Source organism: Streptomyces sp. CA-251247 (assembly GCF_050952975.1).
GTDB lineage: Bacteria > Actinomycetota > Actinomycetes > Streptomycetales > Streptomycetaceae > Streptomyces > Streptomyces achmelvichensis.
Genome location: NZ_CP191861.1, coordinates 3,529,059 through 3,642,961, shown reverse-complemented (window position 1 = coordinate 3,642,961; position 113,903 = coordinate 3,529,059). Strand labels below are relative to the sequence as shown.

The window sequence follows — 113,903 nt, the reverse complement described above, 5'->3', positions numbered from 1 at the left end:
ATCACCGCCGCGTCGGCCACCCCCGGATGCCCGTGCAGCAGGTCCTCGATCTCCTGGGCCGAGATGTTCTCGCCCTTGCGGATGATGACGTCCTTCAGCCGTCCGGTGAGCACCAGATGGCCGCTGTCGGTGAGCCGGCCGAGGTCCCCGGTGATCAGGAAACCGTCGGCGTCGAAGACCTGTGCGGTCTGCGCCGGGTCCAGATATCCCTGACAGACCGCCTCGCCGCGCAGCCGCACCTCGCCGTCGACAATGCGGATCTCCATGCCCTCCGGCGGCCGGCCCTCGGTGGTGGCGAGGTTCTCGTCGGTGTCGTCGGGCGAGCCCATGGTGATCATCGGCACCTCGGTCATGCCGTAGCCGTGGGTGAGCCGGCAGCCCATCTCGCGGACGACCGCGTGGTACAGCTCGGGCGGCTTCGGCGCACCGCCGCCGGCCAGCAGCCGCAGGGTGGGGATGAGCTTCTCGCCCGGCTGCTTGCGCTGTTCGGCGAGGAACATCGAGTAGAACGCCGTCGAGCCGCCCGCCGTCGTCACACCGTGCTTGCGGTAGTCGTCCAGGGCGCCGGGCAGGGCGAACGTCTCGAAGAGCACCGCGGGGAAGCCGTACAGCAGCAGCATCACCAGGTAGTCCGCGCCGCCGATGTGCGCGAAGGGGAAGGCGATCGAGCCGACGTCGTCCTCGCTCAGATGCAGCGCGTGGGCGAGACAGGAGCCGCCCGCGATCAGTGAACGGTCCGTGTGCAGCACGCCCTTGGGGTCGGACGTGGTCCCGGAGGTCCAGTAGATCCAGCGCACGTCACCGCCCTCGGCCGGGGGCGGCGGCAGCACGGAGGGGTCGCCGTCGGGCAGGGTGCCGTAGGCCTCGAAGACTCCGCGGGCCCCGATCCGCTCCGCCATCGTGGTGTGGTCGAACCCCCGCCACCGCCCCGGCACGGCGAAGTGCTCCGCCTCGGCCGCGTGCAGCGCGAAGGCGACCTCCCGGTCCCGGTAGAAGGGGATCACGGGCGACTGAACGGCGCCGAGCCGGGCCAGCGCCATGGACAGCAGCACCGTCTCGATCCGGGTGGGGAGCTGCCAGGCGACCACGGTGCCGGGCCGCACCCCGCGCTCGGACAGTCCGGCCGCGACCCGCTCGGCCCGGTCGCGCAGTTCGCCGAAGGTCAGGGTGCGGTCGCCCTGGATCAGCACCGGCCGGTCAGGGGTGAGTGCGGCCCTTCGCCGCAGGAGGTCCCACAGGGTGCGGGATGCGGCGAGAGCGTGCGCGGTCTCGTTCATGGGGCCGTACGCCTCCAGACCTGACGGGTAGTCAGACAGTGGCGAGAGCGTAGAGCTCTCCGCCTTGTCGGTCCAGGGGTGCGGGGCTAGCCTGCTTTCTGACGGGTCATCAGATACGGCATCGGATACGGCTTTCTCCCGGGCACGGCGGAGGGGACACCATGGCTGAACTTCCTCGGATCGTCAGCGTCGACGACCATGTGATCGAACCGGCACACCTCTTCGAGACCTGGCTCCCCGCGAAGTACCGCGACAGGGGTCCCAAGCCGCTCACCGCGGGCATCGGCGAACTGGCCTACGTCGCCGGCAAGTACCGGATCACCATGGACCCGGACGGTCCGCCGACCGACTGGTGGATCTACGAGGACCTGAAGTTCCCGTACAAGCGGAACATCGCGGCGGTCGGCTTCGACCGCGACGAAATGACCCTCGAAGGCATCACCCGCGCCGAGATGCGCCCCGGCTGCTGGGACCCCAAGGAACGCCTGAAGGACATGGACCTCAACCATGTCGAGGCCTCGCTCTGCTTCCCCACCTTCCCCCGGTTCTGCGGGCAGACGTTCGCGGAGGCGCACGACAAGGAGGTGGCCCTCGCCTGCGTGCGCGCCTACAACGACTGGATGGTGGAGGAGTGGTGCGGCGACAGCGGCGGCCGGCTGATCCCGCTGTGCATCATCCCGCTGTGGGACATCGAGCTCGCCGTCGCCGAGATCAGGCGCAACGCGGCGCGGGGCGTACGGGCCGTGACGTTCTCCGAGATCCCGACCCACCTCGGGCTGCCCTCGATCCACTCCGGGTACTGGGACCCGTTCTTCGCGGTCTGCCAGGAGACCGGGACGGTCGTGAACATGCACATCGGCTCGTCCTCGCAGATGCCGGCCGCGTCCCCCGACGCACCGCCCGCCGTGCAGGCCTCGCTCAGCTTCAACAACGCCATGGCCTCGATGATGGACTTCCTCTTCAGCGGCGTGCTGGTGAAGTTCCCCCGGCTGAAGCTGGCGTACAGCGAGGGCCAGATGGGCTGGATCCCCTACGCGCTGGAGCGTGCGGACGACGTGTGGGAGGAGCACCGGGCGTGGGGCGGGGTGCGCGATCTGATCCCCGAGCCGCCCTCGACCTACTACTACCGGCAGATGTTCTGCTGCTTCTTCCGCGACAAGCACGGCATCGCCTCGCTCGACGTCGTCGGCCGGGACAACGCCACCTTCGAGACCGACTATCCGCACGTCGACTCGACCTTCCCGCACACCAAGGAAGTCGCGCTCGACCACGTCAAGGGCCTCGACGACGAGACGATCCACAAGCTGATGCGGGGCAACGCGATCCGGATGCTGGGCCTGGACCTCGACTGATGGACCTCACGTACACGGCGGAGGAGGAGGCGTTCCGGACCCGGCTGCGTGACTGGCTCGCCGCCTCGCTGCCCACCCTGGAGCCCGCGCCGTCCCCGGACGACTGGCCGGGACGGCGGGCGTACGACACCGCCTGGCGGCGGATGCTGTACGACGCGGGCTACGGCGAGGTGCACTGGGACGCGGCCCCGACGCGGCGGCTGATCTTCCTGGAGGAGACGGAACGCGCCGGGGCGCCCTACGTGGGCGCGAACTTCGTGGGTCTGCTGCACGCGGGACCGACGATCGCGGCGGAGGGCACGGCCGAGCAGCGGCAGCGATGGCTGCCGCCGATCCTGCGCGGCGACGAGATCTGGTGCCAGGGCTTCAGCGAGCCGGACGCCGGGTCCGACCTCGCGTCCCTGCGGACGAAGGCCGTCCGCGACGGCGACAGTTACGTCGTCACCGGCTCCAAGATCTGGACGTCGCACGCCGAGGTCGCCGACTGGTGCGAGCTGCTCGTCCGCACCGGCCCCGCCACCCCCAAGCACCGGGGGATCTCCTGGCTCGCCATGCCCATGGACGCGCCCGGAATCACCGTACGGCCGCTGCGCACCCTCGCGGGGTCGGCCGAGTTCGCCGAGGTGTTCCTCGACGAGGTCAGGGTGCCCGTCGGGAACCGGATCGGCGAGGAGAACGACGGCTGGCGGGTCACGATGGTCACCCTGTCCTTCGAGCGCGGCACCGCCTTCGTCGGCGAGGTCGTGGCCTGCCGCCGCACGCTCGGCGAACTGGCCGGGGCGGCCCGCGCGAACGGCCGCTGGGACGACCCGGCCCTGCGCCGCCGGCTGGGCCGCCTGCACGCCGAGTTCGGCGCGCTGTGGCGGCTGATCCAGTGGAACGTGAGCGAGTCCCAGGCGACGGGGGGCGTGCCGGGCGTCGGTGGGTCCGTCTTCAAGTTGCGCTACTCCCACGCGCGTCAGGAGCTCTACGAGGCGGCGGCCGACGTGCTCGGTCCGGACAGCCTGGACCTGTCCCGGGCGTGGACGCCCGAGCGGCTCTCGTCGCTGTCGTACACGATCGCCGCGGGCACCTCCCAGATCCAGCAGAACATCATCGCCGAGCGCATCCTCGGCCTGCCGAAGGGCCTGTGAACGGTGGACTTCCAACTCACCTCCGAACAGCGGGCGTTGCGGTCGGGCGTACGGGAGGTGCTGTCCCGCCTGCTGCCCGGTGACCCGGGGCCCGGCGACCCGGGGCCCGCACCCCGGCTGGACCGCGCGCTGTGGCGGGAGCTCGGGCGGGCCGGATTCTTCTCGCTGCGGCTGGACGAGAAGGAGGGCGGCGCCGGTGGCGGACTTCCCGAGGCGGTCCTCGTCTTCGAGGAGGCCGGCCGGGTCCTGTTGCCCGGCCCGCTCGTCGCCACCCACCTCGCCGCCGGAAGCGTGGAGGGCGCCGCGGCCGGCGAGACGGTCGTGACCCGGGTGGACGGGGTCCTCGTCCCGTGGCTGGACGCGGCCGACCAGGTGCTCGGGGACGCCACCGGAGCCGTACCGCTGCGGTCGGTCGATCCGCTCACCCCGCTGCACCGCGTGCCCCGGCCCGCCTCCGCCGAGGGCGCACACGATGGTGTGGCCGCGCTCCTCTCGGCCGCCGAACAGCTCGGCAGCGCCGCGTGCACCACCGACCGTGCCGTGCGACACGCCACGCAGCGCGAGCAGTTCGGCCGGCCGGTCGGGAGCTTTCAGGCAGTCAAGCATCTGTGTGCCCAGATGCTTCTGCGTACGGAACTCGCGCGCAGTGCCGTCTACGCGGCCGCCGTCACCGGGGACCGGACGGAGATCGCCGGGGCCAAACTCCTCGCGGACGACGCCGCCGTGCGCAACGCCCGTGACTGCATCCAGGTGCACGGCGGCATGGGGTTCACCTGGGAGGCCGGCATCCATCTGCATCTCAAGCGGGCGTGGGTCCGGGCGCAGTTGTGGCCGACCGCCGAAGAGGCGGCGGACATCCAGGCGGAGGCGCTCGCCGCGCCGCCGTGATGCGTCACCCAGCGTCGATACCGGGTTGTGTCCTTCGGGGGTCTCGTCACGGCCCGTTGCGAGGCCCGGCCTCCGGTACGCTCCGTCAGATGCGAGTGGTTCCGAGGCGGGGCGGTCACGGTGTTGCCGGTGCGGCGGCTCCGAGCCCGGGAATGTGCGCCGCTCGTCCCCCTGGGGGACGGGTCGCGAGCCTCTGTTCGACTCCCCGCAGCGTGCGTCGCACAGTATGCACCACGGGTACTCCTTCGCGCTGGAATATGCCCGAAGCGCTTGTTGCGGTGACTGTACGTCAACCATGCTGTCTCGTAAGAGAGTCACGTTCGGTGACCTGGACGAGGACCCTGTCGAGGCGCGAGGCGATGTGTCCGCCGGTTCGGATGGTGTGAGCGGTGCAGGTGCTTCAGGTTCAGTTGGAGGTCGGGCCCGATCCCGCGGAGGTGAGCCGGGCCCGTAGATGGGCTCGTTCACGACTCGTCGGATCGGGCATAGGGGACGACGAACCGCTCGCCGACACCTTGATCCTGCTGATCTCCGAGCTGGTCACCAACGCCGTGGTGCACACCGGCTGTCCGGCCGTCCTGCGCATGCTCTTCGGCGCGGGTGCCGCCGAGGCCGGCACGGTGCGGGTGGAGGTCGCCGACATCAGCGCCCGGCCGCCGCAGCCGCGGCACGCCGAGGGCGAGGACACAGGCGGCCGCGGGCTCGAACTCGTCGACGGTCTCGCCGACCGGTGGGGCTGGCAGCGCGAGGGCACCGGCAAGTCCATCTGGTGCGAGGTCGACCGGTGCGCGGCAACGGCGGCCCCGGTCGTCCGGTTCGAGCGGGAGACGCGAGGCTTCGCGACCGCGCAGCAGTAGCGGCCCCTCGGCCGTAGATCGATTCACGGGCCTTTGTTCACGGGACCCGGTTCACACAGCTCCCTGCTCCGATGCCCGCTGCGGCATGACCACGACACCGGCACGGGCGTGGTTCCGGCACAGGCGTGGTTTCCGCACGGACGTGGCTCTCCGCACGGACACGGCCACGGGCACAGTCCCGGTCACAGGACGGCGACCGGTGCGACGGGCGTCCCCGTACCGCCGACGAACGGCTCGGGCATCGCGGAGAGCAGGAACGCGTAGCGCATTTCTTGTGCACAGGCTGTGGACAAACTTTCCAGATTCCAGTTCTGGCCCTGAAGCATGCCCATCTCGACCAGATCGAGCGCGTGCACCGCCAGCCACAGATCCTCGATCTCGGGCGGGAAGATCTCGAAGGTGAGGGTGTCGTTGGCGACGGCCGCGACATCGTGGGCGTGGAACCACTCGGGCGTCCGCACGGACAGCCCCGGTGACGGATACCCGTAGCCGTGCTTGTCGCCGCCGAGGGCGAGCTGCATCTGCCCCGTCCGTACGAGCACGACGTCGCCCGCCCCGACGGTGACACCGCCGAAGTCCGCGGCCTCCTCCAGGTCCTCGGGTGTCACGGCGTGATCGCCGGGCAGCCGGTCCAGCCCCTTCGCGCGGGCGACATCGAGCAGCACACCCCGGGAGACGACGTACGGGACCTTGTCGATGCCGCTGAACCGGGCGCGGGTGTGTGCCGTCACGGTGTCGGCGGGACGGCCGTTGTAGATCCGCCCCGAATGGGAGGCGTGCGTCAGGGCGTCCCAGTGGGTCGCCGCCTGAAGGCCCATCGTCACGACGTCGTCGCTGGTCGCGACCGTGCCCGGGCCGAACAGCTCCTGGTTGATCTGGACCATGGCGTGCAGCGGGTTCACCCGGCCCGGGATGAGGCCGGTCTGGATGCCGTCCTGGTGGAGGGGCAGGGCCAGCGGGACGCGTCGGCCGGTGCGGACGGTTGCGGCCGCGGACCTGACGACCTCGTCGGTGATCAGGTTGAGCGTGCCGATCTCGTCGTTCTCACCCCAACGGCCCCAGTTGTTGACGCGTTTGGCGATCTTGTGGAACTCCGCTGGCAGGGACATCGCGCCTCCTGGGGCTTGTGCTCGACCGTCCGGCTGACCGTAGAATCTAACGGTCCGTCAGAAACCGCGGGAAGGGGCCGGTGTGGGGAACTTCTTGGCAGGCAGGGTCGTCGCCGTGACAGGCGCCGGACGGGGTATCGGGCGCGCCGTCGCACTGGCCGCCGCCGCGGAGGGCGCGCGGGTCGTCGTCAACGACCACGGCGTCCCGGTCGGGGGCGGCGAGCCGGAGTCCGAGGTCGCCGCGTCGGTCGTCAAGGAGATCGAGGCGGCGGGCGGTTCGGCCGTCGCCGTCGCCGACGACATCGCCACGATGGCCGGCGGACAGCGGCTCGTGGACGTCGCGCTCGCCGAGTACGGACGGATCGACGGCGTCGTGTGCGTGGCGGGCATCCTGCGCGAGCGGATGCTCTTCAACATGTCCGAGGAGGAGTGGGACCCGGTCGTCGCGACGCACCTGAAAGGCACCTTCACCGTCTTCCGTGCCGCATCCGCCGTGATGCGGAAACAGGGATCGGGCACGCTGATCGGTTTCACCAGCGGGAACCACCAGGGATCGGTGGCGCAGGCGAACTACTCGGCGGCCAAGGGCGGGATCATCTCGCTCGTCCGCAGCGCGGCCCTCGGGATGCACAAGTACGGGGTCACGGCCAACGCGGTCGCGCCGGTCGCCCGCACCCGGATGTCCGCGAACGTGCCCATGGAACTCAAGGAGATCGGCGAGCCGGAGGACGTCGCGGCACTCGTGGTCTATCTGCTCTCGGAGCGCGCGCGCGAGGAGCGGATCACCGGCCAGGTCTACACGGTCGCCGGCCCCAAGATCGCGGTGTGGGCGCAGCCGAGGGAGCTGCGCGCCGCCTACGCCGACGGGCCGTGGACGCCGGAGCGGATCGCGGACTTCCTGCCGGGGACGGTGGGCGTGGACCCGATGCCGATGCTGGCGCTGCTGGAGGAGCAGGCGCGGGCCGCGGCCGAGGGGAAGCGGCCCAACGCGTGAGAGAGCCGGGCGCCCCGCCGGCGCCCGGCACGTCGTCGCCACAACGGGAGGTCCGCATGGACGACCAGGCGTTCCGGGAGAAGGCCCGTACCTGGCTGGAGAAGCACCTCGGCGCGGGCCACCCCGAGGGCCGGGCGTGGGAGCGCGAGCTCGGACGGGACGGCTGGGTCGGGCTCGGCTGGACCGAGGACGGGTACGGCAACCGCCGCGCCGGTCTCACCCAGCAGGTCGTCTGGGCCGAGGAGTACGCCCGCTCCCGTGCCCCCTCCCGCGTCGGCCACATCGGCGAGAACCTTCTCGGCCCCACCCTCATCGCCTTCGGCACCCGGGAGCAGAAGGACCGCTTCCTGCCCGCGGTCGCCCGGGGCGAGGAGCTGTGGTGCCAGGGCTACAGCGAGCCCGGCGCCGGGTCCGACCTCGCCGGGGTCCGGACGCGCGCGGTCCGCGAGGGCGGCACGTACCGGATCAGCGGTCAGAAGATCTGGACCTCCCTCGCCCAGGACGCCGACTGGTGCTTCGTCCTCGCGCGGACCGAGCCCGGCTCCGCCCGGCACCACGGCCTGTCCTTCCTCCTCGTCCCGATGGACCAGCCGGGCCGCATCGAGGTACGGCCCATCCGCCAGATGACCGGCACGAGCGAGTTCAACGAGGTCTTCTTCGACGGCGCGAGCGCCCGCGCCGAGCATCTCGTCGGCGGCGAGGGCAACGGCTGGCGCGTCGCCATGGGGCTGCTCGCCGTGGAGCGGGGGGTCTCCACGCTCGTCCAGCAGATCGGGTTCGAGGAGGAACTGGGGCAGGTGATCCGGGCCGCCGTGACGAACGGCGCCGTCGACGACCCCGTCGTCCGGGACCGTCTCGTACGCCAGTGGGCCGAGCTGCGCACCATGCGGTGGAACGCCCTGCGCACGCTCGGATCGCCGCAGGACCGCCCCGGAGCCCCCGCGGCCGTCGGCGCCCCCAGCGTCGCCAAGCTGCTGTGGGGCGGCTGGCACCAGCGCCTCGGGGAGCTGGCGATGGCGGTACGGGGTGCGGGCGCGGCTGTCGGCCCGCGGGACTGGAGCGCCGAGAAGCCCTACGAACTCGACGCGTACCAACGGATGTTCCTCTTCAGCCGGGCCGACACCATCTACGGCGGCTCGGACGAGATCCAGCGCAACATCATCGCCGAGCGCGTGCTCGGCCTGCCGAGGGAACCCAGGGAGCCGAGATGAGAGGCGTCGTCTTCGACGGCACACAGCCCCAGGTGGTCGACGATCTGGAGGTACGGGACCCGGGTCCCGGAGAGGTCCTGGTGGCGATCGCCGCGGCCGGGCTGTGCCACAGCGATCTGTCGGTGATCGACGGCACCATCCCCTTCCCCACGCCGGTGGTGCTCGGCCACGAGGGCGCGGGTGTCGTCGAGGCGGTCGGCGCGGGCGTCGTCCATGTCGGGCCGGGGGACCATGTCGCGCTCTCCACGCTCGCCAACTGCGGGGCCTGCACGGACTGCGACCGCGGCCGCCCCACGATGTGCCGCACGGCGATCGGCCGGCCCGGCCGGCCCTTCAGCCGCGGCGGCGCCCCGCTGTTCCAGTTCGCCTCCAACTCCGCGTTCGCGGAACGCACCGTCGTCAAGGCCGTCCAGGCGGTGAAGATCCCCTCCGACATCCCGCTGACCTCCGCCGCGCTGATCGGCTGCGGAGTCCTGACAGGCGTCGGAGCCGTACTCAACCGGGCGAGGGTCGACCGCGGCGAGAGCGTCGTCGTCATCGGCACCGGCGGCATCGGGCTCAACGTCCTCCAGGGCGCGCGGATCGCGGGAGCGTCCACGGTCGTCGCGGTGGACTCCAACCCGGCGAAGGAGGAGGTGGCGCGGCAGTTCGGGGCGACGCACTTCCTCGCGTCGGGCGAGGGCGTACGCGCGATCCTGCCGACCGGCGCCGACCATGTCTTCGAATGTGTCGGCAGCACCGCGCTGATCCGGCAGGCGATCGACCTGCTGGACCGGCACGGGCAGGCGATCCTGCTCGGAATGCCGGCGGCGACGGCGGAGGCGTCGTTCGTCCCGGCGGCGATGTTCCTGGACAAGTCCATCCTGGGCTGCCGCTACGGCTCGTCCCGCCCGCAGCACGACATCGCCCTGTACGCCGATCTGTACCGCCAGGGCCGGCTGCTGCTGGACGAACTGGTCACCGAGACCTATCCGGTGGAGGACTTCGCGAAGGCCGCGGACGACGCGCACCACGGACGGGTGGCACGCGGGGTGCTCACCTTCTGAGCCGCGGCGGGCGGTCTCCTCCCGGCCGTCCGCCGTCCCTCAGCCCGCGCCCGCCCCGGCCCGGAACGTCCGCCGGTAGACGGTCGGCGCGACCCCGAGCACCGCCTGCAGATGCTGGCGCATCGACTGCGCCGTACGGAACCCGGCGTCCCGGGCCACCTGGTCGACCGAGAGATCCGTGGACTCCAGCAGATGCCGGGCCCGCTCCACGCGCTGCCGCGTGAGCCACTGGCCCGGACTGACACCGACCTCCTCGCGGAACCGGCGCGTGAAGGTCCGGACGCTCATCGACTCCCTCTCGGCCATGTCCCGCAGCTGGATCGGCTGGTGCAGCCGGCCGAGCGCCCAGCCCCGGGCGGTGGTCGTCGTCGCCGACCGGGCCTCGGGGAGGGGGCGTTCGATGTACTGCGCCTGTCCGCCGTCCCGGTGCGGGGGCACGACGGTGCGGCGGGCGACGTCGTTGGCGACGGCGGTGCCGTGGTCCCGTCGCACGATGTGCAGACACAGGTCGATGCCGGCGGCCACGCCCGCCGAGGTGAGGACGTCCCCGTCGTCGATGAACAGGACGTTGGCGTCGACGCAGACGGACGGGAAGAGCCGCTGGAAGTGCTGGGCGGAGGACCAGTGGGTGGTGGCCGGCCGGTTGTCGAGGAAGCCGGCCGCGGCGAGGACATAGCCGCCGGTGCAGATGGAGACGAGACGGGTGCCGGGCCGGATGTGCGCGAGGGCGGCGGCGAGTTCCCCGGTGAGCCGGCCCTCCTCGTACACAGGGCCCAGCTCGTACGAGGCGGGGATCACCACGGTGTCGGCGGTGGCCAGCGCCTCGGGGCCGTGCTCGACGTGGATGTCGAAGTCGGCGTCGGTACGGACGGGGCCCGGCCGGACCGAGCAGGTGACGATCTCGTAGAGGTGATGGCCCTGCGGGTCCTTGGCGCGGCCGAAGATCCGGTGCGGAATGCCCAGCTCGAAGGGGAGCAGCCCGGTGAGGGCGAGGACGACCACTCGGTGCCGGGGGTGCGCTGCCGCCATGTCCATGGCCCGATCCTATCGAAGCCTGTCCTCCGGGCCACTCGTTGTGCCGGAGGTGCCCGTCGGATGCTGGACCGCGTGACCGAGACCTCCCCTCCGCCCACCGGCCCCCGGCTGCTCCGGCCCCGCATCCACCGCGCCTGGTTCGTGGCGGCCGTCACCTTTGTGACGATCATCGGCGCCGCGGCCTTCGCCTCCCTGCCGGGTCTGCTGATCGACCCGCTGCACGAGGAGTTCGACTGGTCGCGCGGCACGATCGGCTTCGCGGTCTCCGTCAACCTCGCCCTCTACGGGCTGACCGCACCGTTCGCCGCCGCACTGATGGACCGGTTCGGCATCCGCCGGGTGGTGGCGGTCGCCCTCACGGTGATCGCGGTCGGCTCCGGTCTCACGGTCTTCATGACGACGTCCTGGCAGCTCATCCTCTTCTGGGGCGTCCTCGTCGGTCTCGGCAGCGGCTCGATGGCGCTGGCGTTCGCCGCGACGGTCACCAACCGCTGGTTCGTGAAGCGCCGGGGCCTGGTCACCGGCATCCTCACCGCGGCCGGCGCCTCCGGCCAGCTCGTCTTCCTTCCGCTGCTGTCCTGGCTGGTGGAGCACCACGGCTGGCGCCCGGCCTCGATCACCGTCGCACTCGCGGCGCTCGCCGTGGTGCCCTTCGTCTGGCTGCTGCTGCGGGACCACCCGGCGGACGTGGGGACGTCGGCGTACGGCGCGGAGGGCTTCACGCCCAAGCCGGAGCCGGTACCGGGGGCGGCGCGCCGAGCGGTGACGGTGCTGTTCAAGGCGGCCCGCACCGGGCCGTTCTGGCTGCTGGCGGGGACCTTCGCGATCTGCGGCGCGTCCACGAACGGCCTGGTGAAGACGCACTTCGTGCCCGCGGCCCACGACCACGGCATGCCGATCACGGCCGCCGCGTCCCTGCTCGCGGTGATCGGGGTCTTCGACGTGGTCGGCACGATCGCCTCGGGCTGGTTCACGGACCGCTTCGAGGCACGCCGGCTGCTCGCGGTGTACTACGCGCTGCGGGGCGTGAGCCTGCTCTTCCTCCCCATGCTGCTCGCGCCCTCCGTCCAGCCGCCGATGCTGTTCTTCATCGTCTTCTACGGCCTGGACTGGGTGGCGACGGTCCCGCCGACGATCGCCCTGTGCCGGGAGCACTACGGCGAGGACAGCGCCATCGTGTTCGGCTGGGTGCTCGCCTCGCACCAGGTGGGCGCGGCGGTCGTCGCCTTCGCCGGCGGAGTGGCGCGGGACGTCTTCGGCTCCTACGACGTGGTCTGGTACGCCTCCGGGGCGCTGTGCGCGGCAGCCGCGCTGATGGCGCTGGTCATCCGGCGCAAGCCGCTGCCGGTGCTCACCGCGGTGTCCCTGCCGGCGGAGAAGCCGACGACGGACCAGGTCACGGGCTGAACCGGCCGAACCTCCCGCGGTGGAACAACAGCGGCGCGCCGTCCTCGGCCGCGCCGAGCGCCGCGATCCGCCCCACCACGATCAGGTGGTCGCCGCCGGTGTGCACGCTCTGCACGGTGCAGTCGACCCAGGCCGGCACCCCGTCCAGCAGCGGCGACCCGGTCACGGGAGCGGGCCGGTGCGCGACCCCGGCGAACTTGTCCGCGCCGCTCACGGCGAACCCGCGGCACAAAAGCCCCTGCTCCTCGCCGAGGATGTTGATGCAGAAGGCCCCGGCCCGGGCGATACGCGGCCACGTGGTCGACGTCCGCCCGACCATGAAGACGACGAGCGGCGGATCGAGCGACAGCGAGGCGAACGACTGACACGCGAACCCGGCGGGCCCGTCCTCGTCCCGTGTGGTGACGACGGTGACTCCGGTCGCGAAGTGCCCGAGCACCCGCCGGAACTCCCCGGGCTCGACGGCGAGCCGTTCGTCGTCCCGCACGGCGCGCAGATCGGGCCGCGGGAGGGCCTCGTACGGCTCGGTGGCTGTGGGCGCGCCGACGGACCGGAGATAGCGGACGGCGGTGGCGGCCATGGCTGCGTGTCCCATCACGGTCCCATTGAACCTGACGCTCCGTCAGATGGGAACCCTTGGAGGGGGCCCGTTGCCTGGGGTGGCGGGTTGGCTTCCGAGGGCACCGGAGGGCCCCACACCCCTCACCTGCGGCTGCTTCGCGCCGCGTCCCATCGCGCTGCCCGAACCGGCGCGGCTTCGCGTGTGCCCGCACCGCAACCGGTCGCGTCCTCGACCGCTCGGGAGGGGGCGTGCAGGGTCGGCCCCGCAGGGGATCGGCGGCAACACCCGGGTGACCAAGGCAAGGGACCTGTACGCCGCCGACCCCGAGGAGTCGAGCGCGGAGGGCCCCCGTACCCGCCGCCGGACAAGGACCAGAGGCTCAAGCGCCCGACCCCTGCCCCAGGGACCCGACGCCGCACAAGAACCCGCACCCCCAGCCCGTACCCGCCCGCCACGCCCCACCCCAAGGTGACCCGCCTCTCACCCCCGCGCCCCCGCTTGTCTGTGCAACGAGTTGCATAGAAGGATCGGGACACCCTCAGTCCCGGTCCCGGAAGGCGAACCCCATGGCCGACGCCCTGCTGTTCAATCCGCGCACATACGACCCCGCGCACTTCGATCCCGAGACCCGCAGGCTCCTGCGGGCCACCGTCGACTGGTTCGAGGACCGTGGAAAGCGGCGGTTGATCGAGGACTACCGGTCCCGCGCCTGGCTCGCCGACTTCCTCGCGTTCTCCGCCAAGGAAGGGCTGTTCGCCACCTTCCTCACGCCACAGTCCGCCGCCGGGCCCGGGCAGCAGGACCAGCGCTGGGACACCGCCCGGATCGCCGCGCTCAACGAGATCTTCGGGTTCTACGGGCTCGACTACTGGTACGCGTGGCAGGTGACCATCCTCGGTCTCGGTCCGGTCTGGCAGAGCGACAACGCCGCCGCCCGCACCCGCGCCGCCGAGCTCCTCTCCCAGGGCGAGGTGTTCGCCTTCGGCCTGTCCGAGCGGTCCCACGGCGCCGACATCTACTCCACCGACATGCTGCTGACGCCCGAGGGCGACGGCGGCTTCCGGGCCAGTGGCTCCAAGTACTACATAGGCAACGGCAACGCCGCCGGGCTCGTCTCCGTCTTCGGCCGCCGCACCGACGTCGAGGGTCCCGACGGGTACGTCTTCTTCGCCGCCGACAGCCGCCACCCGGCGTACCGGCTCGTCCAGAACGTCGTCGACTCCTCCAAGTACGTCAGTGAGTTCCGGCTGGAGGACTACCCGGTCGGGCCGAACGACGTCCTGCACACCGGACGTGCCGCGTTCGACGCCGCGCTCAACACTGTCAACGTCGGCAAGTTCAACCTGTGCACCGCCTCCATCGGCATCTGCGAGCACGCGATGTACGAGGCCGTCACGCACGCCCACAACCGCATCCTCTACGGCCGTCCCGTCACCGCCTTCCCGCACGTGCGCCGCGAGCTGGCCGACGCGTACGTCCGGCTCGTGGGCATGAAGCTGTTCAGCGACCGCGCCGTCGACTACTTCCGCTCCGCGGGCCCCGACGACCGCCGCTACCTGCTGTTCAACCCGATGACGAAGATGAAGGTGACCACGGAGGGCGAGAAGGTCATCGACCTGATGTGGGACGTCATCGCCGCCAAGGGCTTCGAGAAGGACACGTACTTCGCCCAGGCCGCCGTCGAGATCCGCGGGCTGCCCAAGCTGGAGGGCACGGTCCACGTCAACCTCGCGCTGATCCTCAAGTTCATGCGCAACCACCTGCTGGACCCGGCCGCGTACGAGCCCGTCCCGACCCGCCTCGACGCGGCCGACGACGCGTTCCTCTTCCGGCAGGGACCGGCACGGGGGCTCGGCTCCGTCCGCTTCCACGACTGGCGCACCGCCTACGACGCCTACGCCGCCGTGCCGAACGTCGCCCGCTTCCGCGAACAGGCCGACGCGCTGTGCGAGTTCGTCGCGACCGCCGGCCCCGGCGAGGAGCAGAGCCGCGACCTCGACTTCCTGCTCGCCGTCGGCCAGTTGTTCGCGCTGGTCGTGCACGGACAGCTGATCCTGGAGCAGGCGCGTCTGACGGACGTGGACGAGGACGTGCTGGACGAGCTGTTCTCCGTGCTTGTACGGGACTTCTCCGCGCACGCCGTCGAGCTGCACGGCAAGGACTCCGCGACGCAGGAACAGCAGGGGTGGGCGATCGGCGCGGTCCGGCGTCCGGTGGTGGACGAGGCCCGCTCGGCGCGTGTCTGGGAGCGCGTGGAGGCCCTGGCGGGGTCGTACGAGATGGCGCCGTAGCGACGAGCCGCAGCGGCGCGGGGCGGCGGGGGGAGTACCGGGTGGGGAGAGCACCCCGGCCCGGGGCGGGGTTCCAGTACCCCCGGCCGGGCCGGGGGCTGGGCCTAATGCCCCCGGTACTCCGCCCCCCGCCGCTGGACAAAGCTCGCCACCCCTTCGTTCGCGTCCCGCGTCGTCATGTTGATCTCCTGCGCCGCCGCCTCCGCCGCGAACGCCGTCGCCCGGTCCGCGTCCAGTGACGCGTTCACCAGCTGCTTGGTGAGCGCGAGCGCCCGCGTCGGGCCCTGGGCCAGGCGTTCCGACCAGGCGCGGGCCGTCTTCGTCAGGTCGTCGGGGGCGACCACCCGGTTGACCAGGCCCAGGCGTTCGGCCTCCTGCGCCGCAAGCGCGTCGCCGAAGAACATCAGCTCCTTCGCCCGCTGCGGGCCGATCAGCCTGGGCAGCAGATAGGCGCCGCCGCCGTCCGGGACCAGGCCCCGGCGCACGAACACCTCGATGAACGTGGCCCCTTCGGCCGCCAGCACCAGATCGCAGGCGAGCGCGAGGTGCGCGCCGAGGCCCGCCGCCGTGCCGTTGACCGCGGCGATCACCGGCTTCTCGCAGTCCAGCACGGCGGCGATCAGACGCTGTGCCCCCAGCCGTATCGTCCGGGCGACGTCCCCGGCGATCCGGTCCCGGCCCGTCGACGGGGTGCCGCGCAGGTCCGCGCCGGCGCAGAAGCCCTTGCCGGTGCCGGTGACGACGACCGCCCGGATCGCGGGGTCCTCGGACGCGGCGGCGAGCAGCTCGATGATCCGCTCGCGCTGGTCCCAGGTGACGGCGTTCATGGCGTCGGGACGGTTCAGCGTGATCCACGAGACGCCGTTGTCGACGGAGTGCAGCACGGAGGCGTTCACCGGCACACCGCCAGTGCGTCCAGCGCCACCGCGCCCTGGCCGCGGGGCAGCACCATCAGGGGGTTGATGTCGAGCTCGGAGAGTTCGTCGCCCAGTTCCAGCGCCATCCGCTGGACCCGCAGGACGACCTCCACCAGTGCGTCCACGTCGACCGGCGGGCCGCCGCGGATGCCTTCCAGCAGGGCGCGGCCGCGGAGTTCGCCGAGCATGGCGCGCGCCTGGTCCTCGCCGAACGGCGGCACGCGGACCGCGACGTCCTGGAGGACCTCCACCAGTACACCGCCGAGCCCCACCGTCACCGTCGGCCCGAACAGCGCGTCCTGGGTGACGCCGACGACCATCTCCACGCCGCGCTCGACCATCTGGCACACCAGGATGCCGTCCAGGTCGAGGCCCTCGTAGCGGGCGATGTCGGTCAGGTCGCGATACGCGTCACGGACCTGGCTGGCGGAGGTCAGTCCGACCTTGACCAGGCCCAGTTCGGTCTTGTGGGCCAGCTGCGTGCCGGACGCCTTCATGACGACGGGATAGCCCACCAGCCCGGCCGCCCGGACCGCCGCGGCCGCGCTCGTCACCAGCTGCTCGCGCGGCACACGGATGCCGTACGCCCGCAGCAGCTGCTTCGCCGCGTGCTCGCTCAGCTGCTTGCCCGGCCGCATGAGCGCCTGGGCCTTGCGGAACGACGGGGACGGGGTGCGGGGCGCCTCGTCGAAAGGGGAGCGGTAGCCCGTGGTGAAGCGGTGGTGGTCCAGGAAGGCGCGGACCGCGGTGATGCAGTTCCCGAACGTACGGAAGGTGGCCACCCGCGAGGACCCGAGCAGCGTCTCGCGGTACGCCGTCTCCGTACCCACCGGCGACCCCCACACCACGCACACCAGCTTGTCGGTGGCCTCGGCCGCGTCCACCAGGTCCTGGGCGAGCCGGTCGCTCATCGGCGGGAACGGTCCGGTGATCGGGCAGATCAGCACCCCGACGGAGGGGTCGGCCAGGATCGCGTCGATGATCTTCCGTCCGCGCCAGTCGCCCACCGGATGACCGCCGTTGTCGACCGGGTTGGCGACGTTCAGGTACTGCGGTATCCAGGTGTGCAGCTCGGCCTGCTTGGTCTCGGACAGCCGCGGCAGTCGCAGCCCCGCCGCACAGGCGAGGTCGGAGAAGTGCGCGCCGGTGCCGCCGGAGATCGAGTAGACGACCACGCCGTCGGCGGCGGGACGACGGGCACGGGCCAACAGGGCGGCCGTGTCCTGGAGTTCGTCGAGACCGTCGACACGGATCACCCCGAACTGCCGCATCGCCGCGTCCACCACCTGGTCGGCGCCGGTCAGTTTGCCGGTGTGGGAGGCGGCGGTCCGTGCCCCGGTCTCGGTGCGGCCGACCTTGACCGCGACGACGGGCACCCCGCGCCGGGCCGCCCGGTCGGCGGCGAGCAGAAAGGACCGTCCGTCCTTGAGCCCCTCGACGTAGCAGGCGATGGCCCCGACCTCGGGGCGCTCGGCGAAGTAGGAGATGAAGTCCGCGGTCTCCAGGTCCGCCTCGTTGCCGGTGGGCGCCCAGTGGGAGAGCCGTACGCCCAGCTCCTGGAGGGTGAACACGGGCCGCCCCTGGTGTCCCGACTGCGTGATCAGGGCGATCGCGGGGCCCGTCAGGTCGTCGCGGAACCGCTCGAAGGCATTCAGGTTGGTGTTGGGTCCGAGCAGTCGCAGCCCGGCCCGTTCCACGGCCGCCGCCAGCCTCGTCTGCGCCACCGCACCGGCGTCGCCGGTCTCCGCGTACCCGGAGGCGAAGGCGACGGCGAACTTCACCTTGGCCTCGGCCAGTTCCCCGATCACCGGCAGCGGATCGCCGACGAGCAGCACCGCGAGGTCGACCTCCTCGGGCAGGTCGGCCACGGAGGGGGAGCAGCGCAATCCGAAGACGTGTTCCCGGGTCGGATGCACGGGATAGAGCCGTGCGCCGACCCGCTCGGCCCAGTCGACGAGTTGCCGGGTGATGCCGGTGTTGGGCCGTCCCTCGCTGTCGGACGCACCGACGACGGCGACGGACGACGGCCGGAAGAACCGGTCGAGATCCGGCACGGGTGCGTACAACGGCCGTCCGCTGACGTCCATGGCGCCGTCGGTCGCGGTGATCGAGGCGGTGTCATGGACGGCCTGGCGGGGCTGTTCGCCGCAGGCCACCACTCGTGCGCGGAGGTCGGAGGTGAGGGTGCCGTGAGTTGATCCAAGCATCGCTGAGCCCCGCTCTGCTCGTTGCCACGTTAACTGACGCATAGTCAGATTACAGAACTGACTACCTGTCAGGAACAGTCGTGCAGGCAAAGGGTGAGAGGGTGCTCCGAAGAGGCGGTCCTCCGCGCCGCCGTGCGGATCTCTCGCGCGGTGGTCACGGCGGACTCGTCCGCGGTCCGGCGCAGGACGTTCCGTCCGCGGTGCCCGGGCTTCGCGGACGGCCGGGAGTCTCTCGTTCGGAGCCCGATCCGAACGGGGGAGTCAGCTCTTCGCCAGCGACCGCGCGATCTTCTGCGCGTCGATCGCCATCTCCCGGAACATCCCGCTGATCGGGTTGGTGAACCCGGTGAAGTAGAGCCCCGGCGCCTGCGGCAGCGTCCGGCCGCCGTGGGTGAGCGGCCTGCCGCGCTCGTCCAGTACGCCGAGATGACCGACGAGGTCCTCCAGCGCGCGGCGGTAGCCGGTGGCCGTGATCACCGTGTCCGGGGAGATGCGGGTGCCGTCCGCGAGGACCACCTTGTCCGCCTCGAACGAGTCGACGGCGGCGACCGGTTCGACCGTGCCCTTGCGTACCGCGTCGATCAGGCCCACGTCCTGGACCGGGATCGCGCCCTGCTTGACCCGTGAGTACAGGCCGGTGTCCGGGCGGGGAAGGCCCTGGGCTTCGAGGTCGGGGACGGCGATACGGGACATGACCCTGCCCGCCCGGTCCACCAGGCCCACGGGCAGCCTGCGTACGAGGATGCCGGTGCGCTGGGCCGGCCAGCCGGCGGTGGAGCGGCGGACGATGTGCGGGACCGTGCGGACGGCGAGGCGCACCCGGGCGGCGCCGCCCTCCACCAGGTCGACCGCGATCTCCGCGCCCGTGTTGCCGACGCCGACGACGAGGACGTCCTTGCCACGGTAGGGCTCGGCGTTGCGGTAGTCGCTCGCGTGCAGCAGTTCGCCGGTGTACGCGTCGTGGCCCGGCCAGTCCGGCTGTCGCGGGGTGTGGTTGAAGCCGGTGGCCACGACCACCGCGCGCCCGGTGAGCTGCCGGCCCCCCGTGGCGTGCAGCAGCCAGTCGGAGCCCGACACCTCGATCCGGGAGACCTCGACCCCGGTCACGATCTCCAGCTCGTGGAACTCCGCGTACTTCTCCAGATAGCGGACCACGTTGTCGCGGGAGACCCAGCGTCCGAACGAGCGCGGCATGGCGAGCCCCGGCAGGCCGGACAGCTTGCGGGTGGTGTGCAGATGGAGCCGGTCGTAGTGGCGGCGCCACGAGGCGCCGACCGCGTCGGACTTCTCCAGCACCACGGCCCGTACGCCCCGCTCGCGCAGCGCGGCGGCAGCGGCGAGACCGCCCGGACCGCCGCCGATGATGTAGGCGGGTCTGTCGTCCGTGCGATCGATGTCCTTTTCGTCGGCCATATCGCGTGAGCGTAATCGCGCGTTCACTTGATGGGTCTCAGTCAAGACGGGAATCGGTTGCGAATCGATCACGCCCGCAGACCTCTTGCGCACGGGCAGTGACATCCGCTGAACTGACGTACCGTCAGAAATTCTGTGCGCAACGCCTGGGGACCGCCCGGGGAGAAGGAGGTCCGGATGGAGACCGTCTGGCTCACCGGCGCCGAATGGCTCGCCGTTCTGCGCATCGGCCTCGGCCTGTGGTGGCTGGAGAGCTGGCGTCACAAGGACAAGAAGGGCTGGTTCGAGCGCGGCACCGGTATCGCGTGGGCGGCGGACGTGGCCGGCCGGCACCGCTGGCCCTTCGTGAGAGAAGGCTTCCGTGCCGTGGTCGAGCCCCGCCCGCGGGCGATGGCCTACGTCGTCGTCTACGCCGAACTCGCCCTCGGCCTCGGACTGGTCGTCGGCTTCCTGACCCCGGTCGCCCTCGTCGGCGGACTGCTGCTCAACCTGCTCTACCTGGTGCTGATGATCCACGACTGGGCCGAGCAGGGGCAGAACGCCATGATGGCGCTCATCTCCCTGGTCGCCCTGTTCGCCATGTCCTGGCAGACCTGGTCCCTCGACAGCGCGATCGGGCTCTTCTGATGACCGCGACCCCGGAGGCCGACGACTTCACCCGTCCGTTCTGGGAGGCGGCCGCCGAGGGCCGGCTGCTGATCCGCCGGTGCGGTGACTGCGGCCGGGCGCATCACTACCCGCGGGAATTCTGCCCGTTCTGCTGGAGCGAGGACGTCGTCTGGGAGCGGGCGTCCGGCCGGGCCACGCTCTACACCTGGTCGGTCGTGCACCGCAACGATCTGCCGCCCTTCGGTGACCGGGTGCCGTACACCGCGGCCGTCGTCGACCTGGCCGAGGGGCCGCGCATGATGACCGAAGTCGTCGGCTGCCCCCAGGAGTTGCTGCGCATCGGCATGCCGCTGCGGGCCGCCTTCCGGGCCGACGGCGAGATCGCCGTCCCGGTGTTCCGTCCGGAGGCGCCGGCGCCTTCCCCCTGATCCGTACGCCCCGCCGCCGGTACCTCCGTCCCGATCAGGGCCAGAGCAGCTCGGTCCGCCACCCCTCCTGGGCCCGGCGGTAACGCAGCCGTACGTGCTGCCGCTCCCCGTCGCCCTGGAAGAATTCGACCTCCTCGGGGGCGAGCACATAGCGCGTCCAGGTCGGCACGGGCGTTTCCGGCTCCGCCTGCGCACGTTCCCACGCGGCCCGCGAGGCGTCCGCCAACTCCTCGCGGGAGCCGAGGACGTCGCTCTGCCGCCCGGTGAGCGCCGCCGCCAGCGCACCTGTGGAGCGTGCGTGCAAAGATGCCTGGCTCTCCGCCGAACCGGCTGCGGTGACCCGGCCGCGGACCCGGACCTGCCGGCCCTGCGTGGCCCAGTAGAAGCCGAGCGCCGCGTCGGGGTGCGTGGCCAGCTGCCGCCCCTTCGCGCTCGTGGCGTGCGAGGCGAAGTGCCAGCCCCGCTCGTCCGCGTCGTGCAGCATCAGCGTGCGTACGTCCGGGCGCCCCCGGTCGTCCACCGTGGCCAGCGACATGGTGTGCGGCTCGGTCTGGCCGGCCGCCACCGCCTCGCCGAACCACCGGTGGAAGAGCGGGAGGGGGGCCGGGGGCGCGTCCGTGGCGTCGAAGGCCGGAAGGGTGATGTCCCAGACCCGCTGCGCATGGAGGAGAGCGCGGAAGGTCGCCTGCTGGTCGTTGCCCATGGCGGCAAAGTACTACACTCGCAGTGGTATCGCTGGCGGACGGGGTGAGCGGAAGGATCGCGGATGAGGCAGAACCTGGCCCGGCGCGCGGCGCTGGTGGACGCCGCCATCGAGGTGCTGGCCCGGGACGGCGCCCGGGGGCTGACCTTCCGGGCCGTGGACGCCGAGGCGGACGTGCCCAAGGGCACCGCGTCCAACTACTTCAGCAACCGCGACGACCTCCTCAACCAGGCCGGCGGCCGCATCTATGAGCGCATGCGCCCCGACGACGCCACGATGGAGGCCATGCTCACCGGCCCCACCACCCGGGCCCGTACGGCTGAGCTGGTGCGCGAGGTCGTGGAGCGGGTCGCCGCCTTCCGCACCGGCTACCTCGCCCTGCTCGAACTGCGCCTGGAGGCTACCCGCAGGCCGGAGTTGCGCGCGGTGCTGACCGCACGGGTCAGTGAGGACGTCGACGCCAATGTCCAGCACCACCTCGCCTCGGGCCTGCCCGGCGACGCCGACGCGGTCAGGATGATCTACCTCGCCACCAACTGGCTGGTGGTGGAGCGGCTCACGCTGCCCGACGTGTTTCCCGAGAAGCAGGCGGGCGATCTGATCACGCAGCTCGTCGAGCGGCTGCTCCCGCCGGACGCTGCCTGACCCGCACCGCCAGTCGTTCCGCGGGTGTGCGCCGGGTCAGTCCCGGCCGAGCACCACCGTTCCCGACGAGCAGAACCAGCCGCCCGTCCCCGAGGCCACGGCCAGCCGCGGCGGGCCGCCGTCCGGCAGGTGGACCTGGTGTCCGCCCGCCTCGCCGCGCAGTTGCCGTACGGCCTCCACCAGCAGGAACAGCCCGCGCATCCCCGGATGGCAGGCCGAGAGACCACCGCCGTCGGTGTTCACCGGGAGTTCGCCGGTGCGGCTGATGCGGCCCTTCTCGACGAACGGGCCGCCCTCGCCCTTGGCGCAGAAGCCGAGGTCCTCCAGGGTCACGAGGGTCATGTACGTGAAGGCGTCGTAGATCTCGGCGATGTCCATGTCGGCCGGGGTGAGTCCCGCGCGCTCGAAGGCGAGCCGGCCCGAGACGGCGGCGGGGGAGACGGTGAAGTCGTCCCACTCCGACATCGTCGCGTGCGAGACGTGTTCGCCGGTGCCGAGGATCCACACCGGGGTGCTCGCGGTGTCCGCCACGTACTCCTCGGCCGCCAGCAGCACCGCGCAGCCGCCGTCGCTGCGGATGCAGCAGTGCAGTTTCGTGAACGGGTCGGCGATGACCGGGCCGTCGAGCACCTCGTCCACGGTGATCGGGTCGCGGAACATCGCCTCCGGATTGGCGGCGGCGTTCGCCCGTGCCTGGACCGCCACCGAGGCGAGCTGCTCCAGGGTCGTGCCGTACTCGTGCATGTGACGGCGGGCGGCCATCGCGTACTTGGCGATGAGCGTGTGTCCGTACGGGACTTCGAACTGGAGCGGGCCCCGGCCGCCGAAGGACAGACCGGCGGTGCGCCGGCGCGCTCTGATGTCGGCGCGGGCGGTCGATCCGTAGACCAGCAGGACGGCGTTGGCGTGGCCGGCCGCGATCGCGTCGGCGGCATGGGCCGCCATGACCTCCCAGGTGGCACCGCCCACGGAGGTCGAGTCCACCCACCGCGGCCGCAGGCCCAGATACTCGGCGACCTCGATGGGGGCGAGTGTGCCGAGGCCGGCCGAACCGAAGCCGTCGATGCTCTCGCGTGCGAGGCCCGAGTCGGCGAGCGCCCGGCGGGCCGCCTGGGCGTGGAGGGCATAGGGCGTGGGGCCGTCGACGCGGCCGCAGTCCGAGAGGGATATGCCGACGATGGCGACCTTGCGTGCGGTGCGCGATGAGGAAGGCATGAATCTGACGGTACATCAGATCTGCTCCACGGAGGGATGCGCACGTGGTGCACGGGACTGTGCATCTGGGGGTCCCGCACCTAACATGACGACCCGTCAGACAGGGAGGGCTGCCATGGACACCGCCGCCACCGCGGAGCAGGACGACATCCGCCGTACCCTGCGCGAGCTGCTCGCCGAACGCGCCGGCCCCGACGAGGTCAGGGCCGCCGTCCGGACCGCCGACGGGCACGACCCCGAGCTGTGGGCGCGGCTCTCCCAGCAGCTCGGACTGCCGGGTCTCGCGCTGCCGGCGTCGTACGGCGGCGTGGGCTGCGGCCTCGCCGAGCTCGCCGTCGCCTTCGAGGAGACCGGACGGGCCCTGCTGCCCTCGCCGCTGCTGGCCACCTCGGGTCTCGCGGCGCCCCTGATCGCCGCTCTCGGCACGCCCGCGCAGCGCGACGAACTCCTTCCGCGGATCGCCGACGGTTCGCTGACCTGCGCGCTCGCCGTGGCCGGCGGGAGCCTCGCCGTCGCACTCGGACTCGTCGGGGACAACGCGACGGGGGAGTGGGCGGGCGGCGGCCGGGCCGGCGGGGTGCAGGCGCGGTCCACGGCGGCCGGCGGCCCCCTGCTCTACGGGGAGGCCCGCCAGGTGCTCGACGGGCACAGCGCCCCCCTGCTGCTCGTGGCCGCCCACACGGGAGGGTTCCCGCGCAGCCGGACCCTGCTCTTCCTGGTCCGGCCGGACGCCGAGGGGCTGACGCGGGTACGGCAGACCTCGCTCGACGAGACCCGGCCGCAGGCCCGCGTCGAACTGCGCGACTGCCCGGCCGAGCTGCTGGGGGACGACGACACGGCGGACGTGACCGGAGCCCTCGCCGCGGCCGGCGCGGGCGCGGCCGCGCTGCTCGCCGCGGAGGCGGTGGGCGCAGCGGCGAGTGCGCTCGACCGGACCGTGGAGTACGTGCGGGGCCGGGAGCAGTTCGGCCGGCCCATCGGCTCCTTCCAGGCGGTGAAACACCGGCTGGCCGATCAGTACGTACGGGTGCAGGCGGCCCGCTCGGCGGCCTACTACGCGGCCCGGCACCCGGTCGAGGGCGGGCTCGCGCTCGCCCAGTGCCTGGAAGCCCTGCGCGAGGTCACGGCCGAGGCCGTCCAGCTGCACGGCGGTATCGGGTTCACCTGGGAACACGAGGCGCACCTCTGGTTCAAGCGGGCCGCGTCCGACGAACTGCTCTTCGGCCCGGTGCACCGGCTGCGGGCCCACGCCGCCGAGACCGCGGGCCTGTTCGCGGGCCGCGCGGCACGGACGGCGGTGGCGGTCTGATGGCGAAGGCACCGGCAGGTGTGCGGCTGGTCCGGAAGGTGTCGTCGACCCGGCTCTTCGCCAAGGTCGCGCCGCATGTCATCCCGGCGATGGACCGTGCGGTGCACCGGCTGACGCGGGGAAAAGTGCTGCTCAGCGCCCAGATGCTGCCCGGAGTGATCCTCACGGCCCGGGGCGCGCGGACGGGCCGGCCGCGGGTGACGCCGCTGGCGTGCATGCCGGAGGAGTCGGGCGACTGGATTCTGATCGGCTCCAACTTCGGCCGTGAGGGCCATCCGGCCTGGACGGCGAACCTGCTGAAGCATCCCGACGCGGAGGTGAGCTGGAAGGGCGAGGACATCGCCGTGCGCGCGAGCCTGCTGGAGGGCGAGGAGCGGGAGCGGGTGTGGAAGGAGGCGCTGCGGTTCTGGCCGCCGTATGCCACCTACCAGTCGAGGATCACGCGTCAGATCCGGCTGTTCCGCCTCACGAGGCGCTGAGAACGCCCCTCACGCGGCGCTGAGAACGCCCGTCACGCGACCGCCGACGACGCATGTCATCGGGCCCTGAGAGCACGGGAGTTGCGGTCGCGAGGGACAAGAGCGCCGACGGCGGTCACCCGGGAAGGGACCGCCGTCGGCGTGACAGGACGTGTGGGGTGGGACGTGAACGCCTACCGCGTCGGCTTCTTGCCCGTGATGCCCAGGTGCACCAACAGCGACAGATTCGGCTTCAGTTCGGACTGCTTCACACCCCAGGTGGTGAACCCCTTCTGGTGCGAGGCCACCGCGGCCAGCATCGCCACCAGGGAGCCCGCCACTGCGGCGGGGCTCACGTCCTTGTCGACCTTGCCCTTGGACTGCAGGTCCTTCACCGCGTCCGTAAGGGAGTTGGTGACCGAGTTGAGGATCTTCATGCGGATCTTGTAGAACCGCTTGTCGCCCTCCGCGGCGCCGAGGTCGACCACCCGGAGAATCGCGTCGTGGCGTCGCCAGAAGTCGAGGAATCCCTCGACGAGTTCCTCCGACGCCTGCCAGGCGGCCTTTCCGACCCAGGTGCGGCCGGAGACCAGCTCGGTCAACCCGGTGCCCTCCTTGGCCATTTCCTCGGCGAGTTCGAGGACGGCGCCCTCGACGTCGGGGAAGTACTGGTAGAAGGTCGCGGGGGAAGTGCCCGCCTTCCGGGCCACGTCGATGACTTTGACGTCCCGGTACGGCGAGGAGCTGAGCATCTCGCTGAGGCAGTCGAGCAGCTTCTGCCGCGTCGCCTGTCCGCGTCGCCCGGCCACTCGGCCGTCGACGGTGCGTACTTGTCCTGTCATGCCGTCAGCTTACCGAGGGGTGATCGGCGCGCGATTCGGCCGACTGCAAATGGGGTGCGGCAATAGTCTTATCAACAGCCTGTGGACAACTTTCGTGGACAACTCAACAATTCCGGGTCCTTTGTGAAGCCCAATGACCGCATTAGGTCATATGTTCGGTTGAGTCCCTGTGTGCCCGCTGTCGCCCGCTGTGCTGCGACGTTAGCGTGAAGGTGACGGGCATCACACGGAAGGAACGACGTCCATGGCCGCATTCCCCGAGGGCACACCGTGCTGGGCGGACGCAGCGCTTCCCGACGTCGAGGCAGGCAAGCGCTTCTACGGAGAACTGTTCGGCTGGACGTTCGCGCCCGGGGAAGGCGCGCAGACCGACGCCTTCAGCGCCGGAAAGCTCGTCGCCGCCCTCACGCCCAAGGGCGACGGCCGGATGCCCACCGTCTGGGGCGTCTACTTCGCCACCCCCGACGCCTATCTGCTGGCCGGGCGCATCACCGACGCCGGCGGCCAGGTGATCGTGCCCCCGCAGCAGAGGGGGACCACCGGCATCGTGGCGGTCGCCGCGGACCCGGGCGGCGCCGTCTTCGGCCTCTGGCAGGCGGCCGAACGGGCGGGATTCGAGGAACAGGGCAAGCCCGGCTCGTACTGCTGGACCGAGGTCTACGCCCGGGACAAGGGACGGGCCGACGCCTTCTACGAGACCGTCTTCGGCTTCTTGGGGACGGACCTCGAGGACGGCTCGGTCGACTTCCGGCTCTGGTCGCCGCGGGGCGCGGAGCCCGGCCCGGACACCGCCATCGGTGGCCGCAGTGTGATCACCGGCGCATTTCCCGCAGAGATGCCGGACCATTTCCTCATCTATTTCTGCGTCGACGACTGCGATGCCGCGGCCGAGACGGTCACCGCTCTCGGCGGCCGCGTCCAGGCGCCTCCGTTCGACATTCCCTATGGGCGAATCGCCGTACTCACCGACAATCAGGGCGCCACTTTCGCCGTACTGGCCGAGCCGGCCGACGAGAACACCCCGGAAGAGGGGGCGGACGGTACCGATCCGGCCCCGGATCCCGTGCCCGAATCCGGGTGAGACACCCCGATCCGCCCCCGGGTTCGCAACCGCCGCCTCCGACAGGAAGAATCAGGGTGCGCACCGCTGAGGGTCTCGGTGGTGAGACGCTGCACGGGGCTGTAGGGAACGGGCCCATTTCGATCTGGGGCCCGTACGGGGAGGTGGCAGGCAGGTATGGAGCAGCTGACGCAGCATGACCCGAGACGGATCGGTCCGTTCGAGGTGCTGGGGCGGCTCGGAGCCGGCGGCATGGGACTGGTCTATCTCGCACGGTCGGCGTCCGGCCGCCGGGTGGCGATCAAGACCGTGCGCACCGAGCTCGCCGAGGACCAGCTGTTCCGTGTCCGCTTCACCCGCGAGGTGGAGGCCGACCCGCGCGCGGCGGTGCCGTGGCTGGCCACCGCCTACGTCCCGGCCCCCTCGCTCGAGGAAATAGTGAATGAGTGCGGGCCGATGCCGGCCCAGGCCGTCCGCTGGCTCGCCGCGGGCATCGCCGAGGCGCTCCAGTCCATCCATGGCGCGGGGCTCGTCCACCGCGACCTCAAGCCGTCGAACGTGCTCGTCGTCGAGGACGGTCCGAGGGTGATCGACTTCGGTATCGCGTCCGGCGTCTCCAACACCCGGCTGACGATGACCAACGTCGCCGTGGGCACCCCCGCGTACATGTCGCCCGAGCAGGCCCGCGACTCACGCAGCGTGACCGGGGCCAGCGATGTCTTCTCGCTCGGCTCCACCCTCGTCTTCGCGGCGACCGGTCATGCGCCCTTCCACGGCGCCAACCCGGTCGAGACCGTCTTCATGCTGCTGCGCGAGGGCCCCGACCTGGAGGGACTGCCGGACGAGCTGCGGCCGCTCATCGAGTCCTGCATGCAGATGGAGGCCACGCGGCGGCCGACGCCCGAGGATCTGCAGGCCCAGCTCGCCCCGCATCTGTTCTCCTCGGGCAGTGACGACAGCGGTACCGCGTCGGCCTGGCTGCCGACGCGCGCCACCGCGATGATCGAGCTGCGCCGCGGCGGCGGCCGGACCGCCCCCGCCCCGCGCCAGGAGCCCACCCCGCCCCCGCCGCAGCCGCAGGCACCGCCGAGAAGGCCGAACGCCGACTGGGACCCGCCGCACCACGGCGGCGGAGACCCCCGGACCGACCATGCGCCGGTCGGCGCCGCCGCATCGGCCGGTGCGATCAGGCTGCCGGGCGCCAAGGTGCCGATCGGCCCCGGGCCCCGGGTCGCCGAGGCGGGCCGCGGTCCCGTCGCCGACGCGGGTCCTGCCACCGGCTGGGTCCGCCCGCCGGCGGGCCTGAACGGTTCGGAGGCCGCGACCAGTGCCGTCCCGACGGCGCCGCCCGTGCCCGTCCCGCCGCCCTCCTCGCCCCCGGACGGCCCCGCGCACTGGCGCCCGTGGCGTTTCCGGATGTCGAACGACGTCTGGGGCACCCCGGTGGTCGACGGCGACCTGCTCTACGTGACCTCCTTCGAGGTGCACGCCCTGGACGTGGCCAGCGGCCGCCGCCAGTTCAAGACCCGTGACGTGGCCTGGGCGATGGCCGTCGCGGGCGGCCGCATCCACGCGTCCGACGGCCCCACGCTGTACGCGCTCGACTCGACGACCGGCCAGGAGCGCTGGCGTCTGCAGACCGATGCCTGGGTGTACTCCCTCAAGGTCGACCGCGGCACCGTCCTCACCGGGACGCGCGGCGGCGGTGTCCAGGCATGGGAGGCGTCCAACGGCGAGAAGCTGTGGGAGCTGACCGGCGCCCAGACGGACTTCGAGACGCCCGAGGCCGGGCCCGCGATCTTCGACGACACCGTGTACGTGTGGAAGGACGCCCGACTGCGGGCGGTGGAGACCCGTACCGGCGTGGAGCGCTGGTCCTACCCCGTCGGGGACGCGGCCTCGTGCGGCAATGTGCCCGTGCGGGTGCAGCCCGCGCCGGACGGGCACGTCTATGTCGCCGCCGGCACCCGCGTCCTGGCCATCGACATCGCGAGCGGTCTGGTGCGCTGGCACTTCGAGTCGCCGGCGGTCTTCCTGTCGGCGCCGGCGTTCGCGCCGGGGCCCGCGGTGACGGGCGGCGGTGTGTATCTCGCCGACTATCTCGGCACGGTGTACGCCCTGGACGCGATCACCGGCAAGGACCGCTGGCGCATCGCCACCGAGTCGCGCCAGTCCATCGAGCCGGTGCTGGTGGCGGGCGGCAACGTGCACGTCGGCAGCGGCAGCGCGCTCTACACCCTGGACGCGGTGACCGGCACGCCGATGTGGCGCTTCGCGGCGGGCGGCGAGGTCATCGGCGCCCCCGTCGTCGCCGACGGCCGCGTCCACTTCGGCTCGGCGGACCATGTCCTCTACACCCTGGACGCGAGCGGCGGCCAGTTGCGCTGGAAGCTGGCCACGGGCGGCGAGATCACGGGTTCACCGGTGGCGCGGAGCGGCGTCGTCTACGCCTGCAGCAAGGACCGCTGCGTCTACGCCCTGGACGCGATCAAGGGCACCGCGACGGGCCGCGGGGGCCGCTGACCCCGGGCCCGCGGGCCCAAATGGCGCAGCGCACCCCGCGGGCGTAGCGTCAGGTCAGGACGGCCGCCGTATGACGCCCCTTCCGTGTTGCGTACGACGGCCGTCACGCATGTCGTGACGATTCCGACTGCTATGGTGACGTGCGCTCGTCAAAGCGAGCCGCAAGTACCGCGCTTTCAACGGGGGTTGAGAAGTGAAGATTCGTCATGTCAAAGCCGTCGCCGTTTTCGGCATCGTCCTGGTCGCGCTCACCGGGGCCCGGGGTTCCGGCGGTGGCAGCTGTGGTGGCAGCAGCAGCGGAAGCAACAGCAGCAGCTCCGGCGGAAGCCACGACAACGACAGCGACACCACGACGTCCGGCGGTTCGACCGGTTCGGTGACGGGCGGCTCCAGCGCCAACAAGGCCCTGCGCGACGTCACGATCGACTCGTGCGGCCTGGACGCGAGCGGCAAGAACCTCACCGCGAAGATCACCGTCAACAACAGTGACTCGCTCGCCTACGCCTACGACGTGAACCTGGAGTTCAAGGGCGACCTCGGGGACACCACCGTCACCAAGGCCACCGCGCGGATCGACGACCTCCAGGTCGCGGCCGGTTCGTCGGCGAAGGGCGAGGCGACGACCGCCTACCCCGGCAGCGGGAACGGCTCCGAGTACAAGAAGTGCGAAGTGGTGAGCGCGAGCCGTACGGCGAGCTGACCCACGCACGGCCCCCGGACCACCGAGCGAGGTCCGGGGGTTTTCGCGTCCTACCGCAGCCGGTGCGGTCCGCCCCGGGCCCGGAACAGCTCCGCCTGTTCCCCCGGCGCGAGATTCCCCAGGGACACCAGGTGCGGGGCCAGTGCCAGCGCCTGGGTCCGTGCCGCTTCCCGGGCGGCCCACACCGCGCGGACCGTGCCCTGGACCGCGGCCGTCGGGTACGAGGCCACCACCTCCGCCGCGCGCAGCGCCGCTGCCACCGCCTCGCCCGGATCGGTGAGCTCGGAGACCAGGCCGGTCTCGTACGCGCGGACGGCCGAGACCCGCTCCGCCGTCCCCATCAGCGCCATCCTCGCCACCTCGCCGACCGGCATCCGCTGCGCCAGCAGGATCGTCTCGTAGGCGCTGACCATGCCGTACGTGGTGTGCGGGTCGAAGAAGGTCGCCTCCGTCGAGGCCACCACGAACTCGCTCTCGCCCAGCAGATAGAACGCGCCGCCGCACGCCATGCCCTCGACCGCCGCGACGACCGGTTTCCACAGGTCGTTCGCCTTGGGCCCGATCCTGATCAGCGGATCGTCGACCGAGTACGGCGACGACGGCTGCGGCACCTCGACCGACCGGTCGATGCCGGTGCAGAACGCCTTGGTGCCCGCGCCCGTCACCACCGCCGCCCGTACCGAGTCGTCGAAGCGGAACTCCTGCCAGACATCGGCCAGTCGATCGGCCGTGGCCAGGTCGATCGCGTTGTGCTTCGCAGGCCGGTCCAGGGTGACGAGTGCGACGCCCGTGCTCTTGTCCGGCTCGACGCGGACGCTCATGACCGCTCCAGCAGCCAGCGCGGCATCCGTACGCCCGCACCCACCGCGGAAGCGAACGCGACCCGGACACCCGCCCCGATCCGCAGCCGCCCCGGGTCCACGGAGTTCAGCGGCGCGTCCGGCGCGGAGACCACATTGCCGACCAGCCGGATGCGGGGGGCGTCCAGGAGCTCGACGACGACCGCGTTGTACGGGGCCTGTTCGGCGTAGGCGGGCAGCAGCGGCGGATGCGGGATCACATACGACCAGATCCGGCCGCGCCCGCTCATCAGCCGCCACTCGCTGTCGAAGGACCGGCAGTGCGGGCAGCAGGGCCGCGGCGGGAAGCGCAGTTCGCCGCAGGCGGCGCAGGCCTGCACCCGGAGTTCGCCCCTCGCGGCGTACTCCCAGAACGGCGCGCCGTCGTCGTCGACGACGGGCGTCAGCAGGGCGTCGGGCATCTCAACTCCTCAGCAGTACGGCGGATGTGGGCACTCCCTCGCCCGCGGTGACCAGGCAGGTGGCGGCGTCCGGGACCTGGGCGGTGGAGATGCCGCGCAGCTGCTTCACGCCTTCGTTGATGAGGTTGAAGCCGTGGACGTACGCCTCGCTGAGCCCGCCGCCCCCGGTGTTCAGCGGCAGCCGGCCGCCGATCTCCAGGGCGCCGCCCTCGGTGAAGGCCGCGCCCTCGCCGCGTCCGCAGAAGCCGTAGCCCTCCAGGGAGAGCGGGACGAGCGGGGTGAACGCGTCATAGATCTGGGCCACGTCGACGTCCTGCGGTCCGAAGTCCGCGGTCTTCCACAGCTGCCGGGCGGCCGTCCAGGCGGGGCCGGTGAGGGGGTCGTCGTTCCAGTAGTTGACCATGCCGTGGTGCTGCGCCGGCAGGCCCTGGGCGGCGGAGTGGAGGTACACGGGGCGGTGGCGGCAGTCGCGGGCCCGCTCGGCGGAGACGATGACGCAGGCCAGCGCTCCGTCGGTCTCCAGGCAGTTGTCGAAGAGGCAGAGCGGTTCGCTGATCCAGCGGGAGGTCATGTACATCTCGCGGGTCAGCGGCCGTTCGTACATGATCGCGGCCGGATTCTGGTTGGCGCGGTTGCGGCAGGCCAGGGCCACGTTGAAGAGATGGTCGCGGGTGGCGCCGTACTCGTGCATGTAGCGGCGGGCCAGCAGGCCGATCTCGTCCGCGGGCCGCAGCAGTCCGAAGGGCCTGGTCCACTGGGCGGGCGTGGGGAGCTGCACGGCCGTGTTCTTCCACGGCCTCGGCCCCGAGCCGCGTTTGCGCGAGCGCCACGCGACGCCCACACTCGCCTGGCCGGTCGCGACTGCCGCGGCGAGATGGGCGAGCGTGGCGCAGGAACCGCCGCCGCCGTAACCGACCTTGGAGAAGAAGGTGACGTCGCCTGCGCCGATCGACTTGGCCACCTCGACCTCGTCCGTCTCCTCCATCGTGTACGAGGCGAAGGCGTCGACCTCCGAGGCGTCGATGCCCGCGTCGTCGAGCGCCGCGATGATCGCCCGGCACGCCAAGGTCTTCTCGGACTCGGGCAGTTGGCGGGCAAAGGCCGTCTGGCCTATGCCGGCTATCGCCGTCGCGTCCTTGAGGGAGACAGTTCCGAGACCGGCCACGGGCACCTCCACCGTTCGTCCCCACTGCTGACAGCGCGTCAGGCTACAGCTAATCTGACGGCTAGTCAGCTACTGCGACGGGAGGCTTTCCATGCGCGGCGACCTGGAATGGGGCACCGTCCCGAAGCTGGTGCGGGACGCGGCCGAAAGGTACGGGGAGCGCGAGGCGGTCGTCGAGGGCCGCACCCGCGTCAGCTACGCCGAACTGGGCGAGCGCGTCGAACGGGCCGCCGCCGCGTGCATCGCCGCCGGCGTCGAGAAGGGCGACCGCGTCGCCGTCTGGGCGCCCAACACCCTCGACTGGATCGTCTCCGCGCTGGGCGCGGTCACCGCCGGCGCGGTCCTCGTACCGCTCAACACCCGCTTCAAGGGCACCGAGGCGGCCTGGGTGCTGCGCCGCAGCCACGCCCGGCTGCTCTTCGTCACCGGCACCTTCCTCGGCACCTCCTACGTCGCCTCCCTGCGCCGCGCGGACGTCGAACTCCCGCAGCTGGAGCAGGTGGTCGTCCTCGCGGACAGCGCACCCCAGGACTACCGGACCTGGAAGGACTTCCTGGCGGGCGGCGACAGCGTCACGGCCGAACAGGTCCGCACCCGCGCCGACTCGGTGGAGCCGTCCGCGCCCTCGGACATCATCTTCACCTCCGGCACCACCGGCAGCCCCAAGGGTGCGGTGATCACCCACGCCCAGACCCTGCGCTGCTACGACGTGTGGAGCGAGCTCGCCGGACTGCGCGAAGGCGACCGCTATCTGATCGTGAACCCGTTCTTCCACACCTTCGGCTACAAGGCCGGCATCATCGCCTGCCTCACCCGAGGCGCGACGATGGTGCCGCAGCCGGTCTTCAACGTGAGCACGGTCCTCGCCAACATCGCCTCCGAGCGCATCTCCGTCCTGCCCGGACCGCCCACCCTCCACCAGTCGCTGCTCGACCACCCCACCCGCGACCAGCACGATCTGTCCCCGCTGCGACTCGTCGTCACCGGCGCGGCCGTCGTGCCCCTGCAACTGGTCGAACGGCTGCGCAACGAGCTGCACATCGACACCGTCCTCACCGCGTACGGACTCTCCGAGGCGAGCGGCATCGTCACCATGTGCCGCCGCGGCGATGCCCCCGAGACGATCTCGTCCACCTCCGGGCGTGCGATACCCGGCACCGAGCTGAAGGTGCTGGCGGAACCGGGCCGGCCGGGCGAGGTGCTCGTGCGCGGACACCATGTGATGCAGGGCTACTTCGAGGATCCGGACGAGACGGCCAGGGTCATCGACGAGGACGGCTGGCTGCACACGGGCGACGTCGGCGTCCTGGACGAGGAGGGCAACCTCCGTATCACCGACCGGATCAAGGACATGTTCATCGTCGGCGGCTTCAACGCCTACCCCGCGGAGATCGAGCAACTGCTCGGCCTGCACCCCGATATCGCGGACATCGCGGTCATCGGGGTCCCGGACGCGCGCCTCGGCGAGGTGGGCAAGGCGTATGCGGTGCGGCGCGCGGGCTCGACGCTGACGGCGGACGATCTGATCGCCTGGTCACGGCGGGAGATGGCGAACTACAAGGTGCCGCGGGAGGTGGAGTTCGTGGGAGAGCTCCCGCGGAACGCGAGCGGGAAGATCCTCAAGCGGGAGCTGCGGGCCCGGCGCTGAGAAGGGCCTGCCGGCGGGAGCCGCACAGCGGGGCGGGCCGAAAACCCGGCCCCGCCCCGAAGTCCTGGGCCCATGGCCCCGAGGGCCCCGGGCATGCCGCGGCCGCGGCGGCTCCCCTCCGCGCCGCCGCGGCCGCACCCCGTCGATCAGGCCCTGTGTACGGATCAGGCCCTGTCGTACGGATCAGGTTCTGTCGTACGGATCGGGCCCCGGGTCGTGTTCCCGATTCCTCAGATCTTCGGCGGCACCGGCGTGTGGTGGTCGCCCTGCGTCGTCAGCCCGCCGTCCTTGGGCGGAGCCGGGGTGTGGTGGTCACCCATCGTCGTGATGGCGTCCTTGGGCGGGGCAGGCGTGTGGTGGTCGCCCTGGACCGTGGCGCCGCCGTCCTTCGGCGGGGCCGGCGTGTGGTGGTCGCCCATGGTCGTGATGGCGTCCTTGGGCGGTGCGGGCGTGTGGTGGTCGCCCATCGTGACGATCTCTTCCGCGTTTTTCTCAGTCATGTCTCTGTCCCCCATGGGATTGCGCGGCACGAACTACAGGTGGCCTTCCGCCCGGCAACTCCCCCGAGGGTCGCCGGACAGAAGGCCGAAGGACTCGCACTCGCCCCCCGGAGAGGTACGGGCCCAGGTGATCCGCCTGCCCCCCGACGCGACGGATCGACTGCTTGAAGCATGTCGGACGAGCATAAACATTCGATGAACGTCCTGGCAGCGTGCTGTCACGCCGCACTGAGCGGGGACAGCAGCCCCCGTATCTCCTCGGCCTCCGCCGCACCCGTCTGCTCGTGCAGCGTCAGTGCCTCGCGCCAGCAGGCCCGGGCCCGGTCCGCCTGGCCCAGCGCGGACAGCGCCCGCCCCAGCGTGATCAGGACGTTCGCCCGGGTGCGGTCGCCGCCGATGCAGCCGATCGCGAGTGCCTGCTCGGCGTGCTGCGCCGCCCGCGCCGGACGCCGGGCGGACAGATGGGCCTGGGCGATCCGGAAGTAGGTCGTCCCCTCCCACAGCCGCTGCCGGTTCGCCTCGAACCGCTCCAGCGCCTCCAGGAGCTGCTCCAGCGCGTCCGCGTGCCGGCCGGCCTCGGTGAGCGCGACCCCCAGCGCGTAGCGGGCGTTGGCCAGGCGCAGCGTGTGCCCTATGTGGTCGTAGATCTCCACGCCCTGCTCCGCCAGGGAGATGGCCTGCGAGACCCGGCCCATGGAGAGCTGGATACGGGAGAGGTTGCACAGGGCACTCGCCTCGCCCGGGCGGTTGCCGTCGGCGCGGGAGCCCTCCCGCGCCCGGCGCAGATGCTCCTCGGCCTCGGCGTACCGGCCCTGGTTGAAGGCGATGATGCCCCGGTCGTTGTCGGACCAGTAGACGGGCGCGGGGTCGTCGGCGGCCCGGGCGAGCGCGGCGGCCTGCTCGGACTCCTCGTCCGCGGCCTCGTAACGCCCCGCCACCAGATGCACATTGGTCATCGACGTCCGGGCACGCGCCTCGGCCCGTACGTCCCCCGACGCGCGGGCCGCGTCGCGCACGGCCACGGCGGCGGCCTCGTACAGCTTGGAGTTGGCACCGGACTCCGCGAGGTTCTGCGCCGCCCACAGCAGATCGGCGGCCAGGCGCAGCCGTACGCCCCCGGAGGCCTGACGCGCGCTCGCGAGCAGGCTGTTGGCCTCGGCGTACAGCCAGTCCTGGGCGTCGTGCCGGTCGGCGAAGTCGAGTCCGCCGTGGGTGGTGGGCCCGACGTGGTGGACCAGCCGGTCGCCGGGACGCTCGATCCCGAACACCCGGGCCGCCGTCGCCAGATAGAAGTCGAGCAGCTTCGTCAGCGCCGCCTCGGCGTCCGCCGGCTGTTCGTCCCGCTCGGAGCACGCACGCGCGTAGAGCCGGACGAGGTCGTGGTAGCGGTACCGTCCCGGAGCCGCGGACTCCAGCAGTGAGGTGTCCACCAGCGCTTCCAGCAGGTCCTCGGTCTCCTGGAGGGGCAGTGAGAGCACCGCGGCCGCCGCGCAGAGCGAGATGTCCGGGCCGTCGGCGAGCCCGAGCAGCCGGAACGCGCGGGCCTGGGCCGGCTCCAGCTGTCCGTAGCCCAGCTCGAAGGTGGCCTTCACGGCCAGGTCACCGGCCTGGAGTTCGTCGAGGCGGCGCCGTTCGTCGGCCAGCTTCGCCGCGAGGACGGACACCGTCCAGGTGCGGCGGGCCGCCAGCCGCGAGGCTGCGATACGGATCGCGAGCGGCAGGAAACCGCAGGCCGCGACCACGTCGAGGGCGGCCTCCCGCTCGGAGGTGACCCGCTCGTCGCCGACGATCCGGGTGAACAGCTGGAGTGCTTCCTCGGGCGACATCACATCGAGGTCGACGAGATGCGCGCCCGCGAGGTCGACCATCCGGACCCGGCTGGTGACCAGGGCGGCGCAGCCCGCGGTGCCGGGCAGCAGCGGACGGATCTGGGCAGCGTCGCGGGCGTTGTCCAGGAGGACGAGGATGCGGCGGCCGGCCAGGGTGGAGCGGTACAGCGCCGCGCGTTCGTCCAGCGAGTCCGGGATCGCCGGGTCCGGGGTGCCGAGGGCCCGCAGGAACGCGCCCAGTACGGCGTCCGGTTCGGCCGCGCGACTGCCTGTGCCTTGCAGGTCGACGTAGAGCTGGCCGTCCGGGAAGTGCGGGCGGGACTCGTGGGCGACATGGACCGCGAGCGTCGTCTTTCCGACGCCGCCGATGCCCGCGAGCGCCGACACCGCCATGACCGAGCCCTCGGCGGTGGCGAGCCGGTCGCCGAGCTCCCTGACGAAGGCGGCCCGCCCGGTGAAATCGGGTACGGTCGCGGGCAGTTGGGCCGGAAGAGTCACTTGCGGTGCCGGTTCCTGCTCCTCGCTGGGCCGGGCCAGTTCGGCGTCGGCCTGGAGGATGCGCTGCTGGAGCCGGGAGAGTTCTGGCCGCGGATCGACGCCCAGTTCCTCGGCGAGCAGCCGGCGGGTGTCCGCGTACACGGCCAGTGCCTCGGCCTGCCGTCCGCTGCGGTACAGCGCCAGCATCAGCAGCTCGCGCAGCCGCTCCCGCAGCGGGTGGGCCGCGGTGAGCGCCGTCAGCTCCGAGACCGCCTCGGCATGACTGCCCACCTCCAGGTCCAGGTCGAGCCGGGCCTCCAGCAGTTGGAGGCGCCATTCCTCCAGGCGGGCGCGCTGGTTCTCGGCGTACGGCCCCGGCACGTTGGCCAGGGGCTCGCCGTCCCACAGTCCGAGGGACTTGTTGATCAGCATCCGGGCCTGGCAGCGGTCGCCGGCGGCACGCGCCTTCTCCGCCTCGGCGGACAGTTCCTGGGCCACGGAGAGGTCGAGGGCCTCGGGCCGGATCCGTATGGCATAGCCGCCGGACTCGCTGACGAGCGCGTTGGCGCTGAGGATCTTGCGCAGCCGGGAGGCGTACGTGCGGACGGCGGCGAGCGCCTGTGAGGGCGGGTCCTCGCCCCACATGCCGTCGATGAGTTCGGCGGCGGTCGCGGTGCGTCCGTCGCGCAGCAAAAGGGCGGCCAGCAGGGCGCGTTGCTGGGGTGAGCCGGACGGCAGAGCCTCGCCGCCGCGCCAGGCCCGCACCGGTCCGAGCACACTGAAGCGCAGGTCGACGACGCCGCTGGACGCCGGTAGACGTTGCTCCGGTACGCGTGCCCCGCGGTCACGGTCCATAGCTGCCCCCTGCCCCCGAACTGCCGGATCGCCCTCGACAGTCTGCCTTGTGCATGGCGGCCGCGTCAGCAGCGGGGCGTCTACTCCTCGCCCCTCCCCATGCCCGGCTTCACGCTAACCTCTCCCGGCGATCTTCCTCACGGCCTTCTCACTGCCTCCCCGAGGTCTCTCCCGTGCCTCTCCAGATCCTCTTCACGGCCGGTACACCGCACCCGGCTCGGCCTTTGCCGGTGCAAGGAGCTCCGGCACGGTGACGAAGGTGTAGCCGCGCTTCTTCAGTTCGTCGATGATCCCGGGGACCGCGGGCACCGTCCCGTCGTAGATGTCGTGCAGCAGGATGATGCCGTCGCGTCCGGCCTGGTCGAGTATCCGGCTCTTGATCAGCTCGGAGTCGGTCGTCGAGTAGTCCTTGGCGGTGGCGCTCCACAGGATCTGGGCGAGCCCGAGCTCCTTGCTGACCTCGGTGACGTCGTCGTTCGTGCGTCCCTGGGGCGGGCGCATCAGAGTGGGTTTCTTGCCCGTGATCTTTGCTATGGCGTCCTGCGTACGCGAGAGCTCCTCGCGTATCTCCTCCCGGCCGAGCTGATCGAGCCGCTGGTGCGACCAGGTGTGGTTGGCCACCTCGTGACCCTCGTCGGACAGTCGGCGCACCAGGTCCGGACGGGGGACGACATGGTTCTTGCCGAGCAGGAAGAACGTCGCGTGAACGTTCTTCTCCCGCAGGATGTCGAGCAGTTGGGCCGTGTACTTGCCGGGGCCGGCGTCGAAGGTCAGGGCGATGCACTTCGCGGTGGCGCAGTCCGTACGGGCGGGTGCTTTGCGCCCCTTGCCCGCCCCTCCGGCCGGTGCTCCGGCTGTCTGTCCGGCAGCGTCGGGCTCGGCGTCGGAGGCCGCACGGGCGCGGGCGTCGGCCGGTGACTGCGCATCCACGGTGCACCCCTCGAGACCCAGCGCGAGGGCTGCGACGGCTGCGACGACGGCCGCGGCGACCGCGGTGAGCTTGGACTTCTTCATGTTCTCGGGCATGGCGAACAACCCCATCGACGGGAGGCGGGCACACGGGACGAGCACTGCGCCGCGGGTCGGCGGCGGGCGCCATCGCACTATACATACGGTGTATACGCCGTGTGTATAGTGGCCTCACGAGGTCCACGCGGGGCCGGGAAGGGCTGGAGAGGGGGTGCGAGGTGCGGTGTCCCGCCGGGTGGTTCCGCGGTGCACGGATAGCTGACGAACCGTCAGATCGGCGCTACGGTAAGACGCATGGAGACCTTCCCGAAGATCATCTCGGTGGACGACCACACGGTGGAGCCGCCCAACGTCTGGCGGGACCGGCTCCCGTCGAAGTACCAGGACATCGGCCCCCGCGTCGTCCGGGCGCCCCTGAAGGAAATGACCTTCATGGGAGGCAAGTTCGCCCCGGTCATGGGCGCGAAGGGTGATGACGGCCCCATCGGCGACTGGTGGGTCTACGAGGACCTTCACCGCCCGCTGACCCGGCTCGACACCGCCGTCGGCTACGACCGCGACGAGATCAAGCTGGAGGTCATCACCTTCGAGCAGATGCGCCCGGGCTCCTTCAGCGTCCCGGAACGGCTCGCGGACATGGACGTCAACCACGTCCAGTCGGCGCTCTGCTTCCCGACCTTCCCCCGCTTCTGCGGCCAGACCTTCACCGAGGCGAAGGACCGCGAACTGGGCCTGCTCGGAGTGCGGGCCTACAACGACTGGATGGTGGAGGAGTGGTGCGGCCCCGAGGCGCGGGGCCGGCTCATCCCGCTGACCCTCATCCCGCTCTGGGACGCGGAACTCGCAGCCGACGAGGTCCGCCGCAACGCCGCCCGCGGGGTGCGCGCGGTCGCGTTCTCCGAGATACCCCCCTACCTCGGTCTGCCGTCCGTCCACTCGGACGACTGGGACCCGCTGCTGCGGGCGTGCGACGAGACGGGGACGGTGATCGCCATGCACATCGGCTCGTCCTCGAAGATGCCCTCGACCTCGGCGGACGCCCCGCCGGCCGTCGGCTCGACGATCACCTTCGCCAACTGCTGCTTCTCGATGGTCGACTGGCTGATGAGCGGCAAGTTCGAGCGCTTCCCCAGCCTCAAGATCATGTACGCGGAGGGCCAGATCGGCTGGATGCCGTACATCCTGGAGCGCGCGGACGTGGTCTGGGAGGAGAACCGCGGCTGGGGCGGCGTCGCCGACAAGGTGCTGCGACCGCCGTCGGAGCTGTTCGCCGAGCATGTCTACGGCTGCTTCTTCGACGACGCCTTCGGCCTGAAGAACCTGGACGCGATCGGTGTCGGCAACGTCCTCTACGAGACGGACTACCCGCACTCGGACTCGACCTGGCCGAAGTCCCGCGAGGTCGGCGAGTCCCAGATGGGCCATCTGCCGCCGGACGTGGTGGACCGCATCGTGCGGGGCAATGCGATCGAGCTGCTGGGCCTGACGGCGGAAGGCCTGTGGGCGGGGCCGTGACGCCGTGGCGGGGTCCCGCCGCCGGGGCGCACGGGCGCGGCGCCCTCCGGCCGGGGCCCATGCCGGCCGGTCCGCCGTGCCGCGAGCGGGCCGCTGTCGGTGGCGGGGTGTTCAATCGGAGGCATGTCCCCCAGGCGTGAGCGTGACCCGAGCGACCCCTCTTCCGGCCGTCCTCCGGTCCCGGACGGGAAAACCGTCGTCCGGGACGAGGACTGGTACGGCCGAGACCTGTCCGGCGAGCGCCGCACCGGCCACACGTTCTACGACACCGACTGGACCGAGGTGGAGAACGACGGCGGGATCTTCGACGAGTGCACCTTCTCCGGGGTGAAGTTCAACGCCTCGCGGCACACCAACGCGGCCTTCACCAACTGCACCTTCAAGCGGTGCTCCTTCTTCGACACCCGCTTCGAGCAGTGCAAGGCCGTCGGCAGCGTCTTCCAGCAGTGCACGTTCAACATCCTTCAGGTCCGCGGCGGGGACTGGTCCTTCGTCGCACTGCCCGGCGCCGATCTGCGCAGCGCCCTCTTCGAAGGCGTCCGGATGCGGGAGGCCGATCTCACGGGCGTCCGGCTGGAGGGCGCGACCGTGACCGGTGTCGATCTCTCCGGCTCCCTGCTGCACGGCGCGAAGCTGTCCGGTGCCGATCTGCGCGCCAGCGACCTGTCCGCGCTGGACCCCCTCACCGTGGAGCCCGCCGGGGCGAAGATCGACCTGGAGCAGGCCGCGGTCGTCGCCGCCGCGCTGGGGTTCGATGTGACCTGACCCGCTCCCTCCCCTTGTCTGACGCGCCATGAGATACCACGATGGGTCCGGCACTCGTAATTGACGGATCGTCAGATCGGGTCGGCGTCGAGGCGGAGGAAGCGGCATGGCGCATGTGCAGGTACTGCCCGAAGGGCGGTTGTCGTACGGGATGCAGCTCCCGGTCCAGTCGCAGAGCACCATCTACGCGGAGTCGTGGGAGGCCGTGGCGGGCGCGGAGGATCTCGCCGAGATAGCGAGGACCGCGGACAGGACCGGCTTCGCGTACATCGCGAGCTGCGACCATGTCGCGATCCCGCGCAGGCTCGCCGACGCCATGTCCACCGTCTGGTACGACCCGGTGGCCACGCTCGCCTTCCTCGCCGGCATCACCGAACGGGTCCTGCTGCTCAGCCATGTCGCCGTCGTCGGACTGCGGCACCCGCTGGTGAGCGCCAAGCAGTACGCGACCCTGGACCATCTCTCCGGCGGGCGGCTCGTCCTCGGGGTCGGGGCCGGGCATGTGCAGGAGGAGTTCGACGCGCTCGGCGCCGACTTCGCCGGGCGCGGGCCGGTCCTCGACGAGACGATCGACGCGCTGCGGGCCGCGCTCGGGCCGGAGGAGTACCCCGAGTTCGCGGGGGAGCGGTTCTCCTTCTCCGGGCTCGGCCAGCGGCCCCGGCCCGTCCAGCCGCGGATCCCCGTCTGGGTGGGCGGTTCCTCGCCGGCGGCCGTGCGCCGGGCGGCTCTGCGCGGCGACGGCTGGTTGCCCCAGGGTGATCCGCGCGGAAAGCTGCCCGGCCAGATAGCCCGGCTGCGGCAGCTGCGGGAGGAGGCCGGGATCGACGACCCCATCGAGATCGGCGCCATCACCGAGCCCCTGTACGTGGGGGAGCCGGACTGGGAGAGCGGCCGGCGGACCCTGACCGGGAAGCCCGATGCCATCGCCGAATCGCTGCGCGCGTACGCGGCCATGGGGGTGCGGCAGATCCAGGTGCGCTTCCGTAGCCGCAGCCGCGACGAACTGACCGACCAGATGGCGGCGTTCGCCTCCGACGTCGCCCCGCACCTCAACAGCTGAGACCGCTTGTGACGGCTCGAGGGAGTAACCCATGGGAAAGCTCGACGGACGCGTCGTCCTCATCACGGGCGCGGCGCGCGGACAGGGTGAGCAGGAGGCGCGGCTGTTCGCGGCCGAGGGCGCCAAGGTGGTCCTCGCCGACGTGCTCGACGACCAGGGCGAGGCGCTCGCCAAGGAACTGGGCGAGGAGGCGGCCGCGTACGTGCATCTCGATGTCAGTCAGGAGGACGGCTGGACCGCGGCGGTCGCCGCGGCCAAGGGTGCGTTCGGCAGGATCGACGGACTGGTCAACAACGCGGGAATCCTGCGCTTCAACGAGCTGGTGAGCACGCCCCTGGAGGAGTTCCAGCAGGTCCTCCAGGTCAACCAGGTGGGGGTGTTCCTGGGGATCAAGACGGTCGCGCCCGAGATCGAGGCCGCGGGCGGCGGCACGATCGTCAACACCGCCTCGTACGCGGGCCTGACCGGGATGACCTACATCGGCGCCTACGCGGCGAGCAAGCACGCGATCGTCGGCCTCACCCGGGTCGCCGCCCTGGAACTCGCGGCGAAGAGGATCCGGGTCAACGCCGTGTGCCCGGGGGCGGTGGACACCCCGATGAGCAATCCGGAGGGCACGGACCCGGGGGCGCTGGACCAGCTCTACCGGAAGCTGGTGCCGCTGGGGCGGGTGGGGCGGCCGGACGAGGTGGCGCGCCTCGCCCTGTTCCTGTCCTGCGAGGACTCCTCGTACATCACCGGACAGCCGTTCGTGATCGACGGCGGCTGGCTGGCCGGAGTCAGCGTTCTCTGAGGCTCCGTCAGCTATTGACGCTTGGAGCACGCGGTGGAACAGTCGACCCATTCGATCTGACGGTCCGTCAGAAACAGAGGGACGGTGAACCCCCTTGGAATTCGGGCTCTTTGTACAGGGATATGTCGGCAAGCGCGCCGAGACCGACCCGCTCGCCGAGCACAAGGCGCTGATGGAGGAGACCGAGTACGTCATCCAGGCGGACAGGAGCGGGTTCAAGTACGCCTGGGCCTCCGAGCACCACTTCCTGGAGGAGTACTCGCACCTCTCGGCCAACGACGTCTACCTCGGCTACCTCGCGCACGCGACGGACCGCATCCATCTGGGCTCGGGCATCTTCAACCCGCTGGCGCCCGTCAACCACCCCGTGAAGGTCGCCGAGAAGGTCGCCATGCTCGACCATCTCTCCGAGGGCCGCTTCGAGTTCGGCACCGGCCGCGGCGCGGGAAGCCACGAGATCCTCGGGTTCATGCCGGGCATCACCGACATGAACCACACCAAGGAGATCTGGGAAGAGACCATCGCGGAGTTCCCCAAGATGTGGCTCCAGGACGAGTACGTCGGCTTCCAGGGCAAGCACTGGTCCCTGCCTCCGCGGAAGATACTGCCGAAGCCGTACGGCACGTCCCACCCGGCCATGTGGTACGCCGCCGGCTCCCCGTCCTCGTACGCGATGGCCGGCAAGAAGGGGCTCGGCGTCCTCGGCTTCAGCGTGCAGAAGGTCTCCGACATGGAGTGGGTCGTCGAGTCGTACAAGACGGCCGTCAAGGAGGCCGTCGCGATCGGCGACTTCGTCAACGACAACGTCATGGTGACGTCCACCGCCATCTGCGCGGAGACACACGAGAAGGCGGTCGAGATCGCCGTCGGCGGCGGGCTCAACTACCTCCAGTCGCTGCTGTTCCGCTACCACGACACCTTCCCCCGGCCCGAGGGCATCCCCGAATGGCCCGAGCTGCTGCCCGAGTACAGCGCGGAGATCATCGAGCTGCTCATCGCCGAGGAACTGATGATCTGCGGTGACCCGGGCGAGGTGCTCCAGCAGTGCAAGCGCTGGGAGCAGGCCGGGGCGGACCAGCTGTCGTTCGGACTGCCCATCGGGATCTCCTACGAGGACACGATGAACACGATCAAGCTGATCGGTGAGCATGTGATCCCGCAGATCGACACGGATCCGGTCCACCGGACCACGCGCTTCCGCGGCACCGCGGGAGCATGACCGGTTTCGGCGCGGGCACTTCGCCCGCGCCGGAGGGGGCAGCGGCTTCCCGGCCCGCAGCCTCGGATCAGGGCCCGGCCCGGGTGGTGCGGCAGCGGCCTGCCGCACCGGCCGGGCCGAGGCCCGCGCCCCGGCAGTTCTGCCCTGGGCGCCGGGCTCCTGAGGGCCCGCCCCCTGACGTCCGGCGCCACGTCCGGCCGGCCCCTGAGCCGACCCCGGACGCCGGCGCTCTCCTCGACCTCCCCGTACGCACGGTGCCTCCGCCGGCCCGCACACGGTGGCGCCCGGCTCACCAAGCCGCCCCGGCCCACGCCCACGGCTCACAGAGAGGAACTCCCATGCTCGACCACCTCATCCGATCGGCGACCGTCGTGGACGGGACCGGCGCTCCCGCGTTCGTCGCCGACGTCGGCGTACGGGACGGCCGCATCGCCGTCATCGCCGCGCCCGGCACCGTCGAGGAGGAGGCCAGGACGAGTGAGGACGCCACCGGCCTGATCCTCACCCCCGGGTTCGTCGACCCGCACACGCACTACGACGCCCAGCTGTTCTGGGACCCGTACGCCACTCCCTCCATGAACCACGGCGTCACCACCGTCGCCGGCGGCAACTGTGGCTTCACCCTCGCGCCGCTGAACCCCGAACGCCCCGAGGACGCCGACTACACCCGCCGGATGATGTCCAAGGTCGAAGGCATGTCGCTGGTCGCCCTGGAGGAGGGCGCGCCCTGGAACTGGCACACCTTCGGCGAGTATCTGGACGCCCTGGAGGGCAGGACGGCCGTCAACGCCGGGTTCATGGTGGGCCACTGCGCCCTGCGCCGCCATGTGATGGGCCCCGACGCGGTCGGCGGCACGCCCACCCCCGAGCAACTGGAGCAGATGCTCGCCCTCTTCCACGACGCGATGGACGCCGGCGCCTGGGGCCTGTCCACCACCCAGTCCTCCACGCACTCCGACGGCGACGGCAAACCGGTCGCCTCCCGGCACGCCGAGCCCGCCGAACTCCTCGCGCTCTCCCGCGCGGTCGCCGACCACGAGGGCACCCAGCTGGAGGCGATCGTCGCCGGCTGCCTCGACCAGTTCAGCGACGAGGAGATCGACCTCTTCGTGCAGATGTCCGCCGCCGCCGGACGCCCGCTGAACTGGAACGTGCTCACCATCGACGCGTCCGTGCCCGAACGCGTACCGCGCCAGCTGATGGCGAGTGAGCGCGCCCGCCGGTCCGGCGGCCGCATCGTCGCGCTGACCATGCCGATCCTCACCCCCATGAACATGTCGCTCGGCACGTTCTGCGCGCTCAACCTCATCCCCGGCTGGGGCGAGATCCTGGCCCTCCCGGTCCCGGAGCGGATCGAAAAGCTCCGCGACCCCGCCGTACGCGAGGAGATGCTGCGCCGCGCCGACTCCAAGGAGGCCGGCGTCTTCCGCCGGCTCGCCAACTTCGGCCGCTACGTCATCGGCGACACCTACGCCAAGGAGAACGACGGCCTCAGCGGCCGCGTGGTCAACGACATCGCCGCCGAACGCGGCCAGGACCCCTTCACCTGTCTGGTCGAGATCTGCGCCAACGACGAACTGCGCACCGTCCTGTGGCCGATGCCCACCGACAACGACCCCGCGTCCTGGGAGCTGCGCCGGCAGACCTGGGCGCACGAGGACGTCATGCTCGGCGGCTCCGACGCGGGCGCCCACCTGGACCGGATGTGCGGCGCGCCCTACACCACCCGCTTCCTCGGCGACTGTCTGCGCGGCCGCAAGCTGCTGGCGCTGGAGGAGGCCGTGAAGATGCTGACCGACGACCCGGCGCAGCTCTTCGGTCTGCGCGAGCGGGGCCGCATCCACGAGGGCTGGCACGCGGACCTGGTGCTGTTCGACCCGGACCGGATCGAGGCCGGCCCGGCGACCCTGGTGCACGACCTGCCCGGCGACAGCCCGCGGCTGGACGCCCGGGCCATCGGCATCGTCTCGGTGCGCGTGAACGGCGTCGAGACGATCCGGGAGGACCGGGTCACCGGCGCGGTCCCGGGCACGATCCTGCGCTCGGGCCGCGACACGAAGACCGTGAGCACCCGGTGAACCAGCGGCTGTTCATCGGCGGCGAGTGGGTCGAGCCCGACGACGGGTACTACGAGGTCGTCGACCCGGCGACCGAGGAGACCGTCGGCCTCGCTCCCGAGGCGAGCCGTGAGCAGGTGTACGCCGCGGCCGCCGCGGCCCGCGAGGCCTTCGCCGGCTGGTCGCGCACGAAGCCCGAGGAACGCGCCCGCATCCTGGACGCGGCCGCCGACGTCATCCAGCGCGAGGCGGAGCCGTACGCCGAACTCGCCCGCGCGGAGAGCGGGGCGACCACCGCCACCGCGCGCGGGATGCAGGTCGCGGTCGGTGCGGCCCGCTTCCGGCGCTATGCGCGGGGCGCCCTCGAACCCGTCGAGCAGGCGCTGCCCCCGCAGATCAACGCGGCGGGCCCGATGGGGCGGGCCGGAGTGTTCGGCGCGCTCGCGGTGCGCCGCCCGGTCGGCGTCGTCACCTGCATCACCTCGTACAACAACCCCTGGGCCAACCCCGCGGGCAAGGTCGCGCCCGCGCTCGCCATGGGCAACACGGTCGTCGTGAAGCCCGCCCCGCAGGACCCGCTGTCCGTGTACCGGATGGCCGAGGCGCTGGCGGAGGCGGGTGTACCGCCGGGCGTGGTGAACGTGGTGACCGGTTCCGCGCCCGCCGCCGGCGAGGCGGCCGTCGACTCGGGGGACGTCGACATGGTCAGTTTCACCGGGTCGACGGAGGTCGGGCAGCGCATCGCCGAGGTCTGCGGCCGCGGGATGAAGCGCCAGCTGATGGAGCTCGGCGGCAAGGGCGCGGCCCTCGTCTTCGACGACGCCGACCTCGACTCGGCCGTCCAGGGCATCGCGACGACGTTCTCCTTCTACAGCGGCCAGATCTGCACGGCCCCGACCCGGGTGATCGCGCAGCGAGGGATCCACGACCGGCTGGTCGAGAAGCTCGCGGCCTACGCCGGGCACCTGAAGACCGGGGATCCGGCCGAGCGGGGAACGGTGGTCGGACCGGTGATCTCCGCCGCGCACCGCGACCGGGTGGAGTCCTACATCGAACTGGGCCGCAAGGAAGGCGCCCGGCTGGTCGCGGGCGGCGAGCGTCCGGAGCTCGGCAAGGGCTTCTATGTCGCGCCCACGCTCTTCGCGGACTGCACATCCGGGATGCGCATTGTGCGGGAGGAGATCTTCGGCCCGGTGGTGGTCGTCGTCCCCTTCGACACGGAGGAGGAGGGCATCGCGCTCGCCAACGACAGCGACTACGGCCTGATCGACTACGTGTGGTCGGGCGACGTCGCGCGGGCCTTCCGGATCGCGGGCGAGCTGCGGGCGGGCGGGGTGGGTGTGAACACCATCGGCCGGAACATGGAGGCCCCGTTCGGCGGATTCAAGCGCAGCGGGGTCGGCCGGGACGTGGGGTCCTACGCACTGCATGCGTACAGCGAGGTGCAGGCCGTCGTCTGGCCGGGCTGAAAAGAGCGCGGGAAAATTTGGAAACCGGTCAAAACGGACACCGCTGCGGTTCTCGCATTCCGGAAGGATGCCCTTGCGGCCTGCGGGGGACAGGGTGTAGGTCGGTAACGTCCTGCAATCCAGTGACCATTTCCCGCGCTGGACCATGGAATGAAAGGAGCGGTGTCCGGATCTCGCACCTCCGGATATGGAAACCGCAGCCTTTAACGTCCTGTTCATGACTCAGCTGGATGCGCGGCCCCAGGCCGGAGACACGGTACGGGGCGCCTCCGACGGGGGCGTACGCACCAAGGGACTCGGCGGCAACTCCGTCGGACTGATGGGCAGCGCCGTCATCGGCGTCTCGACCGTCGCCCCCGTCTACTGTCTGACCTCCACCCTCGGCTCCACGGCCGGCGAGGTCGGGCTGCAGATGCCCGCGGTGTTCCTGGCGGGATTCCTGCCGATGCTGCTGGTCGCCTTCGCCTACCGCGAGCTGAACCGGGTGATGCCCGACTGCGGCACGTCCTTCACCTGGACCGTGAAGGCCTTCGGGCCGCGCCTCGGCTGGATGTGCGGCTGGGGCCTGGTGATCGCGACGATCATCGTGCTCTCGAACCTGGCGGGCGTGGCCACCTCGTACTTCTGGCTCCTCGCGGGCGAGATCACCGGCAGCGAGTCGGTGGCGGCGCTCGACGACAGCAAGCCCGTGCACATCCTCACCTGCCTCGTCCTCATCGCGATCGCCACGGCGATCAGCTACCGCGGGATGACCGCGACCAAGGGCGTGCAGTACGCGCTCGTGGGCCTGCAACTGCTCGTGCTGGCCGTCTTCGTCGCGATGGCCTTCCAGAAGGCCGGCAGTGGCGAGTTCTCGACAGGTCTCGACTTCTCCTTCTCCTGGCTGAACCCGTTCGCCGTGCAGTCCTTCGCCGCCTTCACCGCCGGACTGTCCCTCTCGATCTTCATGTACTGGGGCTGGGACGCCTGCCTGACCGCCAACGAGGAGACCACCGGCAGCGACAGGACCCCCGGCCGCGCCGCCCTCATCGCGATGGTCGTCCTGGTCGGCTCCTACCTCGCCACCGGCGTCGCCGCCCAGATGGCCGTCGGCTCCGGCGACAAGGGCCTCGGCCTCGCCAACCCCGAGACCTCCGACAACGTCTTCGCCGCGCTCGCCGGCCCGGTCATGGGCCCCGGTCTCGGCATCCTGCTCTTCCTCGCGGTCCTCGCGTCGGCGGCGGCCAGCCTCCAGACGACGTTCATCCCCGTCGCCCGCACGGTGCTCGCCATGTCCGCGTACGAGGCCCTGCCGCCGTCGTACGCCCGCGTCCACCCGCGCTTCAAGACCCCGGGCCGCGCGACCGTGGTGGCGGGTGTCGCCACCGGCGTCTTCTACACGGTGATGACCCTGGTCAGTGAGCACGTCCTGGTCGACACCATCTACGCCCTCGGCCTCATGATCTGCTTCTACTACGCCCTCACGGCCTTCGCCTGCGCCTGGTACTTCCGTCGCGAACTCCTGCACTCCGGGCGGGACTTCGTTTTCAAGGGCCTGTTCCCGCTGCTGGGCGGTGTCCTGCTGGCCGCGGTGTTCGGCAAGACGCTCTACGACATGTGGGACCCGGCGTACGGCAGCGGCTCCGCGGTCTTCGGCGTCGGCTCGGTCTTCGTGATCGGCGTCGGGCTGCTGCTGCTCGGCGTGGTGCTGATGCTGGTGATGCAGCGCCGCAGCCCGGCGTTCTTCCGCGGCGAGGTGCTGACGAAGGACACGCCGTCGCTGGTGACGGCGGACTGACCGGACGGGCTGACAGGACGGGCTGACAGGACGGGCTGACCCGGCCCGGGCGGACGGGCTGCCGCGGTCCCGGGGGGTCTCGGCAGCCCGTCCGTGTACTGCGGGGTTCCGGCAGCCCGTAAGCGCACCGCGGGGTCCCGGCAGCCCGTCCGTGTACTGCGGGGTTCCGGCAGCCCGTAAGCGCACCGCGGGGTCCCGGCAGCCCGTCCGTGTACTACTTCCCGAGGAACACCGGGTTGGTGAACGCGGCGAGCGGACCCGGCAGCCCCGGCACGAGCACCGGGTGCCGGACCTCGGCGCGCACATAGGTCGCGTACTCCGGCGTCGTACGCCACTCCACCGTCCCCGTGCCCGACGCCGGCAGGGCCACCGTGTGCAGCACGCCCTGGTCGGTCACGAAGCGCGCCGAGCAGCCCGGGGCACCGGTGACCTCCAGCCGGACCGTCACCGGGGTGTCCTCGTCGACGCGGAGGCGCTCACCGATCCCGGCCTGTTTCCCACGGCCTCCCGTCGCCGAGAACGACAGCGACACCGCCTTCGACTCGGCGACATAGCTGCGGCCCGCGCTGATGCCCTCGAGGATCGCCTCCCGGGTCAGGTCGTCGGCGAGCACCACGGTCTGCGGGGTGCCGATGGGGTCAGGGTCGCGGTGCGCGTCGCTGTTGCCCATGGCTGGTGTCCAGCGCCCGCGCGAGCGGGCGGCGACGGCCAGCGTGCTGTCCCAGTCCGCGAGCGACACCTCGTCGTCGGGGGTGTAGGGGCCGTTCCACACCTCCAGCGCATCCGCCTCGCCGAAGCCGAACTTCCAGTTGCAGCCGATGCAGGTGGCGTGCGGATGCGCGGGCACGACCAGACCGCCGGCCCGCCGGATCTCGCCCGCGTAGTGCCCGAAGCGGTTGTCCTTGGCGCGGTAGCGCCAGTCGACGAACGTCCCCGGGTCGGTGCCGAGCGCCAGCACATGCCCGTTGCGGGTCGTGACCTCCTCGCCCATCAGGATGAGCAGGTCGTCGCCCGCGAGGTCCGCCCAATGCGCGTGCGCGGAGTGCGTGTTGTGCTCGGAGGAGTTGATGAAGTCGAGCCCGGCGGCCCGTGCCAGCGTCGCGATCTCGGCGAGCGTGCGCCGGCCGTCCGAGTGGACGGAGTGCACATGGCAGTCGCCGCGGTACCAGGCACGGCCACGGCCCTTGGCCCGCTCCGGTGGATAGATAGGCTTCGGCGTCCGGCCGGGGGCGCCGTACCGCAGCGTGATGGTCACCTCGTACGCGAGACCCTGCGGCGCCACGGTGTACGGCCCGAGCGCGATGTGCCACGTCCCGGCGCGTACCGGCCCCGGGATGTACCCGGGCGTCGCCTCGTCGGCCCGGATGAAGAACTCGGTGCGGGCGCCGCCCGACCAGCCGCGGAACCCCTTCCCGCCGAGCGCCGTGCCCCGCTCGTCGAAGATGCCGATGTCCAGGGCGTTGCCCTGGGTGCCCGGCGGCACGACGGGCCGCTCGTAGCTGTACGCCACGTGCAGTTCCCGTACGCCCCGCGGAATCTCGACGGGGAGGTACACGAAGTCGGGCGAGCCGGGCGGCAGGGTGCCGCGCACGACCTCGGTGTGATCGCCGGTGTTGTCCCCGGCGCCGGCAGGCGCGGCGTTCGCGAAGCTCACAGTGCCCAAGGTAAGGGCGGCTGCGGCTCCCGTCACGAGCAGTCCGCGTCTACCCAGCGCGTGTTCGTCCTTGCACATGGCGTCGGCTCCCCAGGGGCGGTGAGTGGGACAGGAGTGGTGTACTCAAACCCTGGTATTGAGCCGTGAACTGCCGTGCAAGGGAAGGGGTTCGGCGGATGGCGGCCGCCTTTCGGGGGCGGTTCTCAGCCGGTCTGCTTCTTCCGCCGCTGCACGAGGAGCGCGATGATGACGATCAGCGCGACGATGATGATCAGACCGATGATCAGCCCGGCCCCGAAGCCCTTCGACTTCTTCTTCTTTTTCTTCTTGCTCTTGCGGGCCTTGTCGACCGTCGAGGTCTCAATGCCGGCCTGGGCGACGGTCGACGAGGTGCCGGCCTGGGGCGCAGAGCCCGGCTTCTGAACCGCCGTCACCGCGGTGGGCGTGGGCGATGCCGAAGCGACCGGCGCACCCACCAGCAGTGCCCCGGACAGCACCAGGGCCGTGGTGGCGATACGTACACGCGTCATGAAGCGGAACCTCCCCGTTGTGACCGAGGGCCTGATCGAGAAGACAGGCCCTGGCCCGGTGTCGCCGGGCTCTCGGCATCTGGCACCGTACGGCATACGTTTGGGCCGCCACCAGAGACGATGACGGAGGGTTCCGTATGCGGATCTCGACCACGATCTTCCTGACCGACGAGACGATCACACCGGTACGGCTCGCACGGGAACTGGAGGACCGGGGCTTCGCCGGCCTCTATCTGCCCGAGCACACCCACATCCCGGTGGAGCGCATGACGCCGTACCCCGCGGGCGGCGAACTCCCGCCCGAGTACGGCCGTACCCTCGACCCGTTCGTGGCCCTCGGCCAGGCGGCGGCGGTCACCTCGGAGCTCGGCCTCGGCACGGGCATCACGCTGATCGCCCAGCACGATCCGATCGACCTGGCCAAGCAGATCGCCACGCTGGACTTCCTCTCCGGCGGCCGCTTCACGCTCGGCCTCGGCTTCGGCTGGAACAAGGAGGAGGCGGCGGACCACGGCGTCGAGTGGACGACGCGCCGCGAACTGGGCCGCGACCGGATGCGCCTGATGAGGGCGCTGTGGACGGCGGAACCGACGTCGTACAAGGGCGAGTTCGGCTCGGTCCGCGCGTCCGACGCCTACCCGAAGCCGATCAGCGGCCCCCGCACCCTGATCGGCGGCGCGGCGGGCCCGAAGCTCTTCTCCCACATCGCGGAGTACGCGGACGGCTGGCTCCCGATCGGCGGCCGCGGCCTGACGGAGTCGCTCCCGCTCCTGCGCGACGCCTGGTCGGCGGCGGGCCGCTCCGAGGACTCCCTCCAGGTGGTCCCGTACGCGGTCCTGCCCTCACCGGGCAAGCTGGCGCACTACGCGGAACTGGGCGTGGAGGAGGTCGTGCTGCAACTCCCGCCGGAGGGTGAGAGCGAGGTGCTGCGGGTGCTGGACGAGTACGGGCAGTACGTGGAGAGCTCACCCGCCCCGGGGGCCTGAACGGTCGGCGCGCCGCTGCGGGGCCCCTGAAGGGGCACGAGGGCGGCGGCGGGGACGGCGACGACGGTGAGCAGGGCGGCGAGGATGAGCCGTGAAGTGGTCACGCCCCCAGAGGCTGCCGCGATCTTGGGGGCGGGCCGGGGAGACACGCGTGCGGGGGCGCGGGTGGTACCCGGAGGGGGGATGGGTTGTGTACCGGGGGTGCGGGCGGGTGGGGCATTCGGTACGCGATGAGGGACGGGCGGGGTGGAGCTCTGGTCGATCCGCTGAGGTTCACCAGGGAACGACCACGGGTTTGCGCAGCCAGAAACCGTGCCGGGCCATACCGGAGGATGGCCGCAGCCAAGGGCGGAGTTCGCCGGTCTCATCGGACTCGGTCCGCTGCATGAAGCGCTCGTCGAGAGCTCTCAGGAGGCCGGCCAGGGCCGCCTGGGCGGTGTCGGGGAGTTGGCTGAGGGACGCCTGCAGCCGGTCCCTGGAGTCGAGGTCGTTGGAGTAGGCACTGATGGGGTACTGACCCTCGACCTGCCAGTCGGCCTCCATGCGCCGAATCAATCGCTCCCAGAACGAGAACCTGTTCTTGAGCGAGTAGACAGGCGCGGTGATCTTTTCCCGGACTTCTGGCGCCACTCTCGAGCGCTCGACGCTCAATCGTCGTGCGTCGCTTGCTTCGATGCTCGCGAGAGTTGTCTCCGTCAAGGATGCCCATGTCGCGTCGGTGTCAGGTGCGTTCATGACGGGTCCGGCGGGACCGACTCGGCTGCGGAGGTGATGATCGACCATCTGGTGAGCAGGCCTACACCTTCTCCCGAAACATGAATCCTGGCCGCCTGGGGAGGGTCGAAGAACTCCACGAATCGCCCTTCGTATCGCTCGATTCGATCCAGAGTGAGTCGCACCTTGAGGTGCCCGAGGCCGAAACTCTCGTCGCTGGTGAAGACATCGCCGACGCGAGGCACGCCCCCGACGCACCGGACGATGCAGATCCCTCCGGTGTCGCTCGACTCTTCTACGGATTCGATCTGAATCCTGCCTATGTCCGCCATGTTGGTACGCCTCTGGCTGGGGCTCGATGTCGCGTAGCAGGTGAACTGGTGAGCGACGACCGGTCTTCGTCTTAGTGGCAGAAGAGACGGCCGGCCGGACGCGCTGGCCGGATGCCTTGACCACTGGGAACATGCTGGGTTCGCTGCACCGGGTGATGTTCGTCGATGACCTGGATCAGGTTGGTGCAGAGCTGAACACCACCCCTCGGAAGTGCGCCGACCGAGTGGGCGAAGGCCGCGGCGCTTGGATGGCCGGACAGGAGGTCATCCCCTGAGGAACCGGACGCGGCGCGGCAGTCAGTATCGATGGCCGAGGGACCCGGAACCGACGATGGTTCTGGGTCCCTTTCGCACGAGAGGTTGGCCGACCGCCCGCTACATAGTGCGTACGCCGTTCACGGCAACCTCGGGACGAGTGCCAGCCAGGCGCGAATGTCCCGCAGTACTGGGTCGTCCCCCTCCAGGAGAGCTTGAACCGGAAACAAAGGGGTGAGCATGTTCTTGATGCGGCGTAGTTGGAGCATCTGCTCGCGTGGGGCCGACCGCCACTCCTCGGCCAGCCGCGTGGCCACATTCAGCGGCACTTCCAGGTCCCGACGGATGTCCGAACAGAGAGCGGAGAGGTTCCGAGCCGGATCGGCGTTACTGACGCCGAATTCCTTGATCATGTAGGTGCGTACGTTGACCGCTTCGGCCGTCGCACGCTGTGGCGATCCCTCCCCGTATTTTCTCGAGATTGCGGAGAGGGCGAGACGGCCCCATCGGAGCCTGGCTTCGTCGGAGAGATCATGGCGTTGCACGCCACCGACGGCGATGTCACGCAACTGCTCCCAGCGCTCCGACGAGCAGGAGCTCGCCTCGGGCTTCAGCAGGTACTCCTCCAGGTCCTCCAGCGAGGCGCCACGGAACCCGGTCTGGCCTTCGTCGCAGCCATGTGTCTCCTTGGAACTGTCAGAGGACGGTGATTCCGGCACGCTCAAACGCCTCCTTGCCGATATCGAGGCTCTCTTCAGAGGGCCAGTAGTGTCCACTCTGTCGGTTGACTTCCATCCCGAAGTAGCTGCCTCCGCCTCCAGCGATTTCTGCTTCTCCTGCTGCACGTACCGGTGCTCCGTTCGTCAGCACGGGGTGCTTAAGCTCGGTGCCCTGCACATGCTTCGGGATGAACAGCAGCTCCCCGTCCTTCGTCACCGCCCACTTCACTGTGCCCTCGTTGATGACGTCGTCGAAACCCTCGTCTCCGACACGCATGGGTTTCACTCCCAGGCGTTCGGCGTCAGCAAGCTCGCGGTCCAGGTGCTCTGGCATCCGATTCTCGAAGAGGCACGGTGAGAGCCCGAGCGGGTCGCTCCACGTCTGCGGGTTGTTGACGTATGTCGCTGCGTTCGGGGCCGGGACCAGGCCCAGGGGGTCATGGGAGAGGTAGCGAGCCACTTCCGGGTCGTAGTAGCGGAAGTAGTTGTAGTGGAGGCCCGACTCAGGGTCGAAGTACTGGCCCGGGAATCGGAGCGGTGTGTATGCCTTCGCGTCACGGGTCCAGGCAGTCGTGCCCCAAAGTGTGGTGCGGGTGCGCCAAGCCACCTCGCCCGATTCATCGACGAGTTCCGTCGGCGTACCGATGAGGTCGGTGACGATGGCGAAGAAGCGCTCGTCGGTTGAGGCGTTTCGGCGTTCTGTCTGGGCAAGGGGACGCAGCCCCGCATGGTCCCAGGTGAGGGTGATGTCCTCGGACCTCTGCTCACAGAGATTCGTGCCGTCCCAGGTGAAGTGGACGATTTCCAGCGGAGACTGTTTGGAGATGCGACGGCCCAGCGGGTCGTACGCATACCGCCAAACCGTGCCGTCCGGCGTCGTCACCACCGTGAGACGGTCCTCCGCGTCCCACTCGTAGCGCCAGGTGTCCGGCTTCCGTGAGAGACGGGTCTTCTGGCGTAGCACGATCCGGCCCTGACCGTCGTGTTCGTAGCGGACGGACCCTGCGCTGGCGATGCGGGTGCCCTGGTAGGCGCGTATGCCCGTCGAGGATTGCGAAGGGTGGCCGGCAGGCCAGGAAGCCTCCGCCTGGTTGCCTGCGGCATCGTAGGCGTACCGCTCCGTCCAGTCGCGCGAATGGACGGCCGTGACCCGGCCCGCCATGTCAAAGTCGAAATGACGGGCACCGGACAGTTCGTCGCTGATGCTGGCGATTGCTCCGTCCGCGCGGAAGGCGTAGGCCCGGTACTGGAGGCGGTGACCTGTGCTGCTGCTGACCTCTTGCGTGGTGAGGCGGCCCATCGGGTCGAACGACGAAGTCAGGACGGCGAAGTCGGCCAGGTTGCGGGAGGTTTCACGGCCGAGGGCATCGTGGGCGAACGTCAACGTTCGGCCTGAGGATGTCAGTGCTGTACGACGGCCCGCCCTGTCGTACGAACACGTGCTCGTCGAACCTCCCGGCGTCGTCCGACCTGTTCGTCGCCCTATCGCGTCGTGTGTGAACGAGATCGTACGACCGTTCACGGTCTCGGAGACCAGGCGGCCATACCTGTCCCGGACGCGCTGCAGTGTCGCGTCCGGGCCGGTCGCAGCGGCAAGTTGGTCAAAGATGTCGTACGTGAACGTGCTGACCACACCTGCCACGTCCTTGCGCACCAGTTGGCCGAGCTCGTTGTGCTCGAATCGCACCACCTGACCGAGGCCGTTCGTCCTGGTGGCGATTCGGCCCGACGGGCCATACGCGTACGTCAGGGCCCGGTCGTCGAAGTCGAGCTCCGACACCAGCTGCCCGGCCGCGTTGTATTCGTAGTCCCACGTCAGGCCCTGCGGATTGGTGACCCGGGTCAGCCGGAGGTTGCTGTCGTGGCTGAACTCGTACCGCACGCCGTCCGGGCCCGTGCGGGCCACCAGAAGGTCGAAGTCTGTGTACTCGAAGGTCGATACTGCGCCCATGGCGTCGGTGTGGCTGACGCAGTTTCCTTCGCCGTCGTAGGTCCACGACTGCTCGGTGCCGTCCGGCTCGATGCGCCGGGACGGCTTGCCCTCCACCGTCCACTCCAGCTGCGTGGCCGTGCCGAGGGCGTCAACGACCCGGACAGGCCGGCCGAACGCGTCCCGCTCGTACCGTGTGGTCGCGCCCAGAGGGTCGGTGATGTCGACCGGCAGGCCGGCGCGATTGACGCGCACCGACGAAGTGTGCCCCAGGGGGTTTGTCACCGAGGTGAGGTGTCCCACCTCGTCGTACGAGAAGCGGGTCGTCGCCCCTGAAGCGTCCGTGACGGACGTGCGGTTGCCCCGCTCGTCGTACGTCTGCCGCGTAGCCGTTCCGTCCGCCGCCCGGACGTGTACGGGGAGCCCTAGCTCGTTGTACTTTGCGTGCAACTCGCGGCCGTCCGGACGAGCCACGGTGGTCAGTCGGCCATGCTCGTCATACGTCGAGCGGGTGACGTGACCAAGCGCATCCGTCACCGACAACAACTGGTTGTACCGATCGCGTTCGAAGCGCGTCACTGCCCCCATCGCGTCGATCTCCGCGACGACCTGTGAGCGTTCGTTGATCAGGAACCTCTTCGTGTGGCCCAGCCCGTCGGTTAGGGACGTCTGGCGCATCCCGGTTTCCGGGTCCGTGTCATCCCACGTGAAGCGGGACTCCATGTGTCCATTCGTGCCCGACTGGTACACGCAGCGGTCGAGCTCGTCGTACACGTAGTCGTAGTGACTGCCGTTGGTGTCCGTCCAAGACGTGATGCGGCCTTGCTCGTCACAGCCGAAGCGCACCGGCCGGCCCGAGGAGTTGGTGACCTCGGTGAGGTGGCCGTCGGTGTAGCCGTACCGCAGGATCTCCTGATCGGTGCCATCAGGTGCAGCGCCCGCCAGGTGTAGCGCGGTGATTCGACCGGCATCCGTCGTGAGCTTCAGGTGGTAGCCGCCGTGGTGGACGATCGCCGTCGGGGCGCCGGCCTCGTCGTGTTCGAAGCTGATCCACCGGCCGTTGCGGTTGTCGACCTGGGCGAGGAGCGCCGTCTCCGCTGTGTGGTCGACAAAATGCGACACCCGTCCGGTCTCGGTGTCGGTGATCGTGTAGCCGTCACCAACTCGCTCGAGAGGCCAGCGGCGGCCGTGCGTCGGCATGACGGGGACACCGGGCGCGGGATGCGGATACGCCAGCAGGCTCCCCTCGTCGCAGAGGAACACCACACCCTCGGAGTCGATTTCCAGGCGCTGGTCCGCCGTGCTCGACCAGGTCGGGCCGAACCAGCCCCCGGCGCGGTAGGAGGAGTCGAAGGTCCGCTGGAAGATCAGAGGAAGAGACCCCGGCAGGGTGATGTCCGTCTGTGGCAGGAGCATGCGGCCGGTCGCGATGTCGACGGGGTCGCCTTCGCACTTCACCTTGCTGCACTGGTTGCCGTTGCCGTCCGGGTCCTTGTCGTGCCCCGCACGCCCCTTCCCCGGCGGCTGGTCCGCAAGGTCCTTCGCCCCGGTCTTCAGCCCGGCACGCACACCTCCCCGAACCAGGCCTGTGCCCTTCGTTCCAAGCACCTCCGGCACCAGCCGCCCGAAGAACTCCCCTGGGTCGCCCTTCGCCGCTTCCCACGCGTTCTTCAGCGCCCTGTCCGGGTTCGCCGCCGTCGAGGCCAGGCCCGCCAGCGTCGTGTTGAGGCCCTTCCAGTACTCCGCCGGGTGCGTGATGTTGTACGCGTCGATCGGGTTGACCGAGCGGACGAAGTTCACCAGGCCTGCCGTGCCCTTGATGACGCCGCCGCCGAAGTGGGCCAGTTCGACACCCTGGCCCATGCCGTAGTCCGCGAGCTCGAGCGTCAGTTTCCTTCTGCCCGTGGGTTCCTGCGGCGCGTGCGCCAACGCCGCCGTGACCGCCGACTTCGCCGTGTCCGCCGACTCGTTGCGGTGGCGCCGGGCCTCCTTGAGGATCTCGTGCGCCCGCTCCCGCTTGGCGACGCCCGGATCGGAGAAGGGTTCGGGGCGCGCCGGCGGGTTGTCGCTGTTGCGGGCCGCGTTGTAGGCGTCGACCTTCTTGTTGTAGGTGTCGGCCGCCGTCTTGGAGGACTCGTTGCCCTCCTTGTAGAGGGCGATCGCCTCCTTGGCCTTCCCCTGCGCGCTCGTGACTGCTTTGGAGTACGTCTCCAGCGCCTTCGCCGCATCCTCGAAGGCGTCCGCCGCGTGCAGCCAGTCGGTCGGCAGGGTCTGGAACTTCTCCCGGAAGGTGCTGGCCGCCTCGCCCTTCCAGTGGCTGGAGTCGAGCTTCTTCATCCCGCCGCCGACGAGGTCGAACGCCTTCTGGAAGTCCCGCAGGTTCTTCACGGTGGCGGCTATCTTGCCCGGGTTGCCGTGGATGAGCTCATTGGCCTCCTCGGTCTGGCCCAGCTGCTGTTCGCCCACCTCGGCGCCGAGCGAGGAGGCGGTCTCGTCGCCCCAGTCCTCGACGGAGTCCGCCCAGTCGTGCGCACCGACCTTGTCCAGGCCGTCGCCGACCTTGTCCGTCGCCCAGTCGACACCCTCGCCGACCTTCTCCTTGGCCGTGTCGATGCCGCTGTCGATGACATTGATGCCCTTGTCGGCCCACTCTCCCCAGTCCGGCATCAGCGGTTGTCCCCCCAACGCGGCTCTTCGGCCTGGGCGATGGTCTGCTCATCCGGATCGAACGTTTCCCGCAGATCCGCGTCGGCCGTGTCCCGCACCTTCGAGTCGATGAGACCCGATCGCTCCATCGAGTCCATCTGGGCGTCCATCACGTCGTAACCGGTGTTCTTCCAGGTCTGGTTGACCTCTTTCTGGGCTTCGGAGAAGGACTCGCCGCTCCAGGTGGCACCGTCGAAAGCGGACTGGGTGCTGATCTTGTCCCAGCTCATGCCCTTGACCTCTTCCTCGGTCAAGTGCGGGTTGCCGTTGAGGGAGTTCACCCCGATCTTGATCGAGTCCTTGACGTACTGCTCCTGTTCGGCGAACGAGCCGGCCGACAGCCCGACGCCCTGCGCGAAGCCGTTCCCGCGCAGCGTCAGCGCCCGCACGCCCCACTCCCAGCGGTCGCAGAACGTCTGGAACTGGTCGGTCAGGCCGGTGTGGCCCAACTCCATCCCGGACAGAGCCAGATCGGAGAACCCGCGTCCCACGCTCGCCTCGCCGATCATGCCGAGATCCTTCAGCTCGGCATGCGCCAGGTTGATGCCCTTGGCGATGTCGGCGAGAGCCGCCGGCGGTACGTTCAGATCGGAGCCTTCGCCGCTCACTGTGTTCCCCCGAGGTCGACCGCCACGGCGTCGGGCACGATGCCCTTCACCGGCGGGAAGAGCATTCCGTCGTCGCTTGCCGCATCGAGCGCCACACCGGCAGGCATGCCGAGCATCGGCACCATCACATCGAGCAGCCGCGCACCGAGGATCGTGCGATACCTCCACTCACGGGCGGCGCCGCCCTGGGCCTCGGCGAACCGGGCCAGGGACTCCTCGTTCGAGAACGCGCAGATCCAGCGGACGCCGTTCTGGTCGGCGGTCCAGAGGCTGTCCTGTTCGTCGAACGGCACCAGCACGGCCGTACGCCGAAATTCGCCGAGCAACACGGCAAATTCGTGCTTGCCGCGTGCTACGAGGTCCTCTTCCGACGGTGGTTCCGCCCTCGTCCCCGCTGGTGAAATCGTCGTGGAGTCAACCAAATCGGCCAGCTTCGACTGCTGACCCGGCTCCTCGGAGCCGCCCCCGTTCTCCGTCATGCACAGCATCGTGCCATGGTCGTTTTTTCGAAAGCAACGGGGTAAATGTGGAGCATTGGGTCGGATCGAACAAACGTGCCTGATTGATGCCTCAACCACTCCGGCCGGCGCCGCCGGGCTCGTCCACCGCCCCTGTCAGCCCGCCATCAGCCTGTAGGGCGTGCTGGACGGGCTGGGTGCCGGATCAACCCAAGCTGACGCTCCACACATCGCCGTGCCCCACCCATGAGTCGCGCTCTTCATGGTCGTTGTTCACGATCACCGACACCCTCGTCGCTGCTGCCCGGTACTCGAGAAAGTCGCCCTGATCCGTCACCGCGAGGGTGGGGGAGTCGGGAGTCCGAGAGAACTCCTCTCGCAAGTCGTCCCATGTCAGGTACTGCGGGAAGTCGACCTGCATGTCCTGACGCCACTTCTCGGCTCTCTCGTATCCCGACGCCAGCCGGTGCAGTTCGAGTGCCCCGCCGCTCACCACCCACTCCGGCCCCGGGTTGAAGTAGAACTCCAGGACGCCGTAGTCCCGTCGCAGGGAGAGGCCGCTCTCGTCCACCACGTCCACGTGGCTGGAGGGAATGGCCCGGTCGACCTCGCTGAGGGTCGAGCCGATCCCGACTCCGTGCAGCCGACCCGTCACGACGAACGAGGCGATCAATTCGATGGCGGTCACGGCCAGTTCTCCGGTTTGTCGATGAGGTCCTGCACTTCTTCGGCGCGGTTCTGCCTGGAGCCACCCCGTCGCCCCCTACCCACCCCACCACCAGCTCGTATCCTCGACCCCATGACCGATCACCAGCCCGACCCCCCGCGCGGCCCGCCCGGAACGCCATGCGCCGCGCTCTCAAGCGTGCCAGGGACGGGGTGGCCCTCGATGTCGGGGAAGCCGCCGTGCTGTTGCAGGCGCGGGGGGAGGATCTCGACGATCTGTGTGCGTCCGCCGCGCGGGTGCGGGATGCCGGGCTGGAGGCTGCCGGGCGGGCCGGGGTCATCACGTACTCCAAGAGCGTGTTCATCCCGCTCACCCGGCTGTGCCGGGACAAGTGCCACTACTGCACCTTCGCCACCGTCCCCGGCAAGCTCCGGCGCGCCGGGCACGGGATGTTCATGTCGCCCGACGAGGTGCTCGCCATCGCCCGGCGCGGGGCCGAGATGGGGTGCAAGGAAGCCCTCATCACCCTCGGGGACAAGCCCGAGGACCGGTGGCCCGAGGCGCGGGAGTGGCTGGAGGCCGAGGGCTACGACGACACCATCGCGTACGTACGGGCCATGGCCATCCGGATCCTGGAGGAGACCGGGCTGCTGCCCCACCTCAACCCCGGCGTCATGACCTGGACCGACTTCCAGCGGCTCAAGCCCGTGGCGCCGTCCATGGGGATGATGCTGGAGACCACCGCGACGCGGCTGTGGAGCGAGCCCGGCGGGCCGCACCACGGGTCGCCCGACAAGGAACCCGCCGTGCGGCTGCGGGTGCTGGAGGACGCGGGGCGCAGCTCCGTGCCGTTCACCAGCGGGCTGCTCATCGGGATCGGGGAGACGTACGAGGAGCGCGCGGACTCGCTGTTCGCGCTGCGCCGGATCTCCCGGGCGTACCACGGCATCCAGGAACTGATCCTGCAGAACTTCCGCGCCAAGCCGGACACGGCGATGCGCGGTATGCCGGATGCCGAGCTGGACGAGCTGGTGGCCACCGTCGCCGTCGCCCGGCACATCATGGGCCCGTCCGCCTGCCTCCAGGCGCCGCCGAACCTCGTGGACAGCGAGTACGGGCGGCTCATCGGCGCCGGCGTCGACGACTGGGGCGGGGTCTCGCCCCTGACCATCGACCATGTGAACCCGGAGCGGCCCTGGCCGCAGATCGACGTCCTCACCGAGCAGTCGGCCGCGGCGGGCTTCCGGCTGGAGGAACGACTGTGTGTGTACCCGGAGTTCGTCCGGCGCGGTGAGCCGTGGCTCGATCCGCGGCTCATGCCGCACGTACGGGCACTGGCCGATCCGGAGACCGGGCTCGCCAACCCCGACGCCCCCGTCCAGGGCCACCCGTGGCAGGAGCCCGACGAGGGCTTCACCGCAGTCGGACGCACCGATCTGCACCGCACCATCGACACCGACGGCCGCACCCACGACCGCCGTGACGACTTCGACGAGGTGTACGGCGACTGGGACGCGCTGCGCGAGGCCGCGGCACCCGGGATGGTGCCGCAGCGCATCGACACGGATGTGCGCGGCGCGCTGAAGACCGCGGCCGACGATCCCACGCGGCTCACCGACGACGAGGCGCTCGCCCTGCTGCACGCCGACGGGCCCGCCCTCGACGCCCTCACGCGGATCGCCGACGAGCTGCGCCGCGATGTCGTCGGCGACGACGTCACCTACATCGTCACGCGCAACATCAACTTCACCAACGTCTGTTACACCGGCTGCCGTTTCTGCGCCTTCGCGCAGCGGCGCACCGACGCCGACGCCTACACCCTCTCCCTCGACCAGGTCGCCGACCGGGCCGCGCAGGCGTGGGACGTCGGTGCCGTGGAGGTGTGCATGCAGGGCGGTATCCATCCCGACCTGCCGGGCACGGCGTACTTCGACATCGCGCGCGCCGTGAAGGAGCGCGTCCCGGGGATGCATGTGCACGCGTTCTCCCCGATGGAGGTCGTCAACGGCGCCTCCCGGACCGGCCTGTCGATCCGCGAGTGGCTGACCGCCGCGAAGGAGGCCGGGCTCGACTCGATCCCGGGCACCGCGGCCGAGATCCTCGACGACGAGGTCCGCTGGGTGCTGACGAAGGGCAAGCTGCCCACCGCCACCTGGATCGAGGTCGTCTCCACGGCGCACGAGCTCGGCATCCGGTCCAGCTCGACCATGATGTACGGGCATGTGGACCAGCCCCGTCACTGGCTCGGCCACTTCCGGACGCTGGCGCGGATCCAGCAGGAGACGGGCGGGTTCACGGAGTTCGTGACCCTGCCCTTCATCCACACCAACGCGCCCGTCTATCTCGCCGGTATCGCCCGGCCGGGGCCGACCGCGCGCGATAACCGCGCCGTGATGGCGATGGCCCGCCTCCTGCTGCACCCGCACATCACCAACATCCAGACCAGCTGGGTGAAGCTGGGTACGGAGGGTGCGGCCGAGATGCTGCGCTCGGGCGCCAACGACCTGGGCGGCACCCTGATGGAAGAGACCATCTCCCGTATGGCGGGCTCCAGTTACGGCTCGTACCGCTCGGTGAAGGATCTGGTGGCGATCGCCGAGGCGGCGGGGCGGCCGGCGAAGCCGCGGACGACGCTGTACGGCGAGGTGTCGCAGGAGCGGCAGCAGGCCGCCGCCGCGTCGGACGGGCATCTGCCGGAGCTGCTGCCCCTGGTGGACTGACCCACGCCGCATCGGCGCCGGGCCGAACAGCAGCAGGGCCAGCGGGGGCAGGCCGAGCACGGACAGACGCCGGATCTCGACCGGGCGGACCGGCCGGCGCAATCCGGTGTACACAGGGGCGCTCGGCAGTCGGGCCACGGCGTACGCGGCGCTGGGGCGGCCCGAGAGGGCGCCGACGGACGGGAACGGGCCCTGGCGCTCGACCCGGGCTGTACGTGGGCCCTGACGCAGCGGGAGCGGCAGCGGGACGGAGAGGCCTCGGGGTGACCTTCCGTGGCATCGCCGGCCACCGTCGTCTCGGCGAGCGTCCGCGGCAGGAACGGCCGGCAGCGGCAAGGTCGGCACGGCAAGGGCGGAACGGCAAGGCAGGTGCCGCGTACGCCTGCCGCGTACGCCTGCCGCGTACGCCTGCCGCGTACGCCTGCCGCGTACGCCTGCCGCGTACGCCTGCCGCGTACGCATGGAGCGATCAGCACACCAGGTCCGGCCCGCCGTGCGCGACCGGCCACCACCAGCAAGGAGCCGACATGTCCGTCAGAGCCCTCGTCGTGGACCCGTCCGCGACCGACGCCGTTCGCCTCACCGAGGTGCGCGAGCCCGTGCCCGGGCCCGGGCAGGTGCTCGTGGATGTCCACCACGTCTCCCTCAACCACGGTGACCTCAATGACGCCCGGTCCGGACGCGTACCCGAGGGGGCCGTGCTGGGCTCGGACGCCGCCGGGGTGGTGGTGCGGTCGGAGGGCGCGGGGCCCGCGGTGGGCACCCGGGTCGTCGCCCTCTCGGCCGGCGCCTTCGCGGAGCGGATCGCGGTGGACGCGGACGCCCTGGCGGAGATCCCCGAGGGGGTCTCGCTCGCGGAGGCGGCGGCGCTGCCGGTCGCGGGGATCGCCGCGCTGCGGTCCCTGCGGGCCGGGGGCCTCGCCGCGGGCAAGCGGGTGCTGGTCACCGGCGCATCGGGCGGGGTCGGACGCTTCGCGCTGCAACTCGCCGCGGCCGCCGGCGCCCATGTGATCGCCTCGGTGGGCTCGGCCGCCCGCCGCGAGGGCCTCGTCAAGGCGGGCGCGGACGAGGTGGTGGTGGGCCTGGAGGGTCTGGACCGGCCGGTCGACGTGATCATCGACAGCGTCGGTGGCCCGCAGCTGGTCGCGGCCTGGGATCTGCTGGCGCCGGGCGGCAGCCTGCAGAGCGTCGGCTGGACGTCGGGGGAGCCGGCCGTCTTCCCGCCGTACTCGACGATCGGGCCGGCCAAGTCGCTCACGTCGTTCGTCAACGACCTGTCCGCGCCGGCCGCCGACCTCGCTCTCCTGGTCGGGTACGCCGCGGAGGGCAGCCTCGTGGTGGAGATCGGCTGGCAGGGCCCGTGGGAGAGGTTCGCGGACGCGGCCCAGGCCCTGCGCCGGCGCACGGTGCGGGGCAAGGCAGTGCTGCGGGTGACGGCGACGATGTGAGCCACGGGCCACGGGCCACGGACGACGGGCCACGGACGACGGGCGGCCGGTGCGTGGCGACGGGGTGGGGAGCCGGTTGAGGCTGGGGCCCCTGGGGCCCCTGATGCGCGACTCGCTCAAATCCGGCCCGACGTGCGACCCATCACATACCGCATCGGCCCCCTTACAGCCCTGAACCGATCTCCCGCGGTCGATTAAAGTGCTCCGCCAGGTGCATACGTTCGACGTCCAGGGAGGGACGCGCGGTGAGCGCAGCAGCCACAGCCGTCTGGGGGCGTGCGGAACAGCAGGACTTCCGTGCCCGGGTGCGCGGCGCCCTGCTCGGCGGCGCCATCGGCGACGCGCTGGGCGCCGGGGTCGCGTCCCTCACGCTGGACGAGATACGCGCCACACACGGGCAGGACGGCATCGGCGATCTCGTACCCGCCCACGGCCGCCGCGGCGCCGTGACCGCGGCCACGCAGCTCACCCTGTTCACCGTCGACGGGCTCATACGCGCCCAGGTCCGCCGCGACACCGGTGCCTGGCATCCGCCCACCGATGTGCACCGCGCCTATCTGAGATGGGCCGCCACCCAGCGCGACTGGGGACCCGACGAGCGCCGTAAGGACAACGGCTGGCTCGCCCGTGAAGAGTGGCTCTACACCCGGCGCGACCCCTCCCGGTCGACCCTGGTCGGCCTCGGCGACGAGTCGATGGGCACCCTGGAGGCGCCCAAGAACCCGACCGCGCGAGATGCCGGCGCGCTCGCCCGGTCCGCACCGTTCGGGCTGCTCGTCGGCTGGGAGCCGCAACTGGTGTGCCAGCTGGCGGTGGAGTGCGCGGCCCAGACGCACGGGCACCCGACCGCGTATCTGTCGGCGGGTGCCTTCGCGGTCATCGTGCACGGACTCGCCCGCGGGGAGACGCTCGACGGCTCCGTGCAGCGCGCGCTCGCCCTGCTGGCCGCCCGTCCGGGGCACCAGCCCGTCACGGACGCCCTCAAGCACGCGCTGGGCGCCGTACGCCAGGGCATTCCGAGCCCGGCGCGCATCGCGTCGCTCGGCGAGGGCCACCACGCCGAGGACGCGCTCGCCATCGCCGTCTACTGCGCGCTCGTGGGTGAGGACATCCGGCACGGCCTGCGGCTCGCCGTGAACCACGACGGACCCTCGGAGACCACGGGCATCGTGACCGGCTCGCTCCTCGGGGCGCTGCACGGCGAGACGGCGCTGCCGCCCGCCTGGCTGTCCGAGATCGAGGGCCGTCCCACGATCCTGGAGCTCGCCGACGACTTCGCGATGGAGATGACCCAGGGGCCGGCGCTGCACGGACCGACGATCAACTCCCCGGGCTGGCTGGCCCGTTATCCCCGCAGCTGACCCGCTCGGTCGCGCCTCCGGCACCGACGTACAACGGACGATCACCGGCGTGCCTGGGACGAGCACCGACGTACACCGGACGAGCACCGGCGTGCCTGGGACGGGCACGGGCGTACGTCGGACCGGCACGGACATGCACCGGCACGGACATGCACCGGCACGGACATGCACCGGGGCCCGGCTCCACCCTCAGGAAGCCGGGCCCCGGTGCGTAGGGGTGTGTGTCCGTCAGTGCGCCGTCAGCCTTCGGCCCCTTCGCGGCCCGGGACCTTCTCCCCGGCGGGCGCCGTCTGTCCCGGCACGGTTGCCGCCGCGGCACCCGCTTCCGGGCCGTCGTCGTCCGTGTTGATCCGGGCGATGACCGCGTCGCGTTCGGGGGTGTCCTCGGGCTTGAGGAAGCCGATCACGATGTAGAGCACCAGCGAGATCGCGAGCGGTACGGACACCTGGTACTGCAGGGCCACATCGGTCCGGGCGGTTCCGTCGATCTCGTAGTTGAGGAAGAAGAACGCGATGAGACCGGCCGCCCAACTGGTGAGCGCCGCCGTCGGTCCGGACTTACGGAACGGACGCAGCAGACCGAGCATGAACGGGATCGCGATCGGTCCCATCAGTCCCGCCACCCACTTGATCACGACGGTGATGATGTCCTTGAACGTGGGCGAGTTGACCTGCGTCGCGATCGCCATCGACAGCGCGAGGAACGCGATCGTCGACAGCCGTGCGGCGATGAGCCCCGACCGTTCGCTCCAGCCCCGGGCCTTCTTCGACAGCACGGGTGCGATGTCCCGGGTGAAGACGGCGGCGATGGCGTTGGCGTCGGAGGAGCACATGGCCATGGTGTGCGAGAAGAAGCCCACGATGACCAGGCCGAGGAGACCGTGCGGCAGCAGCTGTTCGGTCATCAGCGCGTACGAGTCGGAGGCGTCCGGCTTCTTCGCCTCGATCAGCAGCGGCGCGCACCACATCGGGAAGAAGAGCACCAGCGGCCAGACGAACCACAGGATCGCGGAGAGGCGTGCCGAGCGCGTCGCCTCGCGGGCGTTGGCGGTCGCCATGTAGCGCTGCGCCTGGTTCCACATCCCGCCGTTGTACTCGAAGGTCTTGATGAAGAGGAACGCCAGCAGGAAGGTCACCGTGTAGGGGCCGGCGGTCGCGTCCGCGTGGCCCTGCATCTCCGGCTCGTCCCACACCGTCCACAGCGTGCTGAACCCGTCGAGCTCGCTCATGACGGCGAACAGCATCGCCAGACCGGCGAACAGCTGGATGATGAACTGCCCCAGCTCGGTGAGGGCGTCGGCCCACAGACCGCCGATGGTGCAGTAGACACCCGTGATGACACCGGTGATGAGGATGCCCTGGTTGAGCGAGATGCCGGTGAAGACGGAGAGCAGGGTGGCGATGGCGGCCCACTTGGCGCCCACGTCCACGATCTTCAGCAGCAGGCCCGACCAGGCGAGCGCCTGCTGGGTCTTCAGGTTGTAGCGGGTCTTCAGATACTCCAGCGGGGACGCGACGTGCAGCTTGGAGCGCAGCCGGTTCAGCCGGGGTGCGAAGAGCTTGGCGCCGATGAAGATGCCGATGGCGATCGGGAGGGACCACGTCACGAAGGACGTGACGCCGTAGGTGTACGCGATGCCCGCGTAGCCGGTGAACATCACCGCGCTGTAGCCGGACATGTGGTGCGAGATGCCCGACAGCCACCACGGCATCTTGCCGCCGGCGGTGAAGAAGTCGCTGACGTTGTCCACGCGCTTGTGCGACCAGAGTCCGATCGCGACCATCACACCGAAGTATCCGATGAGCACGGTCCAGTCGAGACTGTTCATGTGCCCCCTCCTGGGGTCCGCCTTGTGAACGTCCATGGCACTTCGTCAGTACGTCCGATCAGCGGCGCCCCCGTGCGGGATCGGGGACTTCCGGGATTGAACCGCCTGTTCGGGCGGCGGGTCAAGGCCTTCCGTGGTCATAAATGTGAACGCAGATCAGAAAGCAGAACGATTTTGCTCGTTCTTGACCTTCGGGGGCGTTGTCGTGAACGTGACGGCGGCCACACCATGAGCAGGCACTTCGTCAGGCTCCGGCCACAGAGAAAGACCGCACGGGATGCGGGTCCCGTGCGGCTGAGGAAAGGTGAGGCCAACTGCCCCTATGAATAAGCCTGTTCGCGCAACGGCGGCCAGGGGCCTGCCGTTCGGATCAGGCCCTACCGCATCAACTCGCCGGCGTTGACCAGCAGCGACTGACCCGTGATCGCCCGGGCCCGGTCGGAGGCGAGGAACGCCGCCGCCTCCGCGACATCTCCGTCCGTCGCCAGCTCGGGCAGCGCCATACGCTCGGTGAGCCGGCCGAGCACCTCGGTCTCGGACACGCCCTCGGTGTGCGCGGTGAACTGGACGTACGCCTGGACCGGTGGGCCCCACATCCAGCCCGGCAGCACCGTGTTCACCCGGATCCGGTCCGGGCCCAGCTCCCGGGCCAGCGAGTACATCGCCGAGGTCAGGGCCCCCTTCGACGCCGCGTACGCCGCCTGCCAGACCTGTGAGGGCGCGGCGACCGCCGACTGCGTGCCGATGATGACGACCGAGCCGCCGCGCTCCTTCAGGGCGGGCAGGCAGGCCCGGGTCATCCGCAGGGTGCCCAGCAGATTCACGTCGATGACCTGCTGCCAGGTCGCGAAGTCGGCGTCCGCGAGCCCGCCGAAGTAGCTGTCCCAGGCGGCGACATGGACGACCGCGTCGATCCCTCCGAAGCGCTCCACGGCGAGCGCCGCCAGGGCCTCGCACTGCGCCTCGTCGGTGATGTCGGTGGGCCGGTAGGCGGTCCGGGTGCCCTCCGGGTCGATCTCGCCCGCCGACTTCGCGAGGTTCTCCTCGGTGCGCGCCCCGAGGACGGCGCGGCCCCCGTCGCGGACGACGGTCGCGGCGATCTGATGGCCGAGCCCGGCGCCGACGCCGGACACGATGACGGTCTTCCCCTGCAGCAGCATCTCGGCGGCTCCCGGCTCTGGCGAAACATCTGACGGCCCGTCAGAGTAGGTGCGTCCGCGGACGGAGGGAAGGGAGACGGTGGAATGAGCGACCGTACGACGAGCGACACCCGCAGCGAGGTGTACGCCGAACTGGCCGGTGTGGGCCCGTACGGAGTGCGCCCCGGCCACGCCCTGATCACGATGGTCGAACCGCACCCGGGCCACGAGTACGCGTACAACCGCTGGTACGAGGACGACCACTACTACGCCGGCGCCATGGCCATGCCCTGGATCTACGCCGGCCGCCGCTGGGTCGCCACCAGGGACCTCCAACTGCTGCGCTACCCGGAAAAGTCGGCGGTGGCCCAGCCGGTCACCGCGGGCTGCTACATCTCCACGTACTGGATCACCGACGGCCGCTACGCCGACCACATGAAGTGGACGGTCGGCATCAACAAACGCCTGAACCGCGACGGCCGGGTCTACCAGGACCGTACGCACGTCTTCACGGCTTTCCAGGACCACGAGGCGACCGTCTACCGCGACGGAGCGGCCGGCCCGCGCGACCATCACGCACTCGACCACCCCTACGCCGGCCTGGTCGTCGAGGTCATCGACACGGACGGCCCCGAGCAGCGGGCCGAACTGCTGGACTGGCTGCGGACCCGCCACCTCCCGAAGCGCCTCGCGGGCTCCGGTACGGCCATGGTGACCGTGTTCCGCCCGACGCCGCTGCCGGGCGACCGGATGACGTACGTCAAGCAGGTGGAGGGCGTCGACACGCGCCTGACGCTGCTCTGGTTCCTCGAACAGGACCCGCGGGAGCGATGGGACGCCGACTTCGCGGGTCTGGACGGGGAGGTGGCCGCGTCGGGCCTCGGGCGGGTGGAGCTGGTGGCGCCGTTCATACCGACGGTGCCGGGGACGGACCGCTACGTGGACCGGCTGCGCTGACGGATCCGGCCCTGCAGGGGGCCGAGCCCCCTCGGCCGGGACGGCGGACCAGTCGAGAGGGCTCTGTCAGGTGGTGCGTCGACAACAGGTGCTCTGCGGTACTCGGCGTACGGCTCAGCCGAGATCGAAGGCTCCGTGTCCGACCTCGTTCACGAACGCGTTCCACGATTCGGGGACGAAGCTGATCGACGGGCCCGCGGGGACCTTGGAGTCCCGGACGGCGATGGCTTGCTCGACGGGTGACTTGACCTCTACGCAAGCACCGTTGCCCGTGGAGTACGAGGACTTGGTCCAGGTCTCCGTGGCGCCCTGAATGATTGCCATGTTCGCTCCGCTTGTGCGAGTGATGTGATGTGCGCCAACGTTCGTGCTGGCGTGATCGACGCTACTCGCCGCCATCGGCCGGTGAGGCAGCCGTTCACTCGACCGGATGGCATATTCCATATGACACCTCCGCCGCACCTGGCGGGGGTGTACCTTACGGTTTTCATCGTTGCGAACGCGTTCCTGACGGCCTTTCGGCCAACTCCTCAGCGCGCGTAGTCCTTTGCGATGTCCGCGATGAAGGCCCGCGTCTGGTCCACGTTCAACGCCTGGGCGCGCAGATGCTCGTACATGACGCTGTACTTCTGGACGTCGTTGGCCTTCTCCAGATACAGGTCGCTCGTGACGCCCTCGATGTAGACCACGCTCGAGTCCGAGGCGTCCGGGAACTCCAGGATCGCGTACTGACCGTTGATCCCCGGGTGCGCGCCCATCTCGAAGGGCAGCACCTGCACGGTGACATGCGGCAGCTGGGACAGCTCCACCAGATGCTCCAACTGCTCGCGCATCAGGTTCTTGCCGCCGACGAGCCGGCGCAGGGCGGCCTCGTCGATCACGACCCACAGCCGCAGCGGATGGTCGGATTCCTTGATCCGGTCCTGGCGGCGCAGCCGGACGCTGACCCGCTTGTCGATGTCGGTGGTGCCGGTCTCCGGCAACGCACCCGCGATGAGGGCCTCCGCGTACTGCCGGGTCTGCAGCAGACCGGGCACGACCTGCGGTTCGTACACCCGCAGACTCGCCGCGTCCGTCTCCAGCCCGATGTAGACGCTGTACGGGATGTCGCCGAAGGCGTGCCACCAGCCCTGCTGACGGGAGTCCTTGGCCATCTGCATCAGGGAGTCGACGATCCTGTGGTCGTCGACCTCGTACACGCCGCACAGGTCGCGGACATCGCGCTGACTGATGGAACGGCGGCCGTTCTCAAGGCGGCTGATCTTGGACTGCGACACCAGCAGGCGTTCCGCGACCTCTTCGGCCGTCATGCCCTTCAGCTCACGGAGCCGGCGCAGCTCCTGGCCCAATCGGCGTCGCCTGACGGTGGGATTGACACTGGACGCCACGGAAACTGCACCTCCGGCTGCGTTGCTGAGCGTATCTACCGCTCAGCAGACTGCCACCAATGGTCATGGCCGCGCTGAGAAATAGCCACACGCGCGGCACGCACCGTACGGAGTCCACCACCATGTGGTCACAGCGGGAGCACGGGCGGAAGGGCATATGGCGGGTGACGCGAGGACGCCTGGGACACGCGCGGACGCGCGGGGCGGCCGTGGGGCTGCCCCGCGCGTCATGTGCGGCTCCCGAACCGGGTCATGGGGACGTCGGTGCGGCGAAATACCGGTGGTGCGGGTGGTGCTGTCGTGCTCTCGGTGCGGATCGTGCTGCTGAACTCAGTGCGCCGGGATGCGGGCCATGGTCCCGCGGTGCGGCTGCATCGACGCGGCGGCCACCTGACGGCTGCCGGTCGCTGCGGCGGGATTGCGGCGAGGCTGAGCGGCCACACCGTTCTGGACGTCCATCACGGCGTGCGCCACGAGACCGCCCATGGGGTCGTGCCTGATGAGATCCCGCAGACGGGATCGCGAGGAACGCCCCTCATTCCCTGGATACAGATGCTTGCCGAGTCCGACCGCGTGGGCCAGCGCGGCGAGCGCCGCGGTCCGCGGGTCCGGCGGTACGCCGGTGCGGATCGCACTGTCCAGCCGGGCTCTGATGTCCCGGCTGATCGCCGTCTCCGTCGCCTGGTAGCGAGTCGTCGGCAGCACCCCGCACATCTGGCCCGCCACGGCATGCACCATGCCGCACCGCTCCAGATGGGAGAGGTAAATCTGGCGGAGCCCCAGTCGGGGCCCACCAATCCAGTGAACTGCGCGAACCGGGCTGCCGCGTCTGCGCAACAGCTCCAGTGCGGAGTCCAGTGTCGGATCTCCTGTCGGCCGTGGCATCACCACGGCGATACGATCCCCGTCCGGGGCTATCCGTCCTGCCAGAGCCAGCTCCACTAGCTGAGCTCCGGCCAGGCCGAGGTCGAGCGACTGCGGCTGCGCTGTGGTACCCGTGGTCGGGTCCAGAGCGAGCAGCAGAAGCTCTTCCGGAAGTGTTCTGCGGCTCCTGCCCATCCATGCCTCCCCGCGTGGATGAATGACAGGGTGACCCCTCTCACATTGGTCTGTCGAGAGCGCGTGGGTGCTTCGTACTGGAACCGACACGTATGTCGTTCTCGTCTAGGCGCAAGGGGCGCACTCTCACACAGGACACTGGTAGATGGTTCGGACAACACGGGCTGTCGTTTGTGGCGGCGCCCCAGCGCGTACGTACGGCAGATGACGCATGACTCATGGAGGAGGCACGGTGGCGGGCGAGTCCCCCGACAAGTCGGAGCAGCGGAAGTCGTCGGGGGAGACGACTTCGGGTGAACGTGACCCGCGGCTCGCCGTGTTCCGCCAGGCATCGGCCCCGGCCCCGGCCGTGGACCAGCCGACGGCGGTCTTCAAGATGCCGGAGGCTTCCGAGCCCGATCCGGTGAGCCCCGATCCGGTGAGCCCCGATCCGGTCCGCGCCGAACCGGGCACGGAGTCGGGCTCGGTGGAGAACGACGCGAGGCTGCGGGCCGCGGTGGCGGCGTGGGTGGCGTCGGCGGACGAGGAGCCGGCGCAGTCCGACGCGCAGTCCGATGCGCAGTCCGATGCGGGGCCGGACTCGGGTTCCGGTGAGGACGCGGTTCCGGGCTCCTCGGCGGACGCCGATGCGGAGTCGGACAGCGTGCCGGAGTCGGTGGCGCAGACGTCGGAACTGCCCGAGCCGACAGCGACGGCGGAACTCCCGGTGACGCCGGACGAGGTGGAGCCGGAGGAGCCCGCCGCGGACGAGGACGCCGTCGCCGCGCCCGCGGCCGCGAGCGCGCCGGACACGGCCGAGGACGACCGGCCCGAGGAGGCGGCTGAGCCCGCTGCCCGGGACGAGGAGCCGGCCGCGGACGCCGATGACGGCGCCGACCGGTCCGCACCGGCCGACGCGCCCGCCACGGTGGACGCCGAGGACGCGGTCGAGGACGCGGTCGAGGACAAGGCCGGGTCCCAGACGCCGGAGGACGCCGAGCCGGGCACGGCCGATGACAGCGTTGCCGAGGCCGAGGCCGAGGCCGAGGTCGAGACGGACGCCGTCGACTCCGACGAGCCCCGTCCGTCCGGTACGGCAGCGGCCGACGCTCCTGCAGAAACGTCCACACCCGAACGCCCCGCCGACGCCCCCGCCGCCACGACCGATGGCGACACCGGCAAGGACGGCGCTGACGCCGACACCGGCAAGGACGCCGACGCCTCGGCGGTCCCCGACGGATCCGCGGATGCAAAGGCAGACGCCGCCCCCGCAAAGGCAGACGCCGCCCCCGCAAAGGTGGACGCGGCTCCTGCGAAGCCGCCCGTCGATCAGCCCACCGCCGTCTTCAAGGCGCCCCGGAAGCCCCCCGTCGACAGCCCCACCACCGCGCTCAAGATGCCGCCGGCGCCCCGGCCCGAGGCCGACCCCGCGCCCGCCGAGCGGACCAGCACCTTCGTACCGCTGCGTGTCGACGACGGCGTGCGGACGCCGACCGCGAAGAGGCCCGAGGCCGCTGCCCCGGCCGCGCCTGCTAAGCCCCCGGCCGCGCCCGCGAAGCCCTCAGCCGCACCGGACAAGCCCGCGGCGCCCGCGAAGTCGACGGCCGCCGCACCCGCTGCCGCGTCCGCCGCCGCACCCGACTCGCTCACCGAGGCCGAGCGCACCCGGCAGCAGCCCATGCCGCCGCTGCCCCCGCTCGACCTGCTCGCCGAGCTGACCAACACGCCGCCCCCGCCGCAGACGGCCGTGCGCACGGTCTTCCGGCGGTTCAAGATCTGGACGCCTCTCGTCGTCCTGCTCCTGATCGTCTTTGCCATCGCACAGGCTGTGCGTCCGCTTCCCGAGCCGGAGCTCGCGCTCTCCGTCGACCCCACCTACACCTTCCAGGGCGGCAAACTCAGCCTGCCGTTCCCGGGTGAGGGCCAGGGCGCCGTCGAGGTCGAGGGCGTCGGGACCATCGGTACGTACGGCGCGCAGAAGCCCGCGCCGATCGCGAGCGTCGCCAAGACGATGACGGCGTACGTGATCCTCAAGAACCACCCCATCACCGGCGAGGAGGTGGGGCCGACGCTCACGGTCGACCAGCAGGCCGAGGACGAGGGCCGCAACGAGGACGAGTCGACGGCGAAGGTCACGCAGGGGCAGCAGTTCACCGAGCGTCAGATGCTCCAGTTGCTGATGATCCCCTCCGGGAACAACGCGGCGCGTCTGCTCGCCCGCTGGGACGCCAAGACCGAGGCGGAGTTCGTCAAGAAGATGAACGACGCCGCCAAGGAACTCGGCATGACCAACAGCACCTACACGGACCCGAGCGGCCTCAAGGCCACGACCGTGTCCACGCCGCTGGACCAGCTGAAGCTGGCCAAGGCGGTCATGCAGAACGACATCTTCCGCGAGATCGTCGACACGCCCATGACGACCATCCCGGGCATCCAGGGCTCCATCAGGAACAACAACGACGAGGCCCTGCTCAAGGACGGTGTCGGGGGTATCAAGACCGGCTCGTCCACCCCCGCCGGCGGCAATCTGCTCTGGGCCGCCAACACCCGGGTCGACGGCAAGGTCCGGCGCATCGTCGGCATCACCATGGGCGTTCAGAACGCACAGATCCTCAATTCCAAGCTCGAGCTGGCCATCGACCACAGCATCAAGGTGATCGAGGCGGCCCAGGACGGCGTCACGTCCGCGACCGTCGTGAAGAAGGGCGCCGTCGTGGGGTACGTGGACGACGGGTTCGGCGGCCGTACCGCCGTGGTCGCCACCAAGGACCTCAAGGCCGTCGGCTGGGGCGGTCTGGAGATCAAGATCGCGATCAACGACGGGGGCAGGAGCCTGCCGCACACCGCCTCGGCGGGCGACGTGGTGGGCCAGGTCTCCGTCGGCTCCGGCACCGGCAAGGTGACGGCACCGGTCGCGCTCCAGAAGGACCTGGCGGAACCTGGGTTCGGCGACAAGCTGACGCGCATCGGCTAGGACGGCCCGAGCCGTACGGCCGGCGCGCATAGGTCAGGGCGGCCTGAGTCGTACGGCCGGTGCAGGACCTCCGGACCGGCGGTCCTGCACCGGCCCCGCGGGCGCCCCGGTACCGGGGCGCCCGCGTGCTAGCGTCCCGGGCAACTCACCGGGCAACTCGAAGACGCCGGGACAGCGTCCTTGAGGATGGAATCGCCGGCGACGGCGCGCGCCGCGCACAGCGGGCCGGACGACACGGCCCGCGGCGCACGGCGGGCCCGACGACAACGGCACACGGACGGGGAAGACGGGGAGAGCCGCAGTGACCACTGCCGAGTCGGCCCAGGCGGACGGCAGCAGCACCAGCGCGGGGCCGCGAATACGCGGGCCCCTGACCGGCTCCGACCGCGACCGGAACGACTCCGACGCCCTCGGCAACGGCCCCACCGACGGGTCCTCCGACGGGTCCTCAGGAGCCGACCGCGGTCCCCTCGCCGAACTCCGGGACCGCCTCTCCCGCCGTCCCGTCCTCGTCGCCACCGCCGTCTCGGCGCTGGTGCACCTCATCTGGTTCTTCTTCTTCGCCAACAGCGGCGGTGACATCGCGGCCCAGGACGCCTGGGCGGAGTTCGTCGGGCGTCATCCCGACTCCGCGTACAACCTCGCCTGGTACGGCGGGATGCACCCGGTCTCGTACAGCGTCGTCTCGCCGTATCTGATGTCGCTGATCGGCGTCCGCTCGACGATGATGGTCGCCGGTACGGTCTCGGCCGCCCTGACCGCGCTGATCCTGGTGCGCGTCCGTGCCGTCCGCAATCCGCTGGCCTGCTCGCTCGCCGGAGTCTTCGCCTTCCTGTGCAACGCCCTGTCCGGGCGGGTCACGTTCGGCCTCGGCATGATGTTCGCGCTCGGCGCCGTCGCCGCGGTCTTCTGCTGGCCGCACCGCTGGCGGATGAACCGCTGGGCCAAGGCGTCCGTGGCAGCTCCGCTCGCCGGCCTCGCCACCGCGGCCAGCCCGGTCGCCGGTCTCTTCCTCGGCGTCATCGCGGCCGCGCTGTTCCTGAACCGGCGCCGGCCGGGAGCGTACGCCCTGGGCCTCGCCCCGGTCGCCGTCGTCGCGCTGTCCTCCTGGCTGTTCCCCTTCTCCGGCACCCAGCCGATGTCGTTCTGGTCGACGTCCCTCCCCTTCCTCTACGGGGTGTTCGTTCTCGTCCTCGTGCCGAAGGACTGGCGCACGGTCCGCACCGCGGCGGCCGTCTACGCGCTCGGCACTCTGCTGACCTGGCTGATCGAGTCCCAGATCGGCTCGAACGTCTCCCGGCTGCCGATGCTGTTCGCGGGCGTGGTGCTGCTGGCGGCGCTCCCGTTCACCCGGCCGCGCTCGCGGAAGTGGTACGCGCTCGTCATCGTCTTCGCCGGGCTGAACTTCTGGATCGGCTTCAAGGCCGTCGACGACATGGTCCGTACCGCGCCGACGGCGTCCTGGAACCGTGAGCTCGCCCCGCTCGTCAACCGGCTCCAGCAGGTGAACGCCGAACGCGGCCGGGTCGAGGTGGTCCCGGCCAGCAGCCACCGCGAGGCGTCCGCCCTCGCTCCGTACGTCAATCTGGCCCGCGGCTGGAACCGTCAGGCCGACATGAAGCGCAACCCGCTCTTCTACGACGACGACAAGACCCTCACCTCCGCCGGCTACCGCGCCTGGCTGGACCGGTGGGCGGTCCACTACGTCGTCCTGCCCAAGGGGTCGCCCGACGAGAGCGGAGCCCGCCAGGAAGCGGAGCTGGTCCGCGAGGGGCAGCCCTACCTCACGCGCATCTGGGGCGACGGCAACTGGCAACTGTTCGCCGTGAAGGACCCGATGCCGCTGGCCGATCCCCCGGCCACGGTGGACCACGCCGGCGCGGGCGACCTCACCATCCAGGTGAAGACGGCGGGACGGGTGCTGATCCGGGTGCCGTACTCGCCGTGGCTGAGCATCGTCGACGAGGACGGCAAGAAGGTGGAGGGCCCCCAGGAGACGGAGGCCTCGAAGCTGCGCGAGGACGGGCCGAAGAGCTTCACCAATCCGAACGGCTGCCTCATCAAGGTGGAGCAGGACGCGGAGGGCGACGAGTGGACCGAACTGCTCGCGCCCCGTCCCGGTGTCTACCGGCTGGCGGCTCCGTACGGGCTTCAGCGCGGCACCGCGTGCCCCGATGAACTCAGGTAGCCCCCTTACCCGCGTTAACACCTACAGGGCCCTGGCCTGCTGATGCATAGTGGACACGTTTTCCATACCGAGCAGTTGGTCTAGTGGTGCGGGTGTGACATGGCGTGCGAACGATGCGACGGCAACGGCGGTGGCGCGTTGTCGGGTCGGCGCTGCCCGCAGTGCGGCGACACCGGAGCAGGCGGGCCGTACGGGCACGCCGGGGGCGGGGACTGGATGGCACGCACGGCAGTCACGGGACGGGTGCCTCGCCTCTCCCGTGGAGGAAGGATTCTGCTGATCGGCGGAGTCGGGCTGACAGCGCTGGCCCTGGCGGTCTCGGCGGCCGCGATGTACGGGGGTGACTCGCCGTCGGACGCGTCCGGCGACTCCGGGTCCCGCTTCGATCCCGGCGCCGTCGGCGGGGCCCCGCAGCGGATCGAACCCTCCGTCGAACCGTCCCGCTCGGCATCGGACCAGCCGTCACCCGGAGAGGGGGAAGACGGCCGGAAGTCCCCGAAGCCACCGCAGAACGGCAAGCGGCCCGCGTACTCCGCCTGGGCGGGCCCGGGGTGCGACGGCGGCGGCCGGTACGAGGAAGAAGGCCGCTTCCGCGACGGCTTCGCGGGCTGGTACACGGTGAACGTCGGCGGCCACACGGGCGACGGCTGCGACGGCCGGTTCACCTCGATCCCCATGTCGGGCAGCGCCACGAAGGACACCGACGGCACGGCGACCTGGTCCTGGTACGTGGGCAGCGGCTACACGACCTGCTCGGTGGCCGTGGTGGTGCCGAAGGGCGGCCGGGACGAGGACGTGGCGGGCGACCCCACGGTCTACAAGGTGCTGGCGGACCCGGACGATCCCGGCAGCCTGATCAAGACGTTCCAAGTCGACCAGGTCGCGCTGCGCGACAAGGGCGCGATCATCCAGAAGATCCCGGTCCGCGGCCAGCAATTGACGGTCCAGCTCGTGGACAGGGGAGTGGACTTCGGCGCCGGCCGCGAGGGGGCCCACCACGCGGCGGCGCAGATGCGGGCGGACTGCACGGCCTGACCGGCAGGGCCCTGGTACTGCTCGGTCGACACGCGCCGCGCGGGGAGGCGTTGGCGGGTCGACCGAGCGTATGCGGCGGCGCGTTGCGAGCGGCCGGACGGGGCTCCTGGCGTCAGCCCGTTGCCGAGGGGGCTCCGGTTGTCGCCGAACGGACGGCCTCGTCACAGCCGTCGCACGTCAGACCGCTCCACCGCGGCGCATGCCACGTGGCGGGGTCCGGCGCCGTGTGCGCGGTCTGCTCCATGTCCGACGCCGGCTGCCCGCACATCGTCCGCGCCTCGACCCACTCCGTGCCGTCGGGGTCGGGCCACTGGACGGCGTGCACGCGGACCGGCCGGCGGATGTCATGACCGCTCGGGCCGAAGTGTTCGTGTTCCTGCGCGGCGGCCTGTATCGCCGTGGCGTACTGACTCATGCGCAGACCATAGGCCGGAACCCCGTTTCGGGAACCCCGTATGCGCACCAAATTTTCGCCTTCTCGCTCAGTGGCGCAAAGGGGTTCCGGAGCGCGCGGGGCCCGTCCACCGGCCGGGCGGAAGGGGCCCTTCATCCGGCATTTCCATCGTTTCGGGACCCCTCTGAACAGCGAACTCCCGGTAACCCACGGGTATTTCGCAATGTTGTTTCGCAACGCCTACCCACCGGAATGACCTTGCTGCATAGTGTGCGCCATGGCGTGCAAGGGATGTGGGCGCAATCACAGGGGTGCGCTCCCAGGAATGTGGGCGGACAACTGTGCCGTCGATGCCGTGGCGCTGCCGCCGGCGGACTCACGGTACGACTGGAACGGGCAGTGGACCCCCGAAGGCCCCGCGCACGCCAGGACGACCGTGCTGATGCGCGCCAGAACGGCGATGCTCGGGACGGGCATCGCCCTGGTCCTCGGCGCACTGGTGTCGAGCGTGGCGCTGGCGGGCGGAGGCGAGGGCAACTCCGAGTACACCCCGCTGGACAACGACCTGGGCGGCCGCCCGAACCTCATCACCCCGGCGGCCCCGCCGCCTGACCCGTCCCCGAGCGCCACCTCTCGGGCCCCGTCCCCGGACCGCACCCGCGAGGTGGTCCCCGCGACCGAACGCCGCCGCGAGCCCCGCCCGACCCCGACGAAGTCGACGACCCCGAAGCCGACGCCGAGCAGCACCCCGACGTCGGGGGTGTCGATCCAGCCGTGGCCGGAGTACACGTGGCGGGACGACGACGACTGGCGGGACGACGACGACTGCAGGGACGGCGGGTACCGCGACCGGGACGGGCATCACCACGATCATGGGTGCTGGTGACGCGTCAGCCGGGCGTGCGGGGCACACGGTGCCTTTCGCCTTCGGAGGCCCTGGCATCAGGGCCACTACCTCTTCAGTGCCCTGTCCCGCTTGAGGAGGACGGCGATCCTCTCGGGGTCCGCCGAGCAGTGAATGTCCCCCTGACTCAGTGAATGGCCCCCTGGCTTTCGTGCACCCCACGTCCGCTGATGCCGTCCTTTCGGTTCACGTCCGCGCGAGACTCACACGCCTGATGCGTCGTTCTCCCTGAATTCGCCGCTCGCGGCGCCACCCCCTGCCTTTTTCGCGTTCCCCATCGCATTGCTGCCTCGGACGGCTGCGGTCGCGCTCCGGTGCGACTCACCCGTCGGGACCACCCGGGTCGCGCGCCGGGCGCCGCGCGGATCTTCTGGACCCATGAGCAACCCAGGCGGTGAGCCGGGCTCGAACCGGGAGCGCAGCGAAATCGACGAGCTCCGGCACCGGTTGGGAGCCCTGGAGGGGAGTGCGCGCCCGCAGGCGGCGGGGCACCCGTGGCGGACCACGGGCTCGGTCCTGCTGATCCTCTTCGCTGCCCTGTTGTCGGTGCTGGCCGTCGTCGCGGTCTGGGCGAACAGCATCGTGCGGGACACGGACCGCTACGTCGCGACGGTGGGGCCGCTGGCTTCCGATCCGGATGTGCAGCAGGCGGTCACCAACCGGGTCACCGACGAGGTGCTGGCCCGGATCAACGTGGACGGGTTGGTCAGGGAGCTGGAGGACGCCGTATCGGAGCGGGGGGTCCCGCCGCGGGCAGCCCAGTTGGTCGGCAACCTGGAGAAACCGATCAGGAACGGTCTGGAGCAGCTGATCAGTGGCACCACGGAGCGGGTCGTCAGCAGCAGCGCCTTCGAGACCGTCTGGGTCGACGCGAACCGCTCGGTCCACAGCGCTCTGGACAAGGCTTTGACGGGCAGCAGCGACAGCGCGGTCTCCCTGAAGGGCAACCAGGTGGCCATCGACGTGGGACCGCTGGTGGCCAAGGTCAAGGAGCGGCTGGTCGACGCAGGTCTCGGGGTGGCCGCGAAGATCCCGGATGTCCACACCGACTTCGTGGTGTTCCAGTCGGACGACCTCGGCAAGGTGAAGACCTACCTGAGGGTGCTCCAGATCATGGGCGCCTGGTTGCCCTTCATCGCCCTGCTGGTCGCCGCCGCGGGGGTGTACACCGCCACCAAGCGGCGCCACGCGCTGATCGGCGCCGGGCTGGCGGTGTTCGCGGCCATGCTGTTGCTCGGAATCGCGCTCACCGTCTTCCGCGACGTGTACCTCGACCATCTGCCCCCGGAGGTGTCCCAGGCTGCCGCCGGCACGGTGTACGACGCTCTGATCAAATTCCTGCGCGCCGGTGTACGGGCGCTGGGCGCCGTCGCCCTCATCACCGCCGCGGGCGCCTTCCTCTGCGGTCCGTCCCGGATCGCGGTCTACATCCGTGCGGGATGCACCAGAAGCATCGGTGCTCTACGGGGTGTTGCGGCGTCGGCGGGCCTGCGCCTGGGCGCGGTCGGCAGGTTCGTGCACCGCTTCAAGCGGTGGATCGGGGCCGCGATCCTGCTGGTCGCCGTGATCGTCCTGTTCACCTGGAGCTACCCGACCACGATGGTGGTGGTGTGGACGACGGTGATCGTGCTGGTGGGCTTCGCGATCCGGGAGTTCCTGGACGACGACTCGGCGACGCCTTCCGGCTCTCCGTCGGGTTCCGCTGCCGGCTGACGGTCGGCCGGACTGAGGGGCCGTAACGCCTCACCCCGCCGGCGGAGCACTTCGCGCTCGGACATGGCCAGGGCCCAGGTGAGGAGTCCCTTCACCTGGGCCTAGCCGACGAAACCGGTACGGCGGGTGCGCACCCGGCAGGAATCGAACCTGCGAGACCCGCTTCAGGGAGTTCGCGATCGTCGCCTCATGCGGGTTCGACGGGCAGCCACAGTTCGCAGGTCGCGGAGCTGAAGTCGTCCGCGCGCTCGAGGATCGCGACGAGCGAGGGGCCTGGCCGCAGACGCCACGGGTTGGAGGGGAACCACTCGGTCGCGGTCGCGGCCCACGTGGTCTGCAGGGCCTGCGGATGAGGTCCGGCGGTACGGAAGACCGCCCACTTGCCGGCCGGTACCTCGATGGCGTCGAGGTCGTCGGGCGCCGGTGTGTCCCGTGAGACGGCGACCCCGTGCAGGTAGGTCAGTTCGCTCCCCTCCGTGCTGTCCGGGTCGAGGTCGTCGCAGACCTGAAGCAGGCCGCCCGGGTCGGTGTCGCTGAGCGCCTTCAGCCGGAGGTGCTCCTCCTGCGGCAGTGCGGTGATGTGCTGCTGGATGTGCGGGTTGATGCCCTGGTGGATGAGCGGGACCCGGGCTGCGTGTCCGACGAGCCGGAACGCGGGGCGTTCGACGAGGCGGGTGTCCATGGGGGTGCTCCCTTCGACGGTCAGGCGGAACCTGAGCTGTGGTTGTGTGCGAAGGGGGCCTCCGTCGCGGCGCACGTCACCGGGGCCGGTGCCGTGGACTGCGCGGAACGCGCGTCCGAACGCCTCGGTCGAGCCGTACCCGTACCGGACGGCGATGCTCAGCAAGTCGCCCTCACCCCGGACGACATCGGCAGCGGCGAGGGTCATGCGGCGCCGGCGCACGTACTCCGACAGCGGCATGCCGGCCAACGACGAGAACATCCGGCGCAAGTGGTACTCGGTCGTGCCGAGCCGTCCGGCCAGTCCATGGATGTCGAACTCCTCGGCGAGGTGTTCCTCGACGAGATCGACAAGCTGGTTGAGTGCCGAGATCACGAGACCTCCTTTCGAGGTCAACCCTGCCCGGCGGAGCCCCTGCCGTGCCCGACCGTTGCGGTCCGATCCGATCATGCGTCGGCGGACCGACCGACCTCGGCGAGGCGGCCCGGCCGTGAGTGACCGCCGCCGTACGCCGCCGTTGATGTCGGACCTGGATGGCAAAGAGCACCTACTGAATTCAGTAGGTGCTCTTTGTGCTGGTGCCCCCGGCAGGATTCGAACCTGCGACACCCGCTTTAGGAGAGCGGTGCTCTATCCCCTGAGCTACGAAGGCGCTGCGGGGACAGTGTAGCGGGTGGTCGATCCCCGGCCGAGGCGGTTGATGCGGTGTTGCGTGTGGTGTACACCGACTCGTCTTGACCTGCCTCCCCGCTGCGCATAGCGTCGCGCTCGTACTGAGCGAGCGCTTAGAGAGGTGCGACCGTGCCGCAGCCGGAAGAGATCCTCAGCGCCCCCGGCGCCCCCTTTGCCGTCGTGCGGGGGGAGGACGGCGGGCTGCTGTACGCCGATGGGCCGCGGAGTCTGCGGGAGGTCGTCGAGGCGACCTGGGCGTACGGGGACCGGCCCTTCCTCGTCGGGGAGCGGGCCGTCTATACGTACCGCGAGTTCTTCGCCCGCGCCTCCGCCCTCGCCGGGCGGTTCGTCGACGAGTACGGGCTGCGGCCCGGGGACCGTGCCGCCGTGGCCATGCGGAATCATCCCGAGTGGCAGACCGCCTTCTGGGCAACGCAGTTGGCCGGGCTTGTCGCCGTACCCCTCAACGCCTGGTGGACCGAGGAGGAGTTGGCGTACGCCCTCGACGACTGCACCCCGCGGGTGCTGCTCGTCGACGGTGAGCGGCTGCCGCGTGTGGATGCCTGGCGCAAGACGGCCGGGGCGCGCGTCGTCGTCTTCCACGGTGGGTTCCGTGACGGGGACCCGGTGCCCCAAGGTGTCGAGCGGTACGAGGACTTCGGGACGCCCGACCCCCTCACCGCGCCGCCCGCCGTCGAGGTGCGGGCCGAGGACGATGCCACCATCATCTACACCTCCGGGACCACCGGGCGGCCCAAGGGTGCCGTGGCCACGCAGCTCGCGCAGGCCGGGGCCGCGCTGCATCCGCGGTTTCATGCCAGTGCCGCCGCCCTCGCGCGCGGCGCCATGCCCGGGCAGGCGCCGGCTCCGGTCACGCTGATGACCTTTCCGTTCTTCCATGTCGCCGCGTTCACCACGCTGTACTCCACGATGGGCGTCGGCGGCACACTCGTGCTGATGCGGAAGTGGGATGCCGAGCGGGCGCTGGCGCTCATCGAGGAGCACCGGGTCACGCACTACTCCGGCGTGCCGACCACGGCGCTTCAGCTGCTGGAGGCCGCCGAGCGGACGGGCGCGGCGCTGGAAACGCTCTCGAATCTCAGCACCGGCGGGGCCGCCGCGCCGCCCGATCTCCTCACGCGGCTGACCGCCCGCCACGGGCGGCGCGTCGAGCCGCGCAGCGGCTACGGCCTGACCGAGACCAGCGGCGGCGTGCTCGCCAACTTCGGTGACGCCTACCGCGAGCACCCCTGCAGCGTGGGCCGGCCCTCGCCCGCCACCGAGGTGCGGATCGCCGGGCCGGCCGGGGAGGCGCTGCCCGAGGGGGAGGTCGGTGAACTGTGGCTGCGCGGTCAGTCCCTCGTCCGCGGGTACTGGCGCGACGAGCAGGCGACCGCCGCCGCCTTCCGCGACGGCTGGTTCCGGACGGGGGACCTCGCGACCGTGCGGGACGGGCGGGTCAGCATCGTCGACCGCATCAAGGACATGGTGATCCGCGGCGGCGAGAACGTGTACTGCGTCGAGGTGGAGGCGGCCTTGCACTCCCATCCGGGTGTCGCCGACGCCGCCGTCCTGGGCGTTCCGCATCCGGTGCTCGGTGAGGAGGTCGCCGCCGTCGTCCAGCTGAGCCCTGGGGTGACGGTCACCGTCGACGAGCTGAAGGAGCATGTCGGCAAGGAGCTGTCCGCGTTCAAGGTGCCGGCGCATGTGCTGCTGCGGGAGGAGCCCGTGCCGCGCAATCCGACGGGCAAGATCCTCAAGCGGGAACTGCGCGGCCCGGTGGAGGAGTACGTGCGCGGGGCCACGTGAGCTGCCCAGGGTGCGCCGGGCAGGTTCAGGTCGCCCGGCAGGTTCAGCGCGTGCGGCAGGTGAGGGCGCCCGGCAGGTCAGGTCGCCCGGCAGGTTCAGGGGGCGGCACGTCAGGAGCGGGTGACGCGCACCTTGTGCACATCGCCGCTGTCCGCGCGGATCACCGAGATCCTGATGCCGTTCTTCTTGTCCACGAAGGACTCCCCGGGCTGGTACGGAGCGTCGGAGAGCTCCGAGTGCACATTGGGGCGCCGGGTGCAGCCCCCGCTGTCCCGGCTGCTGTCCGCGACGGTCACCGGACCCTGCCCGGTGTCCACGCCGGTGTGGACGCGGTAGATCAGGACGCCCGGTGCGCACACGGCCTCGTCGTTGCCGGCCCGCGTCCGGACCTCGACGGCGTAGCCCGTGTCCTCGCTGATCGGCACGATCGCCATCTTCGCGCCGCCGGCGGTGGCCAGCGGGGTCAGTGAGTACTCCGTCGTGCCCGGGGTGGAGGCGCACCCGATCTGGTGCGAGTCCAGCCAGCCCAGCTTCCATTTGTGCCAGCCGAGCAGGTCGTTGTTGGCCCCCCAGTCCTCGCTCATGATGTCCCAGTGGCCCACGGAGCCGCCGCCCTCGGAGGTGTAGAGGTCGGGCAGCCCGAAGACATGGCCGTTCTCGTGGGGGAGGACCCGGTAGCCGGTCTCGGCGTACGAGCCGGAGCCGTCGTCCTGCCGGCTGTAGACGAAGGACGTGTTGGCGAGCGGCACGCCGTCGGCGACCGGGGCGTCGTGGTTCCCGGAGAAGGTCACGGAGAGCACGGTGTCCAGCGCCGAGGGCCCGGCGTTGGGCGTGACCAGTATGTTGACCAGGTCGTACGCGCTGAAGTCCACCTTCGGGTCGGCCGCCGCGACGATGTCCTCGACGAGGTTGCGATAGCCCGGCTCGTAGGGCGAGCCGCGCTCTATCCCGTACGCGGCGAACGGCATCGGCATCCGCAGCCACTCGGGCACCGGCGCGTGCGGGGTGTAGCTGAGGCGGCCGTACGAGCTGGTCCTGAACCAGTCGGAGGTCTGGGGGAAGAACTCGGCGAGCCGGTCGACGGCCCGCCCCTCACCGACGGCGTCCGAGAAGTCGATCATCAGGTTGAGGGCGCGGATCTCACCGGTGGAGGGGGAGTAGCCGGGCGGAGTCGGTATGCCTTCCGACATCTGGATGCCGAGCGTCGTGGGGATGCGGCACGGTCCGAGCCCGGTCTCGTCGGCTGTCGCCACCGGTCCCGCCGACGCCTTGGTGGGGGCGGGGAGCGTGGCACTGGCCGTGGTCAGGGCGGCGAGCGCGAGGGCCGCGAGGGCGGCGAGTCCGCCGAGGCGGCGGGATCGGCCGGTCCTGCGTATCCGGTGGCGCGTGTGCTGCATGCAAATCGCCTTCGGGCCCACGGCAGCAGGCCGGGCCCTGGCTGCGCTCTGTGCGATCAGCCTGTGACGGCCGGTGCGCAGCCGCTCGCCGGGTGGGCCGATCGTGGGACTTCCGAAGCCTCTGCTCGAATGTGACGCAGGTCACATCAAGGTCGGGAAATAACCGGGGATCGTTTCCCCGTTTGCATGTCTGTCCCCGCGAAACGGGGAAGCGGTCCCCGCTTACGCAGTGCTGTGAGGCGGATACGACCGGTGGACCCGAGCTCGATACGAGACAGACGCCTGAGAGGTGGAGTTGTGACCCCCGCCGTGGAAACCGAAACGCGCCGCACCCCCCGGCCGAGGGCGGACGCCCTGCGGAACCGGGAGCGGATCGTGTCGGCAGCGCGCGAAATGCTCGTGGAGTTCGGGGCCGATGTCCCGCTCGATGACATCGCCCGCCGCGCGGGCGTCGGCAACGCCACCCTCTACCGACACTTCCCCGACCGCTCCGGACTTGTCCGAGAGGTCGTCATCTCCGTCATGTCCCGTACGTGCGACCGCGTCGACCAGGCCGTGGCGGAGGAGGAGGATCCCTTCGCCGCCGTGCGCCGGTTCGTCCACGCGGCAGCCGACGAACGCATCGGCGCCCTGTGCCCGATGCTCGCCGGCGGGTTCGACCAGGACCACCCGGATCTGCACGCCGGACGCGAACGTCTCGAGGAGTCCGTACTGGGGCTCATCGAGCGGGCGCAGTCGGCGGGCCGGATGCGTACCGATGTCGCCGTCGGCGATCTGATGGTGGCCCTCTCCCAGCTCACGCGGCCGCTGCCGGGCATCGGATGCCTGGGCATCGACCGCTACGTCCACCGCCATCTGCAGCTCTTTCTGGACGGACTCGAAGCACCCGCTCGCTCCGAACTGCCCGGCAAGGCGGCGACCATGGAGGACCTGCGAACCACGCAATGACCCAATGACGCAGTGACACACCGGAGTTCGTGAGGCAGTAGGGACGCGGGGCACGACAGTGAGGTCGGGTCCGGCGCCGGGGGGAGATCGCCCGGACCGCGTCCGAAGCCCGGTGCCCGCCCGATGCATCGCGCGCCCGCCTCACGTCTCACAGACGACCAGACGATCAGACGACGACTCCGACCGGCTTCGACTGACACGCACGACGGCTTCGACTCGTACACGACGGCTCGTGCACGGGGGCATTGACCACGTCCGTTATGACTTCTTCGCACCCATAGGTGGCCCTTCCCATGCCAAAAACACCCGACATATCCCTTGCCGACCCGAAGCGCTGGAAAGCTCTGGTCTTCATCGCCCTCGCCCAGCTGATGGTGGTGCTCGACGCGACGATCGTGAACATCGCGCTGCCCACCGCCCAGCAGGACCTGGGAATCTCCGACGGAAACCGCCAGTGGGTCATCACGGCCTACGCCCTTGCCTTCGGCGGACTGCTCCTCTTCGGTGGCCGTATCGCCGACCTGTGGGGCCGTAAGCGCACCTTCGTCGTCGGCCTGCTCGGTTTCGCCGCGGCCTCCGCGCTCGGTGGCGCGGCCACCGGCGAGGCGATGCTGCTCGGCTCCCGCGCACTGCAGGGTGCCTTCGGCGCACTGCTCGCGCCGGCCGCGCTCTCCCTGCTGGCGGTGATGTTCACCGACGCCAAGGAGCGTGCCAAGGCGTTCGGCATCTACGGCGCGATCGCCGGTGGTGGCGGTGCCGTCGGCCTGATTCTCGGCGGCTTCCTCACCGAGTACCTGAACTGGCGCTGGACCTTCTTCGTCAACATCCCGTTCGCGATCGTCGCCGCTGTCGGCGCGTACTTCGTGATCCGTGAGCCCGCGGGCTCCCGCAACCGCTCCTCGCTCGACATCCCCGGTGTCGTCCTGTCCACGCTGGGCCTCGTGGCTCTGGTGTACGGCTTCACCCGCGCCGAGTCCGCCGGCTGGTCCGACGGTCTGACCGTGGGCATGTTCGTGGCCTCCGCGGTGCTGCTCGCGGCGTTCGTCGTCACCGAGGCCAAGGTCAAGGCCCCGCTGCTGCCGCTGCGTGTCCTGACGGAGCGCAACCGCGGCGGTGTCTACCTGTCGCTCGGTCTCGCCATCATCGCGATGTTCGGCCTGTTCCTCTTCCTGACCTTCTACCTCCAGGTCGTGAAGGGCTACTCGCCGGTCATGACCGGCTTCGCCTTCCTGCCGATGATCGCGGGCATGATCGCGGGCTCGACGCAGATCGGTGCCCGTCTGATGACCCGGGTGGCTCCGCGGCTGCTGATGGGCCCCGGCTTCGTCCTCGCCGCGCTCGGCATGCTGCTGCTGACGCAGCTGGAGATCGACAGCTCGTACGCCGGTCTGATCCTGCCGGCGCAGCTGATGCTGGGCCTCGGTATGGGTACGGCGTTCATGCCGGCCATGTCCCTGGCCACGCACGGTGTGAATCCGGCCGACGCCGGTGTCGCCTCCGCGATGGTCAACACCTCGCAGCAGGTCGGCGGCGCGATCGGTACGGCGCTGCTGAACACCATCGCCGCCTCGGCCACCAGCTCGTACATCGCCTCGCACGCGGCGGGAGCGGCCAACCCGAAGCTCCTGGAGATGCAGGGCCTGGTGCACGGCTTCTCGTCCGCGATCTGGTGGGCGGTCGGCATCCTGGTGGCGGCCGCGGCCATCGCCTTCACGCTGATCAACACCGGGCGTCCGGACGCCGGTTCGGTCACCGCCGCCTCGGGTGACGGTGTCGAGGACGAGGTCAGGATCCCCGTGGTCGCGCACTGACCCACGCGAAGAAGTCGTACGACAAGGGCCCTGCCCGGGGTGAACCCGGGCAGGGCCCTTCGCGTGCGGTGGACGGCGAGCTGCGTGCCGGCTTTTCCCTGTGCGCGTACCGGGTCGGCGGCGTACGCGGATCAGCGCAGCCAGGGGAGGTCCGCGCCGGACTCCTGCGGCTGGAGCGCGTCGGACATGATCCGCATGATCTCGCCCAGCTGGCCCACCTGTTCGGGGGTGAGCCGGTCGAACAGGGCCTGGCGCACCGCCTCGACATGGGCGGGTGCGGCCGCCTTCAGAACCTCGAAGCCGGCATCCGTCAGGACGGCGTTCTGGCCGCGCTTGTCGGAGGGGCAGTCCTCGCGGCGCACCCAGCCGTTCTTCTCCAGCCGCGCGATGGCGTGCGAGAGCCGGGAGCGCGTGATCTTGGCGCCGATGGCCAGCTCCGTCATCCGCTTGCGGCGGTGCGGGGACTGGGAGAGCTGGACGAGGAGGCCGTAGTAGACGTGCGGCATACCGGCGTCCCGCTGCAACTGGCGGTCGAGGTGGTCCTCGAACAGCATGGTGGCGTGCAAATAGGCGCGCCAGACGCGCTGTTCGTCGTCGCTGAGCCAGCGCGGTTCGCTCTCGCCGTCACCGGTGGATGCCGTGTTCATGTATTCCACTATTCCACTCTACGACTCAGTTCTTGAAACTTGAACAATGTGGACTTAAGCTGTGGTGTAGCTTGAAACTTCAAGCAGATCGGGAGTCGCCTCATGAACGCCACGCCTGACACGGAGCGGATGCCCGCCCTCTATCTCTCGCACGGCGCCCCGCCGCTGGCCGACGACCCCGTGTGGCCCGGCGAGCTCGCCGCATGGTCCGCCGGTCTGCCGCGCCCGCGCGCGATCCTGATGGTCTCCGCCCACTGGGAGGAGGCCCCGCTCGCGCTCGGCGCGACCGAGTCCGTGCCTCTGGTGTACGACTTCTGGGGCTTCCCCGAGCACTACTACCAGGTGCGGTACGACGCGCCGGGCGCTCCCGCGCTCGCCGAGTCCGTACGCAAGATGCTCCGCACCGCCGGGATGCCCGTGCAGGACATCCCGGACCGCGGACTCGACCACGGCGCGTACGTGCCGCTGGTGGAGATGTTCCCGGGTGCCGACATCCCCGTCCTCCAGATCTCCATGCCCACCCTCGACCCCCGGAAGCTGATGGAGATCGGCCGCAGGCTGGCGCCGCTGCGGGACGAGGGCGTGCTGATCGTCGGCAGCGGGTTCTTCACGCACAATCTGGCGGCGCTGCGGCAGGGCGGAATCCCCGGCTGGTCGGCGGAGTTCGACGACTGGGGTCAGCGGGCACTGGCGGCCGCCGATGTGGACGCGCTGCTGGACTTCGAGCACAAGTCCCCGGCGGGGAAGCTCGCCCATCCGCGCACCGAGCACTTCGCCCCGCTCTTCGTCACTCTCGGAGCGTCCGAGGGTGATCTCGCGACCGGGCGGAGTGTGATCGACGGGTTCTGGATGGGCCTGGCGAAGCGCTCCGTGCAGTTCGGCTGAGCCCTGCCGGCCGGTCGCCCGGAGGGCCGCCTCAGAGGAAGGGCTCGTTGAGCTCGATCGAACGGACGGCGGCGGCCAGGGCGATCGGATCACCGATGTCCAGGGCGGTGTCGGTGAACTTGATCGTGTGATCGTCGCCGTGCGCGGCGGCCCGCTCGAAGATCTCCTCCGCGCTCGCCGTCGTGGGGCGGTACGGGGCGGCCTCGGCCGGTGTGTACGCGGCCGTGACCGCGGCACTCGCCGCCCACGCGGCCCCGAGGCTCGGCACCCACAGCTCGCGGGGGAGCGCCGGCAGGGTGCGCAGAACGGCATTGGGCGCGGTCGCCGCGTGCACCAGCATGACGGGCTCGCCGTGCCCGTGACTCGCGTAGCGATGGGTGGCGGCGGTGACGAGCTCGACGAGCTGCGCACGGGCCGCTTCCGGATCGGCCGTGGCGCCGGGCCAGGCAGGAAAGGCGGTCAGCCGGCCGAGCCGGTCCAGGATGCCGCCGCTCTGATCGGGCACGGCCGGAACGGCGTCGAGCGCGGCCGCCGCGGTGGCCTCCGGACGCAGGGTGCGCAGCTCGGGCAGCGGCAGATGCCGGGCGGCCCAGTAGCCGAGAGCGTGCGCCAGCTCGGTCACCCGCGGCCCGGTCTCCTCTCCGGTGAGCAAGGTGCGTACGGCGTGGCCCACCCGGATCGCCGGATGGGTGGCTCCGCCCGCGATGCCGGGCAGCAACCGCGGCCACCACTCGGCCAGTACGTCCCGCCAGGGGCGTTCGGCGGTCTCGCGCTCGAAGTACACGGCCCAGTCGGCGATGCGGCGCGGATCGCCGAGAGCCTCCCGCCAGTCGGACGCCGTCACCGGGGTGCTCGGCTCCGGCATGTCCTCCAGCTTGCTGCCGTAGTGGTCGAGCCAGCGGTGCACGGACGACGACCAGCCGTGCCGCACCAGCGCCTCGACGGCCATCGGGCCGTGATTGCTCAGCCAGCCGTTGCGCTCGGGGCCGGACGAGTGGAGCCGTTCCAGTGCTTCGTCGAGGGTGCCGGTGGTGTCTCCGAGGGTGCCGGTGGTGTCGCCCGTGGTGTCCATGAACGGGACCCTAGGGTCGGCGCTCCGGCGGCGTAACGGTCCGGCGACCTAGTCCTCAGGCCCCAGCTTCTTCTCGTACCAGGCGACATCCCAGTACCGGTCGAACTTCCGGCCCACCTGCTCGTACGTCCCGAGATGACGGAAGCCGAAACGGGCGTGCAGCCGGGCCGAGGCCTCGTTCGGCAGGGCGATCCCGGCGTACGCCCGGTGCAGATCCTCACCGGCGAGCGCCTCGAAGAGTGCCGTGTAGAGCAGCGTGCCGATGCCGCGGCCGGCGGCTTCGGGCGCGCAGTAGACGCTCACCTCGACCGACGTGGAGTACGCGGGCTTGGGGCGCAGGGGACTACTGGTGGCGTAACCGAGCAGGCTTTCCCCGGGAGGCGTCCCGGCATTCCGGGCATCGCGAGCAACCAGAAGACGGTGCGGGCCGTCTTCAGGGTGGGAGCGCAACCAGGGGCGGCGCTGCTCGGGGGTGAACGCGGCGGTGTCGAATGTGACGGCCGTCTCACGGATGTAGTGGTTGTAAAGCTCGGTGAGGGCCACGAGATCGGCCTCCCTCCCGGGCCTGACCTGCACTTCTGTACGTCCCTGCGGCATTCGTCCTCCGGTGGTGGCCGGACAGGGTACTGCAAGATCACAGAAATCGACGCAGCCCCGGGGAATTCTGTCCGGATTCCAGTCGTTGTTTCCTTCGGATGCAGGGCACCCGAGAGGGTGTCGCGACCTACTCAGTAAGGGAGCTCGCATGGCAACCCGTGCCGTCGCCCGCCGTCAGTCCGAGACCAGTGGGACAGGCCGGGCAAGCAGCGTTCGCGCAGGCGGGGAGATCGCCGACCGCGACCTGGTCGGCATGTACCTCGACGAGATCGCGCGTACGCCGCTGCTCGACGCCGCCAAGGAGGTCGAGCTGTCCCAGACCATCGAGGCGGGTGTGTACGCCCAGCAGATCCTCGACAAAGAGGTGGAGAGCGAAGCCGACGGAGCCACGCGCGAGGAGCTCGAGGCACTGGTGGCCGAGGGCGAGCGCGCCAAGGACGTCTTCATCCGCTCCAACCTCAGGCTCGTCGTGGCTGTCGCCCGTCGCTACCCCCGCAGCGGACTGCCCCTGCTCGACCTGATCCAGGAGGGGAACGCCGGCCTGGTGCGCGCGGTCGAGAAGTTCGACTACGCGAAGGGCTTCAAGTTCTCCACGTACGCGACGTGGTGGATCCGCCAGGCCATCACCCGCTCCATAGCCGACCAGTCCCGCACGATCCGTCTCCCCGTCCACCTGGTGGAGGAGCTCGGCCGCATCCGCAGGGTGCAGCGCGAGTTCAACAGGGAGAACGGCCGTGAGCCCGAGGCCACGGAGATCGCGAAGGAGCTCGACTCCACGCCCGAGCGCGTCTCCGACGTACTCGACTGGGCACGCGACCCGGTCAGCCTCAACATGGCGGTGGACGACGCGGGCGAGACGCAGTTCGGCGACCTCCTGGAGGACACGTCGGCGGTCTCACCGGAGCAGTCGGTGCTCACGCTGCTGCGCAGCGAGGAGCTGGAAGACCTGATCGGCAAGCTCGACAACCGTACGGCGTCGATCATCCGCATGCGGTACGGCATCGAGGACGGCCGCGAGCGGACGCTGACGGAGGTCGGCAAGGAGCACGGCCTGACGCGCGAAAGGATCCGCCAGATCGAGAAGCACGCGCTGCTCGAACTGAAGCGGATGGCGCGCGACACGGGCTTCGACGCGGCGGCCTGACCCTCGGCGGACATCCGCCCCCTGTACGGACCCCGGCACCCTCCCCCCCGGTGTCGGGGTCCTCGTCTGTCCGGCGGAGGGTTTGCGGGGCCGGTGCGGGATTTCGCGGGGCGGTTGGCCCCACGCCCCTTGCCTGCGGCGGCTTCGCGCCGCGGGGGCTGACCGTACCTGTTCGGAGCGGCAGAAGAGTCTTCGCGGGGCTGCGCCCCACGCCCCTTGCCCGCGGCGGCCGCGACTTCGCTCCATACGGGGCGGCTGCACCTGGTCGGTGCGGGTGGGGGGAAGAGGCGGGATGTGGGGCTGTTGGCCCCACGCCCCACGGACGGCAGCTTCGCGCCGCGGGGCTGACCGCACCAGTTGGGTGCGGCGGGAGAGAGCCTTCGCGGGCTGCGCCCGCGCACTCCGCTCAAAGCGGAGGTGGCTGCACCTTGCTGGTAGCGGTGGGGGGAAGGGGCTCATGTGGGACGACGTCCCACGGCCCCTCGGCTTTGGCGGCTTCGCGCCGCCGCGCTCGGCCCTGGGCGCTTCCCGCATCTGCTCGGTGCGGGTTGGTGGGGCTGCGCCCCACGCCCCCGCCTGCGGCAGCTTCGCGCCGCGTCCTATCGCACTGCCCCCGAACGGCTCGGGTTCGCTTCCGGGTGGGCATCAACGGGTCGCGTGCTCGACCGCTCGGGAGGGGGCGTGCAGGGTCGTCCCCGCAGGGGATCGGCGGCAGGACCCGGGTACTCGTTGCATCGCAGCTGTATGCCGCCGACCCCGAGGAGTCGAGCCCGGAGGGCCCCCGGACCCGACGCCGGACAAGGGCCTGAGGCTCAAGCACCCGCCCCTGCCCCCGGCACCCGTCGCCGGACAAGGGCCCGAGGCTCAAGCGCCCGGGGCCCCGCCCCAAGCACCCGACCCCGCACAAGGGCCCGAACCCCAAGCACCCCGGGCCCTGCCCCGGGACCCGGCGCCGGACAAGGGCCCAAGGCTCAAGCGCCCGGGGCCTGCCCCCGGGACCCGTCGCCGGACAAGGGCCTGAGGCTCAAGCACCCCGGGCCCTGCCCCAAGCACCCCGGGCCCTGCCCCAAGCACCCGACGCCGCACAAGGGCCCGAACCCCAAGCACCCCGGGCCCTGCCCCGGGACCCGGCGCCGGACAAGGGCCCAAGGCTCAAGCGCCCGGGGCCTGCCCCCAGGACCCGACGCCGCACAAGGGCCCGAACCCCAAGCACCCCGGGCCCCGCCCAAAATCCCTCACCCCGACGCCCTCACCAACCGCCTCCCCAGATCCGTCACGTACTCCACCAGCACCCCCGGCCCATGCACCCTGAATTCGCAGTCCACCAGCGCCAGTCGCAGCGCCAGCCACTCCACCGAGTCCACCGATCGCGTCCGCAGCCGGCACCCGCCCCCCGGCGTCGGTACCGGCGAGCCCAGTGACTCCGGCAGCCTCGCCACCACGAACTCCGCCGGCGCATCGAAGCTCACGTCCACCTCCAGCTCCGGCTGCCGCGACATCGTCGCTCCCAGCAGTGCCTCCGCGCTCCCCGTCGGCAGTTCCCTCGGCTCGAACCTCGCCCCCGTCGCGAACGGCTCCGAGACCCGGTCGACCCGGAACGTCCGCCAGTCCTCCCGCCCCCCGTCGTACGCCACCAGGTACCACCGGCGCCCCGTCGAGACCAGGCGGTACGGCTCCACCAGCCGCTTCGTCTCCGTGCCGTCGCCCGCCCGGTAGCCGAACCGCAGCCGCTCCCGCCCGCTCGCCGCCCCCGCGATCACGGTCAGGGTCTGCGGGTCGATCGTCGCGCCGTCACCCCGCGTCAGCGGAACCGTCGCGGCCTGGAGCGTCGTGACGCGGTGTCGCAGTCGCGACGGCAGCACCTGTTCCAGTTTGGCCAGCGCCCGTACGGACGCCTCCTCGATGCCTTCGATCGCATGGCCCGCACCGGCCCGCAGCCCCACCGCGATGGCGACCGCCTCCTCGTCGTCGAGGAGCAGCGGCGGCATCGCGGCGCCCGCCACCAGCCGGTACCCCCCGACCGCGCCCATCGTCGCCTCGACCGGATACCCCAGATCCCGGAGCCGGTCGATGTCCCGCCGGATCGTCCGCGGGCTCACGGCGAGGCGCTCGGCGAGCTCGCTGCCCGGCCACTCGCGCGGAGTCTGGAGGAGGGAGAGCAGATTCAGCAGTCGTGCCGGAGTGTCCGTCATGTCTTTCAGGATGCCTCGCATCTAGGACATGAGCTGACCTATATCACCTCTAACTTTCTTCCTATGAGTTCACAGCCCGCCGTACCCGCTACGGCTTCGGACCGAAGGCGCTGGATCGCGCTCGCCATCGTCATGACCGCGGCCTTCATGGATCTGGTCGACGTCACGATCGTCAACATCGCGATCCCCAGCATCGAGCGCGACCTCGGAGCGTCGTTCGGCGCGATCCAGTGGATCACCGCCGGATACGCGCTCGCCTTCGCCGCCGGTCTGATCACGGGTGGCCGGCTCGGCGACATCTACGGCCGCAAGCGGCTCTTCCTCATCGGCATCACCGGCTTCACGCTCGCTTCCGCCCTCTGCGGGTTCGCGGCGAACGAGGAGATGCTGGTGGCCTCGCGCCTCCTTCAGGGCGCGACCGCGGCCCTGATGGTGCCGCAGGTCCTGGCGATCATCCACGCCACCTTCCCGGCACACGAACGCGGCAAGGTCTTCGGGATGTTCGGCGCGGTCATCGGTCTCGGCGCGGTCTCCGGCCCGTTGCTCGGCGCACTGCTGACCCAGTGGAACCTGTTCGGCCTCGAATGGCGGCCGATCTTCCTGATCAACCTGCCCGTCGGCATCGCCGGCCTGATCCTCGGCCGCAAGTACATCACCGAGTCCCGTGCCCCGAAGGCGCTGCGGCTCGACCTGATCGGCGTCGTGCTCGTGACGCTCGGCCTGCTGATGCTGATCTACCCGCTGACCCGCGGCCGTGAGCTGGGCTGGCCGCTGTGGGGTCATCTGTGCATGGCCGGCAGCCTGTTGGTGTTCGGCGCGTTCGTGGCGTACGAGAAGCACAAGACGCGCAGGGACGGTTCGCCGCTGGTCGAGCTGTCGCTGTTCCGGGTGAAGAGTTTCGCGGCCGGTATCGCCGTGCAGCTCACGTTCGGCATCGTCTGTGGAGTCTTCTTCCTGGTCTGGACGCTCTACATGCAGATCGGCCTGGGCTGGAGCCCGCTGCGGGCGGGTCTGACCGGTGTCCCGTTCTCGATCGCGGTGTCGGCGGCGGCCGGAATCTCCGTGCAGAAGCTGGTGCCGCGCTTCGGACGCAAGGTGCTCCAGGCGGGCGCGGTCACCATGGCCGCGGGAATGCTGCTCTACATCTGGGAGGCCGGGCGGTACGGCACGGCGATCCACTCCTGGCAGATGATGCTGCCGCTCGTCGTGATGGGGCTCGGCATGGGCCTGATCGTGGCGCCGCTGACGGACGCGGTGCTCTCCGATGTGCCGCATGAGCACGCCGGTTCGGCGTCCGGGCTGATCAACACGACGATGCAGATGGGCAACGCGCTGGGGCTCGGACTGGTCTCGGTGGTCTTCTTCGGCTCGATCGACGACAGGATCGCGCCGAGCGCGGTGGGCAAGGCGTTCGGCGAGGCGTTCCAGAACTCGCTGTGGTGGGCCGTCGGCGTGCTGGGTCTGATCTTCCTGGTGATGTTCGCATTGCCCTCGCGGCCGAAGCAGCATCTGGAGGGCGCGGAAGCGGGCGGCGAGGCCGCGGCGGAGCGGGAGCCCGTACTGACGCACTGAGCCGCGGACAGAACCCTCAAACAGAACCGACGGAAGGGCCCGGCCGGGGACGAGATCCCGGGCCGGGCCTTTCCGCTGCCCGCGCCACTCCGTCAGCCGACCCGACCTCGGGCGCACACCGCAAGCCCGAACGTGTCCGTCCGGCGCCCGTATCTGTTTACATTGCTGAAATCCAGGCGTACTCTCCCCTCAAAACCACAGGGTCGGGCATGGAGCGGATGTAAAACCACATGTACGCACCGGAGCGTCAGCAGGAGATCCTGCGTCTCGCCCGCGACGGCGGCCGAGTCGACGTGCTCTCTCTCGCCGAGGAGTTCCAGGTCACCGCCGAGACCATCCGGCGCGACCTCAAGGCCCTCGACCGGGCGGGGCTCGTGCGCCGTGTGCACGGCGGCGCCATCCCGGCCGGGCGGCTCGACTTCGAGCCCGATCTGTCCGAGCGCGAGTCGACGGCGGCCGACGAGAAGGACCGCATCGCACAGGCGGCCCTCGCCGAACTCCCCACCGACGGCAGCGTGATCCTCGACGCCGGCTCCTCCGTGGGACGCCTCGCCGGAGTCTTCCCGCTGGAGTGCTCCCTCACCGTCGTCACCCACGCCCTGCCGGTGGCCGCCCGGCTCGCGGACCATCCCGGGATCGACCTCCACCTGGTCGGCGGCAGGGTCCGGCACCGTACGCGCGCGGCGGTCGACGCCTGGGCGCTCCGGGCGTACGGAGAGGTCCGCGCCGATGTCGTCTTCCTCGGCGCCAACGGCTTCTCCGCGGAACACGGCCTCACCACCCCGGATCTGGCAGAGGCCTCCGTGAAGCGCGCGATGGTCTCCGCGGCCCGGCGTGTGGTGCTGCTCGCGGACTCGGCCAAGCACGGCGAGGAGCACTTCGCCCGCTTCGGCGACCTCGCCGACGTCGACCTGCTCATCACCGACAGCGGGCTCGCCCCGAAGGACGCCGCGGCGATCGAGGCCGCAGGCACGGAAGTCGTCCGCGCATGATTCTCACCGTCACCCCGAACCCGTCGCTGGACCGTACGTACGAGGTCCCGGCGCTGGACCGTGGCGAGGTGCTGCGCGCCACCGCCGAGCGGATGGACCCGGGCGGCAAGGGCGTCAACGTGTCGCGGGCCGTCGCGGCCGCGGGTCACCGTACGGTCGCCGTCATGCCGCTCGGCGGGGCGCCCGGTGCGCTCGTCGCGGAACTGCTCGCCGGGCAGGGCATCGAGGTCGCCGCGGTCCCGGTCACCGGCGGGACGCGTTCCAACATCGCGCTCGCCGAACCGGACGGCACCCTCACCAAGATCAACGCGCCTGGTCCCGAACTGTCCGCCGCGGAGGCCGAGTCACTCCTGTCCATGACCACGGCGCACTCCGTGTCGGCGTTGTGGATCGCCTGCTGCGGCAGTCTGCCGAGGGGCCTCGCACCCGAGTGGTACGCCGAGTTGGTCACCCGCGCGCACGCCGCCGGCGCCCGGGTGGCTCTCGACACCTCGGGCCCCTCCCTGCTCGCGGCGCTGCGCTCGCACCCCGACGTCGTCAAGCCCAACGCCGACGAACTCGCGCAGGCCGTCGACCGCCCCCTCGCCACCGTCGGCGATGCGGTCAAGGCGGCCGAGGAGCTGCGGGAGCTGGGGGCGCGGGCGGTGCTGGCAAGCCTCGGCGGCGACGGCCAACTGCTGTCGTGCGCCGCGGGCACCTGGTTCGGTCACGCGTCCGTGGCCGCCGTCCGCAGCAACGTCGGCGCGGGCGACGCGTCGCTCGCCGGATTCCTCGCGGCGGGCGGCGAGGGGCCGGACGCACTGGCCGCCGCGATCGCACACGGCGCCGCTGCCGTGCAACTGCCCGGCAGCGTGATGCCGACCCCGGCCGATCTCGACCCCTCCGCCGTCAGGGTGACGGCGGACATCCCTCTGGACCGAGTACTCACCGAGCAAGGGAGCCCGCGATGAGCGAGATGATCACCGCGGACCTGGTCGACCTCGACCTGGCCGCGACGACGAAGGAGGCCGCGGCCCGCTCGCTGGCCGAACGGATGGTGGCACTCGGCCGGGTCACGGACCTCGAGGGATTCCTCGGGGACGTGGCCGCGCGCGAGGCGCAGATGCCGACCGGCCTGGACGGCGGCATCGGCATCCCGCACTGCCGCAGCGCGCATGTCACGGAGCCGACGCTGGCGTTCGGCCGCAGTGCCGCGGGTGTCGACTTCGGTGCTCCGGACGGCCCGGCGGACCTGATCTTCCTGATAGCGGCCCCGGCGGGCGCGGACGACGCGCATCTGACGATCCTGTCGTCGCTGGCCCGCCGGCTGATGGACGAGACGTTCACCTCGGCGCTCAGGACGACGGCGGACGCGGACGCTGCGGCCTCCCTGATCCGCGGCGAGGCCCCGGCGACGGACGCTGGGCCGGCCGCCGAGTCGGATTCGCCGGGTGAACCGGAGCCGGCTGCCGGACCGGCAGAGGCGGTGGCTCCGGCCGCACCCGCGGACGCCGCACCCGCGGCCGACGAGGCCCCACCGGCCCGCGACGACGACGCGCCCTTCCGGATCGTCGCCGTCACCTCCTGCCCCACCGGCATCGCCCACACTTACATGGCCGCCGAATCGCTCCAGAAGGCGGCCGAGGCGGCAGGCGTCCACATCGACGTCGAGACGCAGGGATCCGCCGGATTCACCCGGCTCGACCCCGAGACCGTGCGGGCCGCGGACGGTGTCATCTTCGCCCACGACGTGCCCGTACGGGACAAGGCCCGATTCGCCGGGAAGCCCACCGTCGACGTCGGCGTGAAGGCCGGCATCAGCAGGGCAGCGGCGCTCGTCGACGAGGTGCGTGGCAAGGCCGAACGCGGTGAGGTCAGCACGGCGGGCCCGGCCACGCCCGCCGACTCCGCCGGAGACCCCGGCGACGGCTACGGCACCCGGCTGCGCAAGTGGCTGATGAGCGGCGTCAGTTACATGGTGCCCTTCGTCGCCGCCGGCGGGCTCCTCATCGCCCTCGGCTTCGCCATCGGCGGCTACGAGATCTCCGACGCCAAGTCCGTCGCCGAGCACTTCGTCTGGACCGACCACACCAGTTGGGCCGCGCTCCTCTTCCAGGTCGGCGGGCTCGCCTTCAGCTTCCTGGTGCCCGTACTGGCCGGCTACATCGCCTACGGCATGGCCGACCGCCCCGGTCTGGTCCCCGGATTCGTCGGCGGCGCGATCGCCCTCACCATCAACGCCGGCTTCCTCGGCGGCCTGATCGCCGGTCTCCTGGCGGGTGCGACCGTCATGGCCATCCAACGCGTCCCGATCCCCGCCCCACTGCGCGGCATCATGCCCGTCGTCGTGATCCCGCTCGTCTCGTCCGCGGTCGTCGGCTTCCTGATGTTCCTGGTCGTCGGCAAGCCGATCGCCGAGCTCCAGAAGGCGCTCACCGACTGGCTGTCCGGCCTCTCCGGCGCCAACGCCGTGATCCTGGGCGTCATCCTCGGGCTGATGATGTGCTTCGACCTCGGCGGTCCGCTGAACAAGGTCGCCTACGCCTTCGCGGTCGGCGGGCTGGCCAACCCCAACGAGGGTTCGCTGAAGGTCATGGCCGCCGTGATGGCCGCCGGCATGGTGCCGCCGCTGGCGATGGCCCTCGCCACCGTCGTACGTAAGCGGCTGTTCACCAGGACGGAGCGGGAGAACGGCAAGGCCGCCTGGGTGCTGGGCGCTTCGTTCATCACGGAGGGCGCGATCCCGTTCGCCGCGGCCGACCCGCTGCGGGTGATCCCGGCGGCGATGGCGGGCGGCGCGGTCAGCGGCGGACTGTCGATGGCCTTCGACTGCACGCTGCGCGCCCCGCACGGCGGCATCTTCGTGGTGCCGCTGATCGGCAACCCGTTCCTCTACCTCGTCGCCATCGTCGCCGGCACGCTGGTCAGCACCGCGACGGTCGTCCTGCTCAAGGGACTCCGTAAGGCGCAGCCGGAACAGGCACCCGCACAGGCCGAAGAGGAGACCAAGGTCCTCGCCGCCGCCTGACGGCCGGAGCCGAAACCCTGGGCGACAGGTCCGGTCAGCGCACCCGTGCGCGGAGCTCCATGGCTTCGCGCGCGGTGTGCTCCGATCCGTACACCTCGCACATGTGGCGGCCGTCCGGGGTGGCCGTGTGCTCGACCTCCCACAGGCTCGTCTCGGTGCCGTCGAGCAGCAGGAACGCGTGCTCGTACAGCGTGAAGCCCGCGTCCTTGCCGTCCACCCGGTACTGACGGCCGAAGACCTGCGTGATGTGGTGCGCGAACGCCACGCGCAGCAGCCCCGCGGTCTCCTCGCCCGGCCGGTCGCTGTTCTCGGCGCGGCGCAGGACCCGGCGGGCGTGGTCCGCGGAGTTGTCCGGGACGTACATCCGGGGGAGCGCGGCCGGGGGTGCGGTCATGAGGGCGGCGAGGAGCTCGAAGTCGGCGTCGAGGTCCGCGCCCAGGTCGCCGAAGCTCAGCCCGGCCGCCCCGGAAGCGGAATCGCCGTCCGCCGTGGCGAACCCGGGGAAGCCCGAGGGCAGCCGGGACGCGGCGAGCCGCGCCTCCGACTCCTCGGTGTAGAGCTCGTGTTGCTCGGCGCCGCTCCGCCCGGTGCTGTGGACGAGCTCCCACAGGACGAGCGAACTGCCGTCGCTGAGCAGATACGCATGCCGGTACGTCACGCGGTCCAGGACCGCGCTGTGGTGCGAGGAGTGCAGCGAACTCGCGTGAGCCAGCGCCGAGTCGAGCCGCCCGACCGTCGCGTCGGGCAGATCGAAGGAGTTGAGCGCCCGACCGAGGAGTCGCTCGAGGTGCGCCTCGGTTGTCTCGTACGGATCGTTCAAGGTGGGTCTCCAGGCCGTCGCCGCAAGTCACTTGGTGGTTGCTAAACGTAGCCCCTGGGTCTGACAACGTGTCCTGCGTTCGGGAAAACGAAGGGGCTCATTGTGAAGTTCCCCGCACTCGACGGACCGTCATGTCACGTAGGTCGGCCGATGTCGTACAGCTCCCGGTACGCGGGAAAGACCCCGCCCGGTCCCTCGATGCCCTGTGCCGCGAGGACCGCCTGCACGATGGCCCGCGTCACCACGTCCGCGCCGGCCGCGAGAACGTCGTTGAGCGCAAGGGGATTCGCCGTCTCCAGCGGCAGCGTACCGGTGGCGAGGGTGAAGACGGTGTCGCCGTCGCTGAGGAGATGCACCGGCCGGACGGCGCGCGCGATGCCGTCGTGCGCGGTGCCCGCGAGCTTCTGCGCCTGGGCGCGGGTGAGGGCGGCGTCGGTGCCGACGACGGCCAGGGTGGTGTTGAGCGGTGGTGGGCCGCCCGCCGCCCGCGCCTCCTCCAGCCGCCGGGTCGCGGCCGCGTGCACCCCGGCCGCCGGATACCGCACCGGCCCCTCGATGTACTGCCCGTAGAGCACGCCGGTGAGCGGATCGACCGCCGAGCCCGCCGCGTTCGCGACCACGAGGGCCGCGACCGTGATGCCCGAGCCGAGCACCGTACTCGCCGTGCCGACGCCGCCCTTGAGGCCGCCGATCACGGCGCCGGTGCCCGCCCCGACGCCGCCCGTCACGACCGGTGCGCCGGTCTCGGTGCGAGCAGCCTCCTCGACGGCCGCCCGTCCGGTCGACGCGTCGGGCCGCGCCGTCCAGTCACCGCCGCGGCCCAGGTCGAAGACGCAGGCGGCCGGCACCACCGGAACGACCCGGCCGGGTCCGCCGACCGGAACGCCCCGCCCGTGCTCCTCCAGCCAGGCCATCACACCGGCCGCCGAGTCCAGCCCGAAGGCGCTGCCACCGGTCAGGACCACGGCGTCGATCCGCTGAACCAGATTGCGCGGGTCGAGCGCGTCCGTCTCATGTGTACCGGGGCCGCCTCCCCGTACGTCGACGGCCGCGATCGCCCCGCCTTCGGGAGCGAGGACGACGGTGGTGCCGCTGAGGGCGCCGTCGCCCGCCACGCGTGCGTGGCCGACACGCAGACCGGCCACATCCGTCAGTGCGTCGTGGCGGGTCCTGTCCGCTGACTGGGTCATGTCCCTTGCGTATCACGGGGATAGGCGTCCGGGTGCTGGGTGCTCAGGATCACGCCCACGGTCACCGTGGCCGCCGCGGCCAGCCCCGCCAGCAGGACGGCCGCGTCACCCGCGAACGTACAGGCGAGGATCACCGCCGCGCCCACCGGCAGGTCCAGCTGCTGTGCCTTGCCGCGCTTGAAGTAGCGCGCGTGCAGCAGCCAGACCATGAACATGAACAGCGCCGCCGGGACGGTGACGGCCGCGGCCGCCGCGAAGGAGCTGATGTGGGCCTTGCCGATCGCGTGCTCGACCGCCACCTCGATGCCGGCACCGATCGCGGCGGCCGACCCGAAGATCAGGAGGTGCCCGTAGCCCCAGGGGATGGCCTGCCGGTTGGAGACCAGTCGTTCGTGGGCCGGCACGGCGAAGTAGATCCACCAGGCGGAGAAGACGATCAGCAGCCCGCCGCCCGCGATGGGCAGCAGTTTCCCGAGGGCCTCGTTCTCGTCCAGCGCGGACTGCACGGCGACGGTGCTGGCCGCCATCGTCTCGCCCAGCACGATCAGGGTGAACAGGCCGTACCGCTCGCTGATGTGGTGAGCGTGCCACGGCGTCTGATGGTTGCGTTCGGCGATCATCGGGATCATCAGCTCGGCCACGACCACGACGAGGAACAGCCAGCGCTTCCAGTCCTCCGGCACGAACAGCAGCACCACCCAGCCCGCCTGGCACACCACCAGGCTGGCCGCGTACGTCAGCGTCGTCCTTCTGGCCGGGCCGCTCTCGGCCCGGGCTGCCCGCAGCCACTGGGTCGTCAGGGCCGCGCGCATGATCAGGTAGCCGACGACGGCGACGGTCCAGTCGTTGTCGTTGAAGGCCCGGGGCACCCCGGCCGCGTAGACCAGGACGCCGGCGATCTGGAGGAACGTGGCGATCCGGTAGGGCACGTCGTCGCAGTCGTACGCCGAGGCGAACCACGTGAAGTTCATCCAGGCCCACCACACGCCGAAGAAGACGTAGGCATAGCCGATGACGCCGGTGCCGGGGTGGCCCTCGGCGAGGGCGTGGACGAGCTGAAGGCCCGCCTGGGCCACGGCGACGACGAAACACAGATCGAAGAAGAGCTCGAGCGGGGTGGCCGAGCGGTGCTCCTCGTCGCGACTGCGGGGAGTCATACGGCGCAGTGGCCCGAAGCCGGGTCCGGTGGCTGAGGACGTCATGTACCCAGCACAGCAGAGCGGACGCGCCCCGGCACCCAGAGGCGCCGCAGCCAGACGCGCGGCGACCGTCCGGACCTGCGCCTCCGGGGTGCGGCACCGGTGCGCGGGGCGTCAGGCGAGGGGCGGACCCGGGTGCGGCCAGGGATGCGGGCCGATCCCCGTCGGCCCGTACGCTGCCCGGGCAGCGCGCGGGGGCTGGATCGAGGCCGGGAGACCGGGCCGGGCCCGGCCGGATCGTGCTGTTCGGGTCGCGACCACGGACCGGGCGTGGGTCGTGGTCGCGGGCCGGGCCTCGGCCGCGAGGAGGGGGCGGGCCGTCGCCGTACCCTGGAGGCATGAGTGCCGCCCCCGCCCCCGGACCGCGAGACGCGAAGCAGCCCCGGCAGCAGCCCCCGAAGCCGAGGATCGACTTCGACGATCCGCTGGACCAGCAGTCCTCGGACGATACGGACCGCGGGTGGGGCGAGCGGCCCTCCGCGAGCGGTGGGAGCGCCGATGATCTGGCGCGCTTCCTCGACGAGAAGCCGCCCCACCACATCTGAGCCCCGCCACTTCCGAGCCCTCCCCGTCCGAGCCCGTCCCGTCGGGGCCCACCCCCTCCGAGCCGGCGCGAGCCGGCCGGCAGCCCCGGCGTGCGGACCGGCCTCAGGGGCGGTCGTGCCCCGAACCGCGCTGCGACTGAGCCACGACGACGTCGCGGATCTCCTTGAGCACCTCCAGCTCGCTCAGCTCGACGATCTCCTTCGCGCCTTCCTTCGCCGCGTCCCGCTCCGCCTTCCTGGCCAGGTACCGGGCCATCGGCAGCACCATCAGGAAGTAGACGACGGCGGCCGTGATCAGGAAGGTGAGCGTCGCGCCGAGGACGGAACCCCACATGATCTTGATGCCGTCGATCTCGCCGTTCACCTCCCGGCAGGTTCCCTTGAGGCAGGAGCTGTAGGAGTCGAGGTTCTTGGTGCCGAACGCGCCGACCAGCGGATTGATGACGCCCTTCACCACGGCGTTCACGATCTGGGTGAATGCCGCACCGATGACGACCGCGACGGCCAGGTCGATGACATTGCCGCGCATCAGGAAGGCCTTGAAGCCCTCCAGGACACTGACCTTCTTCTCGCTCACCAATGAACCCTTCTTCGCATGTGCAGGTCACCGAAACAAGCCCTCCGCAACCTACGACAGCGCCCGGTCGTACTGTCCAATCGCCGGGGGAGGGGAGGTGACCTGACGGCACGCCAGTGCGACTGATGATCGGCAGGGGTGCCCATGCTGGTTGTGTCGAGGTGGGTCGCGTCGGGGTCAGCACACCGTCACCGCCAGACGTGAGGTCGTGCCCGCGCCGGCGAGCCGGGCGGCGGTGGCCCGTGGAACGGACAGGACGACCAGGGCGCCGCTGTCGGTGGCGGAGTCCGCCGGGCCCGGTACGTCGGCCACCCGGGCGCCGGTGGCGACGACTCGGGCATCCGGTGTCCCCTGCCCCGCGGGGGAGTTGGGTGCGGCGATCACATCCACCCGGTCACCCGGCCGCAGAAGCCGCACGGTCGCCGCATCCGCGATCCGAACAGGGGCGGACACCATCTCGGCGGCGGGCCTCGGAGCTCGCGGCGGAGCGGCCGCATGGGCCTCGCCACCGGGCGCGTCCGCTCCCCGGGCGCCCGATGCCGCAAGGGCCGCCGCCGTCAGGGCGAGACCGGCCGCGAGCGCCCTTCGGCGGCGACGCATCGCCCGCCGCAGCCGATGTGCTCCGCCGCGCACGCGCAGCGGAGCGAACGGCGGAACGCCGGTGGGAGCGGGCGCGGAAGAGGGAGGAAGGAGCGACATGGCACGTACCACCTGTCGTGAGAAGGGGAGTCGAAGGACCGAACGGTCCTCACGATCCACCTCTCACCCGTCTCCCGCCGGGGCCTGTGGACGGTCCACCGCATGTGGACAACTCCCTCACCCCGGCAGGCGACCCACGCGGGCGAACCACCCCGGCAGGCGACCCACCCCGGCCACCCTCACCCCAGCCACCTTCACGCCGGCGAACCGCCCCCGGCGCGTCAATCCCGGCGCGTCAACCGCCGCCCCCCTCAGGGCAGTTCGATCCCCAGGTCCCAGCCGTCGTGCGCGTGCGTGCACAGGCAGTCCCGGTCCTCGTTCGCCGGCAGCGCGCCCACCGCGTCGAAGAGCACCTCGCGCAGCCGCCCCACGTTCTCGCCGAAGACCCGCAGCACCTCGGTGTGGGAGACGCCCTCCCCGGTCTCGGCGCCCGCGTCCAGGTCTGTGACCAGCGTCAACGACGTGTAGCAGAGCCCCAGTTCACGGGCGAGGACGGCCTCCGGGTGTCCGGTCATGCCCACCACCGACCAGCCCGCTGACGCGAACCACTTCGACTCCGCACGCGTGGAGAAGCGCGGTCCCTCGATGACCACGAGCGTTCCGCCGTCCACCGGCTCCCACTCGCGGCCGCGCGCCGCCTTGAGGGCGACCGCACGCCCCGAGGGGCAGTAGGGGTCGGCAAAGGTCGTGTGCACGACGTTGGGGATGCTCCCGTCGGGCAGCGGGAGCCCGTCGAAGTACGTCTGCTCGCGAGCCTTCGTCCGGTCCACGAGCTGGTCCGGGACGAGCAGCGTGCCGGGCCCGTAGGCCGGGTGCAGCCCGCCCACCGCGCACGGGCCGAGCACCTGCCGTGCGCCGACCGAGCGCAGGGCCCACAGATTCGCGCGGTAGTTGATGCGGTGCGGCGGGAGGTGGTGCCCGCGTCCGTGCCGGGGCAGGAAGGCGACCTTCCGGCCGGCCACCTCACCGAGGAAGAGAGAGTCGCTCGGACTGCCGTACGGGGTGTCGATCTGGACCTCGGTCACGTCCTCCAGGAAGGAGTAGAAGCCGGAGCCGCCGATCACGCCGATCTCTGCGTTCGCGTTCGCCATACCGATCACACTATCGACGCGGCAGAGGACCTACGGCAGGGCCGTAGGCCAAACCCCGTGGACACCGGCGCAGGACCCCCGATGACCCCGACGCACCCGCCGCAGGGAAACGCAGGGACACAGCGAAACCCACGCGGCTCAGGAAACGCAGGGAAACGCAGGGAAACCCGGATACGCCGAGGACCCCGCCGTAGGGAACGACGGGGTCCTCGGAACGAAATCAGTGGGTCAGGCGGCCGAGCTGCCGGAGCTCGACGAAGAGCTCGAGCTGCTGGAAGAGCCGGACGAAGACGACGACGACGAAGACGACGCCGTCTTCGAGTCGGATGTCTTCGACTCCGAGGTCTTCGTGCCCGTCGACGAGGACGACGTCGACGGCGAGCTGCTGGACGACGACGAGCCGCGGCTGTCGTTGCGGTAGAAGCCCGAACCCTTGAAGACAATGCCGACGGCTGAGAACACCTTCTTGAGGCGTCCCTCGCAGTTGGGGCACACGGTCAGGGCGTCATCGGTGAACTTCTGCACCGCCTCGAGGCCCTCGCCGCATTCGGTGCACTGGTACTGGTAGGTCGGCACTGGTCTTCCTCCTGGCACTCTCACTCAATGAGTGCTAACGACGGTCCATAGTGACGTATTCCGCTGGATCAGTCCACCGCCACCGGCACTCGGTGACCGACGCCACGCGCCATGATGCGTCCCGGGTTCCTCGGCGCGAGCCGTGAACGCAGGGCCAGCAGGGTGACGAGGGCGAGTGCGGTGCCCGCCAGCGGGACCACGAATCCGGCGCTTGCGCCGTGCGCGTCGGCCAGTTGTCCGGCCACCGTGACGGCCGCCGCCTGGCCGAGGGCCACCGCGCCGGTGAGCCAGGTGAAGGCCTCGGTCCGGGCCGTTGCCGGGACCAGCGGTTCCACCAGCGTGTAGCCGCTGATCAGCGCCGGAGCGATGCAGAGGCCGACGATCAGCCCGAGTCCGCCGAGCAGGGCCACCGAGTGGACCGACCAGAGGAGAGAGGCTGCCAGGGTGAGCCCGGTGTAGCCGATGATCATGCGGCGGCGCGGGCTGCTCTTCCAGGCGATCGCGCCGCAGGCGATGCCGGCGAGCATGTTGCCGGCCGCGAAGACGCCGTACAGCAGTCCGTTCGCGCCGGGGTTGCCGATCTCCTCGGAGAAGGCCGTCAGCGAGACCTGCATGCCGCCGAAGACGGACCCGATGCCGAGGAAGGCCACCGCGAGGACCCGTACGCCCGGCACGGAGAGTGCGGAGACGTGCGGTGCGGAGTCCGCGGTGAGGGGACGGACGGCCGGCTGCGTACGGCTCTGGGCCGCGAAGAGCAGGCCGCCGGCCAGGGTCAGCGCGGCTTCCGCGATCAGGCCGGCCGCCGGGTGGACGCCGGTGCAGAGCGCGGTCGCGAGGACCGGTCCGACGACGAAGGTGAACTCGTCGGTGACGGACTCGAAGGCCGCGGCCGTCGGCATCAGCGGCGAACGTTCGAGCTTGGCGGCCCAGCGGGCACGCACCATCGGGCCGATCTGCGGCACCGAGGCGCCGGCCGGCACGGCGGCGGCGAACAGCGCCCACAGGGGAGCGTCCGCCAGCGCGAGAGAGGTGAGGGCCGCGACGGACGCGGCGTGCACCAGGACGCCCGGCAGCAGGACGGCGCGCTGGCCGAAACGGTCGGCGAGTTTGCCGCTCTGCGGCGCGAACAGCGCCATGGAGACACCGGTGACGGCGGCGACGGCTCCGGCGCTGCCGTACGAACCGGTCGTGTGCTGGACCAGCAGGACGATGCCGATGGTCAGCATCGCGAAGGGCTGTCGCGCGGCGAAGCCGGGGAGCAGGAAGGTCCAGACGCCGGGAGTGCGCAGCAGCTGCCCGTAGCCCGGGCGCTTGCCGGTGGTGACCGTGGATGCCACGGTCCGTGCCTTTCTGCCGCCTGGTAGCGCTCCCCTGGATGTACGGGAGCCGCCGAGAGCTGTCCTCTTGCGCGGAACTGCGGTAGATGCCGGGGCCCATGGAAGGGGCACGCCGGCCGCCATACGGTCGCGCCAGCTCTGCGTCAGGCAGAGTTGGTCGATCAAGTGTGCCTTCATGGTACAGGTGCTGGGGGCTGCCGCGCCTGGGAAATGCGCCACACTCCCGGATGTACACCTGGGATTAATCGGGGGTATCCGCTGCCCGAACCGGCACGCCTTCGCGTGTGCCCGCACTACAACGGGTCGCGTCCTCGATCGCTCGGGAGGGGGCGTGCAGGGTCGTCCCCGCAGGGGATCGGCGGCAGGACCCGGGTACGCAATGCATCGCAGCTGTAGGCCGCCGACCCCGAGGAGTCGAGCCCGGAGGGCCCCCGGACCCGCCGCCGGACAAGGACCCGAGGCTCAAGAACCCGCGCCCCAGGCACCCGCCGCCCGACAAGGACCCGATGCCCCAAGCACCCGCCCCCGAGCACCCCGCCCGCACCCGCCCCCGAACAAGAGCCCCCGCCCCCGCCCGTCAGCTGAGCCCGCCCGTCCCCAGCCACCCCGCGAGCTTGCCGCCCTGGGCGACCGCCCGCAGGCGTCGCTCGGCCGCGTCCCGGACCGGATCCGTCGCCACGACCAGCAGCTCGTCGCGCCGCCGCAGCACGGTCGAGGGCAGCGGTACGAAGCTCTTGCCCTCCCGCACGACCAGGGTCACCGCGGAGCCCGCCGGCAGCCGCAGCTCCCCGACCTCCACGCCGTGCATCTTCGACTCGTCCGGGATCGACACCGAGAGCAGATGTCCGCGCAGCCGCTCCAGGGGCGCCGATTCGACTCCCAGGTCGGCGGCGTCCGTGGAGCCGAGTTTCAGCCACTTCGCGAGCCACGGCAGCGTCGGCCCCTGGATCAGGGTGTAGACGACGACCAGCACGAAGACGATGTTGAAGATCCGGTCGCTGCCCTGCACGGCCGCCACCATCGGGATGGTGGCGATGATGATGGGCACGGCGCCGCGCAGTCCCGCCCAGGACAGCAGCACCTGTTCCTGGCGGGGGATGCGGAACGGCAGCAGGCTGATCATGACCGACACCGGTCGCGCCACCATGGTCAGCACCAGGCCGACCACGACGGCCGGCCAGAAGTCGTCGATCAGTTCGTGCGGGGTGACCAGCAGGCCCAGCAGGACGAACATGCCGATCTGGGCGATCCAGCCGAGGCCCTCGGCGAAGCCGCGGTTGGCCGGCGAGTGCGGCAGTTTCGCGTTCCCGAGGACCATCGAGGCCAGATAGACGGCGAGGAATCCACTGCCGTGGGCCATGGCGCCGGCCGCGTACGCGACCACCGCGATCGCCATCACCGCGATCGGGTACAGACCCGACGCGGGCAGCGCCACATGCCGCAGTCCGAACGCTCCCAGCCAGCCCGCCGCCAGGCCGATGGCCGCGCCGATCGCCAGCTCCAGCGCGATCTTGCCGACGAGGACGTACCAGTCGTCCACCGGACCGGCCGCGGAGAACGCGACCACCAGGATCACCACGGGGGCGTCGTTGAAGCCGGATTCGGCCTCCAGCACACCCGTCACCCGGGAGGGCAGCGGGACCTTGCGCAGGACGGAGAAGACGGCCGCGGCGTCCGTCGAGGAGACCACCGCGCCGATGATGAGCGCCTGCCGCCATTCCAGGCCGACGAGATAGTGCGCTCCGGCGGCGGTGACGCCCACGCTCACCGCGACGCCGACGGTCGACAGTGCGACCGCCGCGGGCAACGCGGGTTTGACCTCCTGCCACTTGGTGCCCAGACCGCCCTCGGCCAGGATCACCACGAGCGCGGCATAGCCGATCACCTGCGTCAGTTCGGCGTCGTTGAAGGTGACGTCGAAGATGCCGTCCTGCCCGATGGCGACGCCGATCCCGAGATACAGCAGCAGGCTGGGGAGCCCGCTGCGCGAGGAGACGCGGACCGCAGCCACGGCGAAGAGCAGGATCAGCGAGCAGATGAGCAGGAGTTCGTTGAGCTGGTGGACAGTCAGTGGCCGATCCTTCCCCTCGCGCCTACGTGCCGGAGCGCTCCTCCAGCAGGCGACACTTCGTTACCTTACCTAATCTTTAACGTTTTCTTGACGCCCTGGATCACCTGTTCGAGGGATCGGTCCGTTGGCCTGCTTACGGATACCGCGTCCGGACCGCCTCGACGCTGCGCCTATGGTTGCTCCAGCACTCCCAGGATCAGCCTGCGCCTCGAAGGACAGCGATGCCCGCCAACACAACCGCCTCTTCCCCCAAGAAGAAGAAGGGGCGACGCGCCCGCCTGCTCGTGATCGTCCTGGTGCTGGCGCTTCTGGCGGGTATCGGGTTCGGCACGTACTGGAGCATCAGTACGGTGCGCGCCTCGTTCCCGCAGACGACCGGGTCGATAGAAATCGACGGTCTCAGTGGCCAGGTCGACGTCAAACGCGACGACTTCGGCATCCCGCAGATCTATGCGGACACCGACGAGGACCTCTTCCGCGCCCAGGGCTTCGTCCAGGCGCAGGACAGGTTCTGGGAGATGGACGTCCGCCGCCACATGACCGCGGGCCGGCTCTCGGAGATGTTCGGCTCCGGGCAGGTCGACACGGACTCCTTCCTGCGCACGCTCGGCTGGCGCGAGGTCGCGCAGCAGGAGTACGACAGGATCCTGTCGCCGCAGACGAAGAAGTTCCTCCAGGCTTACGCCGACGGCGTCAACGCCTATCTGAAGGGCAAGGACGGCAAGGAACTCTCCGTCGAGTACGCCGCCCTGTCCTTCACCAACGACTACAAGCCCGAGCCCTGGACGCCGGTCGACTCGGTGGCCTGGCTCAAGGCGATGGCGTGGGACCTGCGCGGCAACATGCAGGAGGAGATCGACCGCTCGCTGCTGACGAGCCGGCTCGACCAGAAGCAGATCAAGGATCTGTATCCGGACTATCCGTACGACCGGAACAAGCCGATCGTGGACAAGGGCGGCATCGACCCGGTCACGGGCAAGTTCGATCCCGAGGCCAAGCCCTCCGGCGAGTCGGACGGGTCCTCCGACGGTGACAACGGCACGGGTGACGGCACCGGGAACGGTTCGGGCAACGGCACCGGTCAGGGCACCGGCAGCGGTCTGAACAACGGCGGCGGTGGCAGCGCGGCCGACGCCGCGCAGGGCCTGAACTCCCAGCTCTCGGCGCTCTCGAAGACCCTCGAGACCATCCCGGAGCTGCTCGGCCCGAACGGCAGCGGCATCGGTTCCAACTCCTGGGTCGTCTCCTCCAAGTACACGACGACCGGCAAGCCGATGCTGGCCAACGATCCGCACCTGGCGCCCCAGCTGCCCTCGCTCTGGTACCAGATGGGCCTGCACTGCCGGAAGATCTCGGCCTCCTGCCAGTACGACACCGCGGGATACACCTTCTCCGGTACGCCGGGCGTGATCATCGGTCACAACCAGAACGTCGCCTGGGGCTTCACCAACCTCGGCGCGGACGTCACCGACCTCTACCTCGAGAAGATCAGCGGCGACAGCTACCAGGTCGGCAACCAGCAGAAGAAGCTGACCACCCGCAAGGAGGTCATCAAGGTCGCCGGGGGCAAGAGCAAGACGATCACCGTCCGCTCCACCGGTCACGGCCCGCTGGTCTCCGACCGCAGCACCGAACTGGAGAAGGTCGGCCAGCAGGCGCCGGTCACCAACGCTCCCGACCGCGCCACCGGCTACGGCGTGGCACTCCAGTGGACAGCGCTCCAGCCGGGCAGGTCGATGGATGCGGTGTTCGAGCTGAACCGCGCCAAGGACTTCAAGACCTTCCGTGCGGCGGCCAAGAAATTCGAGGTCCCCTCGCAGAACCTCGTCTACGCGGACTCCGCCGGCACCATCGGCTACCAGGCGCCCGGCAGTATCCCGATCCGCGCCAAGGGCGACGGCTCGGTGCCCGCTCCGGGCTGGGACCCGGCGTACAAGTGGAAGGGCTACATCCCCTTCGACGAGCTGCCGTTCGAGGAGAACCCGGATCGCGGCTACATCGTCACCGCGAACCAGGCGGTGATCGACTCCGAGAAGTACCCCTACCTGCTGACCGAGGACTACGGCTACGGCGCCCGCAGCCAGCGGATCAACGACCTCATCGAGACGAAGATTCAGGGCGGCGGCAAGATCTCCACCGAAGACATGCGCACGATGCAGATGGACAACAGCAGC

93 protein-coding genes and 1 tRNA gene (2 of these 94 cut by a window edge) are annotated in these 113,903 nt (G+C 70.7%); 47 read left to right on the top strand and 47 right to left on the bottom strand.

Annotation, left to right across the window (positions count from 1 at the left end):
- On the bottom strand, positions 1 to 1,277 hold the 5' portion of the coding sequence (locus tag ACQPWZ_RS15875; protein WP_340473723.1) for a class I adenylate-forming enzyme family protein. The gene continues 220 nt to the left of window position 1, outside the view; only the first 1,277 of its 1,497 coding nucleotides appear in the window; its start codon is at positions 1,275 to 1,277; its stop codon lies off the left edge, out of view.
- A 161-nt stretch (positions 1,278 to 1,438) separates the two neighbouring features.
- On the opposite strand from ACQPWZ_RS15875, the gene ACQPWZ_RS15870 reads away from it, so the two are divergent.
- From ACQPWZ_RS15870 to ACQPWZ_RS15855, 4 genes are all read left to right on the top strand, one after another.
- The gene (locus tag ACQPWZ_RS15870) at positions 1,439 to 2,629 is read left to right on the top strand and encodes an amidohydrolase family protein (protein WP_327683082.1); all 1,191 of its coding nucleotides are present in this window, start codon (positions 1,439 to 1,441) and stop codon (positions 2,627 to 2,629) included.
- A complete protein-coding gene (locus ACQPWZ_RS15865) occupies positions 2,629 to 3,762 on the top strand; it encodes an acyl-CoA dehydrogenase family protein (protein WP_433571668.1) in 1,134 nt (377 codons plus the stop codon). The genes ACQPWZ_RS15870 and ACQPWZ_RS15865 overlap by 1 nt, the downstream gene beginning before the upstream one ends.
- 3 nt (positions 3,763 to 3,765) lie before the next feature.
- The gene (locus ACQPWZ_RS15860; RefSeq protein ID WP_405570574.1) at positions 3,766 to 4,650 is read left to right on the top strand and encodes an acyl-CoA dehydrogenase family protein; all 885 of its coding nucleotides are present in this window, start codon (positions 3,766 to 3,768) and stop codon (positions 4,648 to 4,650) included.
- Between the two features lie 389 nt (positions 4,651 to 5,039).
- On the top strand, positions 5,040 to 5,507 hold the full coding sequence (locus ACQPWZ_RS15855) for an ATP-binding protein (protein WP_433571667.1): 468 nt from the start codon (positions 5,040 to 5,042) through the stop codon (positions 5,505 to 5,507).
- Positions 5,508 to 5,689: 182 nt separating this feature from the next.
- Here the strand turns inward: ACQPWZ_RS15855 and ACQPWZ_RS15850 are convergent, their stop codons facing one another.
- A complete protein-coding gene (locus ACQPWZ_RS15850; RefSeq protein WP_433571666.1) occupies positions 5,690 to 6,616 on the bottom strand; it encodes a cyclase family protein in 927 nt (308 codons plus the stop codon).
- Between the two features lie 82 nt (positions 6,617 to 6,698).
- Between ACQPWZ_RS15850 and ACQPWZ_RS15845 the strand changes: the two genes are divergently transcribed.
- From ACQPWZ_RS15845 to ACQPWZ_RS15835, 3 genes are read left to right on the top strand one after another with little or no spacing between them, the layout of a single operon-like run.
- The gene (locus tag ACQPWZ_RS15845) at positions 6,699 to 7,610 is read left to right on the top strand and encodes an SDR family oxidoreductase (RefSeq protein ID WP_383233783.1); all 912 of its coding nucleotides are present in this window, start codon (positions 6,699 to 6,701) and stop codon (positions 7,608 to 7,610) included.
- 56 nt (positions 7,611 to 7,666) lie between these two features.
- Entirely contained in the window at positions 7,667 to 8,821 is a 1,155-nt protein-coding gene (locus ACQPWZ_RS15840; protein WP_405570565.1) for an acyl-CoA dehydrogenase family protein, read from the top strand.
- Positions 8,818 to 9,867, top strand: a complete 1,050-nt coding sequence (locus ACQPWZ_RS15835) for a Zn-dependent alcohol dehydrogenase (RefSeq protein ID WP_405570562.1) — start codon at positions 8,818 to 8,820, stop codon at positions 9,865 to 9,867. The genes ACQPWZ_RS15840 and ACQPWZ_RS15835 overlap by 4 nt, the downstream gene beginning before the upstream one ends.
- A 39-nt stretch (positions 9,868 to 9,906) precedes the next feature.
- On the opposite strand, the gene ACQPWZ_RS15830 is transcribed toward ACQPWZ_RS15835, so the two are convergent.
- A complete protein-coding gene (locus tag ACQPWZ_RS15830) occupies positions 9,907 to 10,902 on the bottom strand; it encodes a GlxA family transcriptional regulator (protein ID WP_433571665.1) in 996 nt (331 codons plus the stop codon).
- A 60-nt stretch (positions 10,903 to 10,962) separates the two neighbouring features.
- On the opposite strand from ACQPWZ_RS15830, the gene ACQPWZ_RS15825 reads away from it, so the two are divergent.
- A complete protein-coding gene (locus tag ACQPWZ_RS15825) occupies positions 10,963 to 12,309 on the top strand; it encodes an MFS transporter (protein WP_433571664.1) in 1,347 nt (448 codons plus the stop codon).
- Here the strand turns inward: ACQPWZ_RS15825 and ACQPWZ_RS15820 are convergent.
- A complete protein-coding gene (locus ACQPWZ_RS15820) occupies positions 12,299 to 12,889 on the bottom strand; it encodes a flavin reductase family protein (RefSeq protein WP_340477888.1) in 591 nt (196 codons plus the stop codon). The two genes, ACQPWZ_RS15825 and ACQPWZ_RS15820, sit on opposite strands and share 11 nt — an antisense overlap.
- A gap of 548 nt (positions 12,890 to 13,437) precedes the next feature.
- Here ACQPWZ_RS15820 and ACQPWZ_RS15815 point away from each other — a divergent pair.
- Entirely contained in the window at positions 13,438 to 15,162 is a 1,725-nt protein-coding gene (locus tag ACQPWZ_RS15815) for an acyl-CoA dehydrogenase family protein (RefSeq protein ID WP_433571663.1), read from the top strand.
- A 104-nt stretch (positions 15,163 to 15,266) separates the two neighbouring features.
- Here the strand turns inward: ACQPWZ_RS15815 and ACQPWZ_RS15810 are convergent, their stop codons facing one another.
- The 3 genes from ACQPWZ_RS15810 to ACQPWZ_RS15800 all read right to left on the bottom strand — a co-directional run bounded on the left by ACQPWZ_RS15810 (position 15,267) and on the right by ACQPWZ_RS15800 (position 19,699).
- Complete coding sequence (locus tag ACQPWZ_RS15810) at positions 15,267 to 15,989, bottom strand: enoyl-CoA hydratase/isomerase family protein (protein ID WP_433573827.1); 723 nt, start codon at positions 15,987 to 15,989, stop codon at positions 15,267 to 15,269.
- Positions 15,990 to 16,054: 65 nt separating this feature from the next.
- A complete protein-coding gene (locus ACQPWZ_RS15805) occupies positions 16,055 to 18,286 on the bottom strand; it encodes an acetate--CoA ligase family protein (protein ID WP_433571662.1) in 2,232 nt (743 codons plus the stop codon).
- Between the two features lie 261 nt (positions 18,287 to 18,547).
- Positions 18,548 to 19,699 (bottom strand): flavin-containing monooxygenase, encoded by a 1,152-nt coding sequence (locus ACQPWZ_RS15800; RefSeq protein ID WP_433571661.1) that lies wholly within the window; start codon positions 19,697 to 19,699, stop codon positions 18,548 to 18,550.
- A 177-nt stretch (positions 19,700 to 19,876) separates the two neighbouring features.
- Between ACQPWZ_RS15800 and ACQPWZ_RS15795 the strand changes: the two genes are divergently transcribed.
- Together ACQPWZ_RS15795 and ACQPWZ_RS15790 are read left to right on the top strand one after the other, a co-directional pair.
- The gene (locus ACQPWZ_RS15795) at positions 19,877 to 20,326 is read left to right on the top strand and encodes a DoxX family protein (protein ID WP_356703886.1); all 450 of its coding nucleotides are present in this window, start codon (positions 19,877 to 19,879) and stop codon (positions 20,324 to 20,326) included.
- Positions 20,326 to 20,736: a Zn-ribbon domain-containing OB-fold protein gene (locus ACQPWZ_RS15790; protein WP_340473707.1), complete on the top strand. Its 411-nt coding sequence runs from the start codon at positions 20,326 to 20,328 to the stop codon at positions 20,734 to 20,736. The genes ACQPWZ_RS15795 and ACQPWZ_RS15790 overlap by 1 nt, the downstream gene beginning before the upstream one ends.
- 34 nt (positions 20,737 to 20,770) lie before the next feature.
- Here the strand turns inward: ACQPWZ_RS15790 and ACQPWZ_RS15785 are convergent, their stop codons facing one another.
- Complete coding sequence (locus tag ACQPWZ_RS15785) at positions 20,771 to 21,439, bottom strand: pyridoxine/pyridoxamine 5'-phosphate oxidase (RefSeq protein WP_433571660.1); 669 nt, start codon at positions 21,437 to 21,439, stop codon at positions 20,771 to 20,773.
- A gap of 63 nt (positions 21,440 to 21,502) precedes the next feature.
- Between ACQPWZ_RS15785 and ACQPWZ_RS15780 the strand changes: the two genes are divergently transcribed.
- Complete coding sequence (locus ACQPWZ_RS15780) at positions 21,503 to 22,084, top strand: TetR/AcrR family transcriptional regulator (protein ID WP_356703883.1); 582 nt, start codon at positions 21,503 to 21,505, stop codon at positions 22,082 to 22,084.
- Between the two features lie 36 nt (positions 22,085 to 22,120).
- Here the strand turns inward: ACQPWZ_RS15780 and ACQPWZ_RS15775 are convergent, their stop codons facing one another.
- Positions 22,121 to 23,299, bottom strand: coding sequence for a thiolase C-terminal domain-containing protein (locus tag ACQPWZ_RS15775; RefSeq protein ID WP_433571659.1), 1,179 nt, complete (start codon positions 23,297 to 23,299; stop codon positions 22,121 to 22,123).
- Positions 23,300 to 23,414: 115 nt separating this feature from the next.
- Here ACQPWZ_RS15775 and ACQPWZ_RS15770 point away from each other — a divergent pair, with 115 nt between their 5' ends.
- Together ACQPWZ_RS15770 and ACQPWZ_RS15765 are read left to right on the top strand one after the other, a co-directional pair.
- Complete coding sequence (locus ACQPWZ_RS15770) at positions 23,415 to 24,608, top strand: acyl-CoA dehydrogenase family protein (protein ID WP_433571658.1); 1,194 nt, start codon at positions 23,415 to 23,417, stop codon at positions 24,606 to 24,608.
- Complete coding sequence (locus ACQPWZ_RS15765; protein ID WP_356703880.1) at positions 24,608 to 25,087, top strand: nitroreductase family deazaflavin-dependent oxidoreductase; 480 nt, start codon at positions 24,608 to 24,610, stop codon at positions 25,085 to 25,087. The genes ACQPWZ_RS15770 and ACQPWZ_RS15765 overlap by 1 nt, the downstream gene beginning before the upstream one ends.
- Before the next feature lie 173 nt (positions 25,088 to 25,260).
- On the opposite strand, the gene ACQPWZ_RS15760 is transcribed toward ACQPWZ_RS15765, so the two are convergent.
- Positions 25,261 to 25,908 carry a TetR family transcriptional regulator gene (locus ACQPWZ_RS15760; RefSeq protein WP_313945733.1) on the bottom strand — a complete coding sequence of 216 codons (648 nt, stop codon included), beginning with the start codon at positions 25,906 to 25,908 and terminating at the stop codon, positions 25,261 to 25,263.
- A gap of 244 nt (positions 25,909 to 26,152) precedes the next feature.
- On the opposite strand from ACQPWZ_RS15760, the gene ACQPWZ_RS15755 reads away from it, so the two are divergent.
- The 3 genes from ACQPWZ_RS15755 to ACQPWZ_RS15745 all read left to right on the top strand — a co-directional run bounded on the left by ACQPWZ_RS15755 (position 26,153) and on the right by ACQPWZ_RS15745 (position 30,191).
- Positions 26,153 to 26,989 carry a VOC family protein gene (locus ACQPWZ_RS15755; protein WP_433571657.1) on the top strand — a complete coding sequence of 279 codons (837 nt, stop codon included), beginning with the start codon at positions 26,153 to 26,155 and terminating at the stop codon, positions 26,987 to 26,989.
- A gap of 156 nt (positions 26,990 to 27,145) precedes the next feature.
- Positions 27,146 to 29,491: a PQQ-binding-like beta-propeller repeat protein gene (locus tag ACQPWZ_RS15750; protein ID WP_433571656.1), complete on the top strand. Its 2,346-nt coding sequence runs from the start codon at positions 27,146 to 27,148 to the stop codon at positions 29,489 to 29,491.
- Positions 29,492 to 29,684: 193 nt separating this feature from the next.
- Positions 29,685 to 30,191 (top strand): hypothetical protein, encoded by a 507-nt coding sequence (locus ACQPWZ_RS15745; protein ID WP_340473699.1) that lies wholly within the window; start codon positions 29,685 to 29,687, stop codon positions 30,189 to 30,191.
- Positions 30,192 to 30,241: 50 nt separating this feature from the next.
- Here ACQPWZ_RS15745 and ACQPWZ_RS15740 read toward each other — a convergent pair whose 3' ends face one another.
- Genes ACQPWZ_RS15740 through ACQPWZ_RS15730 form a run of 3 tightly spaced genes read right to left on the bottom strand, consistent with a single transcriptional unit; the run spans position 30,242 to position 32,617 of the window.
- On the bottom strand, positions 30,242 to 31,012 hold the full coding sequence (locus ACQPWZ_RS15740; protein ID WP_433571655.1) for an enoyl-CoA hydratase/isomerase family protein: 771 nt from the start codon (positions 31,010 to 31,012) through the stop codon (positions 30,242 to 30,244).
- Entirely contained in the window at positions 31,009 to 31,452 is a 444-nt protein-coding gene (locus ACQPWZ_RS15735) for a Zn-ribbon domain-containing OB-fold protein (RefSeq protein ID WP_405570532.1), read from the bottom strand. Before ACQPWZ_RS15735 ends, ACQPWZ_RS15740 begins: the two co-directional genes overlap by 4 nt.
- 1 nt (position 31,453) lies before the next feature.
- Positions 31,454 to 32,617 carry a lipid-transfer protein gene (locus tag ACQPWZ_RS15730; protein ID WP_433571654.1) on the bottom strand — a complete coding sequence of 388 codons (1,164 nt, stop codon included), beginning with the start codon at positions 32,615 to 32,617 and terminating at the stop codon, positions 31,454 to 31,456.
- 91 nt (positions 32,618 to 32,708) lie between these two features.
- Here ACQPWZ_RS15730 and ACQPWZ_RS15725 point away from each other — a divergent pair, with 91 nt between their 5' ends.
- Positions 32,709 to 34,265, top strand: a complete 1,557-nt coding sequence (locus tag ACQPWZ_RS15725) for a FadD3 family acyl-CoA ligase (protein ID WP_405570528.1) — start codon at positions 32,709 to 32,711, stop codon at positions 34,263 to 34,265.
- A gap of 230 nt (positions 34,266 to 34,495) precedes the next feature.
- On the opposite strand, the gene ACQPWZ_RS15720 is transcribed toward ACQPWZ_RS15725, so the two are convergent.
- The 3 genes from ACQPWZ_RS15720 to ACQPWZ_RS15710 all read right to left on the bottom strand — a co-directional run bounded on the left by ACQPWZ_RS15720 (position 34,496) and on the right by ACQPWZ_RS15710 (position 38,952).
- Positions 34,496 to 34,765, bottom strand: coding sequence for a hypothetical protein (locus ACQPWZ_RS15720; protein WP_340473694.1), 270 nt, complete (start codon positions 34,763 to 34,765; stop codon positions 34,496 to 34,498).
- Positions 34,766 to 34,983: 218 nt separating this feature from the next.
- A complete protein-coding gene (locus tag ACQPWZ_RS15715; protein ID WP_433571653.1) occupies positions 34,984 to 37,926 on the bottom strand; it encodes an AfsR/SARP family transcriptional regulator in 2,943 nt (980 codons plus the stop codon).
- A 192-nt stretch (positions 37,927 to 38,118) separates the two neighbouring features.
- Positions 38,119 to 38,952: a polysaccharide deacetylase family protein gene (locus ACQPWZ_RS15710; RefSeq protein ID WP_433571652.1), complete on the bottom strand. Its 834-nt coding sequence runs from the start codon at positions 38,950 to 38,952 to the stop codon at positions 38,119 to 38,121.
- Positions 38,953 to 39,189: 237 nt separating this feature from the next.
- Between ACQPWZ_RS15710 and ACQPWZ_RS15705 the strand changes: the two genes are divergently transcribed.
- From ACQPWZ_RS15705 to ACQPWZ_RS15670, 8 genes are all read left to right on the top strand, one after another.
- Complete coding sequence (locus tag ACQPWZ_RS15705; protein ID WP_433571651.1) at positions 39,190 to 40,410, top strand: amidohydrolase family protein; 1,221 nt, start codon at positions 39,190 to 39,192, stop codon at positions 40,408 to 40,410.
- Between the two features lie 123 nt (positions 40,411 to 40,533).
- The gene (locus ACQPWZ_RS15700; RefSeq protein ID WP_433571650.1) at positions 40,534 to 41,175 is read left to right on the top strand and encodes a pentapeptide repeat-containing protein; all 642 of its coding nucleotides are present in this window, start codon (positions 40,534 to 40,536) and stop codon (positions 41,173 to 41,175) included.
- A 106-nt stretch (positions 41,176 to 41,281) separates the two neighbouring features.
- Entirely contained in the window at positions 41,282 to 42,235 is a 954-nt protein-coding gene (locus ACQPWZ_RS15695; RefSeq protein WP_433571649.1) for an LLM class F420-dependent oxidoreductase, read from the top strand.
- A gap of 31 nt (positions 42,236 to 42,266) precedes the next feature.
- Positions 42,267 to 43,028, top strand: coding sequence for an SDR family NAD(P)-dependent oxidoreductase (locus ACQPWZ_RS15690; protein ID WP_356703867.1), 762 nt, complete (start codon positions 42,267 to 42,269; stop codon positions 43,026 to 43,028).
- 94 nt (positions 43,029 to 43,122) lie between these two features.
- The gene (locus ACQPWZ_RS15685) at positions 43,123 to 44,247 is read left to right on the top strand and encodes an LLM class flavin-dependent oxidoreductase (RefSeq protein ID WP_356703866.1); all 1,125 of its coding nucleotides are present in this window, start codon (positions 43,123 to 43,125) and stop codon (positions 44,245 to 44,247) included.
- A gap of 338 nt (positions 44,248 to 44,585) precedes the next feature.
- A complete protein-coding gene (locus ACQPWZ_RS15680; protein ID WP_340473685.1) occupies positions 44,586 to 46,325 on the top strand; it encodes an N-acyl-D-amino-acid deacylase family protein in 1,740 nt (579 codons plus the stop codon).
- Positions 46,322 to 47,773 carry an aldehyde dehydrogenase family protein gene (locus ACQPWZ_RS15675; protein WP_433571648.1) on the top strand — a complete coding sequence of 484 codons (1,452 nt, stop codon included), beginning with the start codon at positions 46,322 to 46,324 and terminating at the stop codon, positions 47,771 to 47,773. The genes ACQPWZ_RS15680 and ACQPWZ_RS15675 overlap by 4 nt, the downstream gene beginning before the upstream one ends.
- A gap of 217 nt (positions 47,774 to 47,990) precedes the next feature.
- Positions 47,991 to 49,550 (top strand): APC family permease, encoded by a 1,560-nt coding sequence (locus tag ACQPWZ_RS15670; RefSeq protein WP_433571647.1) that lies wholly within the window; start codon positions 47,991 to 47,993, stop codon positions 49,548 to 49,550.
- 214 nt (positions 49,551 to 49,764) lie between these two features.
- Here ACQPWZ_RS15670 and ACQPWZ_RS15665 read toward each other — a convergent pair whose 3' ends face one another.
- Together ACQPWZ_RS15665 and ACQPWZ_RS15660 are read right to left on the bottom strand one after the other, a co-directional pair.
- A complete protein-coding gene (locus ACQPWZ_RS15665) occupies positions 49,765 to 51,282 on the bottom strand; it encodes a CehA/McbA family metallohydrolase (RefSeq protein ID WP_405570507.1) in 1,518 nt (505 codons plus the stop codon).
- A gap of 125 nt (positions 51,283 to 51,407) precedes the next feature.
- Complete coding sequence (locus tag ACQPWZ_RS15660) at positions 51,408 to 51,734, bottom strand: hypothetical protein (protein WP_433571646.1); 327 nt, start codon at positions 51,732 to 51,734, stop codon at positions 51,408 to 51,410.
- 137 nt (positions 51,735 to 51,871) lie between these two features.
- On the opposite strand from ACQPWZ_RS15660, the gene ACQPWZ_RS15655 reads away from it, so the two are divergent.
- A complete protein-coding gene (locus ACQPWZ_RS15655) occupies positions 51,872 to 52,720 on the top strand; it encodes an LLM class F420-dependent oxidoreductase (protein WP_433571645.1) in 849 nt (282 codons plus the stop codon).
- A gap of 273 nt (positions 52,721 to 52,993) precedes the next feature.
- Here the strand turns inward: ACQPWZ_RS15655 and ACQPWZ_RS15650 are convergent, their stop codons facing one another.
- From ACQPWZ_RS15650 to ACQPWZ_RS15620, 7 genes are all read right to left on the bottom strand, one after another.
- The gene (locus ACQPWZ_RS15650; protein WP_433571644.1) at positions 52,994 to 53,350 is read right to left on the bottom strand and encodes a hypothetical protein; all 357 of its coding nucleotides are present in this window, start codon (positions 53,348 to 53,350) and stop codon (positions 52,994 to 52,996) included.
- 101 nt (positions 53,351 to 53,451) lie between these two features.
- Complete coding sequence (locus ACQPWZ_RS15645; protein ID WP_433571643.1) at positions 53,452 to 53,766, bottom strand: hypothetical protein; 315 nt, start codon at positions 53,764 to 53,766, stop codon at positions 53,452 to 53,454.
- Positions 53,767 to 54,161: 395 nt separating this feature from the next.
- Positions 54,162 to 54,746 (bottom strand): hypothetical protein, encoded by a 585-nt coding sequence (locus ACQPWZ_RS15640; RefSeq protein WP_433571642.1) that lies wholly within the window; start codon positions 54,744 to 54,746, stop codon positions 54,162 to 54,164.
- The gene (locus ACQPWZ_RS15635; RefSeq protein WP_433571641.1) at positions 54,718 to 59,337 is read right to left on the bottom strand and encodes a putative T7SS-secreted protein; all 4,620 of its coding nucleotides are present in this window, start codon (positions 59,335 to 59,337) and stop codon (positions 54,718 to 54,720) included. The genes ACQPWZ_RS15640 and ACQPWZ_RS15635 overlap by 29 nt, the downstream gene beginning before the upstream one ends.
- Positions 59,337 to 59,984, bottom strand: coding sequence for a hypothetical protein (locus ACQPWZ_RS15630; protein WP_433571640.1), 648 nt, complete (start codon positions 59,982 to 59,984; stop codon positions 59,337 to 59,339). The genes ACQPWZ_RS15635 and ACQPWZ_RS15630 overlap by 1 nt, the downstream gene beginning before the upstream one ends.
- Positions 59,981 to 60,463, bottom strand: coding sequence for an SseB family protein (locus tag ACQPWZ_RS15625; protein ID WP_433571639.1), 483 nt, complete (start codon positions 60,461 to 60,463; stop codon positions 59,981 to 59,983). Before ACQPWZ_RS15625 ends, ACQPWZ_RS15630 begins: the two co-directional genes overlap by 4 nt.
- Before the next feature lie 184 nt (positions 60,464 to 60,647).
- Positions 60,648 to 61,130: a hypothetical protein gene (locus ACQPWZ_RS15620; protein ID WP_433571638.1), complete on the bottom strand. Its 483-nt coding sequence runs from the start codon at positions 61,128 to 61,130 to the stop codon at positions 60,648 to 60,650.
- Between the two features lie 158 nt (positions 61,131 to 61,288).
- On the opposite strand from ACQPWZ_RS15620, the gene ACQPWZ_RS15615 reads away from it, so the two are divergent.
- The 3 genes from ACQPWZ_RS15615 to ACQPWZ_RS15605 all read left to right on the top strand — a co-directional run bounded on the left by ACQPWZ_RS15615 (position 61,289) and on the right by ACQPWZ_RS15605 (position 66,638).
- Positions 61,289 to 63,829, top strand: coding sequence for a bifunctional FO biosynthesis protein CofGH (locus ACQPWZ_RS15615; protein WP_433571637.1), 2,541 nt, complete (start codon positions 61,289 to 61,291; stop codon positions 63,827 to 63,829).
- Between the two features lie 527 nt (positions 63,830 to 64,356).
- A complete protein-coding gene (locus ACQPWZ_RS15610; RefSeq protein ID WP_433571636.1) occupies positions 64,357 to 65,277 on the top strand; it encodes a zinc-binding dehydrogenase in 921 nt (306 codons plus the stop codon).
- Between the two features lie 245 nt (positions 65,278 to 65,522).
- A complete protein-coding gene (locus ACQPWZ_RS15605; RefSeq protein WP_313945763.1) occupies positions 65,523 to 66,638 on the top strand; it encodes an ADP-ribosylglycohydrolase family protein in 1,116 nt (371 codons plus the stop codon).
- A 239-nt stretch (positions 66,639 to 66,877) separates the two neighbouring features.
- On the opposite strand, the gene ACQPWZ_RS15600 is transcribed toward ACQPWZ_RS15605, so the two are convergent.
- On the bottom strand, positions 66,878 to 68,467 hold the full coding sequence (locus ACQPWZ_RS15600; protein ID WP_433571635.1) for a sodium:solute symporter family protein: 1,590 nt from the start codon (positions 68,465 to 68,467) through the stop codon (positions 66,878 to 66,880).
- A 377-nt stretch (positions 68,468 to 68,844) separates the two neighbouring features.
- Positions 68,845 to 69,627 (bottom strand): SDR family oxidoreductase, encoded by a 783-nt coding sequence (locus ACQPWZ_RS15595; protein WP_340473667.1) that lies wholly within the window; start codon positions 69,625 to 69,627, stop codon positions 68,845 to 68,847.
- Positions 69,628 to 69,711: 84 nt separating this feature from the next.
- Here ACQPWZ_RS15595 and ACQPWZ_RS15590 point away from each other — a divergent pair, with 84 nt between their 5' ends.
- Positions 69,712 to 70,563, top strand: a complete 852-nt coding sequence (locus ACQPWZ_RS15590; RefSeq protein ID WP_340473666.1) for a hypothetical protein — start codon at positions 69,712 to 69,714, stop codon at positions 70,561 to 70,563.
- Positions 70,564 to 70,677: 114 nt separating this feature from the next.
- Here the strand turns inward: ACQPWZ_RS15590 and ACQPWZ_RS15585 are convergent, their stop codons facing one another.
- The 3 genes from ACQPWZ_RS15585 to ACQPWZ_RS15575 all read right to left on the bottom strand — a co-directional run bounded on the left by ACQPWZ_RS15585 (position 70,678) and on the right by ACQPWZ_RS15575 (position 73,010).
- On the bottom strand, positions 70,678 to 70,887 hold the full coding sequence (locus tag ACQPWZ_RS15585) for a DUF397 domain-containing protein (RefSeq protein ID WP_340473665.1): 210 nt from the start codon (positions 70,885 to 70,887) through the stop codon (positions 70,678 to 70,680).
- A 206-nt stretch (positions 70,888 to 71,093) separates the two neighbouring features.
- Positions 71,094 to 71,951, bottom strand: coding sequence for a helix-turn-helix domain-containing protein (locus tag ACQPWZ_RS15580; RefSeq protein WP_340473664.1), 858 nt, complete (start codon positions 71,949 to 71,951; stop codon positions 71,094 to 71,096).
- Positions 71,952 to 72,281: 330 nt separating this feature from the next.
- On the bottom strand, positions 72,282 to 73,010 hold the full coding sequence (locus ACQPWZ_RS15575) for a GOLPH3/VPS74 family protein (RefSeq protein WP_313945769.1): 729 nt from the start codon (positions 73,008 to 73,010) through the stop codon (positions 72,282 to 72,284).
- 232 nt (positions 73,011 to 73,242) lie between these two features.
- On the opposite strand from ACQPWZ_RS15575, the gene ACQPWZ_RS15570 reads away from it, so the two are divergent.
- From ACQPWZ_RS15570 to ACQPWZ_RS15560, 3 genes are all read left to right on the top strand, one after another.
- Positions 73,243 to 75,963: a serine hydrolase gene (locus ACQPWZ_RS15570; RefSeq protein ID WP_433571634.1), complete on the top strand. Its 2,721-nt coding sequence runs from the start codon at positions 73,243 to 73,245 to the stop codon at positions 75,961 to 75,963.
- 301 nt (positions 75,964 to 76,264) lie between these two features.
- A complete protein-coding gene (locus ACQPWZ_RS15565; protein WP_433571633.1) occupies positions 76,265 to 78,151 on the top strand; it encodes an MFS transporter in 1,887 nt (628 codons plus the stop codon).
- A 216-nt stretch (positions 78,152 to 78,367) separates the two neighbouring features.
- Positions 78,368 to 79,186 (top strand): adhesin, encoded by an 819-nt coding sequence (locus ACQPWZ_RS15560; protein ID WP_340473662.1) that lies wholly within the window; start codon positions 78,368 to 78,370, stop codon positions 79,184 to 79,186.
- Between the two features lie 112 nt (positions 79,187 to 79,298).
- Here the strand turns inward: ACQPWZ_RS15560 and ACQPWZ_RS15555 are convergent, their stop codons facing one another.
- Positions 79,299 to 79,601 carry a hypothetical protein gene (locus ACQPWZ_RS15555; protein WP_356705738.1) on the bottom strand — a complete coding sequence of 101 codons (303 nt, stop codon included), beginning with the start codon at positions 79,599 to 79,601 and terminating at the stop codon, positions 79,299 to 79,301.
- Between the two features lie 334 nt (positions 79,602 to 79,935).
- Between ACQPWZ_RS15555 and ACQPWZ_RS15550 the strand changes: the two genes are divergently transcribed.
- The gene (locus ACQPWZ_RS15550) at positions 79,936 to 80,466 is read left to right on the top strand and encodes a hypothetical protein (RefSeq protein WP_383241389.1); all 531 of its coding nucleotides are present in this window, start codon (positions 79,936 to 79,938) and stop codon (positions 80,464 to 80,466) included.
- 396 nt (positions 80,467 to 80,862) lie between these two features.
- A complete protein-coding gene (locus ACQPWZ_RS15545; protein ID WP_433571632.1) occupies positions 80,863 to 82,197 on the top strand; it encodes a hypothetical protein in 1,335 nt (444 codons plus the stop codon).
- Between the two features lie 187 nt (positions 82,198 to 82,384).
- Here ACQPWZ_RS15545 and ACQPWZ_RS15540 read toward each other — a convergent pair whose 3' ends face one another.
- Together ACQPWZ_RS15540 and ACQPWZ_RS15535 are read right to left on the bottom strand one after the other, a co-directional pair.
- Positions 82,385 to 83,254, bottom strand: a complete 870-nt coding sequence (locus ACQPWZ_RS15540; RefSeq protein ID WP_356705735.1) for an AraC family transcriptional regulator — start codon at positions 83,252 to 83,254, stop codon at positions 82,385 to 82,387.
- Between the two features lie 201 nt (positions 83,255 to 83,455).
- Positions 83,456 to 83,531 (bottom strand) — tRNA-Arg (locus tag ACQPWZ_RS15535).
- 149 nt (positions 83,532 to 83,680) lie between these two features.
- On the opposite strand from ACQPWZ_RS15535, the gene ACQPWZ_RS15530 reads away from it, so the two are divergent.
- A complete protein-coding gene (locus tag ACQPWZ_RS15530) occupies positions 83,681 to 85,360 on the top strand; it encodes a class I adenylate-forming enzyme family protein (protein WP_433571631.1) in 1,680 nt (559 codons plus the stop codon).
- Between the two features lie 110 nt (positions 85,361 to 85,470).
- On the opposite strand, the gene ACQPWZ_RS15525 is transcribed toward ACQPWZ_RS15530, so the two are convergent.
- Complete coding sequence (locus ACQPWZ_RS15525; protein WP_433571630.1) at positions 85,471 to 86,757, bottom strand: M6 family metalloprotease domain-containing protein; 1,287 nt, start codon at positions 86,755 to 86,757, stop codon at positions 85,471 to 85,473.
- Between the two features lie 297 nt (positions 86,758 to 87,054).
- Here ACQPWZ_RS15525 and ACQPWZ_RS15520 point away from each other — a divergent pair, with 297 nt between their 5' ends.
- Both ACQPWZ_RS15520 and ACQPWZ_RS15515 read left to right on the top strand, forming a co-directional pair.
- Positions 87,055 to 87,705 (top strand): TetR/AcrR family transcriptional regulator, encoded by a 651-nt coding sequence (locus ACQPWZ_RS15520; RefSeq protein ID WP_340473655.1) that lies wholly within the window; start codon positions 87,055 to 87,057, stop codon positions 87,703 to 87,705.
- Positions 87,706 to 87,998: 293 nt separating this feature from the next.
- Positions 87,999 to 89,516 (top strand): MFS transporter, encoded by a 1,518-nt coding sequence (locus ACQPWZ_RS15515; protein WP_356705732.1) that lies wholly within the window; start codon positions 87,999 to 88,001, stop codon positions 89,514 to 89,516.
- A gap of 131 nt (positions 89,517 to 89,647) precedes the next feature.
- On the opposite strand, the gene ACQPWZ_RS15510 is transcribed toward ACQPWZ_RS15515, so the two are convergent.
- A complete protein-coding gene (locus tag ACQPWZ_RS15510) occupies positions 89,648 to 90,172 on the bottom strand; it encodes a MarR family winged helix-turn-helix transcriptional regulator (protein ID WP_340473653.1) in 525 nt (174 codons plus the stop codon).
- A gap of 120 nt (positions 90,173 to 90,292) precedes the next feature.
- On the opposite strand from ACQPWZ_RS15510, the gene ACQPWZ_RS15505 reads away from it, so the two are divergent.
- On the top strand, positions 90,293 to 91,048 hold the full coding sequence (locus ACQPWZ_RS15505) for a dioxygenase family protein (protein ID WP_405575897.1): 756 nt from the start codon (positions 90,293 to 90,295) through the stop codon (positions 91,046 to 91,048).
- Between the two features lie 31 nt (positions 91,049 to 91,079).
- Here the strand turns inward: ACQPWZ_RS15505 and ACQPWZ_RS15500 are convergent, their stop codons facing one another.
- Complete coding sequence (locus ACQPWZ_RS15500) at positions 91,080 to 92,120, bottom strand: questin oxidase family protein (RefSeq protein ID WP_433571629.1); 1,041 nt, start codon at positions 92,118 to 92,120, stop codon at positions 91,080 to 91,082.
- A 48-nt stretch (positions 92,121 to 92,168) separates the two neighbouring features.
- A complete protein-coding gene (locus ACQPWZ_RS15495; RefSeq protein WP_356705729.1) occupies positions 92,169 to 92,717 on the bottom strand; it encodes a GNAT family N-acetyltransferase in 549 nt (182 codons plus the stop codon).
- 148 nt (positions 92,718 to 92,865) lie between these two features.
- Between ACQPWZ_RS15495 and ACQPWZ_RS15490 the strand changes: the two genes are divergently transcribed.
- Positions 92,866 to 93,861: a sigma-70 family RNA polymerase sigma factor gene (locus ACQPWZ_RS15490; RefSeq protein ID WP_340473649.1), complete on the top strand. Its 996-nt coding sequence runs from the start codon at positions 92,866 to 92,868 to the stop codon at positions 93,859 to 93,861.
- A gap of 1,235 nt (positions 93,862 to 95,096) precedes the next feature.
- On the opposite strand, the gene ACQPWZ_RS15485 is transcribed toward ACQPWZ_RS15490, so the two are convergent.
- Complete coding sequence (locus tag ACQPWZ_RS15485) at positions 95,097 to 96,053, bottom strand: helix-turn-helix transcriptional regulator (RefSeq protein WP_340473648.1); 957 nt, start codon at positions 96,051 to 96,053, stop codon at positions 95,097 to 95,099.
- Positions 96,054 to 96,116: 63 nt separating this feature from the next.
- On the opposite strand from ACQPWZ_RS15485, the gene ACQPWZ_RS15480 reads away from it, so the two are divergent.
- From ACQPWZ_RS15480 to ACQPWZ_RS15465, 4 genes are all read left to right on the top strand, one after another.
- The gene (locus tag ACQPWZ_RS15480) at positions 96,117 to 97,625 is read left to right on the top strand and encodes an MFS transporter (RefSeq protein WP_405570438.1); all 1,509 of its coding nucleotides are present in this window, start codon (positions 96,117 to 96,119) and stop codon (positions 97,623 to 97,625) included.
- A 230-nt stretch (positions 97,626 to 97,855) separates the two neighbouring features.
- Positions 97,856 to 98,617 (top strand): DeoR/GlpR family DNA-binding transcription regulator, encoded by a 762-nt coding sequence (locus ACQPWZ_RS15475; protein WP_340473646.1) that lies wholly within the window; start codon positions 97,856 to 97,858, stop codon positions 98,615 to 98,617.
- Positions 98,614 to 99,567 carry a 1-phosphofructokinase gene (gene pfkB / locus ACQPWZ_RS15470; protein WP_433571628.1) on the top strand — a complete coding sequence of 318 codons (954 nt, stop codon included), beginning with the start codon at positions 98,614 to 98,616 and terminating at the stop codon, positions 99,565 to 99,567. The genes ACQPWZ_RS15475 and pfkB overlap by 4 nt, the downstream gene beginning before the upstream one ends.
- The gene (locus ACQPWZ_RS15465) at positions 99,564 to 101,624 is read left to right on the top strand and encodes a PTS fructose transporter subunit IIABC (RefSeq protein ID WP_433571627.1); all 2,061 of its coding nucleotides are present in this window, start codon (positions 99,564 to 99,566) and stop codon (positions 101,622 to 101,624) included. Before pfkB ends, ACQPWZ_RS15465 begins: the two co-directional genes overlap by 4 nt.
- Positions 101,625 to 101,658: 34 nt before the next feature.
- Here the strand turns inward: ACQPWZ_RS15465 and ACQPWZ_RS15460 are convergent, their stop codons facing one another.
- From ACQPWZ_RS15460 to ACQPWZ_RS15450, 3 genes are all read right to left on the bottom strand, one after another.
- Entirely contained in the window at positions 101,659 to 102,444 is a 786-nt protein-coding gene (locus tag ACQPWZ_RS15460; protein ID WP_433571626.1) for a DUF6227 family protein, read from the bottom strand.
- A gap of 134 nt (positions 102,445 to 102,578) precedes the next feature.
- Positions 102,579 to 103,634 carry a P1 family peptidase gene (locus ACQPWZ_RS15455; RefSeq protein ID WP_433571625.1) on the bottom strand — a complete coding sequence of 352 codons (1,056 nt, stop codon included), beginning with the start codon at positions 103,632 to 103,634 and terminating at the stop codon, positions 102,579 to 102,581.
- Positions 103,631 to 104,836, bottom strand: coding sequence for a low temperature requirement protein A (locus ACQPWZ_RS15450; protein ID WP_340473641.1), 1,206 nt, complete (start codon positions 104,834 to 104,836; stop codon positions 103,631 to 103,633). The genes ACQPWZ_RS15455 and ACQPWZ_RS15450 overlap by 4 nt, the downstream gene beginning before the upstream one ends.
- 335 nt (positions 104,837 to 105,171) lie before the next feature.
- On the opposite strand from ACQPWZ_RS15450, the gene ACQPWZ_RS15445 reads away from it, so the two are divergent.
- The gene (locus tag ACQPWZ_RS15445) at positions 105,172 to 105,378 is read left to right on the top strand and encodes a hypothetical protein (RefSeq protein WP_313945796.1); all 207 of its coding nucleotides are present in this window, start codon (positions 105,172 to 105,174) and stop codon (positions 105,376 to 105,378) included.
- A 103-nt stretch (positions 105,379 to 105,481) separates the two neighbouring features.
- Here the strand turns inward: ACQPWZ_RS15445 and mscL are convergent, their stop codons facing one another.
- The 6 genes from mscL to ACQPWZ_RS15415 form a co-directional block, all read right to left on the bottom strand.
- Positions 105,482 to 105,955: a large conductance mechanosensitive channel protein MscL gene (gene mscL, locus ACQPWZ_RS15440; protein WP_340473640.1), complete on the bottom strand. Its 474-nt coding sequence runs from the start codon at positions 105,953 to 105,955 to the stop codon at positions 105,482 to 105,484.
- 177 nt (positions 105,956 to 106,132) lie between these two features.
- On the bottom strand, positions 106,133 to 106,654 hold the full coding sequence (locus ACQPWZ_RS15435; protein ID WP_405570423.1) for an RcpC/CpaB family pilus assembly protein: 522 nt from the start codon (positions 106,652 to 106,654) through the stop codon (positions 106,133 to 106,135).
- 251 nt (positions 106,655 to 106,905) lie between these two features.
- Positions 106,906 to 107,745 carry an S-methyl-5'-thioadenosine phosphorylase gene (locus ACQPWZ_RS15430; protein ID WP_433571624.1) on the bottom strand — a complete coding sequence of 280 codons (840 nt, stop codon included), beginning with the start codon at positions 107,743 to 107,745 and terminating at the stop codon, positions 106,906 to 106,908.
- A gap of 228 nt (positions 107,746 to 107,973) precedes the next feature.
- Positions 107,974 to 108,321 carry an FmdB family zinc ribbon protein gene (locus ACQPWZ_RS15425; protein ID WP_433571623.1) on the bottom strand — a complete coding sequence of 116 codons (348 nt, stop codon included), beginning with the start codon at positions 108,319 to 108,321 and terminating at the stop codon, positions 107,974 to 107,976.
- Between the two features lie 68 nt (positions 108,322 to 108,389).
- Positions 108,390 to 109,658, bottom strand: coding sequence for an MFS transporter (locus tag ACQPWZ_RS15420; protein ID WP_405570414.1), 1,269 nt, complete (start codon positions 109,656 to 109,658; stop codon positions 108,390 to 108,392).
- A 577-nt stretch (positions 109,659 to 110,235) separates the two neighbouring features.
- Positions 110,236 to 111,684, bottom strand: a complete 1,449-nt coding sequence (locus tag ACQPWZ_RS15415; protein ID WP_383234617.1) for a potassium/proton antiporter — start codon at positions 111,682 to 111,684, stop codon at positions 110,236 to 110,238.
- Between the two features lie 266 nt (positions 111,685 to 111,950).
- Between ACQPWZ_RS15415 and ACQPWZ_RS15410 the strand changes: the two genes are divergently transcribed.
- A protein-coding gene (locus tag ACQPWZ_RS15410; protein WP_433571622.1) for a penicillin acylase family protein crosses the window boundary here: on the top strand, positions 111,951 to 113,903 show its 5' portion. 873 nt of this gene lie beyond the right edge of the window; 1,953 of the gene's 2,826 nt are visible here — the first part of the coding sequence; the start codon lies at positions 111,951 to 111,953; the stop codon falls past the right edge of the window.

Excerpts from the sequence above, each read along its gene's own strand:
- ACQPWZ_RS15865 (WP_433571668.1), top strand. The coding sequence starts at position 2,629 with ATGGACCTCACGTACACGGCGGAGGAGGAGGCGTTCCGGACCCGGCTG.
- ACQPWZ_RS15525 (WP_433571630.1), bottom strand. The coding sequence starts at position 86,757 with ATGCAGCACACGCGCCACCGGATACGCAGGACCGGCCGATCCCGCCGC.
- ACQPWZ_RS15760 (WP_313945733.1), bottom strand. The coding sequence starts at position 25,908 with ATGACAGGACAAGTACGCACCGTCGACGGCCGAGTGGCCGGGCGACGC.
- ACQPWZ_RS15795 (WP_356703886.1), top strand. The coding sequence starts at position 19,877 with ATGGAGACCGTCTGGCTCACCGGCGCCGAATGGCTCGCCGTTCTGCGC.
- ACQPWZ_RS15480 (WP_405570438.1), top strand. The coding sequence starts at position 96,117 with ATGAGTTCACAGCCCGCCGTACCCGCTACGGCTTCGGACCGAAGGCGC.
- ACQPWZ_RS15665 (WP_405570507.1), bottom strand. The coding sequence starts at position 51,282 with ATGTGCAAGGACGAACACGCGCTGGGTAGACGCGGACTGCTCGTGACG.
- ACQPWZ_RS15625 (WP_433571639.1), bottom strand. The coding sequence starts at position 60,463 with ATGACGGAGAACGGGGGCGGCTCCGAGGAGCCGGGTCAGCAGTCGAAG.
- ACQPWZ_RS15430 (WP_433571624.1), bottom strand. The coding sequence starts at position 107,745 with ATGGCGAACGCGAACGCAGAGATCGGCGTGATCGGCGGCTCCGGCTTC.
- ACQPWZ_RS15775 (WP_433571659.1), bottom strand. The coding sequence starts at position 23,299 with ATGCCTTCCTCATCGCGCACCGCACGCAAGGTCGCCATCGTCGGCATA.
- ACQPWZ_RS15545 (WP_433571632.1), top strand. The coding sequence starts at position 80,863 with ATGAGCAACCCAGGCGGTGAGCCGGGCTCGAACCGGGAGCGCAGCGAA.
- ACQPWZ_RS15445 (WP_313945796.1), top strand. The coding sequence starts at position 105,172 with ATGAGTGCCGCCCCCGCCCCCGGACCGCGAGACGCGAAGCAGCCCCGG.
- ACQPWZ_RS15765 (WP_356703880.1), top strand. The coding sequence starts at position 24,608 with ATGGCGAAGGCACCGGCAGGTGTGCGGCTGGTCCGGAAGGTGTCGTCG.
- ACQPWZ_RS15595 (WP_340473667.1), bottom strand. The coding sequence starts at position 69,627 with ATGCTGCTGCAGGGGAAGACCGTCATCGTGTCCGGCGTCGGCGCCGGG.
- ACQPWZ_RS15515 (WP_356705732.1), top strand. The coding sequence starts at position 87,999 with ATGCCAAAAACACCCGACATATCCCTTGCCGACCCGAAGCGCTGGAAA.
- ACQPWZ_RS15575 (WP_313945769.1), bottom strand. The coding sequence starts at position 73,010 with ATGGGCAGGAGCCGCAGAACACTTCCGGAAGAGCTTCTGCTGCTCGCT.
- ACQPWZ_RS15495 (WP_356705729.1), bottom strand. The coding sequence starts at position 92,717 with ATGCCGCAGGGACGTACAGAAGTGCAGGTCAGGCCCGGGAGGGAGGCC.
- ACQPWZ_RS15455 (WP_433571625.1), bottom strand. The coding sequence starts at position 103,634 with ATGACCCAGTCAGCGGACAGGACCCGCCACGACGCACTGACGGATGTG.
- ACQPWZ_RS15750 (WP_433571656.1), top strand. The coding sequence starts at position 27,146 with ATGGAGCAGCTGACGCAGCATGACCCGAGACGGATCGGTCCGTTCGAG.
- ACQPWZ_RS15615 (WP_433571637.1), top strand. The coding sequence starts at position 61,289 with ATGCGCCGCGCTCTCAAGCGTGCCAGGGACGGGGTGGCCCTCGATGTC.
- ACQPWZ_RS15815 (WP_433571663.1), top strand. The coding sequence starts at position 13,438 with ATGGCCGACGCCCTGCTGTTCAATCCGCGCACATACGACCCCGCGCAC.
- ACQPWZ_RS15500 (WP_433571629.1), bottom strand. The coding sequence starts at position 92,120 with ATGGACACCACGGGCGACACCACCGGCACCCTCGGAGACACCACCGGC.
- ACQPWZ_RS15770 (WP_433571658.1), top strand. The coding sequence starts at position 23,415 with ATGGACACCGCCGCCACCGCGGAGCAGGACGACATCCGCCGTACCCTG.
- ACQPWZ_RS15840 (WP_405570565.1), top strand. The coding sequence starts at position 7,667 with ATGGACGACCAGGCGTTCCGGGAGAAGGCCCGTACCTGGCTGGAGAAG.
- ACQPWZ_RS15870 (WP_327683082.1), top strand. The coding sequence starts at position 1,439 with ATGGCTGAACTTCCTCGGATCGTCAGCGTCGACGACCATGTGATCGAA.
- ACQPWZ_RS15590 (WP_340473666.1), top strand. The coding sequence starts at position 69,712 with ATGAGCGACCGTACGACGAGCGACACCCGCAGCGAGGTGTACGCCGAA.
- ACQPWZ_RS15465 (WP_433571627.1), top strand. The coding sequence starts at position 99,564 with ATGAGCGAGATGATCACCGCGGACCTGGTCGACCTCGACCTGGCCGCG.
- ACQPWZ_RS15805 (WP_433571662.1), bottom strand. The coding sequence starts at position 18,286 with ATGCTTGGATCAACTCACGGCACCCTCACCTCCGACCTCCGCGCACGA.
- ACQPWZ_RS15485 (WP_340473648.1), bottom strand. The coding sequence starts at position 96,053 with ATGACGGACACTCCGGCACGACTGCTGAATCTGCTCTCCCTCCTCCAG.
- ACQPWZ_RS15790 (WP_340473707.1), top strand. The coding sequence starts at position 20,326 with ATGACCGCGACCCCGGAGGCCGACGACTTCACCCGTCCGTTCTGGGAG.
- ACQPWZ_RS15820 (WP_340477888.1), bottom strand. The coding sequence starts at position 12,889 with ATGGCCGCCACCGCCGTCCGCTATCTCCGGTCCGTCGGCGCGCCCACA.
- ACQPWZ_RS15700 (WP_433571650.1), top strand. The coding sequence starts at position 40,534 with ATGTCCCCCAGGCGTGAGCGTGACCCGAGCGACCCCTCTTCCGGCCGT.
- ACQPWZ_RS15655 (WP_433571645.1), top strand. The coding sequence starts at position 51,872 with ATGCGGATCTCGACCACGATCTTCCTGACCGACGAGACGATCACACCG.
- ACQPWZ_RS15710 (WP_433571652.1), bottom strand. The coding sequence starts at position 38,952 with ATGCCCGAGAACATGAAGAAGTCCAAGCTCACCGCGGTCGCCGCGGCC.
- ACQPWZ_RS15670 (WP_433571647.1), top strand. The coding sequence starts at position 47,991 with ATGACTCAGCTGGATGCGCGGCCCCAGGCCGGAGACACGGTACGGGGC.
- ACQPWZ_RS15725 (WP_405570528.1), top strand. The coding sequence starts at position 32,709 with ATGCGCGGCGACCTGGAATGGGGCACCGTCCCGAAGCTGGTGCGGGAC.
- ACQPWZ_RS15695 (WP_433571649.1), top strand. The coding sequence starts at position 41,282 with ATGGCGCATGTGCAGGTACTGCCCGAAGGGCGGTTGTCGTACGGGATG.
- ACQPWZ_RS15505 (WP_405575897.1), top strand. The coding sequence starts at position 90,293 with ATGCCCGCCCTCTATCTCTCGCACGGCGCCCCGCCGCTGGCCGACGAC.
- ACQPWZ_RS15490 (WP_340473649.1), top strand. The coding sequence starts at position 92,866 with ATGGCAACCCGTGCCGTCGCCCGCCGTCAGTCCGAGACCAGTGGGACA.
- ACQPWZ_RS15755 (WP_433571657.1), top strand. The coding sequence starts at position 26,153 with ATGGCCGCATTCCCCGAGGGCACACCGTGCTGGGCGGACGCAGCGCTT.
- ACQPWZ_RS15635 (WP_433571641.1), bottom strand. The coding sequence starts at position 59,337 with ATGCCGGACTGGGGAGAGTGGGCCGACAAGGGCATCAATGTCATCGAC.
- ACQPWZ_RS15810 (WP_433573827.1), bottom strand. The coding sequence starts at position 15,989 with ATGAACGCCGTCACCTGGGACCAGCGCGAGCGGATCATCGAGCTGCTC.
- ACQPWZ_RS15450 (WP_340473641.1), bottom strand. The coding sequence starts at position 104,836 with ATGACGTCCTCAGCCACCGGACCCGGCTTCGGGCCACTGCGCCGTATG.
- ACQPWZ_RS15600 (WP_433571635.1), bottom strand. The coding sequence starts at position 68,467 with ATGAACAGTCTCGACTGGACCGTGCTCATCGGATACTTCGGTGTGATG.
- ACQPWZ_RS15800 (WP_433571661.1), bottom strand. The coding sequence starts at position 19,699 with ATGGCCGACGAAAAGGACATCGATCGCACGGACGACAGACCCGCCTAC.
- ACQPWZ_RS15660 (WP_433571646.1), bottom strand. The coding sequence starts at position 51,734 with ATGACGCGTGTACGTATCGCCACCACGGCCCTGGTGCTGTCCGGGGCA.
- ACQPWZ_RS15830 (WP_433571665.1), bottom strand. The coding sequence starts at position 10,902 with ATGGACATGGCGGCAGCGCACCCCCGGCACCGAGTGGTCGTCCTCGCC.
- ACQPWZ_RS15585 (WP_340473665.1), bottom strand. The coding sequence starts at position 70,887 with ATGGCAATCATTCAGGGCGCCACGGAGACCTGGACCAAGTCCTCGTAC.
- ACQPWZ_RS15435 (WP_405570423.1), bottom strand. The coding sequence starts at position 106,654 with ATGTCGCTCCTTCCTCCCTCTTCCGCGCCCGCTCCCACCGGCGTTCCG.
- ACQPWZ_RS15740 (WP_433571655.1), bottom strand. The coding sequence starts at position 31,012 with ATGAGCGTCCGCGTCGAGCCGGACAAGAGCACGGGCGTCGCACTCGTC.
- ACQPWZ_RS15850 (WP_433571666.1), bottom strand. The coding sequence starts at position 6,616 with ATGTCCCTGCCAGCGGAGTTCCACAAGATCGCCAAACGCGTCAACAAC.
- ACQPWZ_RS15690 (WP_356703867.1), top strand. The coding sequence starts at position 42,267 with ATGGGAAAGCTCGACGGACGCGTCGTCCTCATCACGGGCGCGGCGCGC.
- ACQPWZ_RS15610 (WP_433571636.1), top strand. The coding sequence starts at position 64,357 with ATGTCCGTCAGAGCCCTCGTCGTGGACCCGTCCGCGACCGACGCCGTT.
- ACQPWZ_RS15735 (WP_405570532.1), bottom strand. The coding sequence starts at position 31,452 with ATGCCCGACGCCCTGCTGACGCCCGTCGTCGACGACGACGGCGCGCCG.
- ACQPWZ_RS15680 (WP_340473685.1), top strand. The coding sequence starts at position 44,586 with ATGCTCGACCACCTCATCCGATCGGCGACCGTCGTGGACGGGACCGGC.
- ACQPWZ_RS15780 (WP_356703883.1), top strand. The coding sequence starts at position 21,503 with ATGAGGCAGAACCTGGCCCGGCGCGCGGCGCTGGTGGACGCCGCCATC.
- pfkB (WP_433571628.1), top strand. The coding sequence starts at position 98,614 with ATGATTCTCACCGTCACCCCGAACCCGTCGCTGGACCGTACGTACGAG.
- ACQPWZ_RS15715 (WP_433571653.1), bottom strand. The coding sequence starts at position 37,926 with ATGGACCGTGACCGCGGGGCACGCGTACCGGAGCAACGTCTACCGGCG.
- ACQPWZ_RS15705 (WP_433571651.1), top strand. The coding sequence starts at position 39,190 with ATGGAGACCTTCCCGAAGATCATCTCGGTGGACGACCACACGGTGGAG.
- ACQPWZ_RS15835 (WP_405570562.1), top strand. The coding sequence starts at position 8,818 with ATGAGAGGCGTCGTCTTCGACGGCACACAGCCCCAGGTGGTCGACGAT.
- ACQPWZ_RS15720 (WP_340473694.1), bottom strand. The coding sequence starts at position 34,765 with ATGACTGAGAAAAACGCGGAAGAGATCGTCACGATGGGCGACCACCAC.
- ACQPWZ_RS15785 (WP_433571660.1), bottom strand. The coding sequence starts at position 21,439 with ATGGGCAACGACCAGCAGGCGACCTTCCGCGCTCTCCTCCATGCGCAG.
- ACQPWZ_RS15475 (WP_340473646.1), top strand. The coding sequence starts at position 97,856 with ATGTACGCACCGGAGCGTCAGCAGGAGATCCTGCGTCTCGCCCGCGAC.
- ACQPWZ_RS15560 (WP_340473662.1), top strand. The coding sequence starts at position 78,368 with ATGGCACGCACGGCAGTCACGGGACGGGTGCCTCGCCTCTCCCGTGGA.
- ACQPWZ_RS15555 (WP_356705738.1), bottom strand. The coding sequence starts at position 79,601 with ATGAGTCAGTACGCCACGGCGATACAGGCCGCCGCGCAGGAACACGAA.
- ACQPWZ_RS15825 (WP_433571664.1), top strand. The coding sequence starts at position 10,963 with ATGCTGGACCGCGTGACCGAGACCTCCCCTCCGCCCACCGGCCCCCGG.
- ACQPWZ_RS15645 (WP_433571643.1), bottom strand. The coding sequence starts at position 53,766 with ATGGCGGACATAGGCAGGATTCAGATCGAATCCGTAGAAGAGTCGAGC.